The 114,105-nt window shown below is 70.5% G+C and carries 98 protein-coding genes, 1 tRNA gene and 3 pseudogenes (2 of these 102 cut by a window edge); 42 read left to right on the top strand and 60 right to left on the bottom strand.

Annotated features, from left to right (window positions below):
• On the top strand, nt 1–383 hold the 3' portion of the coding sequence (locus ACIHAA_RS14485) for a DUF6234 family protein (RefSeq protein WP_399816759.1). The gene continues 13 nt to the left of window position 1, outside the view; 383 of the gene's 396 nt are visible here — the last part of the coding sequence; its start codon lies off the left edge, out of view; the stop codon is at nt 381–383.
• Nucleotides 384–420: 37 nt separating this feature from the next.
• Here ACIHAA_RS14485 and ACIHAA_RS14480 read toward each other — a convergent pair whose 3' ends face one another.
• The 5 genes from ACIHAA_RS14480 to ACIHAA_RS14460 form a co-directional block, all read right to left on the bottom strand.
• Nucleotides 421–2,703 (bottom strand): HelD family protein, encoded by a 2,283-nt coding sequence (locus tag ACIHAA_RS14480; RefSeq protein WP_399816757.1) that lies wholly within the window; start codon nt 2,701–2,703, stop codon nt 421–423.
• Between the two features lie 150 nt (nt 2,704–2,853).
• Complete coding sequence (locus ACIHAA_RS14475; protein WP_399816755.1) at nt 2,854–3,198, bottom strand: thioredoxin family protein; 345 nt, start codon at nt 3,196–3,198, stop codon at nt 2,854–2,856.
• The gene (locus ACIHAA_RS14470) at nt 3,195–3,623 is read right to left on the bottom strand and encodes a MerR family transcriptional regulator (RefSeq protein WP_399816753.1); all 429 of its coding nucleotides are present in this window, start codon (nt 3,621–3,623) and stop codon (nt 3,195–3,197) included. The genes ACIHAA_RS14475 and ACIHAA_RS14470 overlap by 4 nt, the downstream gene beginning before the upstream one ends.
• 28 nt (nt 3,624–3,651) lie before the next feature.
• Nucleotides 3,652–4,437, bottom strand: a complete 786-nt coding sequence (locus tag ACIHAA_RS14465; protein WP_399816751.1) for a DUF2127 domain-containing protein — start codon at nt 4,435–4,437, stop codon at nt 3,652–3,654.
• 113 nt (nt 4,438–4,550) lie between these two features.
• On the bottom strand, nt 4,551–6,218 hold the full coding sequence (locus ACIHAA_RS14460; RefSeq protein ID WP_399816749.1) for an MFS transporter: 1,668 nt from the start codon (nt 6,216–6,218) through the stop codon (nt 4,551–4,553).
• Nucleotides 6,219–6,405: 187 nt separating this feature from the next.
• On the opposite strand from ACIHAA_RS14460, the gene ACIHAA_RS14455 reads away from it, so the two are divergent.
• Nucleotides 6,406–7,014, top strand: coding sequence for a TetR/AcrR family transcriptional regulator (locus ACIHAA_RS14455; RefSeq protein WP_399816747.1), 609 nt, complete (start codon nt 6,406–6,408; stop codon nt 7,012–7,014).
• Between the two features lie 117 nt (nt 7,015–7,131).
• Here ACIHAA_RS14455 and ACIHAA_RS14450 read toward each other — a convergent pair whose 3' ends face one another.
• Nucleotides 7,132–8,511, bottom strand: coding sequence for a cation:dicarboxylate symporter family transporter (locus tag ACIHAA_RS14450; RefSeq protein ID WP_399816745.1), 1,380 nt, complete (start codon nt 8,509–8,511; stop codon nt 7,132–7,134).
• A gap of 327 nt (nt 8,512–8,838) precedes the next feature.
• Between ACIHAA_RS14450 and ACIHAA_RS14445 the strand changes: the two genes are divergently transcribed.
• Nucleotides 8,839–10,569, top strand: a complete 1,731-nt coding sequence (locus ACIHAA_RS14445) for an ATP-binding protein (protein ID WP_399816743.1) — start codon at nt 8,839–8,841, stop codon at nt 10,567–10,569.
• On the top strand, nt 10,566–11,261 hold the full coding sequence (locus ACIHAA_RS14440; RefSeq protein ID WP_399816741.1) for a response regulator: 696 nt from the start codon (nt 10,566–10,568) through the stop codon (nt 11,259–11,261). Before ACIHAA_RS14445 ends, ACIHAA_RS14440 begins: the two co-directional genes overlap by 4 nt.
• A gap of 127 nt (nt 11,262–11,388) precedes the next feature.
• Here the strand turns inward: ACIHAA_RS14440 and ACIHAA_RS14435 are convergent, their stop codons facing one another.
• A complete protein-coding gene (locus ACIHAA_RS14435) occupies nt 11,389–12,414 on the bottom strand; it encodes an ATP-dependent 6-phosphofructokinase (RefSeq protein WP_399816739.1) in 1,026 nt (341 codons plus the stop codon).
• A gap of 259 nt (nt 12,415–12,673) precedes the next feature.
• Between ACIHAA_RS14435 and pta the strand changes: the two genes are divergently transcribed.
• The 3 genes from pta to pyk all read left to right on the top strand — a co-directional run bounded on the left by pta (nt 12,674) and on the right by pyk (nt 17,496).
• Complete coding sequence (gene pta, locus ACIHAA_RS14430; RefSeq protein ID WP_399816737.1) at nt 12,674–14,764, top strand: phosphate acetyltransferase; 2,091 nt, start codon at nt 12,674–12,676, stop codon at nt 14,762–14,764.
• Entirely contained in the window at nt 14,761–15,969 is a 1,209-nt protein-coding gene (locus ACIHAA_RS14425; protein WP_399816735.1) for an acetate kinase, read from the top strand. The genes pta and ACIHAA_RS14425 overlap by 4 nt, the downstream gene beginning before the upstream one ends.
• A gap of 96 nt (nt 15,970–16,065) precedes the next feature.
• Nucleotides 16,066–17,496, top strand: coding sequence for a pyruvate kinase (gene pyk / locus ACIHAA_RS14420; protein ID WP_399816733.1), 1,431 nt, complete (start codon nt 16,066–16,068; stop codon nt 17,494–17,496).
• A gap of 136 nt (nt 17,497–17,632) precedes the next feature.
• Here the strand turns inward: pyk and ACIHAA_RS14415 are convergent, their stop codons facing one another.
• Nucleotides 17,633–19,582, bottom strand: a complete 1,950-nt coding sequence (locus ACIHAA_RS14415) for a hypothetical protein (protein ID WP_399816731.1) — start codon at nt 19,580–19,582, stop codon at nt 17,633–17,635.
• Nucleotides 19,583–19,844: 262 nt separating this feature from the next.
• On the opposite strand from ACIHAA_RS14415, the gene ACIHAA_RS14410 reads away from it, so the two are divergent.
• The 6 genes from ACIHAA_RS14410 to ACIHAA_RS14385 all read left to right on the top strand — a co-directional run bounded on the left by ACIHAA_RS14410 (nt 19,845) and on the right by ACIHAA_RS14385 (nt 25,861).
• Entirely contained in the window at nt 19,845–20,264 is a 420-nt protein-coding gene (locus ACIHAA_RS14410; protein ID WP_399816729.1) for a hypothetical protein, read from the top strand.
• Nucleotides 20,265–20,380: 116 nt separating this feature from the next.
• Nucleotides 20,381–21,070: a DUF5819 family protein gene (locus ACIHAA_RS14405; protein ID WP_399816727.1), complete on the top strand. Its 690-nt coding sequence runs from the start codon at nt 20,381–20,383 to the stop codon at nt 21,068–21,070.
• Nucleotides 21,070–22,107 (top strand): hypothetical protein, encoded by a 1,038-nt coding sequence (locus ACIHAA_RS14400; RefSeq protein WP_399816725.1) that lies wholly within the window; start codon nt 21,070–21,072, stop codon nt 22,105–22,107. Before ACIHAA_RS14405 ends, ACIHAA_RS14400 begins: the two co-directional genes overlap by 1 nt.
• Nucleotides 22,100–22,498 carry a thiol-disulfide oxidoreductase DCC family protein gene (locus ACIHAA_RS14395; protein WP_399816723.1) on the top strand — a complete coding sequence of 133 codons (399 nt, stop codon included), beginning with the start codon at nt 22,100–22,102 and terminating at the stop codon, nt 22,496–22,498. Before ACIHAA_RS14400 ends, ACIHAA_RS14395 begins: the two co-directional genes overlap by 8 nt.
• A complete protein-coding gene (locus ACIHAA_RS14390; protein ID WP_399816721.1) occupies nt 22,486–23,679 on the top strand; it encodes a M23 family metallopeptidase in 1,194 nt (397 codons plus the stop codon). The genes ACIHAA_RS14395 and ACIHAA_RS14390 overlap by 13 nt, the downstream gene beginning before the upstream one ends.
• Before the next feature lie 148 nt (nt 23,680–23,827).
• The gene (locus ACIHAA_RS14385) at nt 23,828–25,861 is read left to right on the top strand and encodes a protease pro-enzyme activation domain-containing protein (RefSeq protein ID WP_399816719.1); all 2,034 of its coding nucleotides are present in this window, start codon (nt 23,828–23,830) and stop codon (nt 25,859–25,861) included.
• Nucleotides 25,862–25,996: 135 nt separating this feature from the next.
• On the opposite strand, the gene ACIHAA_RS14380 is transcribed toward ACIHAA_RS14385, so the two are convergent.
• The 4 genes from ACIHAA_RS14380 to ACIHAA_RS14365 all read right to left on the bottom strand — a co-directional run bounded on the left by ACIHAA_RS14380 (nt 25,997) and on the right by ACIHAA_RS14365 (nt 30,310).
• Complete coding sequence (locus tag ACIHAA_RS14380) at nt 25,997–27,424, bottom strand: hypothetical protein (RefSeq protein ID WP_399816717.1); 1,428 nt, start codon at nt 27,422–27,424, stop codon at nt 25,997–25,999.
• Nucleotides 27,414–27,941 (bottom strand): DUF6114 domain-containing protein, encoded by a 528-nt coding sequence (locus ACIHAA_RS14375; protein ID WP_399816715.1) that lies wholly within the window; start codon nt 27,939–27,941, stop codon nt 27,414–27,416. The genes ACIHAA_RS14380 and ACIHAA_RS14375 overlap by 11 nt, the downstream gene beginning before the upstream one ends.
• A gap of 125 nt (nt 27,942–28,066) precedes the next feature.
• Nucleotides 28,067–28,714 carry a DUF6230 family protein gene (locus ACIHAA_RS14370; protein WP_399816713.1) on the bottom strand — a complete coding sequence of 216 codons (648 nt, stop codon included), beginning with the start codon at nt 28,712–28,714 and terminating at the stop codon, nt 28,067–28,069.
• A 621-nt stretch (nt 28,715–29,335) separates the two neighbouring features.
• Nucleotides 29,336–30,310: a tetratricopeptide repeat protein gene (locus ACIHAA_RS14365; protein ID WP_399816711.1), complete on the bottom strand. Its 975-nt coding sequence runs from the start codon at nt 30,308–30,310 to the stop codon at nt 29,336–29,338.
• A gap of 260 nt (nt 30,311–30,570) precedes the next feature.
• On the opposite strand from ACIHAA_RS14365, the gene ACIHAA_RS14360 reads away from it, so the two are divergent.
• A complete protein-coding gene (locus ACIHAA_RS14360) occupies nt 30,571–31,197 on the top strand; it encodes a TetR/AcrR family transcriptional regulator (RefSeq protein ID WP_399816709.1) in 627 nt (208 codons plus the stop codon).
• 65 nt (nt 31,198–31,262) lie between these two features.
• Here the strand turns inward: ACIHAA_RS14360 and ACIHAA_RS14355 are convergent, their stop codons facing one another.
• The 3 genes from ACIHAA_RS14355 to ACIHAA_RS14345 form a co-directional block, all read right to left on the bottom strand.
• Nucleotides 31,263–32,963: a methylmalonyl-CoA mutase gene (locus ACIHAA_RS14355; protein ID WP_399816707.1), complete on the bottom strand. Its 1,701-nt coding sequence runs from the start codon at nt 32,961–32,963 to the stop codon at nt 31,263–31,265.
• Nucleotides 32,964–33,043: 80 nt separating this feature from the next.
• Entirely contained in the window at nt 33,044–33,382 is a 339-nt protein-coding gene (locus ACIHAA_RS14350; protein ID WP_399816705.1) for a DUF3817 domain-containing protein, read from the bottom strand.
• Between the two features lie 131 nt (nt 33,383–33,513).
• Nucleotides 33,514–34,023 (bottom strand): MarR family winged helix-turn-helix transcriptional regulator, encoded by a 510-nt coding sequence (locus tag ACIHAA_RS14345; protein WP_399816703.1) that lies wholly within the window; start codon nt 34,021–34,023, stop codon nt 33,514–33,516.
• Nucleotides 34,024–34,148: 125 nt separating this feature from the next.
• On the opposite strand from ACIHAA_RS14345, the gene ACIHAA_RS14340 reads away from it, so the two are divergent.
• The gene (locus ACIHAA_RS14340; protein WP_399816701.1) at nt 34,149–34,580 is read left to right on the top strand and encodes an SRPBCC family protein; all 432 of its coding nucleotides are present in this window, start codon (nt 34,149–34,151) and stop codon (nt 34,578–34,580) included.
• Nucleotides 34,581–34,594: 14 nt separating this feature from the next.
• Here ACIHAA_RS14340 and ACIHAA_RS14335 read toward each other — a convergent pair whose 3' ends face one another.
• From ACIHAA_RS14335 to ACIHAA_RS14320, 4 genes are all read right to left on the bottom strand, one after another.
• Nucleotides 34,595–35,227 (bottom strand): TetR/AcrR family transcriptional regulator, encoded by a 633-nt coding sequence (locus tag ACIHAA_RS14335; RefSeq protein ID WP_399816790.1) that lies wholly within the window; start codon nt 35,225–35,227, stop codon nt 34,595–34,597.
• Nucleotides 35,228–35,235: 8 nt separating this feature from the next.
• Nucleotides 35,236–35,991, bottom strand: a complete 756-nt coding sequence (locus ACIHAA_RS14330) for a hypothetical protein (protein ID WP_399816699.1) — start codon at nt 35,989–35,991, stop codon at nt 35,236–35,238.
• A gap of 157 nt (nt 35,992–36,148) precedes the next feature.
• Nucleotides 36,149–36,445, bottom strand: coding sequence for an MTH1187 family thiamine-binding protein (locus tag ACIHAA_RS14325; protein WP_399816697.1), 297 nt, complete (start codon nt 36,443–36,445; stop codon nt 36,149–36,151).
• Nucleotides 36,442–36,786, bottom strand: coding sequence for a DUF3817 domain-containing protein (locus ACIHAA_RS14320; protein ID WP_399816695.1), 345 nt, complete (start codon nt 36,784–36,786; stop codon nt 36,442–36,444). Before ACIHAA_RS14320 ends, ACIHAA_RS14325 begins: the two co-directional genes overlap by 4 nt.
• A gap of 241 nt (nt 36,787–37,027) precedes the next feature.
• On the opposite strand from ACIHAA_RS14320, the gene ACIHAA_RS14315 reads away from it, so the two are divergent.
• The 4 genes from ACIHAA_RS14315 (at nt 37,028) to ACIHAA_RS14300 (ending at nt 39,672) form a co-directional block, all read left to right on the top strand.
• Nucleotides 37,028–37,660, top strand: a complete 633-nt coding sequence (locus ACIHAA_RS14315) for an AIM24 family protein (RefSeq protein WP_399816787.1) — start codon at nt 37,028–37,030, stop codon at nt 37,658–37,660.
• Nucleotide 37,661: 1 nt separating this feature from the next.
• On the top strand, nt 37,662–38,312 hold the full coding sequence (locus tag ACIHAA_RS14310) for an AIM24 family protein (protein ID WP_399816693.1): 651 nt from the start codon (nt 37,662–37,664) through the stop codon (nt 38,310–38,312).
• Nucleotides 38,313–38,350: 38 nt separating this feature from the next.
• Nucleotides 38,351–39,103, top strand: coding sequence for an AIM24 family protein (locus ACIHAA_RS14305; protein ID WP_399816785.1), 753 nt, complete (start codon nt 38,351–38,353; stop codon nt 39,101–39,103).
• A gap of 92 nt (nt 39,104–39,195) precedes the next feature.
• The gene (locus ACIHAA_RS14300; protein WP_399816691.1) at nt 39,196–39,672 is read left to right on the top strand and encodes a MarR family winged helix-turn-helix transcriptional regulator; all 477 of its coding nucleotides are present in this window, start codon (nt 39,196–39,198) and stop codon (nt 39,670–39,672) included.
• Nucleotides 39,673–40,402: 730 nt separating this feature from the next.
• On the opposite strand, the gene ACIHAA_RS14295 is transcribed toward ACIHAA_RS14300, so the two are convergent.
• The 3 genes from ACIHAA_RS14295 to ACIHAA_RS14285 form a co-directional block, all read right to left on the bottom strand.
• Complete coding sequence (locus ACIHAA_RS14295) at nt 40,403–41,653, bottom strand: helix-turn-helix domain-containing protein (protein WP_399816689.1); 1,251 nt, start codon at nt 41,651–41,653, stop codon at nt 40,403–40,405.
• A 142-nt stretch (nt 41,654–41,795) separates the two neighbouring features.
• Nucleotides 41,796–42,752, bottom strand: coding sequence for a methylmalonyl Co-A mutase-associated GTPase MeaB (gene meaB / locus ACIHAA_RS14290; RefSeq protein WP_399816687.1), 957 nt, complete (start codon nt 42,750–42,752; stop codon nt 41,796–41,798).
• Between the two features lie 51 nt (nt 42,753–42,803).
• A complete protein-coding gene (locus ACIHAA_RS14285) occupies nt 42,804–44,006 on the bottom strand; it encodes an acetyl-CoA C-acetyltransferase (RefSeq protein WP_399816685.1) in 1,203 nt (400 codons plus the stop codon).
• A 148-nt stretch (nt 44,007–44,154) separates the two neighbouring features.
• Between ACIHAA_RS14285 and mce the strand changes: the two genes are divergently transcribed.
• The 7 genes from mce (at nt 44,155) to ACIHAA_RS14250 (ending at nt 53,924) form a co-directional block, all read left to right on the top strand.
• On the top strand, nt 44,155–44,595 hold the full coding sequence (gene mce, locus ACIHAA_RS14280) for a methylmalonyl-CoA epimerase (protein WP_399816683.1): 441 nt from the start codon (nt 44,155–44,157) through the stop codon (nt 44,593–44,595).
• Nucleotides 44,596–44,830: 235 nt separating this feature from the next.
• Nucleotides 44,831–48,679, top strand: a complete 3,849-nt coding sequence (gene scy, locus ACIHAA_RS14275; RefSeq protein ID WP_399816681.1) for a polarized growth protein Scy — start codon at nt 44,831–44,833, stop codon at nt 48,677–48,679.
• Nucleotides 48,680–48,859: 180 nt separating this feature from the next.
• Nucleotides 48,860–49,795 carry a cellulose-binding protein gene (locus tag ACIHAA_RS14270; protein WP_399816680.1) on the top strand — a complete coding sequence of 312 codons (936 nt, stop codon included), beginning with the start codon at nt 48,860–48,862 and terminating at the stop codon, nt 49,793–49,795.
• 120 nt (nt 49,796–49,915) lie between these two features.
• Nucleotides 49,916–50,902: an ATP-binding cassette domain-containing protein gene (locus tag ACIHAA_RS14265; RefSeq protein WP_399816678.1), complete on the top strand. Its 987-nt coding sequence runs from the start codon at nt 49,916–49,918 to the stop codon at nt 50,900–50,902.
• Nucleotides 50,903–50,905: 3 nt separating this feature from the next.
• Nucleotides 50,906–51,676, top strand: a complete 771-nt coding sequence (locus tag ACIHAA_RS14260) for an ABC transporter permease subunit (RefSeq protein ID WP_399816676.1) — start codon at nt 50,906–50,908, stop codon at nt 51,674–51,676.
• A 182-nt stretch (nt 51,677–51,858) separates the two neighbouring features.
• Nucleotides 51,859–53,058, top strand: coding sequence for an ABC transporter ATP-binding protein (locus ACIHAA_RS14255; protein WP_399816674.1), 1,200 nt, complete (start codon nt 51,859–51,861; stop codon nt 53,056–53,058).
• Nucleotides 53,055–53,924 carry an ABC transporter permease gene (locus ACIHAA_RS14250; protein ID WP_399816672.1) on the top strand — a complete coding sequence of 290 codons (870 nt, stop codon included), beginning with the start codon at nt 53,055–53,057 and terminating at the stop codon, nt 53,922–53,924. The genes ACIHAA_RS14255 and ACIHAA_RS14250 overlap by 4 nt, the downstream gene beginning before the upstream one ends.
• Before the next feature lie 7 nt (nt 53,925–53,931).
• Here the strand turns inward: ACIHAA_RS14250 and ACIHAA_RS14245 are convergent, their stop codons facing one another.
• Complete coding sequence (locus tag ACIHAA_RS14245; RefSeq protein ID WP_399816670.1) at nt 53,932–54,264, bottom strand: ATP/GTP-binding protein; 333 nt, start codon at nt 54,262–54,264, stop codon at nt 53,932–53,934.
• Between the two features lie 230 nt (nt 54,265–54,494).
• On the opposite strand from ACIHAA_RS14245, the gene ACIHAA_RS14240 reads away from it, so the two are divergent.
• On the top strand, nt 54,495–55,523 hold the full coding sequence (locus ACIHAA_RS14240; protein WP_399816668.1) for an LLM class flavin-dependent oxidoreductase: 1,029 nt from the start codon (nt 54,495–54,497) through the stop codon (nt 55,521–55,523).
• 103 nt (nt 55,524–55,626) lie between these two features.
• Here the strand turns inward: ACIHAA_RS14240 and ACIHAA_RS14235 are convergent, their stop codons facing one another.
• Nucleotides 55,627–56,019 (bottom strand): SCO5389 family protein, encoded by a 393-nt coding sequence (locus ACIHAA_RS14235; protein WP_399816666.1) that lies wholly within the window; start codon nt 56,017–56,019, stop codon nt 55,627–55,629.
• Between the two features lie 290 nt (nt 56,020–56,309).
• Here ACIHAA_RS14235 and nucS point away from each other — a divergent pair, with 290 nt between their 5' ends.
• The gene (gene nucS / locus ACIHAA_RS14230; RefSeq protein ID WP_399816664.1) at nt 56,310–56,981 is read left to right on the top strand and encodes an endonuclease NucS; all 672 of its coding nucleotides are present in this window, start codon (nt 56,310–56,312) and stop codon (nt 56,979–56,981) included.
• Between the two features lie 100 nt (nt 56,982–57,081).
• Here the strand turns inward: nucS and ACIHAA_RS14225 are convergent, their stop codons facing one another.
• From ACIHAA_RS14225 to ACIHAA_RS14215, 3 genes are all read right to left on the bottom strand, one after another.
• Nucleotides 57,082–59,673 carry an ATP-binding protein gene (locus ACIHAA_RS14225; RefSeq protein WP_399816662.1) on the bottom strand — a complete coding sequence of 864 codons (2,592 nt, stop codon included), beginning with the start codon at nt 59,671–59,673 and terminating at the stop codon, nt 57,082–57,084.
• A 331-nt stretch (nt 59,674–60,004) separates the two neighbouring features.
• Nucleotides 60,005–60,328: an STAS domain-containing protein gene (locus ACIHAA_RS14220; RefSeq protein WP_399816659.1), complete on the bottom strand. Its 324-nt coding sequence runs from the start codon at nt 60,326–60,328 to the stop codon at nt 60,005–60,007.
• 146 nt (nt 60,329–60,474) lie between these two features.
• On the bottom strand, nt 60,475–61,323 hold the full coding sequence (locus ACIHAA_RS14215) for a 3-hydroxyacyl-CoA dehydrogenase family protein (RefSeq protein ID WP_399816657.1): 849 nt from the start codon (nt 61,321–61,323) through the stop codon (nt 60,475–60,477).
• Nucleotides 61,324–61,544: 221 nt separating this feature from the next.
• Here ACIHAA_RS14215 and ACIHAA_RS14210 point away from each other — a divergent pair, with 221 nt between their 5' ends.
• On the top strand, nt 61,545–62,117 hold the full coding sequence (locus ACIHAA_RS14210; protein ID WP_399816655.1) for a cob(I)yrinic acid a,c-diamide adenosyltransferase: 573 nt from the start codon (nt 61,545–61,547) through the stop codon (nt 62,115–62,117).
• Between the two features lie 217 nt (nt 62,118–62,334).
• Here the strand turns inward: ACIHAA_RS14210 and ACIHAA_RS14205 are convergent, their stop codons facing one another.
• Genes ACIHAA_RS14205 through ACIHAA_RS14190 form a run of 4 tightly spaced genes read right to left on the bottom strand, consistent with a single transcriptional unit; the run spans nt 62,335 to nt 65,197 of the window.
• Nucleotides 62,335–62,568, bottom strand: coding sequence for a hypothetical protein (locus ACIHAA_RS14205; protein WP_399816654.1), 234 nt, complete (start codon nt 62,566–62,568; stop codon nt 62,335–62,337).
• The gene (locus ACIHAA_RS14200) at nt 62,568–62,963 is read right to left on the bottom strand and encodes a hypothetical protein (protein ID WP_399816652.1); all 396 of its coding nucleotides are present in this window, start codon (nt 62,961–62,963) and stop codon (nt 62,568–62,570) included. The genes ACIHAA_RS14205 and ACIHAA_RS14200 overlap by 1 nt, the downstream gene beginning before the upstream one ends.
• Before the next feature lie 51 nt (nt 62,964–63,014).
• Nucleotides 63,015–64,478 carry a sensor histidine kinase gene (locus ACIHAA_RS14195; RefSeq protein ID WP_399816650.1) on the bottom strand — a complete coding sequence of 488 codons (1,464 nt, stop codon included), beginning with the start codon at nt 64,476–64,478 and terminating at the stop codon, nt 63,015–63,017.
• A complete protein-coding gene (locus ACIHAA_RS14190) occupies nt 64,475–65,197 on the bottom strand; it encodes a response regulator transcription factor (protein WP_399816648.1) in 723 nt (240 codons plus the stop codon). Before ACIHAA_RS14190 ends, ACIHAA_RS14195 begins: the two co-directional genes overlap by 4 nt.
• Before the next feature lie 208 nt (nt 65,198–65,405).
• Between ACIHAA_RS14190 and ACIHAA_RS14185 the strand changes: the two genes are divergently transcribed.
• Nucleotides 65,406–67,247, top strand: coding sequence for a glycosyl hydrolase family 18 protein (locus tag ACIHAA_RS14185; RefSeq protein ID WP_399816646.1), 1,842 nt, complete (start codon nt 65,406–65,408; stop codon nt 67,245–67,247).
• A gap of 26 nt (nt 67,248–67,273) precedes the next feature.
• Here the strand turns inward: ACIHAA_RS14185 and ACIHAA_RS14180 are convergent, their stop codons facing one another.
• The 25 genes and pseudogenes from ACIHAA_RS14180 to ACIHAA_RS14060 form a co-directional block, all read right to left on the bottom strand.
• Complete coding sequence (locus tag ACIHAA_RS14180; protein ID WP_399816644.1) at nt 67,274–67,720, bottom strand: DUF2550 domain-containing protein; 447 nt, start codon at nt 67,718–67,720, stop codon at nt 67,274–67,276.
• Between the two features lie 129 nt (nt 67,721–67,849).
• Entirely contained in the window at nt 67,850–68,224 is a 375-nt protein-coding gene (locus ACIHAA_RS14175; protein ID WP_399816642.1) for a F0F1 ATP synthase subunit epsilon, read from the bottom strand.
• A gap of 131 nt (nt 68,225–68,355) precedes the next feature.
• A complete protein-coding gene (atpD, locus tag ACIHAA_RS14170; RefSeq protein ID WP_399816640.1) occupies nt 68,356–69,792 on the bottom strand; it encodes a F0F1 ATP synthase subunit beta in 1,437 nt (478 codons plus the stop codon).
• A complete protein-coding gene (locus ACIHAA_RS14165) occupies nt 69,792–70,709 on the bottom strand; it encodes a F0F1 ATP synthase subunit gamma (protein WP_399816638.1) in 918 nt (305 codons plus the stop codon). Before ACIHAA_RS14165 ends, atpD begins: the two co-directional genes overlap by 1 nt.
• Before the next feature lie 21 nt (nt 70,710–70,730).
• A complete protein-coding gene (atpA, locus tag ACIHAA_RS14160; RefSeq protein WP_399816636.1) occupies nt 70,731–72,323 on the bottom strand; it encodes a F0F1 ATP synthase subunit alpha in 1,593 nt (530 codons plus the stop codon).
• A gap of 115 nt (nt 72,324–72,438) precedes the next feature.
• Complete coding sequence (locus tag ACIHAA_RS14155) at nt 72,439–73,254, bottom strand: F0F1 ATP synthase subunit delta (RefSeq protein WP_399816634.1); 816 nt, start codon at nt 73,252–73,254, stop codon at nt 72,439–72,441.
• Nucleotides 73,251–73,811, bottom strand: a complete 561-nt coding sequence (locus tag ACIHAA_RS14150) for a F0F1 ATP synthase subunit B (protein WP_399816632.1) — start codon at nt 73,809–73,811, stop codon at nt 73,251–73,253. The genes ACIHAA_RS14155 and ACIHAA_RS14150 overlap by 4 nt, the downstream gene beginning before the upstream one ends.
• Nucleotides 73,812–73,850: 39 nt before the next feature.
• Complete coding sequence (locus ACIHAA_RS14145; protein ID WP_363003627.1) at nt 73,851–74,096, bottom strand: F0F1 ATP synthase subunit C; 246 nt, start codon at nt 74,094–74,096, stop codon at nt 73,851–73,853.
• 76 nt (nt 74,097–74,172) lie between these two features.
• A complete protein-coding gene (atpB, locus tag ACIHAA_RS14140; protein WP_399816783.1) occupies nt 74,173–74,943 on the bottom strand; it encodes a F0F1 ATP synthase subunit A in 771 nt (256 codons plus the stop codon).
• Nucleotides 74,944–75,216: 273 nt separating this feature from the next.
• Nucleotides 75,217–75,654 carry a hypothetical protein gene (locus tag ACIHAA_RS14135; protein ID WP_399816630.1) on the bottom strand — a complete coding sequence of 146 codons (438 nt, stop codon included), beginning with the start codon at nt 75,652–75,654 and terminating at the stop codon, nt 75,217–75,219.
• Nucleotides 75,655–75,985: 331 nt separating this feature from the next.
• Nucleotides 75,986–77,326, bottom strand: coding sequence for an MraY family glycosyltransferase (locus tag ACIHAA_RS14130; RefSeq protein WP_399816628.1), 1,341 nt, complete (start codon nt 77,324–77,326; stop codon nt 75,986–75,988).
• Nucleotides 77,327–77,453: 127 nt separating this feature from the next.
• The gene (glyA, locus tag ACIHAA_RS14125; RefSeq protein ID WP_399816626.1) at nt 77,454–78,695 is read right to left on the bottom strand and encodes a serine hydroxymethyltransferase; all 1,242 of its coding nucleotides are present in this window, start codon (nt 78,693–78,695) and stop codon (nt 77,454–77,456) included.
• A 124-nt stretch (nt 78,696–78,819) separates the two neighbouring features.
• Nucleotides 78,820–79,521, bottom strand: a complete 702-nt coding sequence (locus ACIHAA_RS14120) for a protein-tyrosine-phosphatase (RefSeq protein WP_399816624.1) — start codon at nt 79,519–79,521, stop codon at nt 78,820–78,822.
• Nucleotides 79,518–80,165, bottom strand: a complete 648-nt coding sequence (locus ACIHAA_RS14115) for an L-threonylcarbamoyladenylate synthase (protein ID WP_399816622.1) — start codon at nt 80,163–80,165, stop codon at nt 79,518–79,520. Before ACIHAA_RS14115 ends, ACIHAA_RS14120 begins: the two co-directional genes overlap by 4 nt.
• Nucleotides 80,166–80,220: 55 nt before the next feature.
• Nucleotides 80,221–81,066 (bottom strand): peptide chain release factor N(5)-glutamine methyltransferase, encoded by an 846-nt coding sequence (gene prmC, locus ACIHAA_RS14110; RefSeq protein ID WP_399816620.1) that lies wholly within the window; start codon nt 81,064–81,066, stop codon nt 80,221–80,223.
• Between the two features lie 39 nt (nt 81,067–81,105).
• Nucleotides 81,106–82,173, bottom strand: a complete 1,068-nt coding sequence (prfA, locus tag ACIHAA_RS14105) for a peptide chain release factor 1 (RefSeq protein ID WP_399816781.1) — start codon at nt 82,171–82,173, stop codon at nt 81,106–81,108.
• A 140-nt stretch (nt 82,174–82,313) separates the two neighbouring features.
• Nucleotides 82,314–82,535, bottom strand: coding sequence for a 50S ribosomal protein L31 (gene rpmE / locus ACIHAA_RS14100; RefSeq protein ID WP_018535357.1), 222 nt, complete (start codon nt 82,533–82,535; stop codon nt 82,314–82,316).
• A gap of 162 nt (nt 82,536–82,697) precedes the next feature.
• Nucleotides 82,698–83,837, bottom strand: coding sequence for an LCP family protein (locus ACIHAA_RS14095; RefSeq protein ID WP_399816617.1), 1,140 nt, complete (start codon nt 83,835–83,837; stop codon nt 82,698–82,700).
• A 387-nt stretch (nt 83,838–84,224) separates the two neighbouring features.
• Nucleotides 84,225–86,186, bottom strand: coding sequence for a transcription termination factor Rho (gene rho, locus ACIHAA_RS14090; protein ID WP_399816616.1), 1,962 nt, complete (start codon nt 86,184–86,186; stop codon nt 84,225–84,227).
• Nucleotides 86,187–86,597: 411 nt separating this feature from the next.
• Nucleotides 86,598–87,515, bottom strand: coding sequence for a homoserine kinase (gene thrB / locus ACIHAA_RS14085; protein ID WP_399816614.1), 918 nt, complete (start codon nt 87,513–87,515; stop codon nt 86,598–86,600).
• 267 nt (nt 87,516–87,782) lie between these two features.
• Nucleotides 87,783–88,841, bottom strand: a complete 1,059-nt coding sequence (thrC, locus tag ACIHAA_RS14080) for a threonine synthase (protein ID WP_399816612.1) — start codon at nt 88,839–88,841, stop codon at nt 87,783–87,785.
• 6 nt (nt 88,842–88,847) lie between these two features.
• Nucleotides 88,848–90,140, bottom strand: coding sequence for a homoserine dehydrogenase (locus ACIHAA_RS14075; protein WP_399816610.1), 1,293 nt, complete (start codon nt 90,138–90,140; stop codon nt 88,848–88,850).
• A gap of 169 nt (nt 90,141–90,309) precedes the next feature.
• Nucleotides 90,310–91,701 (bottom strand): diaminopimelate decarboxylase, encoded by a 1,392-nt coding sequence (gene lysA, locus ACIHAA_RS14070; protein WP_399816608.1) that lies wholly within the window; start codon nt 91,699–91,701, stop codon nt 90,310–90,312.
• A gap of 19 nt (nt 91,702–91,720) precedes the next feature.
• Entirely contained in the window at nt 91,721–92,926 is a 1,206-nt protein-coding gene (gene nrtL / locus ACIHAA_RS14065) for an ArgS-related anticodon-binding protein NrtL (protein ID WP_399816606.1), read from the bottom strand.
• Nucleotides 92,927–93,230: 304 nt separating this feature from the next.
• A pseudogene (locus ACIHAA_RS14060) lies at nt 93,231–93,728 on the bottom strand (response regulator); the annotation flags it as partial.
• 86 nt (nt 93,729–93,814) lie between these two features.
• Between ACIHAA_RS14060 and ACIHAA_RS14055 the strand changes: the two are divergent.
• Both ACIHAA_RS14055 and ACIHAA_RS14050 read left to right on the top strand, forming a co-directional pair.
• A tRNA-Arg gene (locus ACIHAA_RS14055) sits at nt 93,815–93,886 on the top strand.
• A gap of 251 nt (nt 93,887–94,137) precedes the next feature.
• Complete coding sequence (locus ACIHAA_RS14050; protein ID WP_399816604.1) at nt 94,138–94,887, top strand: hypothetical protein; 750 nt, start codon at nt 94,138–94,140, stop codon at nt 94,885–94,887.
• A gap of 46 nt (nt 94,888–94,933) precedes the next feature.
• On the opposite strand, the gene ACIHAA_RS14045 is transcribed toward ACIHAA_RS14050, so the two are convergent.
• From ACIHAA_RS14045 to ACIHAA_RS14035, 3 genes and pseudogenes are all read right to left on the bottom strand, one after another.
• Complete coding sequence (locus ACIHAA_RS14045; protein WP_399816601.1) at nt 94,934–95,788, bottom strand: nuclease-related domain-containing protein; 855 nt, start codon at nt 95,786–95,788, stop codon at nt 94,934–94,936.
• A gap of 194 nt (nt 95,789–95,982) precedes the next feature.
• Nucleotides 95,983–96,615 (bottom strand): annotated as a pseudogene (locus ACIHAA_RS14040) (site-specific integrase); the annotation flags it as partial.
• A gap of 34 nt (nt 96,616–96,649) precedes the next feature.
• Nucleotides 96,650–97,812 (bottom strand): IS3 family transposase gene (locus tag ACIHAA_RS14035; RefSeq protein ID WP_399816599.1). Its coding sequence is split into 2 segments (ribosomal slippage): nt 96,650–97,525 and nt 97,528–97,812, totalling 1,161 coding nucleotides; the frame shifts between segments, so codons are not numbered across the junction.
• Nucleotides 97,813–98,225: 413 nt separating this feature from the next.
• On the opposite strand from ACIHAA_RS14035, the gene ACIHAA_RS14030 reads away from it, so the two are divergent.
• Genes ACIHAA_RS14030 through ACIHAA_RS14020 form a run of 3 tightly spaced genes read left to right on the top strand, consistent with a single transcriptional unit; the run spans nt 98,226 to nt 105,060 of the window.
• On the top strand, nt 98,226–101,909 hold the full coding sequence (locus ACIHAA_RS14030) for a DEAD/DEAH box helicase family protein (RefSeq protein ID WP_399816597.1): 3,684 nt from the start codon (nt 98,226–98,228) through the stop codon (nt 101,907–101,909).
• On the top strand, nt 101,906–103,441 hold the full coding sequence (locus ACIHAA_RS14025; RefSeq protein WP_399816595.1) for a restriction endonuclease subunit S: 1,536 nt from the start codon (nt 101,906–101,908) through the stop codon (nt 103,439–103,441). The genes ACIHAA_RS14030 and ACIHAA_RS14025 overlap by 4 nt, the downstream gene beginning before the upstream one ends.
• An 8-nt stretch (nt 103,442–103,449) precedes the next feature.
• Nucleotides 103,450–105,060 carry an N-6 DNA methylase gene (locus ACIHAA_RS14020; RefSeq protein WP_399816594.1) on the top strand — a complete coding sequence of 537 codons (1,611 nt, stop codon included), beginning with the start codon at nt 103,450–103,452 and terminating at the stop codon, nt 105,058–105,060.
• A gap of 66 nt (nt 105,061–105,126) precedes the next feature.
• Here ACIHAA_RS14020 and ACIHAA_RS14015 read toward each other — a convergent pair whose 3' ends face one another.
• Nucleotides 105,127–105,312 carry a DUF397 domain-containing protein gene (locus ACIHAA_RS14015; RefSeq protein WP_399816779.1) on the bottom strand — a complete coding sequence of 62 codons (186 nt, stop codon included), beginning with the start codon at nt 105,310–105,312 and terminating at the stop codon, nt 105,127–105,129.
• Between the two features lie 385 nt (nt 105,313–105,697).
• On the opposite strand from ACIHAA_RS14015, the gene ACIHAA_RS14010 reads away from it, so the two are divergent.
• From ACIHAA_RS14010 to ACIHAA_RS13980, 7 genes and pseudogenes are all read left to right on the top strand, one after another.
• On the top strand, nt 105,698–107,206 hold the full coding sequence (locus ACIHAA_RS14010; RefSeq protein WP_399816593.1) for an N-6 DNA methylase: 1,509 nt from the start codon (nt 105,698–105,700) through the stop codon (nt 107,204–107,206).
• A gap of 58 nt (nt 107,207–107,264) precedes the next feature.
• Nucleotides 107,265–109,451, top strand: a complete 2,187-nt coding sequence (locus tag ACIHAA_RS14005; RefSeq protein ID WP_399816591.1) for an AIPR family protein — start codon at nt 107,265–107,267, stop codon at nt 109,449–109,451.
• Nucleotides 109,452–110,851: 1,400 nt separating this feature from the next.
• Nucleotides 110,852–111,154, top strand: a pseudogene (locus ACIHAA_RS14000) (hypothetical protein); the annotation flags it as partial.
• Between the two features lie 157 nt (nt 111,155–111,311).
• The gene (locus ACIHAA_RS13995) at nt 111,312–111,977 is read left to right on the top strand and encodes a hypothetical protein (protein WP_399816589.1); all 666 of its coding nucleotides are present in this window, start codon (nt 111,312–111,314) and stop codon (nt 111,975–111,977) included.
• Nucleotides 111,978–112,018: 41 nt separating this feature from the next.
• Nucleotides 112,019–112,465 carry a hypothetical protein gene (locus ACIHAA_RS13990; RefSeq protein ID WP_399816588.1) on the top strand — a complete coding sequence of 149 codons (447 nt, stop codon included), beginning with the start codon at nt 112,019–112,021 and terminating at the stop codon, nt 112,463–112,465.
• 144 nt (nt 112,466–112,609) lie between these two features.
• Nucleotides 112,610–113,572 (top strand): hypothetical protein, encoded by a 963-nt coding sequence (locus ACIHAA_RS13985; protein WP_399816586.1) that lies wholly within the window; start codon nt 112,610–112,612, stop codon nt 113,570–113,572.
• A gap of 460 nt (nt 113,573–114,032) precedes the next feature.
• Nucleotides 114,033–114,105, top strand: the beginning of a protein-coding gene (locus ACIHAA_RS13980) for a trypsin-like serine peptidase (RefSeq protein ID WP_399816584.1). Its footprint extends 1,580 nt past the window's final position; the window shows 73 of its 1,653 coding nt (coding positions 1–73); it begins with the start codon at nt 114,033–114,035; its stop codon lies beyond the right edge, outside the window.

Here is a 114,105-nt window from a genome sequence, read left to right as displayed (position 1 = left end):
CTACGGTGCCCGGACGTTGGCGCCCCTGGTCCCGTCCGGCACGCCGGGGCGTGGACCTGGCCCTCGCGATCCCGGTGGTCGTACTGGGGACCGGGTGGCTCGTGCTCGACTGGATGTTCGGCCTCGGCCTGGCCGTGTGGGCGGCACAGGGCGACCGGAGGCGGATCGACGCGGCCGATCTCGCACACATCGGCCGGGTGCGGGTGCTGCTGGTCGCCGTACTCGCCTCGGCCGTCCTCGCGGCCGCCTTCCGCGCCCGCCGCACGGTGGTCGCACAGCTGCTGGTCGCCCTGCTGGCGGGCGGGGTGCTGATGGCCTCGCAGCACGAGTGGCAGGAGCACCACACCCCGCCCGGCTGCGTCCGCTACAGCGCGAACTGCTGAGGCGGCCGGGCTCCGGGGCTCCCGAAGGGGCATCCCGTCAGGCCGTCGGCGCCCCGGCCAGGGCGGACGGCAGGGGCTCCCGGTGCAGGATGCCCAGCCTCTGGGTGGCCCGGGTCAGGGCCACATAGAGATCGCTCGTGCCGTACCGGCCGGGCTCGACCACCAGCACGGAGTCGAACTCCAGCCCCTTGGACTGGCGCGGATCGAGCAGGACGACGGTCCGGGTGAGGTCGGGCTCGGCGCCCGCCGTCACCCCGTCCAGCCGGGCGGCGAGCGAGCGGTGCAGCTCACGCGGGGCGATCACGGCGAGCCGCCCCTCGGCCGGGGTCAGCTCCTCGACCGCCTCGGCCACCGCGCGGGGCAGATCGTCCGCGGCGCGCACCCAGGGCCGCACTCCCGTGGACCGCACCGAACTCGGCGGCTCGAAGTCCGGGTCCCCGGCCCGTACGACCGCCGCCGCGACCTCCATGATCTCGGCGGGCGTACGGTAGTTGACGCCGAGGCGGGTGTGCTCGTAGCGGTCCTCGACATAGGGGGCGAGGATCCGCGACCAGGAGCCGACCCCGGCGGCCTCGGCCGTCTGCGCCGGGTCGCCGACCAGCGTCATGGAGCGGGTCGGACAGCGCCGCATCAGCAGCCGCCAGGCCATCGGCGACAGCTCCTGCGCCTCGTCGACGATGATGTGGCCGAAGGCCCAGCTGCGGTCGGCCGCCGCGCGTTCGGCGGCGCTGCGGTGGTCCGCCTCCTCGTGCCGCTCGGCGAACCGCTCGGCGTCGATGATGTCGTGCGCGGACAGCACCTCGGAGCCGTCCGGGTCGCCCTCCTCCTTGTCCTCGAACTCATAGGTGCGGGAGGCGTACGACACCTCCAGCACGCCCTGCGCGTACGACACCTGCGCCTCGCGCTCGCGTTCGGCGCGGGCGCGCGCGATCCGGTCGTCCTCGCCGAGGAGTTCGGCGGCCTCGTCGAGCAGCGGTACGTCGGCCGCGGTCCAGGCCCGGGTGACGGGACGGCGGACGGCGGCCGCGTCCTCGTCGGACAGATACTCCTGCGGTGCGGCGAGGAAGTCCGCGACCAGTTGCTCGGGGGTCAGCACGGGCCACAGCCGGTCGATGGCCGACCAGACCTCGGGGTTCTCCGCGAGTTCGTCGCGGATCTGGGTGATGTCGCTCGGGTCGAGCAGGTTCGAGCCGTCGTAGGGGTCGGTGCCGATCCGCTCGGCGACCATGTCCGTCAGGGTGTTGAGGAGATGGCCCTCGAAGTGCTCGCGGGCCGTGTTGTGCGGCAGCCCGGTCGCACGGGTGCGTTCGCGGGCCATGTTCACCAGCCCGTCGTCGAGCAGCAGCACCTCTCGGTCGTGCTCCACGGCGAGGACCGGGTCGGGCAGGGTCTGGCGGTCCCGGACGACCCGGGCGAGGACGTCGGCCATCCCGGCGCGGCCCTTGACGGCGGCGGCCTCGGGGGTGTCGGCGGCGGTGGCCTTCACCCCGGGGAACAGTTCACCGACGGTGGAGAGCAGCACTCCGGTCTCGCCCAGGGAGGGCAGCACCTCGCCGATGTAGCCGAGGAACGCGGGGTTCGGGCCGACGATGAGGACCGCGCGGCGGGCGAGCAGTTCCCGGTGTTCGTAGAGGAGATAGGCGGCCCGGTGCAGGGCGACGGCGGTCTTCCCGGTGCCGGGGCCGCCCTCCACCACCAGCACACCCCGGTGCGGGGCGCGGATGATGCGGTCCTGGTCGGCCTGGATGGTGCGGACGATGTCGCCCATCCGGCCGGTGCGGGCGGAGGTGAGCGCGGCCAGCAGCACGGCGTCCCCGGACGGGTCCTCGTGGCCGGTGCGCTCGTGGTCGGCGAGGTCGAGGATCTCGTCGTGCAGCGAGGTGACGCGGCGCCCGTCGGTGCCGATGTGCCGGCGCCTGCGCAGGCCCAGCGGGGTGTGGCCGGTGGCCAGGTAGAAGGGGCGGGCGACGTCGGCCCGCCAGTCGATGAGGACCGGGGTGTGGTCCGCGTCGGCGGTGCGCAGCCCGATCCGGCCGATGTGGTGGCTCGCCCCGGAGGAGAGGTCGATCCGGCCGAAGCAGAGCGAGCCGTCCACGGCGTTCAGCGCCGCGAGCAGCCCGGAGCGCTCGGCGACGAGGATGTCCCGCTCCAGCCGGGCCTGCATGGGCTTGTCGCCCTGGGCAAGCGCGTCCGCGACGGAGGTCTCGGTGTCGCCGCGCAGCTCGTCCACCCGCGCATACAGCCCGTCGATGAATTCCTGCTCGTGCCGCAATTCATCGTCCGGAAATTCGGCGTTTGACAATTCCGCTCCCGACCCCATATACTGTGCCTACTGAACTTCTTCGCGACTCCATTTCCGGGAGTTGCGAATCATTGAATATACGCAGAGAAATCCCCCGAGCGCAATTGCGCTCGGGGGATTTCTTCGTAGGGGCCTCGTCGGCCTGTGCGCGAACCGTGGTCAGAGCACTCAGAGCATCTCGGACAGCACCTCGGACAACTCCTCCCGCAGCCGCCGCCCGGGCCGGGCCCCGACCATCGCCTTCACCGGCTCACCGCCGCGGAACACCATGAAGGTCGGCATGGACAGCACCCGGTACGCGCGGGTCGTCTCCGGATTGGCATCCACGTCCAGTTGCACCACCTTGAGCCGCCCCTCCTCCTCCGCGGCCAGGGCACCGAGCACCGGCGCCATCCGACGGCACGGCGGACACCAGTCGGCCGTGAACTCCACCAGCACGGGCAGCTCCGACCCGATCACCTCCGCCTCGAAGTCCCCGTCCGTCACCTCGGCCACACCCATTGCCCCGCTCATCGCCGCCGCCCTCCCAGCTCGCACACCGGTTCCGGACCACCCGGAACCCCCGCATCGGCCGCCAGCGCGTCACGGGCCTCCTCCGCCCTCGCCAGCTGCGCCCCGACCTTCGCCCGCACCGCCCCCAACTCCTCGATCAGCGCGTCGAGTTCGTCCAGCTTGCGGCGGTAGACCACGAGCGATGCCGGGCACGAGTCCCCCTCGGGGTGCCCGGCCCGCAGGCACTCCACAAAGGGCCGCGTCTCCTCCAGGTCGAACCCGGAGTCCCGCAGCGTCCGGATCTGCCGCAGCAGCTTCAGATCCCCCTCGTCATAGGTGCGGTGCCCATTGCCCGCCCGCCGCGCGGGCAGCAGCCCCCGCGCCTCGTAGTACCGCAGAGCCCGGGGAGTGGTCCCGGCCCGCACCGCCAGCTCGCCGATTCGCATATCCCGACGCTAGCCCTTGACGCGGACGTCAGGGCAAGGGCGCGGGGCGTGCGGCGACCAGGACCGCCGACTCCTCCACCTCCAGGAGGGAGGCGCTGTGGCGTTCCTCGTCGAAGGCCTTGCGGCCGCCGCGCAGGCCGAACAGGCGCTTGGCGAGGGCGATGTAGAGGACCGCGAGGATGTTGAGGACCAGGGTGGCGATCTTCAGTCCGCTGATGTGCTCGGTGAGTTCGTAGACCTCCAGGGGCAGGAACGCCGCGGTGGCGACCACCGTGAGGTACTCCGCCCAGCGCCTGGCGTACCAGAGCCCGACCGCCTCGACCAGTTCGACCAGGGCGTAGGCCAGCAGCAGCCCGGCGACCAGGAGCAGCGTGGAGTGCCGGTAGCCGAAGGCCTTCTGGACGGAGCCGACCACGGGCGAGTGGTCGAGGTCGTAGTGGAAGTGGCGGAAGACGGGCCGCAGGACGTCGAGATACTCGGTGAAGAGCCGCCGTACCGCGTCCTGGCTGTTGCTGAACTTCCAGACGGCCACCGCCACCAGCACGATGAAGACGCCGCGCACGGCCCGCTCCAGGGCCAGGAAGCGCAGGACGAACAGGTCGCGCAGCACCTTGCCGCGCGGCACCAGCGGTGCGTCGCAGGCCGGTCCGGTGCCGTGCGGCTCACCGAGCGCGAAGTCGCCGCAGCGCAGGCACCGCCAGGCGTCGCCGAGCGCGGTGCGGGCGTGCAGCCGGGTCCGCAGCCGGGGGTCGTCGGGCGCGTAGGTGACATGCCCGCGGCGCGCGCAGGTGCGCCGGTCCCAGTCGATCTTCATGCCCCGTGCCTCCCGAACAACGGTGCCGTGCCGGACGGTCCGGCACGGCACGGTGGCGCATGTACTACGAGACGTGGGGCCCCGGCCCGGGGTTCCCCGGGCCGTCAGCGGGTTCAGGCGTCCACGAGCTCGCGCTCCTCATTGTGCTCCTCGACGGGAGCCGGGGCGGCCTTGCCCGGCAGCAGCACCCCGACCAGGACGGTTCCGACGCCGAGGATCACCGCGCCGACCAGGCTGGTGTGGGCGACCGCATCCGCGAAGGAGGAGCCGACCGCGTCGGCCATCTGCCGGGCGCCGTGGGCGAGCTGCTCGGCCTGGGCCTTGAGCTGCGCGGCCTGCTGGGCGTTGTGGGCGTGCGCGGCCTGCTCGGCGAGCTGCCGTGCCTTGTCGCCGACGCCCTGCGCCACCGCGAGTCCGGCACCGACCGAGTCCTGCGCGGTGGACAGGGCGTGGGCCGGGAGCCGACTGCCGCTCGCCGCGTCCTTGAGGTGCGAGGAGTAGGAGTTGGCCAGCACCGAACCGAGGAGGGCGATGCCGAGCGAACCGCCGAGTTCCAGGGAGGTGTCGTTCACCGCGCCGCCGACGCCCAGCTCGGACTCCGGGAAGGCGCCCATGATCGCGTCCGTGCAGGGGGAGAGCGCCAGGCCGATCGCGAGGCCCAGGATCACCAGGGGCAGGACGAAGTCGCCGTAGGTGGAGGCGGCGTCGATCCGGGTCAGCAGCGCGAGCGCGGCCGTACCGCCGACCATGCCCGCGGTCACCGTGATCCGCATGCCGACGCGAGGGGTGAGGTAGCCGGTCAGCGCCGAGCCGACGAAGACCGCACCCGCGAGCGGCAGCATCCGCACGCCGGTCTGGAGGGCGTCGTAGCCGAGCACGAACTGAAGGTGCTGGGTGAGGAAGTAGAAGGCGCCGAAGACGGACAGGAAGAACAGCGCGACGGCGAGGTTGGAGCCCGCGAAGCGGCGGTTCACGAAACGGCGCACATCGAGGACCGGGCGCGGGTGGCGCAGCTCCCAGACGATGAACAGGGCGAGTCCGAGGCCCGCGACGACGGCCGCGGTGACCGCCTTGGCGCCCCAGCCGAAGTGCGGCCCCTCGATGATCATGTAGACGAGGGCACCGACCCAGACCACCGAGAGCGCCCCGCCGACGTAGTCGATGCGGTCGTGGTGGCCGGCCTTGGAGGGCGGTACGAGGACGAAGGCGGCGACCAGCGCCACCGCCGCGATCGGCACGTTGATCAGGAAGGTGGAGGACCAGCCGTGGTTCTCCAGCAGGGCACCGGCGACCAGCGGACCCGCCGCGATGGCGAGACCGGCGGTGGCGGTCCACAGGACGATCGCCTTGGCCCGCTCGGCGCGCGGGAAGGTCGCGGCGAGGAGGGAGAGGGTGGCGGGCATGATCAGCGCGGCGCCGACGCCCATCACGGCACGGGCCGCGATGACGCCCGTGGCACTGTCGGCGAAGTAGCCGGAGACGGCACCGCCGCCGAAGACGACGAGCCCGAGGACGAGCGCACCGCGGCGGCTGTACTTGTCGCCGATGGCGCCGAGCAGCAGCATCAGGGCCGCGTAGGGGACGGTGTAGCCGTCGATGACCCACTGGAGGTCGGCGCTGGACAGGCCGAGGTCCCGGGTCATGTCGGGTGCGGCGACGGTGAGGGCGGTGTTCGCCATCACGATGATCAGCAGGCTCAGGCAGAGGACCAGCAGGGCCCACCAGCGCCGGGCGTAGGGCCGGTCCATCCTCTCGACCGGTTCGTTCATGACGAGACGCATGGGATGCGGGCCTTCCTCTTCTTCTCCGTTGCCGGTCACGTGGGACGTGTGACGTCTGACGTGCACGGTTGCGCGTAGTTGCACAACCATGTGCAATGTACGTCGTTGCACAGCGCTGTGCAAATAAGGAGGCGAAGACTCTGTGGAGACCCACCCGGACGCCGGGAAGGCGTGCAGAATGACAGCCATGACCACGGGCGCCCCCAGCCGGGCCGACACCAACCGCCGCCGCATCCTCGATGTCGCACTGACCGAGCTGCTGCGCGATCCCGACGCGTCCATGGACCAGATCGCCCGCGCCGCCGGGGTCGTACGGCGCACGGTCTACGGGCACTTCCCGAGCCGCGAGGCGCTGGTCAGCACGCTGGTGGACGGCGCCGTGGAGGCGGTCGCGGCAGCCCATGCGGAAGGCCGGGAGGGAGTGGCGGACCCGGCGGAGGCGGTGGCCCGGGGGACGATCGCGGTGTGGGAGGTCGCCGACCGCTACCGGATCCTGGTCGCGCTGGCTCAGCGCAGTGTGACCATGCAGGGCATCCGGGAACGTCTCACACCGGTCCGCGCGGCCTGTGCCGAGATCCTGGCGCAGGGCCTGGAACAGGGGGTGTTCGTCTCACCGCTGCCGCCCGAGGCGCTGGCGGCCGTCCATGAGCAGATGCTGTTCGCCCTGATGGAGGCGGTGAACGACGGCCTGCTCCCGGCGCGGGACGCGGGCCCCTCGGCCGCGGTCACCCTGCTGGCCGCGGTGGGCGTACCCGCCTCCCGGGCCACCGAACTGGTGGCGAAACTCACGGCCTGACAGCGGGTGCGGGACTTTTCGGGGACGTACGTGATGGACCGGGCGGCCGGTTGACGGGGGAATCGGACCGGCCGCCCGGGGTTCGGGGGATGTGAACAGGAACCTCACTCGGAGGCCTCAGGCCTTGGCCAGCTCCTTGTCGCCGCCGGGCCCGGCCACCGGCGCGGCCTCGGCACCGTCCTCGTCCAGCAGGGTCTCCTCGTCGAAGGGGAACTCGCCCGCGAGCACCCGCCGCACCCGCTCCCGGTCGACCTCCCCGGTCCAGGTGCCGATGAGCAGGGTGGCGACCGCGTTGCCCGCGAAGTTCGTCACGGCACGGGCCTCGCTCATGAACCGGTCGATACCGATGATCAGGCCCACCCCGTCCACCAGGGCGGGCTGGTGCGACTGGAGTCCGCTGGCCAGCACGGCGATACCGGAACCGGACACACCGGCCGCGCCCTTCGAGGCGACCATCATGAACAGCAGCAGTCCGATCTGCTGCCCGATGGCCAGCGGCTGGTCCAGCGCGTCCGCGATGAACAGCGAGGCCATCGTCAGATAGATCATCGTGCCGTCGAGGTTGAAGGAGTAGCCGGTCGGCACGGTGATGCCGACGACCGGACGGCTCACACCCAGATGCTCCATCTTCGCGATGAGCCTCGGCAGCGCCGACTCCGACGAGGAGGTCGACACGATCAGCAGGAACTCACGGCCGAGGTACTTCAGCAGGTGCCAGATATTGACCTTGGCCACCACGCGCACCAGGGCCCCGAGCACGATCCCGACGAACAGCAGACAGGTGACGTAGAACCCGATCATGATCGTGGCCAGTGCCTTCAGCGCGTCCACACCGGTCTCGCCGACCACGGCCGCCATGGCGCCGAAGGCACCGACCGGGGCCGCCCACATGATCATCGCGAGCACCCGGAAGACCAGCCGCTGGATGTGCTGCACCCCGCGCAGGACCGGCTCGCCGGAGCGCCCCATGGCCTGGAGCCCGAAGCCCACCAGCAGCGCGACCAGCAGGGTCTGGAGCACCTCGCCCTCGGTGAAGGCCGACACCAGGGTGGTCGGGATGATCCCGAGCAGGAAGTCCACCGGGCCCTCGGCGGCCGCCTTGGCCTGCTCGTGCCCGACGCCCTTGAGGGCCTCGGTCAGATGCATCCCGCTGCCGGGGTGGATCACATTGCCGACCACCAGGCCGATGGCGAGCGCCACGACCGACATCACCAGGAAGTAGCCGAGCGCGAGCCCGCCCACCCTGCCGACCTTGGCGGCCTTCCGTACGGAGCCGACACCCAGCACGATCGTGCAGAAGATGATGGGCGAGATCATCATCTTGATCAGCGCCACGAAGCCCGTACCGAGCGGCTTCAGCTGCTTGGCGGCATCGGGTGCGGCGAAGCCCACGGCGATGCCGAGGGCCACCGCGGCGATCACCGCGAGATAGAGATAGTGGGTGCGGTCCCGCCTGGCGGCGGGCGCGGCAGGGGTGGTGCGGGATGTGCTGGCCACGGCTGCCCTCCTCGACGTCGTCGTCGGATCGTCCGGCGTGCGGCTCACGTCCGGGGAAAGCGGGGGCACACCCCCCGGCGTCCGGGAAGCGTCCCCCGGTGACCGGGAGGCGGCACGCTCCCGGGGATGCGGTGACTATCTCCCGCCGTGTGAGGGCGGTCACCCTTCCGTTCATTGAGTTCACGCGGAGGGGGCGGGTCACTGAGTTCATACGGAGGGGCGGGTCGTCGAGTCCACGCGAAGGGAGGCAGCCGCGCGTCCGCTCCGTTCCCCTCCGCATGCTGAACCCCTGGACCGCAGGACGGAACCGCGAGGCAGACTGAACGCATGCGCGTGCCCAGACTCCCGAGACCCCGCAGCCTGGCCGGCCAGCTCTTCGCGATGCAGGCCGTGCTGATCGCGGTGCTCGTCGCCGGGTACGCCCTCTTCTCCTACGTCAGCGACCGCGACCAGGCGCAGCAGGCGGCCGGGCGGCAGGCCATGGCGGTGGCCCGCTCGGTGGCGGACTCCCCCTCGGTGCGGGCGGCGATCCGCACCCCCGACCCGACGCGGACGCTCCAGCCGTACGCGACCCAGGTGCAGCGGCACACGGGCGTCGACTTCGTCACGATCATGAACCCGGGGGGCGTCCGCTGGACCCACCCCAACCCGGCGCTGATCGGCGAGCGCTTCCTCGGACACACCGCCCGCGCGCTCAGGGGCGAGTCGTTCACCGAGACCTACACCGGCACCCTGGGCCCGTCCGTGCGGGCGGTGACCCCGGTCCGCGACGGGGGCCGGATCACCGGCCTGGTGAGCGCGGGCATCACGGTCGAGACCGTCTCGGCCCGGCTCCGGGAGCAGGTGACCACGCTGGCCGGGGTGGCGGGCGGGGCCCTGGTCCTGGGCGCCGTAGGCACCTATGTGATCAACGCCCGGCTGCGCCGCTCCACGCACGGCATGAACGCCACCGAGCTGAGCCGGATGCACGACTACCACCAGGCCGCGCTGCACGCGGTGCGCGAGGGGCTGCTGATGCTGGACGGCCGGTTCCGGGTGGCGCTGATCAACGACGGCGGCCGGGAACTGCTCGGGGTGGGCGGCGAGGTGGTGGGCCGCTCGGTGGCCGACCTGGGGCTGCCCGCGCCGCTGACCGGTGCGCTGCTGTCCTCCGAGCCCCGGGTCGACGAGGTCCATCTGACGGCGTCCCGCGTCCTCGTCGTCAACACCTCCCCGGTCTCCGGCGGCGAACACCGGGGCACGGTGGCCACCCTGCGCGATGTCACCGAACTCCAGTCGCTGACCGGCGAGTTGGACTCGGAGCGCGGTTTCACCCAGGCGCTGCGCGCCCAGGCGCACGAGGCGGCCAACCGGCTGCACACGGTGGTCTCGCTGATCGAACTGGGCCGTGCGGAGGAGGCCGTGGACTTCGCCACGGCCGAACTGGAGCTGGCGCAGGCCCTCACCGACCAGGTGGTCGCCGCGGTGAACGAACCGGTGCTCGCCGCCCTGCTGCTCGGCAAGGCGGCCCAGGCGAACGAGCGGGGCGTGGAGCTGGTGGTGGCGGAGGACAGCCGCATCGACGACGGGCTGCTGCCGCCGTCGCTCCCGGCCCGGGACCTGGTCACCGTCCTCGGCAATCTGATCGACAACGCGGTGGACGCCGCCCAGGGTTCGGAGGGCGGCCGGGTGACGGTGACCGCCTGCGCGGAGGGGGCGGAGCTGGTCCTGCGGGTGTCCGACACCGGCGCCGGAGTCGACCCGGCGCACACCGAGGAGGTGTTCCGGCGCGGCTGGTCCACCAAGACGGCCGCCGCGCCCGGCGGCCGGGGCCTGGGACTGGCCCTGGTCCGCCAGACGGTGCGCCGCCACGAGGGCACACTGACGGTGTCCGGGGCGCCGGGCGGCGGGGCCCGCTTCGAGGCGCGGATCCCGCTGCCCACCGCACGGACGGCCCCGGGGACGGAACCGGCGGGCACGGAACGGGCAGGGACAGAACCGGCGGGGACAGAACTGGCGGGGACGGGCCCGGCCGGGGCGGACCGGGCGGGGACGGCCCTGCCCGGAGGCGGCGCATGACCGGGCAGCCCATCCGCGTCCTGGTCGTGGAGGACGACCCGGTGGCCGCCGACGCCCATGTCCTCTACGTGGGGCGGGTACCGGGCTTCACCGCGGTGGGCACCGCGCACACGGGCGCCGAGGCGCGGCGCCTGCTCGACCGCACCCCGGTCGACCTGCTGCTCCTCGATCTGCATCTGCCGGATGTGCACGGCCTTCAGCTGGCCCGCTCCCTGCGCGCCGCGGGGCATCACGCGGATGTGATCGCGGTGACCTCGGCACGGGACCTGGCGGTGGTGCGGGAGGGGGTGTCGCTGGGGGTGGTCCAGTACGTACTGAAGCCGTTCACCTTCGCCACCCTGCGGGACCGGCTGGTGCGGTACGCGGAGTTCCGGGGCGCGGCGGGCGAGGCGAGCGGCCAGGAGGAGGTGGACCGGGCGCTGGCGGCGCTGCGGGCGCCGGGACCGGCCGCCCTGCCCAAGGGGCTGAGCGCACCGACCCTGGAACGGGTGACCGGCGCCCTGCGCGCCCACGAGGAGGGACTGACGGCCGCGGGCCTCGGCGAGACCGTCGGCATCTCCCGCATCACGGCCCGCCGCTATCTGGAACACCTGGTGGACACGGGCCGGGCGGCCCGCCGCCCGCTGTACGGCCAGATCGGCCGACCGGAGCTGGTGTACCGCTGGAGACGGGAGACCGGCCGGACACCCTGAGGCGACCGGCCGACGGTCGCCACCGCGGGGTGCCGACCGCACCACCCCGGGGCGACCGGCCGTTTCAGCACGGCGACCAGCCGTTCCAGAACAGCGGTCGGCCGTTCTGAAACGGCGACCGACCCTTCTAGAACACCGACTCCGCCTCGTCCATCCGGTCCGTGGGCACCGTCTTCAGCTCGGTCACCGCGTCCGCCAGCGGCACCATCACCACGTCCGTGCCGCGCAGCGCCGTCATCATGCCGAATTCGCCGCGGTGCGCCGCCTCCACCGCGTGCCAGCCGAAGCGGGTGGCGAGCACCCTGTCGTAGGCGGTCGGGGTGCCGCCGCGCTGGACGTGGCCCAGGATGACCGGCTTGGCCTCCTTGCCGAGGCGCCGCTCCAGCTCGTAGGCCAGTGCCGTGCCGATGCCCAGGAAGCGTTCGTGGCCGTACTGGTCGATCTCGCCCTTGCCGTAGTCCATCGTGCCCTCGGCGGGGTGCGCGCCCTCGGCGACGCAGATCACGGCGAACTTCTTGCCGCGGGAGAAGCGCTCCTCGACCATCTTGACCAGGTCCGCGGGGTCGAAGGGGCGCTCGGGCAGGCAGATGCCGTGGGCGCCGGCCGACATGCCCGACTCCAGCGCGATCCACCCGGCGTGGCGGCCCATGACCTCCACCACCATCACACGCTGGTGGGACTCGGCCGTGGTCTTCAGGCGGTCCATGGCCTCGGTGGCCACGGTCACCGCGGTGTCGAAGCCGAAGGTGCGGTCGGTGGACGAGATGTCGTTGTCGATCGTCTTGGGCACGCCGACCACCGGCAGTCCCGCGTCCGAGAGCATCCGCGCCGCGGTCAGGGTGCCCTCGCCGCCGATCGGGATGAGCGCGTCGATCCCGAAGTCGCGGATCATGTCCGAGGCGTTCTCGCACGCCTCGCGCAGCCGGTCGCGCTCCAGGCGGGACGAGCCGAGAATGGTGCCGCCGAGCGCCAGGATGCCGCTGACGCCGTCCAGGTCGAGGGCGCGGTAGTGACTTTCGAGCAGACCCCGGTAGCCGTCCTCGAAGCCGATGACCTCGTCGCCGTACTGCGCCACCGCCCGGTGGACGACGGACCGGATCACTGCGTTCAGCCCAGGACAGTCGCCGCCCGCGGTGAGGATTCCGATGCGCATCGTGCTGTGTCTCCTGCTCGCTTTGGTACCGGTGAGCCAATCCGATTCTTTCACGCTCCCCACACCGGTGCCGCGCCCGCCCCGGCGGCCCCCAGCCTCCGTGAGCCCCTTGACCTGACGGGCGTCTTATCCAGCGCCGGGGGTATTGTCAAGAGGGTTCTGCTCACCCTCGCGGATGATTTTCGCGCGCCGCAGAACCCCCTAGATGTGCCCGAAAACGGTCAAGAACCCCACCTGAGAGACGAAACGGAGAGCCCACGTGACGCCCAGCGTGTACGTGACCGGGATCGACCGCGGCGACGGCCGTCAGGTCATCGAGCTGGGAGTGATGGAGCTCCTGACCCGGCAGGTCGACCGGGTCGGAGTGTTCCGCCCGCTCGTCCACGACGGCCCCGACCGCCTCTTCGAGCTGCTGCGCGCCCGGTACCGGCTGTCCCAGGATCCGACGACCGTGTACGGCCTCACCTACGAGGAGGCGTCCGCGCTCCAGGCCGAGCGGGGCACCGACGAGCTGGTGTCGACCCTGGTCGACCGCTACCACGCGGTGGCGCGTGACTACGACGTCGTGCTCGTCCTCGGCTCCGACTTCGCCGACACCCAGCTCCCCGACGAGCTGTCCCTCAACGCCCGGCTCGCCAACGAGTTCGGCGCGTCGGTGATCCCCGTGGTGGGCGGCCGCAAGCAGAGCCCGGAGTCGGTGCGGGCCGAGGTGCGCAACGCCTACCGCGCCTACCACGGACTGGGCTGCGACGTGCTCGCCATGGTCGCCAACCGGGTCGTGCGCGAGGACCGGGACGAGCTGGCCGAGCGGCTCGACTCCCGGCTCCCGGTGCCCTGTTACGTCCTCCCCGACGAGGCCGCGCTGTCCGCCCCGACGGTCTCTCAGATCGCCCACGCCCTCGGCGCGCGGGTGCTGCTCGGCGACGACTCCGGGCTGGCCCGCGACGTGCTCGACTTCGTCTTCGGCGGCGCCATGCTGCCGAACCTCCTCGGCGCGCTGACCCCCGGCTGCCTGGTGGTGACCCCCGGTGACCGCGCCGATCTGGTCGTCGGCTCGCTCGCCGCGCACAGCGCGGGCACCCCGCCGATCGCGGGCGTGCTGCTCACCCTGGACGAGGTGCCCAGCGAGGAGATCCTCACGCTGGCCGCGCGCCTGGCTCCCGGCACCCCGGTGCTCTCGGTGCCCGGCAACAGCTTCCCCACCGCCGCCCGGCTCTTCACCCTGGAGGGCAAGCTGAACGCGGCCACCCCGCGCAAGGCGGAGCGGGCGCTCGGCCTCTTCGAGCGGTATGTCGACACCGCCGGTCTCCTGGACCGGGTGTCCGCGCCGAGCAGCGACCGGGTCACCCCGATGATGTTCGAGCACAAGCTCCTGGAGCAGGCCCGCGCCGACCGGCGCCGGGTGGTGCTCCCGGAGGGCACCGAGGAGCGGGTGCTGCACGCCGCCGAGGTGCTGCTGCGCCGGGGCGTGTGCGACCTCACCCTGCTCGGGCCCGTCGACCTGATCCGCAAGAAGGCCGCCGACCTCGGGATCGACCTCGGGGACACCCAGCTGATCGACCCGGCCGCCTCGGAGCTGCGCGACACCTTCGCCGAGCGGTACGCCCAGCTGCGCGCCCACAAGGGTGTCACCGTCGAGCTGGCGTACGACGTGGTCACCGACGTCAACTACTTCGGCACCCTGATGGTCCAGGAGGGCCTGGCCGACGGCATGGTCTCCGGCTCGGTGCACTCCACGGCCGCCACCATCCGGCCCGCGTTCGAGATCATCAAGACCAAGCCCGACGCGAAGATCGTCAGCTCGGTCTTCTTCATGTGCCTGGCCGACAAGGTCCTCGTCTACGGCGACTGCGCGGTCAACCCCGACCCGAACGCCGAGCAGCTCGCCGACATCGCCATCCAGTCGGCGGCCACCGCCGGGCAGTTCGGCGTGGAGCCGCGGATCGCGATGCTGTCGTACTCCACCGGCACCTCCGGCTCGGGTGCCGACGTGGACAAGGTGCGCGAGGCCACCGAGCTGGTCCGGTCGCGCCGCAGCGATCTGAAGATCGAGGGTCCCATCCAGTACGACGCCGCGGTCGAGCCGACCGTGGCGGCGACCAAGCTGCCGGGCTCGGAGGTCGCCGGACAGGCGTCCGTGCTGATCTTCCCGGACCTCAACACCGGCAACAACACCTACAAGGCCGTACAGCGCTCGGCCGGCGCCATCGCCGTCGGCCCGGTCCTCCAGGGCCTGCGCAAGCCCGTCAACGACCTGTCCCGGGGCGCCCTCGTCCAGGACATCGTGAACACCGTCGCCATCACGGCGATCCAGGCCCAGACCCCGCACGAGAAGGCAACCGCCCAGTGAGTCCCTCCCGCGTCCTCGTCCTCAACTCCGGCTCGTCGTCGCTGAAGTACCAGCTGCTGGACATGCGTGACAGCAGCCGTCTGGCCGCGGGCCTCGTCGAGCGCATCGGCGAGCAGACGTCCCGGCTCCGGCACACGGCCCTCACCAACGGCGACACCCGCGAGCAGAACGGCCCGATCGCCGACCACCAGGCCGCACTGAAGGCCGTGGCCGAGGAACTGTCCCGGGACGGGATGGGGCTCGACTCGCCCGAGCTGGCCGCCATCGGCCACCGGGTGGTGCACGGCGGGCTGTTCTTCACCGAGCCCACCGTCGTCGACGACAGCGTGCTCACCGAGATCGAGCGGCTGATCCCGGTCGCGCCGCTGCACAACCCGGCCAACCTCACCGGCATCCGCACCGCCATGGCGCTGCGGCCGGACCTGCCGCAGGTGGCCGTCTTCGACACCGCCTTCCACACGACGATGCCGGAGTCGGCGGCGCGCTACGCGATCGACACCAAGATCGCCGACCGGCACCGGGTGCGGCGCTACGGGTTCCACGGGACCTCGCACGCGTATGTGTCCCGGGCGACCGCACAGCTGCTGGGCAAGGCTCCGGAGGAGGTCAATGTCATCGTGCTGCACCTGGGCAACGGGGCGTCCGCCTCGGCGGTCCGGGGCGGCCGGTGCGTGGACACCTCCATGGGGCTGACCCCGCTGGAGGGGCTGGTCATGGGGACCCGCTCCGGTGATCTGGACCCCGCCGTCATCTTCCATTTGGAACGGGTTGGCGGAATGTCCATGGACGAGATCGACACTCTTCTCAACAAAAGAAGCGGTCTGTTCGGCCTCTGCGGCGACAACGACATGCGGGAGATTCAGCGCCGGATCGACGAGGGCGACCAGGAGGCACAGCTCGCCTTCGACATCTACATCCATCGGCTGAAGAAGTACATCGGCGCCTACTACGCGGTACTCGGCCGGGTGGACGCGGTCGCCTTCACCGCGGGTGTGGGCGAGAACGCGGCCGCGGTGCGCCGGGCCGCCGTGGCGGGCCTGGCGGAGCTGGGCCTCGCGGTGGACGACGAGCGCAACGCCGTACGCGGCGACGCGCCGCGGCTGATCTCGCCCGACTCCGCGCGGGTGGCGGTCGCCGTGGTGCCGACGGACGAGGAACTGGAGATCGCCCGGCAGACCTTCGACCTGGTCGGAATGGACAAGTGAACTATTCGAGCCGTCTCGCCTGAGCAGCGTCCTGCCCATTTGTATATTCCGTCGGCCGGAATATTCCGCGCCGAAACAAACCGATAGGATCGCCCCATGCGCCGTTCGAAAATCGTCTGTACTCTCGGCCCCGCGGTCGACTCCCACGAGAAGCTCGTTGCGCTGATCGAAGCCGGCATGAATGTCGCCCGCTTCAACTTCAGCCACGGCACCCACGCAGAGCACCAGGGGCGGTACGACCGTGTCCGCGCCGCGTCCGCCGAGACCGGCAGGGCCATCGGCGTCCTCGCCGACCTCCAGGGCCCGAAGATCCGCCTGGAGACCTTCGCGGAGGGCCCGGTCGAGCTGGTCCGCGGCGACGAGTTCACCATCACCACCGAGGACGTACCGGGCGACAAGTCGGTCTGCGGCACCACCTACAAGGGCCTGCCGGGCGATGTCTCCAAGGGCGACCAGATCCTGATCAACGACGGCAACGTCGAGCTGAAGGTCCTGGACGTCGAGGGCCCCCGGGTCCGGACGATGGTCATCGAGGGCGGCGTCATCTCCGACCACAAGGGCATCAACCTGCCCGGCGCGGCGGTGAACGTCCCGGCGCTGTCCGAGAAGGACATCGAGGACCTGCGGTTCGCGCTGCGCATGGGCTGCGACATGGTCGCGCTGTCCTTCGTGCGGGACGCCAGCGACGTCAAGGACGTCCACCGCGTCATGGACGAGGAGGGCCGCCGCGTCCCGGTCATCGCCAAGGTGGAGAAGCCGCAGGCGGTGGCGAACATGGAGGCCGTCGTGATGGCGTTCGACGGTGTCATGGTCGCCCGCGGCGACCTGGCCGTCGAGTACCCCCTCGAAAAGGTCCCCATGGTGCAGAAGCGGCTCATCGAGCTGTGCCGCCGCAACGCCAAGCCGGTGATCGTGGCGACCCAGATGATGGAGTCGATGATCACCAACTCCCGTCCCACCCGCGCCGAGGCCTCGGACGTCGCCAACGCCATCCTGGACGGCACCGACGCGGTCATGCTGTCGGCCGAGTCCAGCGTCGGCGCCTACCCGGTCGAGACGGTCAAGACGATGTCGAAGATCGTCCAGGCCGCCGAGGAGGAGCTGCTCTCCAAGGGCCTCCAGCCGCTGGTCCCGGGCAAGAAGCCGCGGACGCAGGGTGGTTCGGTGGCCCGCGCGGCGGCCGAGATCGCGGACTTCCTGGGCGGCAAGGGCCTGGTGGCCTTCACCCAGTCCGGCGACACGGCCCGCCGCCTCTCCCGCTACCGCGCCTGCCAGCCGATCCTGGCGTTCACCACGGACGAGTCCACCCGCAACCAGCTGGCGCTGAGCTGGGGCGTGGAGTCGCACGTCGTGCCGTTCGTGAACAGCACCGACGAGATGGTCGACCTGGTCGACCAGCACCTGGTCCGGCTCAAGCGCTTCAACGACGGCGACATCGTGGTCATCACCGCCGGCTCCCCGCCCGGCGTCCCCGGCTCCACCAACATGGTCCGCGTCCACCACCTGGGCGAGGGCAGCCGCAACTGACCCTCCCCCAGAGGACGTACGACACCGAGGGCGCCCCCTGCCGACAGGGGGCGCCCTCGGGCGTGGCGGCACGGAGGGACGTGCACCCGCCCGGCACACGGACGTCTTCCGACGGAGACGCCGGCAAGAGGTTCGGCTACCGCGGCGTCCGGACCCCCGCTGCGGTGGCACCCCCTTGTGCCGGATCGGACCGCGAGAGAGCCGGCGCATTGCGGCACCAGCCGGCCGGATCGGGGGCCGAGTCGCCGCACCGTCCCACCAGCCTGGGCGGACGGCCATGAGCCACGGTCAGGACCGCGACCATCTTGCGGGCCGGTACGTGGTCCTGGCCGATCGTGACGGGCGCGCTGGCGGACCCGTCGATCCGCAGGCCGCCGAGCGCCCGCACCAGCCCGGCTCGAGTCGGCTTCGGGCCGAGGTTCTCGGTCGCCGTGAGCATGGCGAGCATCGCCTCGTAGCCCAGCGCTGCGTGCCCGTCCAGCGAACGCCCCTCGCTGTTGTCGCATTCAAAGGGAAAGAGGGTGTCGAGCGTCGCGTAGAAGGTGTTGCCCGTGCCCTGCGTGCAGGTCTCCGGTGCGATGGCGAACGACGTGTAGGCGAAGGGGACCGAGCGGTACATGCCGCGGAGTCGAGGGTCGGCGACGTAGCGCGTGACATCGTCGTCGGCCAGGATGCGGGGCGGGGTATTCCCGCAGGTGGAGTAGATGCCGTTCAGGAAGTCACCGAAGTCTTCGGCCCGGCCCGCGTAATAGACACTCCCGGGGTAGCCACATGCCGACGCGCCCGCGCGGTCGGCGGAGGGCCGGCCGGTGAGCCGGCTGAGCCCGGGCCTGAACGCCGACTCCTCGGCGGTCACCCCCTTGGCTGCGAGGGCGGAACGCAGGTCGGTGGACAGATTGTGGCTGTAGAGGTCGTCGGGGTCGGCGGAGTCGTAGATCCGGACGGCCCGCGCCCGGGTCTGTCCGCCCTGCCCATTCCGCATGGTGATGAACGCGGTGTCGACCGCGGCTGCCCAGCGGTCCTGTGGTGACACCTGGAAGTACATCGGCGACGCGGTGGCGAACTCGTCGGTGGAGAGCGCCGCCGCCATCATGGGCATGGCCTCGGCGCCGAGCGCGCGGATGGTGCGCAGGGTGTTGGTGCGGCTCTGGTCCAGACCGACCGCGCCGATCACCGGAGGCCCCGACACGCCTGTGCCCCGGGGCCATCGGGCCAGCATCCCCGCCGCCTCGACGCCATGGGCCATCCCCGCCGCGCCGTTGACCACCAGCACGTTCACCAGTGGCGCCCCGGGCGTGTCACGCTCCAGCGACAGCTGTTGGGCCGCGGCTATCCCCTCCAGCGTCTCCCGCTCGGCGACCAGGGTGGTGGGGAAGGAGTCCCGTGAGGTGAGGGCGCCCACATAGGCGAGGGTGACGTAAGGCCGCTCGGGCTGCCGCACATGGTCGGCGGCGCTGATCCGGTTCTGCTGGTCGATCACCTTGATGACCGCGGCCAGGAGCCGGGACGACGGCGAGAAGGACCCCGCCTTGGTGCTGATGCCCCAGCACTCGCCCGTGGTGGTGTCCAGACGCAGGTCGGCGGCCCGGCAGAAATCTTTGGCCGAGTCGGCGTGTGATGCGTGCTTGCCGGGGAAGATTCCCGGCACCGTCAGAATGATCATGACTGCCATCGCAGTCAGGACGGTCACCCCGGTGACCACGCTCCGCGCCGACAGACATGCGCCCAGGACGCGCGGAGAGCGCAGAGCGCGAGGGAGGATTCCGGTGCGCCCGTCTTCGGTGGCGCCCGGTGCGTTCTCGCCCTCCGGTGCCTGGTGTGCCGTCGTCCCGGCCGGCCCGGTGACCGCCGGTTCCTGCGACGGCATCCCCCGCGCCAGGCGTCTTCGGGTGGTGACCCAGTCCGTCACGTCCGCCCCGCAGGCCCGGACGAACGCGGTCAGCAGATCCTCACGCGGCAGCGTCCCCCGGTTGAGGGCGGTCGCGAGGGTGCTGGCCGGAAGTACGTCCCCGTTCCGGGTCGCCACCCTCTCCAACTGTCGGTAGGACAGAGCCGATTGTTCCTTGAGCTTTCTGAGCTGTGCCATGAAATCCGCTGGTGAGGCGGCGCCGAGCGGGTCGGCAGGCAGGATCCCCGTATCCATCAGTTTTCTGTTTTCTCCGCTGGTCAAACGGTGTTCAGGGGCTGTTCTACTCCTCCGTACGAGACGCCCGCAAGGCGTACGGGACACAAGTCGAACACGGTCGAACGCGTTCGACCTTGACCGTTCCGGACGTCCGATCGCTAGCTTCCTCAAGGGCGCCCAAAGGTATGGATCAGCCAAATAACGGAGGAAGAAGAACGTGGCGATGAACAAGACCGTCGCCGGTCTGCTGGTGGCTGCTCTCGCTGCCGGCGCCGTCGGCATGTCGATGGCCGGTACCGCGTCCGCGTCGACCCTGCCCACACAGAAGGCCGCCGCGGCACAGTCCCTCGCGGCTCCGACCGTGTTGTCGGGCGGTGCGCAGCCGGAGTTCCTCAGTGCCCTGGCGCACGACGCGGTCAGCGTGGCCGCCACCGTCAATGCGGCCAAGGCCACCTATCACGCGACCAAGAAGGTTGCCGAGGTCAGCAAGAAGGTCTCCAAGAAGGCGGCCCCGGTCGCCGAGGACGCGGCGGTGGTCACCGCGGAGGAGTCCTCGTCCTCGTCCAGCGGCATCCCGGCGACGAGCCCGGCGTCGCAGCACGGCGTGATCGCCGGGGATGAGCAGTTCGACGCTCAGAACTGATCACCGCCTGCCGTGACCAAACGGTTCACGGCAGTTGTCCGACGCACTCGCGCCCGGCGGTGGAGACACCGCCGGGCGCTCCGTGAAGTGTGCGACCGAGTCCGAGGGACAGTCTCATGAAGGAAATACCAGGCGTGGGCGGACCACCCTCCCTCCCCTGGCGTGTGCGTGTGTTCGTCATGGCGGCGCTGTTGCCGGTGGCGCTGTTCACCGTGGCCTGCCTGCTGTACAACGCACCCGCCTCGCCGGTCCAGGTGCGGCTGGCGGGACGGGTGAACGAGGTGATGGCGCCCTACTTCAGCCAGGACTGGGAACTGTTCGCTCCCACCCCGGGAACCAGCAACGACCTGCTCTACCTGGACGTGACACTGCGCCGTGCGGGCTCCGGTACAACCGTCCAGACCAAGCCGCTGGAGATCGAGGGAGCCATCGACCGCACCCCGCGCGACCGGCGCTGGAACCCCACCAAACTCCCCGGCGTCGTCCTGGCGTTCCAGGAGAACGCCGCCGACTACGCCCGTCAGTCCAGCCAGATCGACGAGAACTACCCGGCCGACGAGCGCGCGGCGCAGAAGAAGGCCCTGTTGAAACGCTACACCCCGACCTTTCAGGAGTTGCAGCGCTTCCTTTCGGTACGGGCGGCCTCGCTGTACCCGGGCGCAAAGATCATCGCAGTGCGCGGCACCTTCAAGCAGCAGCCGATCGTCCCGTTCTCGCAGCGCTACGAGAAGCCCGTGCCACGGCAGCCCGTCACCGGCATCCTGAAGACCGCGTGGATGCCCTACGTTCCGGGGGTGGCAAACTGATGCACGACGTGACACCCGGCCCGCTGGCGGCCGTCAACGCGCGGCTGGACCGGGCGATCGCCCGTCTGGCCTGCCGTGAGCACCGGCTCATCGGCATCGCGCTCCTGCGGATCGCCATCGGCATCGGCACGGTGATGTACTGCCTGGCCGACTACGGCAACCGCCAGTTCTTCTGGGGGCCGAACTCCTACAACTCCCCTCAGCTCGCCGCCAAGGCCATCCCCCACCTGGGATTCTCGCTCTTCCTCGTCAGCCACTCCCAGTGGTGGTTCGAGTTGCTCTTCCATGCCACCATCCTGGTCTCCGCCGCGTTCGCGGTCTTCGGCGGCCGGGCGCTCACCATGGCCATGGCAGTCCTGATGTGGTCGTTGTACTACCGCAACCAGGACATTCTCGAAGGCGGCAACAACCTCGTCGAGATCCTCATCATCTTCATGATGTTCACCGTCTCGAACGCCTACTTCGCCCCCGGTGCCGAACGCCGCCGCGAGCGACTGCGCGCGTCGGCTCGGCAGCCCACGATCCGCACCGCCGTACACAATCTGGCCGCCTACCTGATCGTCTTCCAGACCGCGGTCCTCTACCTCACCGCCGGGTACTGGAAGATCGCCGGCAAGGTGTGGCAGGACGGTGTGGCGATGTACTACGTCAGCCGCATCACGGGCTTCCAGATGTCCGCCACGTATGCGCACTTGATGAGCAACGCCACACTCACCACGGCGATCTGCTACTTCACCATCTTCATCGAGCTGGCTTTCCCGTTCGCGATCCTCTCCAGCCGGGGCTGGGTCCGTAAGTCGATCACCCTGTCCGTCGAGGCGATGCACCTGGGGATCATGGCCTTCATGGGCCTGGTCCCGTTCGCCCTGTTGATGATCGGCGCCGACTTCGTCTGCCTGCGCGACGAGGACTACGGGGCGATGTGGATCCGTGCCCGGCGGGTGGCAGGGGCTGTCAACGGCCGCTTGCGCGGCGTCCGGACGCCGTCCCCGGTGGTCTCCGCCCCCTTCTCCGAAGCGGAGCAACAGCATGCCTGAATCTGTCGGTGTCCCTCGGGCAACCTCCGCCCCGGCGTCCGTCGTCCTCTTCGACGGTGAGTGCGGCTTCTGCCGGGCCGCGACCGGCTACCTGGTGCGGCGTCTGCATCTCCAGGGTGAGCTGCGGCCCTGGCAGTCCGCCGACCTCGCCTCATACCGGCTGACCCGCTCCCAGGCGGAGCAGCGCCTGTGGTTCATCACGGCCGAGCGCCGCACCGGCGGTGCTGCGGCCTTCGCGGACTGGTTCTCCACCGGCGACCGTACGGCCCGCACCGCCGGACGCCTCATCGCCCTCCCCGGCGTACGGCATCTGGCACAGGCCGTCTACGGTCTGGTGGCCCGCAACCGGCATCGCATACCTGGGCCTTGGGAGCACACATGCAGGATCTGAACCGGCACGGCGCCGCCGGCATATCTCCGGCCGACGCCCTCCACCGCTTCCTCACCTCGGACCCCAGCACCTGGGACCACCTCGCCCCGCGCGTCGTACGCGGAGTCGGCCAGGAGCGGCTGGAAGGTGTCGTCGCCGCCACCCGCGAGCTGACCGGTGACATCACGGACGTCGTCGACGGGCCGGACGGTCTGGTGGTCCGCGGCACGACCGGCCAGGTGCTGGCGTGGGCGACGACCGACGACGACGGTGTGCTGATCGGGCTGCTCATCGACGGCGATCCGTACAAGACGCCCGCCTTCCGTGTCCCACCCCGTGTTCAGCCGGTACTGAGCACGATGGTCTGGACCGTCTTGATCGCCTGGGGCGTCGCGGAGTGCTGGACGGCGGGCACGGGCTCGTCCTGGCTCACCGACCTCTTCGGCGCCGCCACCGGCTACGCCCTCTTCGAGGGGTACGGCGAACCCGGCTCGATGCGCCGCTGGGTTCGGCGCTCACTGGAAGCCGGGGCTCTGCCCATGCTGGCCGCCGGATACCGTGTGGCGCACCTGCCGTTCGGCCACTCGCTGCCGAGCACGGTCCTCGCGGCGGCCGTGTGTGCCGGCGTCGTCTGGACGCTGATCAGGCAGCGCAGGTACCGCTGGGGCACGCCGCTGTCCGCGCCGCTGAACTTCCCTCTCAGGGGCGGTACTTGGTACGTGGGGCAGGGTGGCGGCAAAGGCCTCAACCACCATGTCGCCCTCGCCGAGCAGCGCGGCGCGCTCGACATCCTCGCTCTCGACGGCCCGCACGGCCGCAAGCGCCCGGGCGGCGGCGTGGAGTCCTATGTCATCTACGGGGCGAGGCTCTACGCGCCGTGCGACGGCATCGTGGTCTCCGCCGCCGACGGACTGCCCGACCAGGAACCCGGCCGTATCCGCTTCGGCCCCCTCTACGGCAACCACGTGTTCATCGACAGCGGTCGAGAACTGGTCAAGATGGCTCATCTGCGGCCGGGCAGCGTGGCGGTCTCCACCGGCCAGACGGTCCGGGCGGGCCAACTCATCGGCGAGGTCGGCAACTCGGGCAACACCACCGAGCCCCACCTGCATCTGCACGCCGAACGGGACGGCGTCGGGCTGGACCTGGCGTTCACCGACGTGGGCGGCTACTTCCACCGCGGCCGTGTGATCCGCAACTGACCGCAGGCCCCCCCGCTCCTCACCCGAGCACCAGGCCCTTCGCGCCGCTGACCCAGCGACGAGGGGAGCCTCGGCATGCCCGCGTCCCATGGCGCGCAACCGGACCGAACCGTCGACGACTTGAGCTGTCAGAAGGCAGGAAACCACCGTGATACCACGCCGTCCCGCGCTTGCGGCGGCAGCCGTCGCCGTGGCCGCGTCGGCCCTGATCGCCCCCGCGGCAGTGCCCGCGTCGGCGGCGGTCCCGGCCGAGACCACGACCTCGAACCGGACCGTACTCCCGGGCTCCCGGCCCGGTTACGCGGGCACCGCCGCCGACCTCGGCGCCGTCCCGTCCGACCAGGTGATGTCCGCGCGGCTCTACCTCGGTTCACGTGACCCCCGCGCGCTGGAGAACTTCCTGAGGTCGGTGAGTGACCCGGCAAGTCGCCTCTACCGGCACTTTCTCACCTCCGGCGAGTACCGGCGGCGCTTCGCTCTCACCGCCGTGCAGCACAGCGAGGTCGTTCACTGGCTCACCACGAGCGGCCTGCGCGTCGCCTCCGGCACACCGCACTACATCCAGGTCAGCGGTTCGGAAGCGGCGCTGGCCAAGGCTCTGGGCACCAGTTTCCACCGCTACGACACCGCCTGGGGCCCGCTCCAGGCACCGACCCGGGACGCCAGTGTGCCGACGGCAGTGGCGAGCGATGTGATCGGCTTCGCCGCCCCTTCGGCACCGGACGCCGAACGTCCGGCGTCCGTGCGCACCACCGCGCCCCTGCCCCTTCCCGGGCCCGGCCCGACCACCAGGTCCGTCCGACGCCCGGTGTCCGGCTCGCAGGCCCACGACACAGCCGTCTGCTCGACGTACTTCGGCCGGCTTCCCGCCACCGGTCAGCCGCCGGCGTACGGCCGGCCTGTGCCGTACGCCACCTGCCCCTACGCCCCGGCGCAGTTGCGCCGTGCCTACGGTGCCGCTCCGGCCGGCGCGACGGGACGCGGGCGGACCATCGCGATCGTCGGCGCGTACGGCTCGGCCACGATGCCCGCCGACGCCGACACCTACGCCACCGACACGGGGAGCCGGCCGTTCCGGACCGGCCAGTACCGGCAACTGGTCGACCCCGCCCGGTGGAACATCAACAGCAAGGCCTGCGCCGGCCCCGAGTCGTGGGCCGGTGAGCAGGCGCTGGACATCGAGATGGCACATGGCTACGCCCCGGATGCCGACGTCCTCTATGTGGGCGCCGACTCCTGTCTGGACGGCGATCTGATGGACGCCGAAGCATCCGTGGTCGACAGCCACTCCGCAGATGTGATCTCCAACTCCTGGGCAGAGATCACGCATTCGCAGCCCGAGCACCTCACGACCGGTCTGATCGCGGCCTGGAACATGCTGTTCGAGCAGGCCGCAGCAGAAGGCATCGGTGTGTACTTCGCGTCCGGGGACTGCGGCGACTCCTCACCAGGAGCCGCGAGCCACGGCCTCAACTGCGACCCGGCCACCACCCAGGCACAAGCCGACTTCCCCAGCGGTTCGCCCTGGGTCACCTCGGTCGGCGCCACGACTCTGGCCACGACCCGCTCCGGCGACTACGCCTGGGAAACCAGCATGGGCGACGCTCTGTCCGTGCGCCCTGGCGGCACCGGGCCCTGGGCACCTGTACCAGGTGTGTTCGCCTTCGGGGGCGGCGGGGGACGCAGCGACTTCCCGCAGCCCTGGTACCAGAAACCAGTCGTTCCGGCCCGGCTGTCCCTGAACCACGGTACCGCCCACCGGGTCACTCCCGATGTCTCTCTCGAGGGTGACGGCGCGATGCCGGTCCTCGTCGGCTACACCACGGGCGGCGCGTTCCATCTCCTCGGCTACGGTGGCTCGTCCGCGGCGTGCCCCGGTTTCGCCGCCATGCAGGCCGACGCCGAGCAGGAGGCCGGTCACGCCTTCGGTTTCGCCAACCCACTCCTGTATTCGCTGGCAGGGGCCGGGGTCTTCCACGACGTCACCGACCACCCGAAGCACGCGGGCACGGGCCCGATCGCCACGGTCCGCGACATGGGCCCGGACGGCGGCAGCCTGCGGTACCTCCTCTACACCCTGGGGCAGGACTACGGCCTGAAGGCCTCCCCCGGCTACGACCCGGCCACGGGGCTGGGATCTCCCGGTGCGGGCTTCCTGCGCTGGTTCCGGACCCACCGCTGAGGGAGGGCCCAGCCGGTGCACCGCCTCGGTCGCGGCACCGAGTCGGCACGCACGCCCGGGCCCCCACCGGTGGTACCGGTGGGGGCCCGGGTTTCTGCGGCTCCCGGAAGGGTTCTGAAGGGGCCTGAGGGGTGCTCAGCTCGCGCCGGTGATGTACTGGTGCATGCCCGGGATGGTCAGCGTTCCGCCGAACTGACCGGCCTGGATGACGTTCACATGGGTGAAGTAGATCCAGGGGATATTCAGCGGCGGCGGGTTGTCCGGGCTGAACGTCACCGGGATCAGCCCCAGCAGATTGCCGGAGATGCTCTCGGTGTACATCACCGTCTTGCCGTCGGTGATGGTGGAGTGGGAGCCCTGGGCGGCCTGGACGTGGTACGTCTCGCCCCCCTGGCCCTGGACGATCTGGTGCAGATCGCCGATGTCGGTGCCGTTGGAGATCACGTACTTCAGGACCCGCTTGACCGTCCCGTTGGCGGTGCGCACCTTGACGATGCCCTGGTAGTCGGCGCCCTTGAGGGTGAGCGAGCTGGCCTGAAGGTGCCAGGGCGCGTCGGGCAACGCGAGGATCTTCTCCACGCCGCCCTCGTCGTCGGTGGCCGCCTTGCAGTCCGCCGGCGGCGCGGTGGCGCTGTCGGACGGGCTGGGCGTCGCGGACTCCGCGGCCTTGGTGGCGTCGTCGGCCGCCTTGGTCGCGTGGTCGGCCGCTTTCGTGGCCGTGTCCGTCGTGTCCTTCACGGTGTCCTTGACCGCGTCGGTGAGCTTCTTGGCCGTCCCGGTCGTCGTGGAGGCGGAGGACGACGAGGCCGTACCGCCGCTGTCCTTGCTGCCCGTCTCCTTGCTTTCCCCGGCGGCCTCGGTGTCCTGGGCCGCCTTGGTGTCCTTGGTCGCGGACGGCGACGGCGACGGCGTGGCGCTCGCGTCCGTGTTCCCGGCCGAACCGCCGCCGGGCGTGAAGATGTTCTTGAGCGCGTCGCCGAGGTCGTCCAGCACCCCGCCATGACCCGCCGAGGGTGACGGGGCGGCCGCGGAGCCGCTCGCGGAGGACGCGGACGGCGCGGGCGCGGCCTTGTCGTCGGAACCTGAATCCGACGAAGAGGAGGTGCCCGATGCGGTGTCCGCCGCCCTGTCCGAAGCCTTGTCCGGAGCCTTGTCCGGCTTGGGGTCCGAGGAGGCGGACGGCTCGGACGCCGAAGTGCTCGGCGAGGCGGACGGCGACGGCGTGGCCGACGCGTCCTTGGAGTCCTTGTCCTTGGACTTGCCGTCGTCGGTCCTGGCGTCGTCGGTCTTGCCGTCCTTGGACTTGCCCAGGACCTCGACGCACTTCTGGTATTCGTCGGCCGTCATGGACTTCGACGACGCGTGGTCGTCCGCCCGTGCGAGGGTCGGCGTCAGCCCCATCCCCATGAGGACCGCCGTCGGCATCGCCGCCAGGGCGATCGCCTTGCCGGCCGGCACGTGGAACCTGGTGAACAGCGGCTTCCTCGGGGCCGCGTGGCGCGGCCCGGTTCTCGCACGGGACGCGTCCACGTCCGTCCCGTGGGTCACCTCGTCAGCCGGCACTGTGCCTCCCGTTCATCCCGTTGACCGGGGTCGTGTTGGTCAGGTCCTGCGGCTCGTTCACCCCGCCCGGGCCCGCGTCGGGGGCACCGGCGCCGCCCGCCCCGGCAGGCTGTTCCGCGGCCGGGGCGCCCGGCGCCCAGGACACGGCCATCGCTCCACCGAGCAGGGAGAACAGGAAACCCACCACAAAGCCACCGAAGTTGGACACCGGAATGGACACCAGTGCCAGCAGGATCGCCGCCACGCCCGCGAAGGTGCGGATGTGCTTCTGGAACCAGAGGCTTATGCCCAGCACCATGAGCAGGACGCCGATGATCAGGGAGCCCGCGCCCGCGGTGGTGGCCATGGCCAGCGTCAGATGCCCGATCCGAAGGTGCGCGTACGGGAAGTAGACGATCGGGAAGCCGCCGAGCAGGACGAACAGTCCGGCCCAGAAAGGCCGTGTGCCCCGCCAGGCGCGGAACTGCAGCCGTCGGCGGGTGAACTGGCCGGTTGCGGCAGGAGATTCGGCGCTCATGGAAAACAGCTCCCTGGTACAGCAATGCTCTGGGTGGTGGTGCGCGTGTGTGGGGTGTGTGAAGGAGCGGAGGGAAGGTGGAACGGGCGGGGTCGCCGTCGGCTCCCCCGCCCGTTACCGAGTGCTCAGTGCTTGAGCTGACACTCGTTGTTGCCCTTCGAGAAGCCCATGTTGAGCCCGCTCAGGGTGAAGGTGCCGGCCGTGGTCGCCCAGGCGTGCTGCTCCACGCCGGTGAGCACCGCGTGCGAGGCCTGCTGCGCGAAGCCGCCGGGGTCCGCCTTCTCCCCGCCGCCCTTCATGCCCGGTCCCTTGCCACCCTTGTCGGCACCCGTGTTACCGGCCGCCACGCCGATGTCGATGTTGGTGAACTTGGCATCGGCCTTGAGGTCGTTGACATCGATGTAGATGTTGTGGGCCTGGACCTTCTTGTGGCCCGCCCCACCGGCCGTCAGCGTCAGCGTGAAGTCGCCGAGCCCCGGAATCGGGGTGACCACGGACTGGCACAGGTCGGTGATCTCGGCGTCCTTGAACGCCGAGACGGCAACCGGGTGAGCCGTGTTGCCGGCACCGCCGTCAACCGCGCCGTACTGCTCGAAGCCCCAGCCCTCGAGCTGGGTGGCGGTCACCTTGAACTCCTGGCCCGACACACTGAACGAAGCAGCCAGCGCGCCCTGTGCCAGAGCCACGCCTATCGCTGCCGTCGCGGCGACGCTGGGCACCATGACCACAGCGAACCGCTTCCATCTGGTCCCGCCACGCACCTGGGACTCCATATTTCCTCCTTCTCGGACGTACATCTCCTGACCCCAGCTCGCTACCGGTCGGCGGCTCAGCCGGGCAGGGATGGGAGAAGTGCTACGTCCTCGGAAAGAGAGCGCCCGCGCTCAGAGGCGCAACCGCGCCTGAAACCACCGGCGATCACCCCCGAGCGACAACCACTGGTCGCGCCTGACACACATCACGCACAACCTGCCGGAACAGGCTCCGCCGAGGCGAAGACCCCCCTGTCCCAGGAGCCGACGCCACTGCCGTCGGCTCCTGCCCGGTGGGGACCCATGGAAAGCCGTTGTCCCGGCTGGGTGTCGGGTACGGCGATGGACCGAGCGTGGCCGATCGTGGTGCATTCTCGCCGCCCCCGCAAGGGGGTTCGTTACTCGCTAGTAACGGCCGGATAACCGAACGACGACCTCGCGGTCTCGTTCGGCAACTCTTAGTGGCACAGAAGGAGATGATGAAACGGTTGAAGTGCGGACAGATCACCGCAGAACCAGAGGCGCGACTTACTCCCAGTAACAGCGGCCGCGATTACCAAGATTTGGTAAAGCGCGGCCGCGATGCACCCCTGGCGGTAAACCTTCACCCGGGCACCACATGCCCGGGTGTTTAGCGACTGGTCAGAACAGCGCCCTGGCGAGCGCCCGGCGCGCCGCCGTCACTCGCGGGTCGTCCGCCCCGACCACCTCGAAGAGTTCCAGCAGTCGCAGCCGTGCCGCGTCCCGGTCCTCCCCGGCGGTGCGGGCCACGGTGCCGACAAGTCGGCCGAAGGCGTCCTCCACATGACCGCCCACCAGGTCCAGATCCGCCGCGGCGATCTGCGCCGCCACGTCACCGGGCTTCTCCGCGGCCTCCTTGCGCACCCGCTGCGGGTCCAGGTCACCCACCCGCTGGAGCAACTCGGCCTGGGCGAGGCCGAGTTTCGCCTCTGTGTTCCCCGGGTCGTCGCTCAGTACGTTCTTGTACGCCTGGACCGCGCCGCCCAGGTCGCCCGCGTCCAGGGCCCGCACCGCCGCTTCGAGAAGGACGTCGTAGGGGCCCGCCGGGACCTCGGCGGCCGCCGGGGCGCCGCCCTGCTCGGCATCGGGGTCGACGGTCAGGCCGGTCAGCCCGAAACGCTGCTCGGCGACCTGGACGAGCTGGTCGAGGGTCTCGCGGACCTGCTGCTCGGGGGCGACTCCCTGGAAGAGCGGGAGCGCCTGACCGGCGACGACGGCGAAGACGGCGGGGATTCCCTGGACGCCGAACTGCTGCATCAGCATCTGGTTGGCGTCGACGTCGATCTTGGCGAGGACGAAACGGCCGTTGTACTCCTCGGCCAGCCGCTCCAGGAGCGGGCTCAGCTGCTTGCAGGGCTGGCACCACTCGGCCCAGAAGTCGATGACGACCGGTACCTCGGTGGAGCGCTGGAGGACGTCGAGCTCGAAGCCCGCCTCGTCGACATCGATGACGAGGTCGGCCGGGGAGACCGCCCCTCCCCCGCCCTGCCGGGCCGCTTCGGCGCGCGCCTGCTCCGCCTTCGCCTTGGCCTCCTGGGCCGCCTTCACCGCGGAGAGGTCGACGACTCCGCTCATGGACATGTTCCGTGGCTGCATGAGTACATCCTCCCCCCTCCGAAACGGCGCTGTGAAAAGCGCTGCGGAAGCCGTGCCCGTCGGTCGTGATCCGGCGCCGGGTCCCCACCCGGCGCATGTGGTCGTCGCCGCGCCCGCGCGCCGCTTGGACGCGCTTTCGCTACGAGTCGTAGCGTAACTGTCCGCGGGGGTCGCCGTACCCCCGGTACAGGTGATCTCCCTCACCACTTCACACAACGTACGGATACGGCCGAAGCAGAGTGCCGGATAAGGTCGGGAACATGCAGCGCAGCCCATCCGCCGCCCGCCCCGGGCGGCCCCGCAGCACCACCGCGGACGCCGCGATCCTGGCGGCCACCCGGGAGGCGCTGGTCGACCTGGGCTGGTCGAAGCTCACACTGGGGGACGTGGCGATGCGCGCGGGCGTCGCCAAGACGACCCTGTACCGCCGCTGGGCGGGCAAGAACGAGCTGGTCGTGGACGCCGTGGCGGCCCTCTTCGACGAGCTGGAGCTTCCCGACCGGGGCAGTCTCGCCGCGGACATCGAGGGTGTGGTGCTCCAGTTCGCGACGATCCTGGCCCGTCCTGAGGCGAAGAGCGGCCTGATGGCCGTGGTGACGGAGTCGACGCGGGACGACGCCCTGCGCACCCGTATCCGCGAGTCCATCGTCGACCGCCAGAAGCGCCTGGTGCTGGAGGGCCGCGCCCGGGCCACGGTCCGCGGCGAGCTGCCCCCGGAGACCGACCCCGACGACGCGTCCCGCACCGCCGACCTGATCTTCGACATGGTGGCGGGCGCGGTGGTGCACCGCACCCTGGTCAGCGCGGAACCCGCGGACGAGGAGTGGGTACGGGGCTTCACCCGTGTCCTGCTGCAAGGACTGGAGGGAGCGGCGGGGACCCTCTAGGGCCTCTCGTTCGGATCATGCCGGGCTCGCGGGGTCCGGCACCCGTACCGGCCGCTGGACTCCCCTCAGAACGCCGCCGGTTCGGTGTACTCCCCCCACTCCTCCCGCAGCGTCCCGCAGAGCTCGCCGAGGGTGGCCTCCGCCCGGGCCGCCGCCAGCATGGGCGCGATCAGGTTGGAGCCGTCGCGGGCTGCCGTGCGCAGGGCGTCGAGTGCCGTGCGGACCGCCGTGCCGTCCCGGGCGGCCCTGCGTTCTCGCACCAGCCGCACCTGCTCGCGCTCCACCTCGTGGCCGACCCGGAGGATCTCCAGGTCGCCGGTGACCGACCCGGTGTGGCAGTTGACGCCCACCACCCTCTTGTCGCCCTTCTCCAGCGCCTGCTGGTAACGGAAGGCGGACTCGGCGATCTCGCCCGTGAACCAGCCGTCCTCGATGCCCCGCAGGATCCCGGAGGTCATCGGCCCGACGGGGTGCTGCCCGTCGGGGTGCGCCCGCCGCCCCAGCTCCCCGATCCGGTCGAAGGTCCGCTCCGCCTCCGCCTCGATCCGGTCGGTCAGCTGCTCCACGTACCAGGAGCCGCCCAGCGGGTCCGCGACCCGGTCCACGCCGGTCTCCTCCATCAGCACCTGCTGGGTCCGCAGCGCGATCTCCGCGGCCTGCTCGCCGGGCAGGGCCAGCGTCTCGTCCAGCGCATTGGTGTGCAGCGAGCTGGTGCCGCCCAGCACCGCCGCCAGCGCCTCCACCGCCGTACGGACGACGTTGTTGTACGGCTGCTGCGCGGTCAGCGAGACCCCGGCGGTCTGGGTGTGGAAGCGCAGCCACTGCGCCCGGTCGGTCCTGGCCCCGTAGACGTCGCGCAACCGGCGGGCCCAGATGCGGCGCGCCGCGCGGAACTTGGCGATCTCCTCGAAGAAGTCGACATGGGCGTCGAAGAAGAAGGACAGGCCGGAGGCGAAGACATCGAGGTCGAGGCCGCGGCTGAGCCCCAGCTCCACATAGCCGAACCCGTCGGCCAGGGTGTAGGCCAGCTCCTGCGCGGCCGTCGCGCCCGCCTCGCGGATGTGGTAGCCGGAGACGGACAGCGGCTTGTACGCGGGGACCGCGGCCGCGCAGTGCTCCATCAGATCGCCGATGAGGCGCAGATGCGGCTCGGGCGGGAAGAGCCACTCCTTCTGCGCGATGTACTCCTTGAAGATGTCGGTCTGGAGGGTGCCGTTCAGCACGGACGGGTCGACGCCCTGGCGCTCGGCGGCCACCAGATACATGCAGAAGACCGGGACGGCGGGACCGCTGATCGTCAGGGAGGTCGTGACCTCGCCCAGCGGAATGCCCCGGAACAGGACCTCCAGGTCCGCCGCCGAGTCCACGGCGACCCCGCAGTGCCCCACCTCCCCGAGGGAGCGCGGGTCGTCGGAGTCGCGGCCCATCAGGGTGGGCATGTCGAAGGCGACGCTCAGACCTCCCCCACCGGCCGCCAGGATCATCCGGTAGCGCTCATTGGTCTGCTCGGCGCTGCCGAAGCCGGCGAACTGCCGGATGGTCCAGGTCCGCCCCCGGTAGCCGGTGGAGTACAGACCCCGGGTGAAGGGGTACTCCCCGGGCCAGCCGATCCGCTCGAAACCCTCGTAGGTGTCCTGGGGGCGCGGCCCGTACACCGGTTCCACGGGGTCGCCGGAGAGCGTGGTGAAGTCGGCCTCCCGGACGCGGGAGGCGTCATAGCGGGCCTGCCAGCGTCGGCGGCCCGCCTCGATGGCGTCGGGGTCCATACCGCAAATTTACTCGGACGTCCAAGTAAATGCCGGAGAGAGACCGCCGTACGGGTGCCGTACGGCGGTTCCGGGGCCCGCTACGCCTCGGCGACCGCGGGGGTGTCCTCCGCGATCCGCGCCTCCAGCTCGTGGGTGATCCTGCGCTCCACGAAGAAGGCGGCGGTGGGGATGGTGCCCGCGAGCAGGACCCACAGCTGCTTGCCGACCGGCCACTTCGCCTTGGAGCCCAGGTCGAAGGCGAAGACGAGGTAGATGACGTAGAGCCAGCCGTGGGCGATGCCGACGACACGGGTGAAGTCCGCCGCGCCGTTCATGTCGAGCACGTACTTGGCGATCACGCCGAGGGTCAGCAGGACCAGCAGCACGCCGGTGACATAGGCCATGACGCGGTAGCGGGTCAGGACGCTCTTTTTCATGGCTACGAGCGTAACGGCCCGATTCGGGGGATCTTCCGGCGCCCCCGGAACCGGCGACGGCCCCCGGAACCGGGCCGCAGACCCGGGCGGACCCGCCGGAAGCCGGGCACCGGCCGCCCGGTGCCTGGCGGCTACTCGCCGGTGAAGTCCCCCGCGGCGATCCGCAGCGGGCGCAGCACCGCGAAGATCTCGGCGCACTCCTCCGCGTCGTAGGCGCCGAGTCCGAAGTCCATCGCCATCAGGTCCCGGGTGGCGGCGTCGCAGACCTCGCGGCCCTTGTCGGTGATGGAGGCGAGGGTGCCGCGTCCGTCGTCGGGATTGGGCCGCTTGGCGACCAGCCCTGACCGCACCAGGCGGTCGACGGTGTTGGTGACCGAGGTGGGGTGCACCATGAGCCGCTCGCCGATCTTGGACATGGGCAGCTCGCCCGCCTTGGAGAAGGTGAGCAGCACCAGCGCCTCGTACCGCGCGAAGGTCAGTCCGTACGGCTTCACGACCGCGTCCAGTTCGGCGAGCAGGATCTGCTGCGCCCGCATGATCGAGGTGATGGCGGCCATGGACGGCACGCTGCCCCAGCGCTGCTGCCAGTGTTCGTCGGCGCGGGCGATGGGGTCGAAGGACAGACTGAGCGGCTTCGGCACGGCATCGACCTTACCGGCCGGTCATATGCTGGTCAGCCCTGTCTCGCCTTTCGGTCTCCTCCGGCCCCGGGCGCACACTGGAGGCAGCGGCACCCGCGAAGGCCGGAACACGGAGGTGGGCCACCATGAGCACCCTTGAGGAACATGTCGACGTCGCCGTCCCGATCGACACCGCCTGGGACCGCCTGCACGCCGCCGAGAGCTATCCGCACTTCCTGGACGGGGTGCGGGCCGCCCACGCGGAGGAGGGCGGCCGTACGCAGCTGGACATCGAGGCGGGCGACCGGTCCCGGTCGTTCGAGGCCGAGGTCTCCGACCACGGCGACCGGCGCGTGATGGAGTGGCGCACCACGGGCGACCCGCGGCTGACGGGATCGTTCGCGCTCCAGCCGATCGACCGGGACCACACCCGGGTCCAGGCCCGGGTGGAGTACGACCCCGGCACCCTCCGGGAGTCCTTCGGCGGCCCGAAGGGCTTCGCCCAGGCCAACGCGATCGAGCGGCTGGTACGCGGCGACCTGGAGCACTTCAGGGAGTACCTGGAACGGGGGCGGTGAGCGGACCCGCGCGCCTACGTCCGGGAGGCCCGCCGCAGCGCATGCCGTACCGCCCGCTGGGCCACCGGCCCCAGGTCGTCCAGAGCGGCGACCAGAGAGGCCAGCTGGTCCAGCGCGGCCAGGGCGTCGCGGGCCCCCGCGCCGTCGACCCCCTCGTACAGCTCGATGCCGACGAAGGACGCGGACACCGCGCGGGCGAGGCCCGCCGGATCCGCGAACTCCCCCGCCGGGGTCGCCGCCAGGACCCGCCGCAGGACCCGCTCGATCTCGGTGATCCACAGTTCCAGCCCGGCCGCGGTGGCCGGGGCGAGCCGGGGGTGGGTCTGGGCACCGGCCAGCAGCTGGCCCAGCACCGCCACATGCCCGGCGGCCTTCTCCTCCTCGTGCATCTCCCGGCCGAAGGCGAGGAGTTCGCCGAGGGTGGCGATCGCCTCCAGGCGTTCCCGGTAGTGCGCCACCCGCTGTTCCGTGCCGTAGCGGCAGGCGGCCGCCAGCAGCTCGTCCACCGATCCGAAGTGGTAGAAGACCAGTGCCTGATTGACGCCCGCCGTCGCCGCGATCGTACGGGCCGAGGTCTTGGCGATCCCCCGCTCGGTGAGCGTCCGCAGCGCGCCCTCCAGCAGCTTCACCCTGGTCGCCCCGCTCATGTTCGCGGTCATGACAGCCGCTCCAGGGCGGCGAGGAGGCGGGGTGCGCGCACCCGGGTGGTGGGCGGGGTGCGCAGACAGCGGCGGGCCGCGGGGGTGGCGGCCAGCGGAGCCTTGAAGAGGGCCACGGAAATGGCGAGGGTCAGCAGCAGCGGGCACAGATACGCCATGGCCGCCGCGAACGGGCCGAGCAGCCGCAGCGGGGAGCCCAGCCCGAGCCCGGCGCAGGCGGCGGCGACGACCAGGCTCCGGACGGCGAGTTCCGCGCACCAGTTCGCGAGCGCCCGCTCCGGGGTCACGCCCCGCTCCACCCAGAGGCGCAGGCGGTCGAAGGACCAGGCGGTCGCCCAGCCCATCAGGGGCCGCAGGACCAGCCGGTCGGCGAGGCCGCCGAAGGCGCCCCAGCGGGGCCGGTAGTCGTACCCGGTGAGGAAGCGGACGCCGTCGCCGTCGGGAACGTAGCGCCAGTAGCCGCTGCCCTCGGCGATCAGCGACAGGGGGTGCCCGGAGGAGAAGCGCAGTGCGGAGGTGCGGGTGCCGTCGGGGCGGGTCTTCTCCCCGGCCGACACCCCGGTCCCGGCGACCGTCAGGAAGGGCAGGACGCGGGTGGCGTAGCGGAAGCGGCGCGGTTCGCCCTCCGCACCCGGCAGCAGGTCGATCTCGCTGAAGCGGAAGTCCCAGCGCCGGTGGAGGGCGGGGTCCTGGGTGTGTGCCCACAGCTCGTCGAGGCCGCCCCGTATATGCGTCTCCACATAGAGCCCCATGACCGAACCCCCATGTCAGCAGCGCTATTTGAGCGGATGCTCAAACCAACTGCGCTGACAGTACAGGGGTTTGAGCGACTGCTCAAACCCCTGGAACGGGAAAACCCCGGCCGCCGGGCCGGGGTCGTCTCCTCGATCGTGCGCCGACGGGGGCGCGTCACCCGCCGGACAGATGCCTCTCCACGGTGTCCACCTTGGAGGTGAGGCCGTCGGTCACGCCCGGGCGGATGTCCGCCTTCAGCACCACGGAGACCCGCGGCGCATGCTCCTCGACCGCCGCCACGGCGCGCTTCACCACGGCCATCACCTCGTCCCAGTCGCCCTCGACCGAGGTGAACATCGCGTCGGTGCGGTTCGGCAGACCGGACTCGCGCACCACCCGTACGGCGTCGGCGACGTACTCCCCCACGTCCTCACCCACGCCCAGGGGGGTGACGGAGAAGGCGACGATCATGCGTTCACGACACCTTCCTTGCGGGCACGGGCCGCGATCACCGCGTTCTCCGCCTCGCGGCGCAGCTTGCGCTCGGCGAAGAAGCCGCCGGTCGGCAGCACGGAGAGGACGAAGTAGAGGGCCGCGGTGCCCAGGGACCAGCGGGCGCGGTTCCAGGCGTCGGCCCAGAAGATCACGTAGAGGATGAAGAGCACGCCGTGGATCGCGCCCATGACGGGCACCGCGTTGAAGTCCGTGGTGCGCTTCAGCACCGAGCAGACGAGCAGCAGCAGGAAGGAGACGGCCTCGGGGGCCGAGACCAGGCGGAGCCGGCGGAGGGCAGTGGCGGTCTTTATGTCCACGGGTCACCTTCGGTGGGAGAGTCGCTGACGACGCAGTCGCTTTGTGAACGCATGCACAAGCGCCCCCATTGTGACATCCGGGACGAGGCACCCCGGGAACGGGGGTGCGGGGTGTCGGTGGAGCGGGGCGGGACGCGGCCGGAATCCACCCCGGCGGGAAGCGGACGGCCGACGCCGGTGGCGGGTCCGGCTTCGGCTCTGTCCGTCGCCGCCGTCCGGCGGCTACCGTCGCCCTGTGGCGATGTTCCGACTCCAAGGCAGCAAGGTGCTGGCCGTCGACATGACCGGGGACGCCGTGAAGGCGAAGAACGGCTCCATGGTCGCGTACGACGGGCAGATGGCCTTCAAGAAGCTCAGCGGCGGCGGTGAGGGGATCCGGGGAATGGTGACCCGGAGAATCACCGGCGAGCAGATGACGGTGATGGAGGTGAAAGGGCACGGGACGTGCTGGTTCGCGGACCGCGCTGCCGAGATCAATCTCGTGGATCTGCGCGGGGACACGCTCTACGTCGAGGCGGGCAACCTCCTCGCGACGGACGCGGGCCTGCGCACGGGCACGACCTTCACCGGACTGCGCGGCGCCTCCCAGGGCAACGGCCTGTTCACCACGACCGTCGAGGGGCACGGCCGGGCCGCGGTCATGTCGGACGGACCGGCGGTGGTGCTGCGGGTCAGCGCGCAGTACCCGCTGACCGTCGACCCGGGCGCCTATGTGGCGCACCAGGGGAAGCTGAAGCAGTCGTTCCAGTCGGGCGCGACCTTCCGCACCTTCCTCGGCGAGGGCGGCGGCGAGGCCTTCCAGATCCGCTTCGAGGGGGACGGACTGGTCTATGTCCAGCCCAGTGAGCGCAACACGATCGCGGGGGACGTCTGACATGGGCTTCCGCGAGGTGAACTCCAAGATGATCGAGGCGACGGTCGTACCGGGGCAGCGCCTGTACAGCCAGCGGGGCGCGATGCTCGCCTACCGCGGCGACGTCTCCTTCACCCCGAACATCCAGGGCGGCCAGGGCGGGGTCATGTCGATGATCGGCCGCCGCATCGCGAACGAGGCGACCCCGCTGATGACGGTCGAGGGCAGCGGCACGGTCCTCTTCGGGCACGGCGGCCACCACATCCAGGTGATCGGGCTCACCGGGGACACCCTCTACGTCGAGGCGGACCGGCTGCTCGCCTTCGAGGGCACGCTCCAGCAGGGCACGGTCTTCCTCGGCGCGCAGGGCGGGGTGATGGGCATGGTCCGCGGCCAGGTCAGCGGGCAGGGCCTCTTCACCACCACCCTCACGGGCCACGGCGCGGTCGCCGTGATGGCGCACGGCGGCGTCTTCGAGGTGCCGGTCACCCCCGGGCGCCCGGTCCATGTCGACCCGCAGGCGTATGTCGCGCACCACGGCGAGGTGCGCAACAAGCTGTCCACGGCGCTCGGCTGGCGCGAGATGGTGGGCCGCGGCTCCGGGGAGGCGTTCCAGCTGGAGCTGAGCGGCAGCGGGACGGTGTACGTACAGGCGTCGGAGGAGAAGCTGTGACCACCCACCCGGACACCGGGCCCGTCGTGTACGACCCGATGACCCTGCCGGTCGACGACAACGTCGACAAGTACACCTTCTGCGTGGAGCTCAAAGGGAGCCAGTGGTTCCTGCAGAAGGGGAAGATGATCGCGTACTACGGGTCGATCGGGTTCAACGGCGTAGGGCACGGCCGTCTCGACCGCCTGGTGCGCACTTCCTTCCATTCGCCACTGCATGCGAGCGACTGGGTGGTGGCCGACGGCTCCGGCAAGATGCTCCTCGCCGACCGGGCCTTCGATGTGAATTCCTACGACCTGGACGAGGGCAACCTGACCATTCGCTCGGGCAACCTGCTCGCTTTTCAGCCAAGTCTCTCGCTCAAGCAGTCGATCATTCCCGGCTTCCTCACCCTGCTCGGAACCGGGAAGTTCGTGGCCGCGTCCAACGGTCCGGTGGTGTTCATGGAACCCCCGCTCCGGGTGGACCCCCAGGCCCTGGTCGGCTGGGCCGACTGCCCCTCTCCGTGCCATCACTACGACCATGGGTATCTGACCGGAGTGTGGGGCGGTCTACGTGCGATGACGGGCCTTGGCGGGGCTTCCGGAGAGGAGCACCAGTTCGAGTTCGCGGGGGCGGGCACGGTGCTGCTCCAGTCCTCGGAGACACTGATGGCGGAGCAGGAAACGGGAGCGGTTCCACACGAGCCCGGCGTACCGGGCGGTGACGGGGTACCCGGTCACCAGGGGCAGCCGGGGGCACCGCGCCTTCCCGGACAGCTGGGGGACCTCCAGCGTCGCTTCGGGCTGTGAGCGGTAGTCTGCGGAGTGTGACGTCGAACGCGTGCGCACTGTCACACCGCCCTGACTAGTTCGCCTTTCAACCTTTTAGGTAGACTTCATTCATGGAGACCGAGACGGCCACGCGCTGGCTGACCGATGCGGAGCAGTGCGCCTGGCGCACCCACCTGGAGGTCAACAGGCTGTTGACGTACCAGCTCGAAAAGGATCTGCAACCGTTCGGCCTGACGATGAACGACTACGAGATTCTGGTGAACCTCTCGGAGTCGGAGGGCATGCGGATGCGGATGAGCGATCTCGCGTCCGCCACCCTCCAGTCCAAGAGCCGCCTCTCGCACCAGATCACCCGTATGGAGAACGCGAATCTGGTCCGCCGGGAGAACTGCGAGTCCGACCGGCGGGGCCTCTTCGCCGTCCTGACGGACCACGGCCTGGAGACGATGCGCAAGGTCGCGCCCTACCACGTGGCCTCGGTGCGGAGGCACTTCATCGATCTGCTCCCCCCGGACGACCTGGAACAGCTCCACAAGTCCCTGCGCCCGATCGCAGAACACCTGAGAGGCCAGCGGGGCAAGCCCTGACGCTCCGCGGGGCGGCCGCCACGGCCGCCCCGCCCTCAACAGGCCCGGGCCGGGCCTGTTGAGGGCGGCGAGAGCCGCGTGCAGATGCTCGGCCTCGACCGGGGTGAGCCTCAGCTCGGCATCCACCGCGGGCTCCCCATCATGGGAAAGCCGCAGGGGGACAGCCAGGCGGTTGTCGTCGGTACGGTGCACCGGGCGCCCGGGGGGCGTTCGACGGCTCGGCTCAGGAGGCACCCTCGATCCTCGCCAGGCGGTACGCGCCCCATAATTCCCGCCCGTCCGCGCAGCCGTCCTGGGCCTTGTTCACCCGCTTGCAGCCATCACACCTGCGGGCGTGCTCGAACCACAGACGGTAGGCCCGGAGCATAGGGAGTTCGGCACTCCGCGCCGCCTGCCCCGCCCCGTCGGCCGTCACCGGCCCATCCCTGTCGTTTCCCGTGCGGAGAGCGCGAGTCGGCGTTCCGATGACGGGACCGTCTGGCAGGCGGGACTCTGCTGGCACCGTTCGGGGTCGGCATGCCCCGCCTGGGAGCGGCGGCTGCCGGGGTTCCCGGGCCCGGGCCGCAGGGCTCTCATTCGTTCGGGCGCGTGTGTGAGGAGGGGCATCGTCGGCGCTCCTTGTCGGTGTGGACCGCGCCCGGGGACCCTGCCGGGCCCGCCGGGGTTCTCGTAGCCACACGACCGTAGAAGCGCCTACCGCGATGCGGGGGCACAGTCTGTGCCCCCGTGATCACGCGGCCAGGAGTCCCAGTTTCACAGCGAGTTCGGACGCGCGGCGGCGTCGGGCGGGGCTCTTGGCCTCGGCTTCCTCAAGGACGATCCGCTTCGCGTAGCCGTTGTACCTGATCGTCTCCGGGGCGGCTTCGTGCGCCCGGTTCAGCGTGGCGAGCGCGGCGTCGGGCTGTCCGTCGAGGTGGTAGCCGCGCGCTTCCTCGATGCGGTGCCGGGCCCTGCGGGGACGGGACGGGATCATGACCGCGTCGGCGGCTGCCGCCTGCCGTACGGACTCGCCGCCCTGGCGCAGCTCCACCGCGACGGTCACGGCATGGGCGCCCATGATGGCGCGCGAGAACGACGTCACGGGGTGGTAGTAGTCCACAGGCAACTGGTCCGCCATGACGCGTGCGCGGTCCCAGTACCGCCATGCGGTGCCGGTCTCGCCGCGTCGGGCCGCGGTGTACCCGGCCTCGAAGGTCAGTGCGCCCGCGATGGCCGTGACGTCGTCCGGGGCATCGGGCAGAAGCGGTTCGAGGAAGGCCAGCGTTTCGAGGTTCACCGCGTCCGCCGCGTCGAAATGCGCGAGTCCGGCGTCGCGGTGCGCCTGTGCGGCCAGCCATGCCGCGACCCCGATGGCATGCGGGTCCTCGGACTCCTGCGCGGCGACCAGCCCCCGCTCGGCCACGCGCCACAGCAGGGCCGGGTCCGGCTGGTACGCGACGAAGAACTGGCACAGCGAGTAGACCTCGGCTAGTACCGCCTGCGCCGCCCTGCGGTGCGGGGCTCCATCGGCCTGCCGCACGGCGAGTTGCGCGTCCCGGATCAGGTCCGGCAGCAGTGCGCCGATCACCTCGCGGTGGTGGGGCGCCGAGTGCCGCGCTGCCCACGCATGGGCAAGCCGGGCCCGCAGGTGCGCGGGCGGAGGCGCCTCGTGCCGTGCGGACGGCGGGAAGGCGTCGACCGCGGCCTTGACCGCCGCGAGCCGGGGATGGCCGGGCCCGTCGAACAGTTCGACACGCACGGACTGATCCCCGGTCAGCTCCGACAGCTCCCGGACACGCAGGAGTTCGGCGATGCGGAGGATCACCTCGAGCCTGGGTGTCTTCAGACGCCCGGTCTCGATGCTCTTGACCCATGACCCGGATCTGCCCAGCAGCCCGCCCAGTTGGTCCCGGGTCATGCCCCTGCGGACACGCAGGATCTGTAGCCGCTGGCCGAAGACCAGCGGATCTGCATACGGGTCCGGGGTAGCGTCTCGGGACATCACGGCCTCGCCCTCCTGACAGCTTCGTCACTGCCAGAGTAGAGGGCACGGGCGGCTTCCCGGGCGGCTCCGGAGATACTCCACAGCCGCCTGGAGGGCCCCGACTCGCGCGCGAACGGACAGCCGTCCGCAGGACCCGGCGTCAGCCGTTCGTCAGTCCCGACACCAGGTCGTCCGCCGCGCGGTAGGGGTCCAGTTCGCCCGTCACGATCCGTTCGGCCAGGGTGGTGAGGCGGTGGTTGCCGTGGAGGTCGGCGATGCGTTCGCGCAGGGCGGTGACCGCGATGGTCTCGACCTCGTGGGCGGCGCGGGCCAGGCGGCGTTCGGCGAGCACCCCGTGCTCCTCCATCCAGGCCCGGTGCTTCTCCAGCGCCTGGACGACCTCCTCGACGCCCTCGGCGCGCGCCGCGACGGTCTTCACGATCGGGGGGCGCCAGTCGCCCGGGGCGCGCGACGCGCCGAGGCCCAGCATGTGGTTCAGCTCGCGCGCGGTGGCGTCCGCGCCCTCGCGGTCGGCCTTGTTGACCACGAACACATCGCCGATCTCCAGGATGCCCGCCTTCGCGGCCTGGATGCCGTCGCCCATCCCGGGGGCCAGCAGCACGACCGAGGTGTCCGCCAGGGAGGCGATCTCCACCTCGGACTGGCCGACGCCGACCGTCTCCACCAGGACCACGTCGCAGCCCGCCGCGTCCAGCACCCGGATCGCCTGCGGGGCCGCCCAGGCGAGCCCGCCCAGATGACCGCGGGTGGCCATGGAGCGGATGTACACCCCGGGGTCCGAGGCGTGCTCGGACATCCGGACCCGGTCGCCGAGCAGCGCGCCGCCCGAGAAGGGCGAGGAGGGGTCCACGGCCAGGACGCCGACCCGCCTGCCCTGTCTGCGGTACGCAGTGACCAGCGCCGACACGGACGTGGACTTGCCGACGCCCGGGGAGCCCGTGAGCCCCACCACATAGGCGTTGCCGGTCAGCGGGGCCAGTGCCGCCATGACCTCCCTGAGCTGCGGGGACGCCCCCTCCACCAGGGAGATCAGCCGGGCCACCGCCCGCGGCCGCCCGTCCCTGGCCTGGGCCACCAGCGAGGTGACGTCCTGCATCACAGCTCCGTTCCCGCGTTCACGTGTTCATGACGTACCCGGGGGCCCGCCTCAGGCCCGCGGCACCCGCACGATCAGCGCGTCGCCCTGGCCGCCGCCCCCGCACAGCGCCGCCGCGCCGACGCCTCCGCCGCGCCGCCGCAGCTCCAGCGCGAGGTGGAGGACGATCCGGGCGCCGGACATGCCGATCGGGTGCCCCAGGGCAATCGCACCGCCATGCACATTCACCTTTTCGGGTGAAACGCCCAGGTCCTTCATTGACTGGACGGCGACCGCCGCGAAGGCCTCGTTGATCTCGATCAGATCGAGGTCCGAGACCTCCAGACCCTCCTTCTTCAGCGCGTGCAGGATCGCGTTCGACGGCTGCGACTGGAGCGAGTTGTCCGGGCCCGCCACATTGCCGTGGGCGCCGATCTCGGCGATCCAGTCCAGGCCCAGTTCCAGCGCCTTGGTCTTGCTCATCACGACCACGGCCGCCGCGCCGTCCGAGATCTGCGAGGAGGAGCCGGCCGTGATGGTGCCGTCCTTGCTGAAGGCCGGGCGCAGCTTCGCCAGCGACTCCGCCGTGGTGTCGGCGCGGATGCCCTCGTCCTTGCTGAAGACGACTGGCTCGCCCTTGCGCTGGGGTACCTCCACCGGAGTGATCTCGGCCTCGAAGATGCCGTTCTTCTGGGCGGCGGCGGCCCGCTGGTGGGAGAGCGCGGCGATCTCGTCCTGCTCCGTGCGGCCGATGCCCAGCCGGGTGTTGTGACGCTCCGTGGACTCACCCATGGCCACATCGTCGAAGGCGTCGGTCAGGCCGTCGTGGGCCATCGCGTCGAGCATCTGGACGGCGCCGTACTTGAAGCCCTCACGGGACTTCGGCAGCAGATGGGGGGCGTTGGTCATGGACTCCTGGCCGCCGGCCACGACCACGTCGAACTCGCCCGCGCGGATCAGCTGGTCGGCGAGCGCGATCGCGTCCAGGCCGGACAGGCACACCTTGTTGACGGTCAGGGCCGGGACGTTCATCGGGATGCCCGCCTTGACCGCGGCCTGGCGCGCCGGGATCTGCCCCGCCCCGGCCTGGAGCACCTGCCCCATGATCACGTACTGCACCTGGTCGCCGCCGATCCCCGCACGGTCCAGGGCGGCTTTGATCGCGAAGCCGCCGAGGTCGGCCCCGGAGAAGGACTTCAGCGAGCCGAGCAGCCGTCCCATCGGGGTGCGGGCACCCGAGACGATCACGGAGGTCGTGCTGTTCGTTGCAGACATGAGCGGCGATCCCCTTCCGGCCTGCACGGCCGAGGAGTGAACGAGGGTTTACTTCGAATGTACTGAGCGCCGCCGCACCCCGTCATCGGGCTGTCGGTGTGATCGCGCGCACGTTGCGTAACCACCGCCGGAGCGCTGCACTGAATCCATGCTGACGCGAATCGACCACATCGGGATCGCCTGCTTCGACCTGGAGCGGACCGTCGAGTTCTACACCTCGACCTACGGTTTCACGGTGTTCCACACCGAGGTCAACGAGGAGCAGGGGGTGCGCGAGGCCATGTTGAAGATCAACAACACGGACGACGGCGGCGCCTCCTACCTCCAGCTCCTGGAACCCGTCCGCGAGGACTCCGCCGTGGCCAAGTGGCTGGCGAAGAACGGCGAGGGCGTGCATCACATCGCCTTCGGCACGGCGGACGTCGACCAGGACTCCTCCGCCATCCGGGAGAAGGGCGTACGCGTCCTGTACGAGGAGCCCCGGCATGGTTCCATGGGGTCGCGGATCACCTTCCTGCACCCCAAGGATTGCCATGGCGTCCTCACAGAACTCGTCACATCGGCGGCTGTTGAGTCACCTGAGCACTGACTCCCGTACATAAGGGCCGGTAGGGTTGGGGGCGGTCGCCGCTCCAGCAGGGCGACCGCGTCCCGCCGTGACCGGCGGGGCGACAGGCCGGGGTCCGGGTTTTCGGGGGACGAGCGTCGGGGCGGCAGCCCGTGCTCCGCCGCTGATCTGACACCATTCCCCGGGGGCACCGTTCGGCGGATGGACGGAGCTCGTTTGGAGAGACTTGCGACCAGGGGACGGATGGGACCGCGCAGTGCGGGGCTACGAACGCCAGGAGCGAGAGCCGGCGGCTGACGTCGACCACCTCTCTCGGTTCGAGGCCGAGATGGAGCGGCTGAAGACCGAGCGGGAAAAGGCGATCCAGCACGCCGAAGACCTCGGCTACCAGGTCGAGGTGCTGCGCGCCAAGCTGCACGAGGCGCGGCGCACGCTCATGACCCGTCCCGCCTACGACGGGGGCGACCTCGGGTATCAGGCCGAGCAGATGCTCCGCACTGCCCAGATGCAGGCGGACCAGCTGCGGGCGGACGCCGAACGCGAGCTGAGCCAGGCCCGCGCCCAGACGCAGCGCATCCTCCAGGAGCACGCCGAGCAGGTCGCCCGCCTCCAGGCCGAGCTGCACTCCGAGGCGGTCTCCCGCCGCCAGCAGCTGGACCAGGAGCTGGCGGAGCGCCGGCAGACCGTCGAGTCGCACGTCAACGAGAACGTGGCCTGGGCCGAGCAGCTGCGCGCCCGCTCCGAGTCGCAGGCCCGCCGCCTGGTCGAGGAGTCGCGCGCCGAGGCCGAGCAGGCCCTGAACGCCGCCCGCGCCGAGGCCGAGCGGCTGACCTCCGAGGCCCGCCAGCGGCTCCAGAGCGATGCCGAGGCCGCCCGCGCGGAGGCCGACCAGATCCTGCGCCGTGCCCGCACGGACGCCGAGCGCCTCCTGACCGCCGCGTCCACCCAGGCCCAGGAGGCCACCGACCACGCCGAGCAGCTGCGCTCCTCCACCGCCACCGAGACGGACAGCGCCCGCCGCCAGGCGACGGAGCTGAGCCGGGCCGCCGAGCAGCGGATGGCCGAGGCCGAGACCGCCCTGCGCGAGGCGCGCGCCGAGGCCGACAAGGTCGTCACCGAGGCGAAGGACGCCGCCGCGAAGGCCCTCGCCGGGGCCGAGTCGACCAACGAGCAGCGCACCCGCACCGCGAAGGAGCAGGTGGCGCGGCTGGTCAGCGAGGCCACCAAGGACGCCGAGGCCACCAGGTCCGAGGCCGAGCAGGTCGTGGCGGACGCCCGCGCCGAGGCCGAGAAGATCGTCGCCGAGGCCTCCGAGAAGGCCCGCAGCATCACCGCCGAGGAGACCGCCTCCCAGCTCGCCAAGACCGCCCGTACCGCCGAGGACGTGCTCACCAAGGCCTCGGAGGACGCCAAGGCGACCACCAGGGCCGCCGCAGAGGAGGCCGAGCGGATCCGCCGGGAGGCCGAGTCCGAGGCGGACCGGCTGCGCGCCGAGGCGCACGACATCGCCGAGCAGCTCAAGGGCGCGGCGAAGGACGACACCAAGGAGTACCGGGCCAAGACCGTCGAGCTCCAGGAGGAGGCGCGGCGGCTGCGCGGCGAGGCCGAGCAGCTGCGCTCCGAGGCGCTCGCCGAGGGCGAGAAGATCCGCTCCGAGGCCCGGCGCGAGGCGGTCCAGCAGATCGAGGAGGCGGCCAAGACCGCCGAGGAGCTGCTCGCCAAGGCGAAGGCCGACGCGGACGAGCTGCGCCAGAGCGCCGCCACCGACAGCGAGAAGGTCCGCGCCGAGGCCGTCGAGCGCGCCACCACGCTGCGCCGCCAGGCCGAGGAGACCCTGGAGCGCACCCGCGAGGAGGCCGAGACCCAGCGCGCCGAGGCCGTGGAGCTGTCGGAGGCGATCAAGGAGCAGGCAGAGAAGTCCGCGCGCGAGCTGCGCGAGGAGACCGAGCGGGCCGTCGAGGCGCGCCGCACGGAGGCCGCCGAGGAGCTGGCCCGGCTCCGGACCGAGGCCGAGCAGCGGCTCGCCTCCGCCGAGGAGGCGCTCACCGACGCGCGTACGGAGGCCGAGCGGATCCGCCGCGAGGCCGTCGACGAGGCCGACCGGCTGCGCACCGAGGCCACCGAGCGCATCCGTACGCTCCAGTCGCAGGCCGAGGCCGAGGCGGAGCGGCTGCGCGACGAGGCCGCCGCCGACGCCTCCGCCTCCCGCGCGGAGGGCGAGGCCGTCGCCGTACGGCTGCGTTCGGAGGCCGCGGCCGAGGCCGAGCGTCTGAAGACGGAGGCCCAGGACACCGCCGACCGGGTGCGCGCCGAGGCCCAGGCCGCCGCCGAACGGCTGGCCGCCGAGGCCACCGAGACGCTGGCCGCCGCCCAGGAGGAGGCCGCCCGGCGCCGCCGCGAGGCCGAGGAACTGCTCGGCTCCGCCCGCCAGGAGGCCGACCAGGAGCGCGAGCGGGCCCGCGAGCAGAGCGAGGAGCTGCTCGCGGTGGCGCGCGCCCGGGTCGAGGAGGCCCAGGCCGAGGCCGTGCGCCTGGTGGAGGAGGCCGACCGGCGCGCCACCGACCTGGTGTCGGCCGCCGAGCTCCACGCCCAGCAGGTGCGGGAGTCCGTGGCGGGGCTGCACGAGCAGGCCCAGGAGGAGATCACCGGACTGCGCTCGGCCGCCGAGCACGCCGCGGAGCGTACGCGCACCGAGGCGCAGGAGGAGGCCGACCGGGTCCGCTCCGACGCCTACGCGGAGCGGGAGCGGGCCACCGAGGACGCGAGCCGTATCCGCAGGGAGGCCGCCGAGGAGACCGACGCCGCCAAGGCGCTGGCCGAGCGGACCGTCTCGGAGGCGATCGCGGAGTCCGAGCGGGTCCGCACGGAGGCGTCCGAGCACGCCCAGCGCGCCCGTACGGAGGCGTCCGACGCCATCGCCACCGCCGAGCAGGACGCGGCGCGCACCCGTGCGGACGCGCGCGAGGACGCCAACCGGATCCGTTCGGACGCGGCCACGCAGGCGGACACCCTGATCACCGAGGCGGCGGCGGAGGCCGAGCGGCTCACCACGGAGACCGCGGCCGAGACCGAGCGGGTCCGCGCCGAGGCCGTCGCCGCGGCCGACGCGCTGCTGGCGGACGCCACCGGCGAGGCGGAGCGACTGCGGGCGGAGGCCGCCGAGACCGTCGGTTCCGCGCAGGCGCAGGCCGACCGGATCCGCAAGGAGTCGGAGCGGCTGCGGGCCGAGGCACGGGCGGAGGCCGAGCGGGTCACCGCGGCCGCCCGCGAGGAGGCCGACCGGACGCTGGACGAGGCCCGCAAGGAGGCCAACAAGCGGCGCTCCGAGGCGGCCGAGCAGGTGGACACGCTCATCTCGGAGACCGCCGCGGAGGCCGACAAGCTGCTCGCGGAGGCCCAGCAGGGCGCGCACCGGACGACGGCGGAGGCCGAGTCGCAGGCGGACACCATGGTGGGCGCCGCGCGCACGGAGGCCGAGCGCCTGGTCGCCGAGGCCACGGTCGAGGGCAACACCCTGGTGGAGCGGGCCCGGTCGGACGCGGACGAACTGCTGGTCGGTGCGCGCCGGGACGCCACCTCGGTCCGGGAGCGCGCGGAGGAGCTGCGCGAGCGCATCACGGCGGAGATCGAGGAGTTGCACGAGCGGGCGCGGCGCGAGTCGGCCGAGGCGATGAAGTCGGCGGGCGAGCGGTGCGACGCTCTGGTCAAGGCCGCCGAGGAACAGCTCGACAAGGCCAAGGCGCAGGCGAAGGAGACCCTCTCGGAGGCCAACTCCGAGGCGGGCAAGGTCCGTATCGCCGCCGTCAAGAAGGCGGAGGGCCTGCTGAAGGAGGCCGAGCAGAAGAAGTCCACGCTGGTCGCCGAGGCCGAGCAGATCAAGGCCGAGGCCATCCGCGAGGCCCGGCAGGCGGTCGAGGAGGGCAAGCGGGAGCTGGAGATCCTGGTCCGCAGGCGCGAGGACATCAACGCGGAGATCTCCCGTGTCCAGGACGTCCTGGAGGCGTTGGAGTCCTTCGAGACCCCGTCCGGCGGCAAGGACGGCGGGGTCAAGGCGGGAGCCGCGGTGGGTGCGCCACGTTCGGGTGGCAAGGCGTCAGAAGGCTAGGCAGAAGCGCAGATTCCGTGCTTGCCGGGACGTTTTCACAGGTCCTGGCAAGACCACGGGCGGTCAGCCACTCAAAAGGAGTGTCATTCTCCAGATCAAACACGCATCCGCTCGATGACACGCCGCATCGACCCCTAGGATTCCCTTATCACCTCACTGGTCTCATTCGACAGGAACCCCATGAGCGACACTTCCCCCTACGGCTTCGAGCTTGTGCGGCGTGGGTACGACCGCGCTCAGGTGGACGAACGTATCTCCAAGCTCGTCTCCGACCGTGACAGTGCTCTCGCCCGCATCACCGCTCTGGAAAAGCGCATCGAGGAACTCCACCTCGAGACGCAGAACGCCCAGGCCCAGGTCAGCGACGCGGAACCGTCGTATGCCGGTCTCGGCGCGCGCGTCGAGAAGATCCTCCGTCTCGCCGAGGAGGAGGCAAAGGACCTGCGCGAGGAGGCCCGGCGCGCCGCCGAGCAGCACCGCGAGCTGGCCGAGTCGGCCGCCCAGCAGGTGCGCAACGACGCGGAGTCGTTCGCCGCGGAGCGCAAGGCCAAGGCCGAGGACGAAGGCGTCCGGATCGTCGAGAAGGCCAAGAGCGACGCCTCCCAGCTGCGCACCGATGCACAGAAGGACGCGCAGTCCAAGCGCGAGGAGGCGGACGCCCTCTTCGAGGAGACCCGCGCCAAGGCCGCCCAGGCCGCGGCCGACTTCGAGACGAACCTCGCCAAGCGGCGGGAGCAGTCCGAGCGCGACCTGGCCTCCCGTCAGGCCAAGGCCGAGAAGCGGCTCGCCGAGATCGAGCACCGGGCGGAGCAGCTCCGTCTGGAGGCCGAGAAGCTGCGCACGGACGCCGACCGCCGGGCCCGCCAGACGGTGGAGACGGCCCAGCGCCAGGCCGAGGACATCGTGGCCGACGCCAACGCCAAGGCCGACCGCATCCGCTCGGAATCCGAGCGTGAGCTGGCCGCGCTGACGAACCGTCGCGACTCCATCAACGCCCAGCTGACGAACGTGCGCGAGATGCTCGCCACGCTCACCGGCGCCGCGGTGGCCGCCGCTGGTTCGCCCGCCGAGGACGAGCCGGTCTCCCGCGGGGTTCCGGCCCAGCAGACCCGGTAACGCCCGACCGCACCGCACAGGGCAGGGCCCGCACCCCTCGGGTGCGGGCCCTGCCCTGTGCGGTGCGCCGGACGAACGGCTCGGGTGGCAGGCCCCGAACGCCCGTCTTACGGTGGCCGCATGATCGAGCTGGAGGGGCTGACCAAGCGGTACGGCGGGAAACTGGCGGTCGACGGCCTCACGTTCACCGTCAGGCCCGGCATCGTGACCGGCTTCCTCGGGCCGAACGGCGCGGGCAAGTCGACCACCATGCGGATGGTGCTCGGTCTCGACCACCCCACGGCGGGCGACGTCCGCATCGACGGGCTGCACTACGCCGAGCTGACGGACCCCCTGACCCGGATCGGCGCACTGCTCGACGCGGGGGCCGTGCACGGCGGGCGCAGCGCCTTCCACCATCTGCTGTGCCTCGCGCAGAGCAACGGGATCCCCTCCTCCCGGGTGCACGAGGTCCTCGACACCGTCGGACTGGCCTCCGTGGCGCGCAAGAAGGCCAAGGGCTTCTCGCTCGGCATGGGCCAGCGCCTCGGGATCGCGGCCGCGCTGCTCGGCGACCCGCGCATCCTGATGTTCGACGAGCCCGCCAACGGCCTGGACCCGGAGGGCATCCACTGGATCCGTACCCTGATGAAGTCCCTGGCGGCGCAGGGGCGGACGGTGTTCGTCTCCAGCCATGTGATGAGCGAGATGGCGCTGACCGCCGACCATCTCGTGGTCATCGGCCGGGGCCGGCTGCTCGCCGACACCTCGATGGCCGACTTCATCCGGCAGAACTCCCGCTCCTACGTCCGGGTCCGCACCCCGCAGCGCGAACGGCTGCTCGATGTGCTGCACCAGGCGGGGGTCACGGTCGTCGAGTGCGGCGGGGGCGCGCTGGAAGTGGACGACGGCGCGGCGGAGCTGATCGGTGAACTGGCCGCCCGCCACCAGATCGTGCTGCACGAGCTGAGTCCCCGGCAGGCCTCCCTGGAGGAGGCGTTCATGCGGCTGACCGCGGGCACCGTGGAGTACCACGCGCACGGCGACCCCCGCACCGGCGGGCCGCCGCGGCAGGCGTCGCCCGTGGGCTGGGGGGCCGGACGGCCCGATCCCGGGAAGGGGAGCTGAGCCATGGTGCCGACCCGGGTGCTGCGCTCGGAGTGGACCAAGATCAGATCGGTGGCGTCCACGGTGTGGACCCTGTCCCTGGCCCTGGTCGTCACGGTGGTCCTCGGCATGCTGGTCTCGGCGCTGACCCGGGGCGAGTCCGAGCGGACCAGTCCGGACCAGCGGCTCGCCTTCGACCCGACCTATGTGAGCTTCGCCGGGATGAGTCTCGGCCAGCTGGCGATGATCGTGTTCGGGGTGCTGGTGGTGTCGAACGAGTACAGCACCGGCATGATCCGCACCTCCCTCACCGCGGTCCCGCGGCGCGGGACGTTCCTGTTCGGCAAGGTCGCGGTGGCGGCCGCGCTCGCCCTGGCCGTCGGGACGGTCACCAGCTTCGCCGCCTTCTTCCTCGGGCAGGCGATGCTCGGCCCCTACCGGGCCTCGCTCGGCGATCCCGGGGTGCTGCGGGCGGTCTTCGGCGGCGGGCTCTACATGACCCTCATCGCGGTGTTCTCGATGGGGGTGGCGGCGATGCTGCGCTCGCCACTGCTGTCGCTGGGGATCCTGATGCCGTTCTTCTTCCTGATCTCCAGCATCCTCGGGAACGTCTCCGCGACGAAGGCGGCCGGCCGCTATCTGCCCGACCAGGCCGGCAGCCGGATCCTCCAGGTCGTGCCGAGCCCCGGCGACGGCACCCCGTACGGGCCCTGGGGCGGTCTCGGGATCATGCTGCTGTGGGCGGCCGCGGCGCTGGCGGGCGGATATCTCCTGCTGCGCCGACGGGACGCCTGACCCCCGGCCCTCCCCGGTCCGCGCAGGGCCGGTGCCCGCTCCGGGTGAGGATCGGATCACCCCGCGTGACCTGCGTGCCTTTACCTGTTCTTGAGTGGAACCGTCAGCGCCTGGATATCCTCCTAACCCTTACGGGGGCAGTGTGCGCCCCGACGTCCTGATCCTTTCGATGGGTGCGGAGCATGATCGAGGCAGTCGGCCTGACGAAGCGCTACGGCGACAAGACGGCCGTGTACAACCTTTCCTTCCAGGTGCGGCCGGGTGCCGTCACCGGCTTCCTGGGGCCCAACGGCTCGGGGAAGTCGACGACCATGCGCATGATCCTCGGCCTGGACAACCCCACCTCGGGGCAGGTGACGATCGGCGGCTACCCGTACCGCAGGCTGCCCAACGCGGCCCGCCAGGTCGGCGCCCTGCTCGACGCCAAGGCCGTGCACGGCGGCCGCTCCGCCCGCAGCCATCTGCTCAGCCTGGCCCAGCTGTCCGGCATCCCGCCCCGCCGGGTCGACGAGGTGCTCGGGGTCGTCGGCCTCCAGGACGTGGCCAAGCGGCGCTCCAAGGGCTTCTCGCTCGGCATGGGCCAGCGCCTCGGGATCGCGGCCGCGCTGCTCGGCGACCCCCAGGTGCTGCTGTTCGACGAGCCGATCAACGGCCTGGACCCGGAGGGCATCCTCTGGGTGCGCAATCTGATGAAGGCGCTCGCGGCGGAGGGCCGCACGGTCTTCGTCTCCTCGCACCTGATGAGCGAGATGGCGCTCACCGCCGACCATCTGATCGTGATCGGCCGCGGCCAGCTGCTGGCCGACATGAGCGTCGAGGACTTCATCGCGGCCAACTCCGCCGGTTTCGCCCGGGTGCGCACGCCCGACACCGAGCCGCAGCAGCGCGAGAAGCTGACCTCGGCGCTCACCGAGGCGGGTGGCCATGTGCTGCCCGAGCAGGACGGCGCCCTGCGGGTGACCGGGCTGCCGCTGCCGCGCATCAGCGACCTCGCGCACGGCAGCGACGTACGCCTGTGGGAGCTGTCGCCGCACCAGGCGTCGCTGGAAGAGGCGTACATGCGGATGACCCAGGGCGCGGTCGACTTCCGCTCCACCACCGACCAGAAGGCCGCGCTGATGCAGCCGCTGCCGCCCGGGGCACAGCCGCCCGCGCCGGTCCCGGGACAGGGCCAGCCCGGCTGGTACGCCCCGCCGCCGCCCCGGCAGGGCGACCGGCCCGCGCCCGGGGCGGACGAGCAGCCGGTGGCCCCCCGGGAGCAGCCGTCGGCCGCGCCCGCCGCCGCGGCCCCCGCGGACGCCGTGTCCGCTCCCCCGGCCGCCCCGGCTCCCGCGCCCGTCTCCCCCGCCGCCGAACCGACCGAGTCCGAGGACGTCCGATGAGCACGCCCCAGCCCCCGATGCCGCAGGCCGCGCCCGCCTGGCGGGCGGAGACCGGCTCCGCGTACCCCACCTACACCTCGCCGATCCCCGTCGTCCGCACCCGCCTGGGGCATGCCGTCGCCTCGGAGTGGACGAAGATCAGATCGGTGCGTTCCACGATGTGGACGCTGGGCGTGTTCGTCCTGCTCGTCGTCGGTATCGGTCTGCTGGTGGCCGGGGTGATGGCGGCCCACGCCCCGTCCGGCGACCTGAACGGGCAGAACCCGCTGTCCTTCGGTGTCTTCGGACTGCTGCTCGGCAGCATCTGCATGATGACGCTCGGGGTGCTGACCACGGCCTCGGAGTACGCCACCGGCATGATCAGGACCACCACGGTCGCCTGCCCCTCCCGCGGACGGGTGCTGGCCGCGAAGGCGGTGGTGTTCTTCGCGGTGGCGTTCACGGTGACCCTGGTCTCCGTCGGGCTGGTCGCGCTCGCCGATGTCGCCGTGCTCGACGGCGCCCGGAATCCCACCGCCGGGGAATGGCTGAGGGGCACGCTCGGCGTCTCGCTCTATCTCGCGCTGCTCGGGCTGTTCGCGCTCGCGGTCGGCTCGATCCTCCGCCACTCGGCGGGCGCCATCACCATCATGATCGGCCTGGTGCTGGCCCCGCTGGTCATCGCGCTGTTCATGTTCTCGGACTCGCTCGACGGCGTGCGCAAGGCCCTGTTCGAGTACTCGATCCCGAACCAGCTCAGCGTCTTCTACTCCAACTCCCTGACCTCCGCGGGCCCGTCCGGCTGGGAGCCGCTGTGGATCATCGCGGGCGTCACCGCGGCGACCTTCGGGGCCGCCTGGCTGCTGCTGGAGCGGCGGGACGTGTAGTCCGGCCTCAGTACCTCGGCGCGTTACGGGACCGCTGCACCCTCGTGGTGCGGCGGTCCTTCGCGTTCCAGCACGCCCGGTGCCAGTGGCGGCGGTCCTCCACGCCCGCGTGCTCGGGCCAGGCCACCACATGCGGGACGCCCGAGGGGATCACCTGGTCGCAGCCCGGGCAGCGGTAGGTCTTGCCCTGGGCCGCGGCCCCCGCCACCTGGCACACGCTCCACTCCTCGCCCTGCCAGCTCTCCGTGGTCCGGCGGCCGCCGAAGCGGGGGCCGTCGTCGTCCTCCGCACTCCGGCCGAGCGAGCCTGAGCCCTTGGGGCGGTTGCGACGCGGGGACACGGGACACCTCACGGGCCATACAGGGGGCAGGTACCGCATCCAGCCTACGCGGGACGTGCAGGGGTACGCGGACGGATCGACCCCGCCGGATCCCCGCCGGATGCCCCTCCGGGCGGCCGATTCTGAAGACAATCCGCAAATCTCTCCGTGAGGCCGTGACTTCGGCATGTGTCAGGCAGTTATGCCGGGCGGGGGAGCTCCGCGTCGGAGCCAGGAAAGCAGGAAATGCCATGCACGTGGGAAGTTTTGTTCTGGCGGCCCAGTTTCCGGGCCAGGGACAGGGGGAGGCGCTGCACCGGGCGGTGCGGTCGGCGGAAGTGGCCGAGGAGGCGGGCCTGGAGGCCGTGTGGCTGGCCGAGCACCACTTCGTGCCGTACGGCACCTGCCCCTCCGCGACGACCCTCGCGGCCCTCCTGCTGGGCCGCACCCGCCGGATCCGGGTCGGCACCGCGGTGAGCGTCCTGTCCACCTCCCACCCGGTGGTGCTCGGCGAGCAGGCCGCACTGCTGCACATCACCTCGGGCGGCCGCTTCTCCCTCGGGGTGGGGCGCGGCGGCCCCTGGGTCGATCTGGAGGTCTTCGGCACCGGACTCCCGGCCTACGAGAGGGACTTCCCCGAATCACTCGATCTGCTGGTGCGCTGGCTGCGCGAACCGTCCGTCGCGGGCACGGGGGAACGATTCACCTTCCGTGAGGTCCCGGTCGTCCCGCGCCCCTCGGAGTCGCTCACCGACACCGACGGCCCCGAGGTCGTCGTCGCCTGCACCTCTCCGGCGAGCGTACGGCTGGCGGCCGAGCGGGGGCTGCCGATGCTCCTCGGCATGCATGTCGGGGACGAGGAGAAGGCGGACATGGTCGCGCTGTGGCGGAGCTGCGCGCTCACGGCCGGGGTCGACGGGGACACGGTCGCCCGCGCCGGGCATGTCTCGGCCGGGGTCTGCCAGATCGCCGACCGGCGCACCGACGCGGTCGAGACGCTGACGAAGGCGATGCCGGGCTGGCTGAAGCAGGGGCTCGAGGCGCATATGACGGTCGACGGCCGGGCCCGGAGCATGCGGGACCCGCTGGCGTACACCGAACTGCTCTGCGGGCTGCACCCGGTGGGCACCCCGCGGCTGTGCGCCGACCGGCTCGCGGCGACCTCGGAGCGGACGGGCATCCGCCGCTTCGCCCTGCTGCTCGAAGGCTCGGGCGATCTCGCGGCGACGGAGGAGAACGTGCGCAGGCTGGGTTCCGAGGTCCTCCCCCAGCTGCGTTGAGCCCGCCGGGCCGGGCCCGTCAGCCGGGCCCGGCGGGAGCTTGCCGCTCCGGTACAGATGCACCTCCCACGTACCGAGCGGCAAGCCTGACGGCTTGGGTGGCTCAGCAGTCGCGCAGTTCCGGTGACTGGTTGAGCAGTTGGCTGCGGACGGAGGTGAAGCGGGCCAAGGTGTCGTCCACCGTGGAGTCCAGCGGGAACACCGCCACCCGGTGGCAGTTCTGGAAGGCCAGGCGCACTCCGAAGTGCCGCTGCAACGCACCGCGTATCGCGTCACTCGCGAGCGCACGCAGCAGCTGTCCACGTGCCTGCTCGTCCGGCGGGGGCGTCTGGTTGTCGGCGAATGCTCCGCCGTCCACCTTCAGCTGGGCCACCAGGGAGCTGATCATCTCCCACGCAAAGGGCAGGGAGGTCCGGACGCAGTCGACGAAATCGGCTTCGTCGACCTCGCCTCGCTCGGCCTGTTCGAGTAGGGCCGGTGAGACGTCGAGCGACATGGGTACTCCTCTCGCACCCCGAGACAACAGGGGTTCACGGACAGGGACGGGAGTTCGCACCGTTGGACACGCTGCGTACACACCGCGCGACCTCCCGTTTACTACGGTAGGCAACCGACCATGGCGGCACCAGGAGAATGCGCACAGAGCCGACTCTCATTAGGCACACAACAAGCCATTGGCGAACGGGGGCATCCCGGGTGAAACGGAGGATGCGGCGGGGCCGCCCCTTCCGGGACCGAGGAGGGCGAATCGCGTCCGGGCCCCGCGGTCGAGTAGCGTTGCCGACCATGCGTCTCGTCATTGCCCGGTGCTCGGTCGACTATGCGGGCCGGCTCACCGCCCACCTCCCGACCGCCCCCCGTCTGATCCTGGTGAAGGCCGACGGCAGCGTCTCGATCCACGCGGACGACCGGGCCTACAAGCCCCTCAACTGGATGTCGCCGCCCTGCACTCTGAAGGAGGGGACGGGCGACGAGGAAGGCGTCTGGACCGTCATCAACAAGACGGGCGAGAAACTGATCATCACGATGGAGGAAATCCTCCACGATTCCTCGCACGAACTCGGTGTGGACCCCGGTCTGATCAAGGACGGCGTGGAAGCACACCTCCAGGAACTGCTCGCCGACCGCATCGAGACGCTCGGCGAGGGCTACACGCTCATCCGCCGCGAGTACATGACGGCGATCGGCCCGGTGGACATCCTGTGCCGGGACGCCGACGGCTCGACCGTGGCGGTCGAGATCAAGCGGCGCGGCGAGATCGACGGCGTGGAGCAGCTCACCCGCTATCTGGAACTGCTGAACCGCGACCCGCACCTCGCGCCGGTCCGCGGCATCTTCGCGGCCCAGGAGATCAAGCCCCAGGCCCGCGTCCTCGCCACCGACCGCGGCATCGGCTGCGCGGTCCTGGACTACAACGCGCTCCGCGGCATCGAGGACGACAAGCTGCGGCTGTTCTGACCCGGCCCGCGCCGCCGCGGACCGGACAGCGTGAGGGCCGGGCCCCCGGACAGGGGCCCGGCCCTCACGCGTACCGCGGGATCGCGTACCGCGGGAGCCGTCAGACGACCGCTCCCGTGCCGCTGGGCGCCCCGGGGCCGCCGCCCGTCGGCGCGCCCGCGGAGCGGGTCGTCGGGGCCGGTGCGCCGGAGGACACCCGCCCGCTGGCGGAGTCGGAGACGGGGGGCGTGGGAGGCGTCGAGTCCGACGGGCTCGGCGAGGGGGACGTCTGCGGAGAACTCGGCGAACCGGACGGCTCCGACGACTTCGACGGCGTGGGCGTCGGCCTGGTCGGCCGGGTCGTCGGACCGGACGTCGGCTTCGAGGACGACGTGGACGGGCTCCCCGGCCGACTGCCCGTCGGGGCGTCGGAGGGCGAGTCGCCGGTGGGGCGCGGCGCCGGGTCGTCCGAGGTGCCGTAGGAGCCGTCCGGGCCCGGGTCGGTCGGAGCCGGGACCGCGGCCCCGACCGCGCCGCCCGTACCGCCCGTGCCGTCGCCGCCCGAGGTGTCCGCGCCCGAGCCGCCGTCGTCGGGTCCCTGTGTCACCGAGGGGCCCACCGGGACGTTCCGGGCCGGGTCGGTGCCCTTGTTGTCGGAGGTCATGCCGAGGGTCACCACGGTGCCGAGCACGGCGACCAGGGCGGCTCCGGCACCCGCGGCCACCAGATTGCGCCGGGTGCCCCGCACCGTCCCGCGCACGCCGCCCGGCCGGGGCGCGGGCGTGGGCGCGGACGTGGCCCGGTGGGTGACCAGGGTGGCGGTGTCACCGGCCGTCAGGGGCGGCCCGAGAACGGCCGGTACCCCGCCGAGCGGGGACGGCTGCTCCTGCGGCCCCGCCTGGGGGACCTCGTCGCCCGCGGCGGCGGCCAGGGCGAGCGGTGCGGTGCCCGCGCGGTCGGCGGCGAGGGCGAGGGCGCGCCGTCCGGCGACCGTGCCGCGTTTGTCGGCGAGGGCGCCGCGCAGCGCGATGGACGCCTCCAGCTCGGCGCGGGCCCGGTCGGCCCGGCCCCCGCAGAGCGCGAGTATGCCCAACTCATGGTGGAAATAGGCCTGTTCGCCGACCGCACCGGCGAGCCGGGCGGCCTCCGCGCCGGAGCGCAGCGCCCGCTCCCAGGCCCCCCAGTCGAGCCCCGCAGCGAAGGCGGGCGCGGCCTGCCGGGCCAGCCGCACGGCGGGGTCCTCCGGCTCGTCCTCGCCGGGCGCCGCCGGGGCGTCCCCCGGTGCGGGCGCGGGCCCGGAGGCGAGCGGCACCAGGACGGCCAGCGCGGCCAGGACGGCGTCCGCCTCGGCCACGACCCTGTCCGCGGTCACCGAGGGGTGTCCGGCCCACCAGGAGAAGTGCTGGGCGGCCTTGAGCGCGTACTCCGGGGCGCCGCCCGGGTATCCGGCCGCCTCCAGCTGGGCCGCGACCCCGGACGCGAGGCGGTAGCGGGGGCCTGCCGGGGAGACCAGGGCGCAGTCGACCAGTTCGGCAAGGGCCGCGTCCGCATGGGTGTCGTCGACCAGGGCCGGCAGATGTGTCTGGTGGGGCACCTCGCCGCCCAGCGCGACCGCGAACCTGAGCGTCTCGCGGGCCGAGGGGCTGAGCCGGGAGGCGAGCAGCGGGGCGGCAGCGGCGGCCTCGGCGAGCGAGGGCAGGGGGACCTCGGGGGTGGTGTCCCCCGCGTCGCGGGAGGGGCCGCCCCCGGCGGACTCGGGTGCGGCGGCGGGGGCGTCCTGGAAGACGCCGTACTCGTCGACGGCCTCCGTCTCGGCGCGCTGCCGGTCCCGCTGCCGCAGCAGCGCCCCGGCCTGCATGAAGCGCAGCGGCAGGCCCTCGGACTCGAACCACAGGTCGCCCGCCCAGTTGGCCTCCTCCTCGGTGAGGTCGCGGCCCACCGCGCGCGCCAGGAGTTCCAGGCCGGCCGCCCGGTCGAGTCCGCCGAGGAATACCTCCTCCACCTGTGCGTCGGACGAGGGGGCGGGCACCTCGGGGGTGGCGGAGAACAGGAAGGCGCACTCGGGTGTGGCGTCGAGCAGCTCGTCGAGCGCGCTGCCGCCGAACTCCAGGTCGTCCAGGACGACGACGGCGCCGATCTCCCTGAGGTGGCGCGGCAGTTCGTCCCGGTCGGGGCGGAAGCCGGGCGCGTCGTGGACGGCGGCGAAGAGGTCGTACAGCAGGTCGCCGGTGGTGCGGCGGCAGCCGGTGAGCCGGATCACGCCGTCCGGGGCCAGGTCGGCGCAGTCCTCCGCGACGATGTCCAGGAGCGCGGAGCGGCCGGAGCCGGCCGGGCCGGTGAGCCGGACCGAGCGGCCGCGCGCGAGCAGCCGCACCAGCCGTTGCCGCTCGTCCTGGCGTTCCAGCAGGGGCTGCGGGGGCCGGGCCGGGCCCGCCGGTACGGGCGGCTGCGCGGCGCGGGCCCGCTCGGCCCGCCGGGCGGCGGTGTACTTGGCGGGTTCCGCGGGCCGCTGTCCGGGCGGGCAGAGTTCTATCTCGCTGCCGTCGACGGGGTTGACGGTGACCAGGAAGTCGCCCGTCACCAGGTGCACGGTGCGGGCGAGCGCCGGTGCCGGCTGTGCGAAGTCGGATGTGCTGGGGTCCCGCCGCTGGCGCGGTGTGGCGTGGGCGCCGTCGTGACCGTAGTCCTCGGGTCCCGGCTGGTTCGGGTCCATAAGGTCCAAGCCCCCCAAAAGCGTCGTGTGCTGAGCCCCTCCCGGCCTTGCCGCACACTGCGCTGTCGCTTCTGGTCCGGTGCCCGCGCGAGGGATACGGGCCGCGGGCAGCCGAACCCTAAACGTTCGCACAGTATCCCCGACAAGCCGGGGTACCGCCCCGCCCGAGACATCACGGTCTTGTGAGGATTGCACGTGAGGGGCGTTTCGTCGGCGTTCACTCCTGTGACGCCGGGCGCTTCCGTCCCCGGCTCTCCGCCGGGCACACGCCGTTCGCCGGGACCGCTCCCCGGGGCGCCCGCCTCCCCGTCGGGGGCGCGTGCCCCGGCGCTCACACCCGGGGGAGCGACTCCACGCCGATGCCACCCTCGATGGCCAGGATCCGGTGCAGCCGGGTGGCCACCAGCAGGCGTTGCATCTGCGGCGGGACCGCGCGCAGCACCAGCCGCCGTCCGCAGCGCCCGGCCCGCCGGTGGACGCCCATGATCACCCCGAGGCCGGTGGCGTCCCAGGAGTCCAGTTCGGACAGGTCGAGCACCAGGTCGCCGATCCCGTCGTCGACGGCCGAGTGCAGGACCGTACGGGCGTCCGCCGCGCTGCGGACGTCGAGGCGGCCCCCGACGACCAGCTCGGCGTGGTCGCCCCTGATGTGCATATGCGCTCCCCGAGAGTGCGTCGTGCGTACTCCGTGATGAGTGGTGTGCAACGTCTGACTGCGTGAGACGCCCTCAGGTTGCCGTCTGTAAGCGAACCGATACCGAATTCACCCGATGAGGTGAGCCCTCAGGAGTGCGTGCGGATTCAGTACGTGTAGAAGCCCTGCCCGCTCTTGCGCCCGAAGTCACCGGCGTCAACCATCCGGCGCATCAGTTCCGGTGCGGCGAACTTCTCGTCCTGGGACTCGGTGTAGATGTTGTTGGCGGCGTGCAGCAGGATGTCGACCCCGGTGAGGTCGGCGGTGGCCAGCGGCCCCATGGCGTGGCCGAAGCCCAGCTTGCAGGCGAGGTCGATGTCCTCGGCGGTGGCCACGCCGGACTCGTAGAGCTTGGCGGCCTCGACGATCAGCGCCGAGATCAGACGGGTCGTCACAAAGCCCGCCACGTCCCGGTTGACGACGATGCAGGTCTTGCCGACGGACTCGGCGTACTCGCGCGCGGTGGCCAGGGCGGCGTCGCTGGTCTTGTGGCCGCGGACCAGTTCGACGAGCTGCATCATCGGCACCGGCGAGAAGAAGTGCACACCGACGACCCGCTCCGGGTGAGCGGTGGCGGCCGCGATCTTGGTGATCGGGATGGCGGAGGTGTTGGACGCCAGCACGGTGTCCTCGCGGACGAGCTTGTCGAGCGTCCGGAAGATCTCGTGCTTGACCTCCAGCTTCTCGAAGACGGCCTCGACCACGATGTCCGCGTCGGCGGCGGCGTCCAGTTCGGTGGTCGTCGTGATGCGGCCGAGCGCCGCCTCCGCGTCCTCGGCCGCCAGCTTGCCCTTGCTCACGAACTTGTCGTAGGAGGCCTTGATGGCGTCCGTGCCGCGGGTCAGCGCCTCGTCCGTGACATCGCGCAGTACGACGTCCCAGCCGGCCTGGGCGGATACCTGGGCAATGCCGGAACCCATGAGTCCGGCTCCGATGACGGCAAGCTTCCGTGCCACTGTGCGACTCCCCTGACGCGTCTCCGTATAAGGCTCTCGGCCGGACCCTAGCGCTCTGGAGGCGCTGTGTGACCGGTTAGTAACGCGCGTCACGTCTCACATGACGGACTTCACACCGCCACCTGTCAGGACGCCGCCCGGACGGCCTACTTGGGCACCGGACCGCCCCGCGGCGGCCGCTCGGCTCTTCCCTGCGGCCCGGGTCTCACTACGCTGGTGGCATGGTCAATCTGACGCGCATCTACACGCGGACCGGCGACAAGGGCAGCACCCATCTCGGGGACATGAGCCGGGTGCCGAAGACCGATCTGCGCATCGCCGCCTACGCGGACGCCAACGAGGCGAACGCGGTGATCGGCACCGCGATCGCGCTGGGCGGCCTCGGCGAGGAGGTCGTCACGGTCCTGACCCGCGTCCAGAACGACCTGTTCGACGTGGGCGCGGACCTGTCGACGCCGGTCACGGAGAACCCGGAGTTCCCGCCCCTGCGGGTCGAGCAGTTCTACGTCGACCGGCTGGAGGCCGACTGCGACCGCTTCCTCGCCGAGGTGGAGAAGCTGCGCTCGTTCATCCTGCCCGGCGGCACCCCGGGCGCGGCCCTGCTGCACCAGGCGTGCACGGTCGTCCGCCGGGCGGAACGCTCCACCTGGGCCGCGCTGGAGGTCCACGCCGAGGTGATGAACCCGCTGACCGCGACCTACCTCAACCGCCTGTCGGACCTGCTGTTCATCCTGGCCCGCTACGCCAACAAGGAGACCGGGGACGTCCTGTGGGTCCCGGGCGGCGAGCGCTGACCGACGCGGGGCGGGGGGGCCGGTCGCCCGGCGGGCGCGGCAACCGTCCCCACCAGGCACACGACCGGCCCGCGCGCACCGGATTCGGTGCACGCGGGCCGGTCGCCCACGCCGCGCTCGCCGGACGTCGTCCCGGGCTGACCCGGCGGACGTCGTCCCGGGCTGACCCGGCGGACGCCGTACCCGGCTCACCTCGCGGACGCTCTCCCGCGCTCGCTCAGCCGTTGTCCTGGGCCGCGTCCCGGTCCGCCGCGGCGGCCGCGGACTCCGCGTCGGACACCTTCTTCTCCATGTCCTGCTGGGACCCCTGCCCCGCCGCGGCGGAGCCGGAGGGCGTCGCGGCCGGGGCGGGCGGGGCGGCCGAGCCGTGGTCCCGTGCGCAGCCCGCGGTGAGGCCCACGAGCAGGACCACCGCGGGGGCCGCGATCCGCAGCGTCCGCCGCCCCCGCATCAGCCCGCCGCCTTTCCGTTCTCGTTGGCCGAGCACCAGCTCTTGACCCCGGCGAGGTCCTTCTGCCGCTGTTCGAGCGTCGGGACCAGGGACTTGCGGAAGTCCAGCCGGTGCTGGAGGTAGATGGCGATCTGGCCGTGGTCCGCCTTCTTGGCGTTGTCCACGCGCTGCTGGAGCCGGGCGACCGAACCCCGGACGCCCACGCCCCCGTCGAGCCGCTTGAGCGCCCGCTCGATCCGCCGGTCGATCTTCGGCACCCGCTTGCACAGCGCCTTCGCCCCGTCGCCGGTCGGGGCGGGCGCGGTGGACTCGGCCGTCGCCGCGCCGGTGCCGCTGACCAGCAGCACGGCCGTGGCCAGCCCCGTGAGCAGGGTGCGCCGCCGTCGTGCGTTCATCGTCGCCTCCGTTTCCGGACGGGACCGTCGCCCGTCCGTCGCACCGGAAGGCTAGGAGCCGTCTTTGTGGGAACTCTGTGACCGGTTTGCCCCTGCTGTACCGATCAGCCAGTCCCGCCGCTCGGGCAGCGCCCCGAACGCCCGCGGCAGCCGTACGAGGAACCGCGCACCGGCCCCCCGCGGACCGTCCTGCACCATGACGCTCCCCCGGTGCAGGGCCGCCTGCTGGGCGACCAGGGTCAGTCCGAGCCCGGAACCCGCGCTGTCCGGCCCCCGCCGGAACCGCTCGAAGATCCGGCCGCGGTCCTCGGGCGCCACCCCCGGACCGCGGTCGTCCACCGTGATCACGGCCTCGCCCCCGGCCCCCGCCACACCGACCGCCACCGACGCCCGCCCCTCCGGATCCCGGCCGTGCGCCAGCGCGTTGGCCAGCAGGTTGTCCAGCAGCAGCCGCAGTCCGGGCTCCCAGCCGGGCACGGTGAGCCCCGGCTCGGCGCGCAGCGTGATCCGGGCGTCCGGGGCGCGCCGCCGGGCGTCGGCGACCGCCGCGTCCGCGGCCTCCGCCAGGTCCACCGCGGCGAAGGCCTCCGCCTCCACCAGATCGCCGCGTCCCAGCTCGCGCAGCATGACCAGCAGGCCGAGCAGCCGGGCGTGCTCGCGGTGGAGGTCGTCGAGGACCTCCGTGCGGTCGGGTCCGGGCAGGGCGGGATGGGCGGTGAGGATGTCGAGGTTGGTGCCCATGCTCATCAGCGGGGTGCGCAGTTCGTGCGAGGCCGCGGCGGAGAAGGAGCGGGCCGTCTCCAGGGCCTCGGCGGTGCGGGCGGCCTGCTCGTCGTAGCGGGCGAGGACCGTCCGCAGGGTGGCCGCGAGGTCGTCGACCTCCCGCACCCCGGTCGGCTCGTGGCGCAGCCGGGCGCTGCTGGTGCGCGGGTCGAGTCCCGCGGTACGGCGGCCGAGGCGGCGCAGCGGGCCGGTGGCGCCGGTGGCGACGCCCCAGGCGAGCAGTCCGGACAGCGGTGCGGCGAGCAGTGCGGTCAGCACCACGCGCCGCCGTACCAGCCGGAGTTGGGTGCGGTCGGCGGTATCGGGCCGGAACACCCAGAGGGTGCCCTTGGCGCGGGGGCCCTGGACCGGTACGGCCAGCGCCCGCCAGCTGTGCCCGGCGTCCCGCACGGTGACCGGTCCGGCGGCACGGGCGGGCAGGGGGACGGAGGCGTCGGGCTGGGGTCCGCCGGTGAAGACCGAGGCGGGTCCGACGACCCGGACGCCGACGTCGAGGGCGGCGCTGTAGAGCTGGCGCTCCCTGGTGTCGGCGGCCCGGGTCCGGTCGGCGGCGGCCGCGCGGAGCAGGGCGCGGGCGTCCGGGGCCACGGCGGTGGCCCGCTCCCGCAGATGGGTGTCCTCCTCGGTGCGCAGGTCCTTGGCGACCAGCCGCAGCAGCAGCCAGCCGGAGGCGAGGACGAGCAGCGGAACGGTGAGCCCGACAGCGAGTCCGATGCGGGTGGACAGTCTCATGCGGTCTCCTCCCGCAGGACGAAGCCCACGCCCCGCACGGTGTGCACCAGCCGCCCGCCGCCGTCGGCCTCCAGCTTGCGGCGCAGATAGCTGACGAAGGTGTCGACGGCGTCGGTGCGCACCTCGAAGTCGTAGCCCCACACCCGGTCCAGGAGCTGGTCGCGGGTGAGGACGAGACCGGCGTTGCGGGCGAGCACCTCCAGGAGTTCGAACTCGCGCCGGGTCAGCTCCAGCCGCCGGCCGGCCCGCTGCGCGGTGCGGGCCGCCGGGTCGATCACCAGGTCCGCGACCCGCAGCAGGTCCCGGTCGGTCTCGTGGGCGGGGCCCGGGTCCACCGGCGGGCGGCGGCGCAGCAGGGCGCCGAGGCGCAGGACCAGTTCCTGGAGGGCGAACGGCTTGACCAGGTAGTCGTCCCCGCCCGCCTGGAGTCCGGCGATGCGGTCGGCGGTCTCGTCCAGCGCGGAGAGCATCAGCACGGGCAGGTCCCGGCCCTCGTCCCGGAGCCGGGTGCACACCTCGATCCCGCTGATGCCGGGCATGGAGACATCGAGGACGAGCACATCGGGCGGGCTGTCCCGGACCGCGGCGAGCGCCTCGGCCCCGCTCCCGGCGGTGCGCACCCGGAAGCCGCCGAGCCGCAGCCCCCGCTCCAGTGACCGGCGGATGGCCGGGTCGTCGTCGACCACCAGCACCTCGCCGGGCCGCATCGCGTCGCTCATCCGTCCTCCCCGGGCCGCCCGCTGCCGGGTCAGGGTACGGAACGCCCCTGAGAAGGCGGGGCGGCGGCCCCGTCCCACTCTGGTCCAGACCTATTGACCTATGGTCCAGACCTTTCTATTCTCGCGGCACCGTGGGCTGGAGGCTCAGTCATGCCCACGACACCGGCTGTGACGCCCCCGGGCGCACAACGACATAAGGAGGCGCCGCATGCGCTTCGCTCACAGAGCCGCGGCAGGGTTCGCGACCCTGTTGCTGCCGCTGGCCGGACTGGTCGGCCTGGCAAGCCCCGCCCCGGCCGCCGCGGACGCCGCGACGGCCACCGCCACCTACGCCAAGACTCAGGACTGGGGCACCGGCTTCGAGGGCAGGTGGACCGTCAAGAACACCGGGACCACCTCCCTCACCGCATGGACGATCGAGTGGGACTTCCCCTCCGGCACGTCCGTGACCTCCGCCTGGGACGCCGACGTCACCGGCTCCGGCACCCACTGGACCGCCAGGAACAAGTCCTACAACGGCACCCTCGCCCCGGGCGCCTCCGTCTCCTTCGGCTTCAACGGCGCGGGCTCCGGCGCCCCCGCCAACTGCAAGCTGAACGGCGGCAGCTGCGACGGCGGCCCCACCGCACCCGGCGACAACCCGCCCTCCGCCCCGGGCACCCCCACCGCCTCGGCCGTCACCGACACCTCGGCGAAGCTGTCCTGGACGGCGGCCAGCGACGACAAGGGCGTCAAGAACTACGACGTCCTGCGCGACGGCGCCAAGGTCGCCACCGTGACCACCACCTCGTACACGGACACCGGTCTGACCGCGGGCACCGACTACGCGTACACCGTCCAGGCCCGTGACACCGCTGACCAGACCGGCCCGGTCAGCGGCGCGGTCACCGTGCACACCACCGGCGGCGGAGGCACCACCCCGCCCCCGTCGGGCGGCTCCGCGGTCAAGCTCGGCTACTTCACCGAGTGGGGCATCTACGGCCGCAACTACAACGTCAAGAACCTGGTGACCTCGGGCTCCGCCGCGAAGATCACCCACATCAACTACGCCTTCGGCAACGTCACCGGCGGCAAGTGCGCGATCGGCGACTCCTACGCCGACTACGACAAGGCCTTCACCGCCGACCAGTCCGTCAGCGGGACCGCCGACACCTGGGACCAGCCGCTGCGCGGCAACTTCAACCAGCTGCGCGAACTCAAGGCCAAGTACCCGAACCTCAAGGTCCTGTGGTCCTTCGGCGGCTGGACCTGGTCCGGCGGCTTCGCGGACGCCGCCAAGGACCCCGCGGGCTTCGCCCAGTCCTGCTACGACCTGGTCCACGACTCCCGCTGGGCCGATGTCTTCGACGGCATCGACATCGACTGGGAGTACCCCAACGCCTGCGGGCTGACCTGCGACTCCAGCGGGGCCGCGGCCTTCAGGAACGTGATGGCCGCGCTGCGCGCCAAGTTCGGCTCCTCCGCCCTGGTCACCGCGGCGGTCACCGCCGACGGCTCCTCCGGCGGCAAGATCGAGGCGGCCGACTACGCCGGGGCGTCGAGCTACGTCAACTGGTACAACGTGATGACGTACGACTTCTTCGGCGCCTGGGACGCCCAGGGCCCCACGGCCCCGCACTCCCCGCTCACCCCGTACAGCGGCATCCCGAAGGCCGGCTTCACCACGGCCGACGCGATCGCCAAGTACAAGGCGGCCGGGGTGCCCGCGAACAAGCTGCTGCTCGGCATCGGCTTCTACGGCCGCGGCTGGACCGGCGTCACCCAGGACGCCCCGGGCGGCACGGCCACCGGACCGGCAGCGGGCACCTACGAACAGGGCATCGAGGACTACAAGGTGCTCAAGACGTCCTGCCCGGTCACCGGCACCGTCGCGGGCACGGCCTACGCGCACTGCGGCAGCAACTGGTGGTCCTACGACACCCCGGCCACCATCGGCTCCAAGATGGCCTGGGCCAAGTCCCAGGGCCTGGGCGGCGCCTTCTTCTGGGAGTTCAGCGGTGACACCACGAACGGCGAACTGGTGTCCGCGCTGAGCAGCGGCCTGTCGTGACCGGCCTGGCGTAACCCCTCGGGGGGTCAGGCCACATTGACGCGCTGACCGGGCGGAGCGGCTTCCAGCCACGCCAGGAACCCGGTCAGCGCGTCCTCGCTCATCGCCAGCTCCAGCCGGGTGCCCCGGTGGCGGCAGGCGAGGATCACCGCGTCGGAGAGCAGCGCCAGCTCCTCCTCGCCGTCGGGGGCGCGGCGGCCGGCCACCTCGATCGCCGAGCGCTCAAGGACCCGGCGGGGGCGCGGCGCGTAGGAGAACACCCGGAACCACTCGACCCGGTCGCCGTTGTAGCGGGCGATGCCGTAGCCCCAGCCCTTGCCGCTGGTGTCGGTCTCCTCCGGGACGTTCCAACGCAGGCTGCAATCGAAGGTGCCACCGGACCGCTGGATGAGGCGGCGCCTGAGGCCGAAGACGAACAGCCCCACCAGCACGAGTGCCACAACCAATCCGCACGCGCTCAGAGCGAGGACCATCGACACCGACCTCCTCGTCTCCTAGGTAACGGAACGGAAAAAACACCCGGATTCGCCTCAGCCGCGGCTGGGTCCGGATCGCTCCGGTCCCAGCCGCGGCTGAGTCATGTCGTCACGCGGCGCGCTGTGTCAGTTCCCCGACACCGCACGCAGTCGGACCTCCGCGCGGCGCTCGGCGGAGGCGTCCGCCTCCGTCTTCGCCCGCTCCAGGGCCCGCTCCGCACGCTGGACATCGATCTCGTCCGACAGCTCGGCGATCTCGGCCAGCAGCGACAGCTTGTTGTCCGCGAACGAGATGAAACCGCCGTGCGCCGCGGCGACGACCGTTCCACCATCACTCGTACGGATGGTCACCGGGCCCGACTCCAGCACACCGAGCAGCGGCTGGTGACCGGGCATGACGCCGATGTCGCCGGACGTGGTGCGCGCGACGACCAGGGTGGCCTCGCCGGACCAGACCTGGCGGTCGGCGGCGACCAGCTCGACGTGCAGCTCAGCAGCCAAGAGAGGCTCCTCGGGTCACCACCCGGCGGTACTGCCGGGTGTTGGGATGAATTCTAGTAGGCGTACGGAGGGGGACGGGACGCGGCCCGGGGTCCGGGTCGGTCTCGTCCCCCTCTGTCACAGGCGCGGGGTCAGGAGACGCCCAGCTCCTTCGCGTTCTGCTTCAGGTCCTCGATGCCACCGCACATGAAGAACGCCTGCTCCGGGAAGTGGTCGTACTCGCCGTCGATGATCGCGTTGAAGGCCGCGATCGACTCGTCCAGCGGGACGTCCGACCCGTCGACGCCGGTGAACTGCTTGGCGACGTGGGTGTTCTGGGACAGGAAGCGCTCCACACGACGGGCACGGTGGACAACGAGCTTGTCCTCCTCGCCCAGCTCGTCGATACCGAGGATCGCGATGATGTCCTGGAGGTCCTTGTACTTCTGGAGGATCGTCTTGACGCGCATGGCGGCGTCGTAGTGATCCTGCGCGATGTACCGGGGGTCCAGGATCCGGGACGTGGAGTCCAGCGGGTCCACGGCCGGGTAGATGCCCTTCTCCGAGATCGGACGGGAGAGCACCGTCGTCGCGTCGAGGTGGGCGAAGGTGGTGGCCGGGGCCGGGTCGGTCAGGTCGTCCGCGGGGACGTAGATCGCCTGCATCGAGGTGATCGAGTGACCACGGGTCGAGGTGATGCGCTCCTGGAGGAGACCCATCTCGTCGGCCAGGTTCGGCTGGTAGCCCACCGCGGAGGGCATACGGCCGAGCAGCGTGGAGACCTCGGAACCGGCCTGCGTGAAGCGGAAGATGTTGTCGATGAAGAACAGCACGTCCTGCTTCTGGACGTCACGGAAGTACTCCGCCATCGTCAGACCCGCGAGGGCCACGCGCAGACGGGTGCCCGGCGGCTCGTCCATCTGGCCGAAGACCAGGGCGGTCTTGTCGATGACGCCCGAGTCCGACATCTCCTCGATGAGGTCGTTGCCCTCACGGGTGCGCTCGCCGACACCGGCGAACACGGAGACACCGTCGTGGTTGTTGGCGACACGGTAGATCATCTCCTGGATGAGCACCGTCTTGCCGACACCGGCACCACCGAACAGACCGATCTTGCCGCCCTTGACGTACGGGGTCAGCAGGTCGATGACCTTGACGCCGGTCTCGAACATCTCGGTCTTCGACTCGAGCTCGTCGAAGTTCGGCGCCTTGCGGTGGATGGACCAGCGCTCGCCGTCGTACTTCTCGTCGACGTTCAGCACCTCGCCAAGGGTGTTGAACACCTTGCCCTTGGTGAAGTCGCCGACCGGGACGGTGATGCCGTCGCCGGTGTCGACCACCGAGGCCTGGCGGACCAGACCATCGGTGGGCTGCATGGAGATGGTGCGGACCAGGCCGTCACCCAGGTGCTGGGCGACCTCCAGGGTCAGCGTCTTCTTCTCGCCCGCGTTCGCCGGGTCGGAGACCTCGACGTGCAGGGCGTTGTAGATGTCCGGCATCGCGTCGACGGGGAACTCCACGTCGACGACCGGGCCGATGACCCGGGCGACGCGGCCCGTGGCCGCCGCGGTCTCAACAGTGGTGGTCATTATCGGTCACTCCCCGCGGTCGCGTCGGCCAGGGCGCTGGCGCCACCGACGATCTCGCTGATTTCCTGGGTGATTTCGGCCTGGCGGGCCGCGTTGGCAAGACGGGAGAGCGTGTTGATCAGCTCGCCCGCGTTGTCGGTGGCCGACTTCATCGCGCGCCGCGTGGCGGCGTGCTTCGAAGCCGCCGACTGGAGCAGCGCGTTGTAGATACGGCTCTCGACATAGCGCGGCAGCAGGGCGTCGAGGACGTCCTCCGCCGACGGCTCGAACTCGTACAGCGGGAGGATCTCGCCCGTGGGCGCCGCCTCCTGGGCCACCTCTTCGAGGCTGAGCGGCAGCAGCCGGGCGCCGAGCGCCGTCTGCGTCATCATCGAGACGAACTCGGTGTAGACGATGTGGAGTTCGTCCACGCCGCCGTCCGCCGTCTCCTTCTCGATGGCCTCGATCAGCGGCGCCGCGACCTTCTTGGCGTCCGCGTAGGTGGGCTCGTCCGTGAAGCCCGTCCACGACTCCGCGATCCTGCGCTCACGGAAGTTGTAGTGGGCGACACCGCGACGGCCGACGATGTAGGTGTCGACCTGCTTGCCCTCGCGCTCCAGCCGCTCGGTCAGCTGCTCCGCCGCCTTGATGGCGTTGGAGTTGAACGCGCCGGCCAGACCGCGGTCGCTCGTCAGGAGCAGCACCGCGGACCGCGTCACCGTCTCGGCCTGGGTGGTCAGCGGGTGCTTGGTGTTCGAGCCGGTACCGACCGCCGTGACCGCGCGGGTGAGCTCGGTCGCGTACGGCGTGGAGGCCGCCACCTTGCGCTGCGCCTTGACGACGCGCGAGGCGGCGATCATCTCCATCGCCTTCGTGATCTTCTTGGTCGCGCTGACGGATCGGATGCGACGCTTGTAGACCCGGAGCTGGGCTCCCATGAGTCAGGTCCCTTCCTTACGTCACTTGGCGGCAGCGGCAGGAACGTCCTCGCCGAGCAGCTTGCCGTCCGAGGTCTCGAACTGCTTCTTGAACTCGGCGACGGAGTCGTCGATGGCCTGGATCGTGTCGTTGGACATCTTGGCGCCCTCCTTGATGGAGGTCATCAGGCCCTGGTGCTTGCGGTGCAGGAACTCGAGGAGCTCCTTCTCGAAGCGGCGGATGTCGACGACCGGCACCTCGTCCATCTTGCCGTTGGTACCGGCCCAGACGGAGACGACCTGGTCCTCGGTGGCCATCGGCTGGTACTGGGCCTGCTTCAGCAGCTCGACCATGCGCTGACCGCGCTCCAGCTGCGACTTGGAGGCCGCGTCCAGGTCGGAACCGAAGGCGGCGAACGCCTCCAGCTCACGGAACTGGGCGAGGTCCACACGCAGACGGCCGGACACCTGGCGCATCGCCTTGTGCTGGGCGGAGCCACCGACACGGGAGACCGAGATACCGACGTTCAGAGCCGGGCGCTGACCGGCGTTGAACAGGTCCGACTCCAGGAAGCACTGGCCGTCGGTGATGGAGATGACGTTGGTCGGGATGAACGCCGAGACGTCGTTGGCCTTGGTCTCGACGATCGGCAGACCGGTCATCGAGCCCGCGCCCATGTCGTCGGAGAGCTTGGCGCAGCGCTCCAGCAGACGGGAGTGCAGGTAGAAGACGTCACCCGGGTAGGCCTCACGGCCCGGCGGACGGCGCAGCAGCAGGGACACGGCGCGGTAGGCGTCGGCCTGCTTCGAGAGGTCGTCGAAGATGATGAGGACGTGCTTGCCCTCGTACATCCACTGCTGACCGATGGCCGAACCGGTGTACGGCGCCAGGTACTTGAAGCCGGCCGGGTCGGACGCCGGGGCGGCGACGATGGTCGTGTACTCCAGCGCGCCGTTCTCCTCCAGCGCGCGGCGGACCGACGCGATGGTGGAACCCTTCTGGCCGACGGCGACGTAGATGCAGCGGACCTGCTTCTTCGGGTCGCCGGTGCGCCAGTTGTCGCGCTGGTTGATGATCGTGTCGACGGCCAGGGCGGTCTTGCCGGTCTGGCGGTCACCGATGATCAGCTGACGCTGGCCACGGCCGATCGGGGTCATCGCGTCGACGGCCTTGTAGCCCGTCTCCATCGGCTCGTGCACCGACTTGCGCTGCATGACCGTGGGGGCCTGCAACTCGAGGGCGCGGCGGCCGGACGTCTCGATCTCGCCGAGGCCGTCGATCGGGTTGCCGAGCGGGTCGACGACACGGCCGAGGTAGCCCTCGCCGACAGCCACGGAGAGCACCTCACCGGTGCGGTGCACCGGCTGCCCCTCCTCGATGCCGCTGAACTCACCGAGGACGATGGCACCGATCTCGCGCTCCTCGAGGTTGAGGGCGAGGCCGAGGGTGCCGTCCTCGAACTTCAGCAGTTCGTTGGCCATGGCCGAGGGAAGACCCTCGACCTTCGCGATGCCGTCGCCGGCAAGGGTGACCGTACCGACCTCCTCGCGCGAGGCCGCGTCCGGCTTGTACGACTGGACAAAGTTCTCCAGCGCGTCCCGGATCTCCTCCGGCCGGATCGTGAGCTCCGCCATCTGGGTTCCCTGCTCTCCTTGTTGGGCCCGAAGTTTCTGTGGGGGTCTGGGGGCGACCCCCAGGAATCCTCTGCACGGCCCAACTCGGGCCGTAGTACTGCGTATGGAGTTGGTGCTAGCTCGCCATGCGGCGGCGGGCGTCCTCGAGGCGGTCCACGACCGACCCGTTGATCACCTCGTCGCCGACCTGCACCCGCATCCCGCCGACGACCTCGGGGTCGACGTCCAGGTTGAGGTGCATCTGACGGCCGTAGAGCCTGGCCAGCGCGGCACCGAGGCGCCGCTTCTGCGTGTCACTCAGCGGGACCGCCGAGGTGACGACGGCGACCATGCGGTTGCGGCGCGCGGCCGCCAGCCTGGACAGGGACTCGATTCCCGATTCCAGGCTACGTCCCCGCGGCACCGTCACAAGGCGCTGCACCAGCCGCTCGGTGGTGACGTTGGCACGGCCCCCGAGCAGCCGGTGGAGCAGCTCGGACTTGGCCGTGGCACCGGCCGCACGGTCCGTGAGCGCGGCGCGCAGCCCGGTGCTGGAGGAGACGATCCGGCCGAACCGGAACAGCTCGTCCTCGACGTCGTCCAGCGCGCCCGCCTTCTCGGCGGCGGTGAGGTCGGCGAGGTTCGCCAGCTCCTCCAGCACGTCCACCAGGTCGCGGGGCTGCGACCAGCGCGAGCGCGCCATTCCGGCCACCAGGTCCACGGCCGGGCCGCCGACCTGGCCGCCCAGCAGACGCTGGACCAGCTCGGCCTTGGCCTCGCCGGCCTTGGCCGGGTCGGTGAGGACCCGGCGCAGACCGGCCTCGCGGTCGAGCAGCGCGGTGACGGCGGCCAGCTCGTCGGCGAGCTGCGCCGCGTCCACGGACGTGGTGTCCGTCAGCGCGTCGAGACGCTCACGTGCGGCGGCCAGTGCCTCGCGGCTCGCTCCGTTCATCGTGCGGCCTCGGCCTTCGAAGCGGCCTCGTCGAGCCCGTCGAGGAAGCGGTCGATCACACGGCTCTGCCGGGCGTGGTCCTCGAGGGACTCGCCGACGAGCTTGCCGGCCAGCTCGGTGGCCAGCGTGCCGACGTCCTGCCGCAGCGTCTGAGCGGCGGCCTTGCGGTCCGCCTCGATCTGCGCGTGACCGGCGGCGACGATCTCCTCACGCTGCCGCTGGCCTTCCGCGCGCATCTCGGCGATGAGCACGGCGCCCTGCTCCTGCGCCTCCTGGCGCAGCCGCGCAGCCTCGTGCCGGGCTTCGGCGAGCTGAGCCTTGTACTGCTCAAGGACGCTCTGGGCCTCGACCTTCATGGCGTCGGCCTCTTCGATGCCGCCTTCGATCGCCGCGCGACGCTCCTCCAGAACCTTGTTGATGTTCGGAAGCAGCTTCTTCCAGAAGAAGAAGAACACGATGGCGAAGGCGACGGTGCCGACGAGCAGCTCGGGGCCGGCCGGAACGAGCGGGTTCTGCTCGGTCTCCTCGGCCGCCAGCTGCACCAGGTTGGCGATCACATCAGTGCCTTTCGTCGATTCGTGCCAGTAAGACGGTGATTACTTACCGAACACGAACGGCATAACGATGCCGATGAGGGCGAGCGCCTCACAGAAGGCGAAGCCCAGGATCTGGTTGGCACGGATCAGACCGGCGGCCTCGGGCTGGCGGGCCAGGGCCTGGGTGCCGTTGCCGAAGATGATGCCGACGCCGACGCCGGGGCCGATGGCGGCAAGGCCGTAACCGATGGAGCCGACGGAGCCGTGGACACCGGTGGCAGCGGCGAGGGTCTCAAGAGCGGACATGCCGGTTCTTCCTTCTCTTTCCATGGACCGGTGGGGGTTGGCCACCGGACGATCGGGGGGTGGGTACGGGTGCGACTCAGTGGTGCTCGGCGAGAGCGCCCTGGATGTACGAGCAGGTCAGCAGCACGAAGACGTACGCCTGGACGGCCTGCACGAAAAGCTCGAAGAGGATCATGATCAGGGTCATCACGAACGAGACGCCCGCGGCCGGGATCATGTAGCTGTTCATCAGGTACCAGGAGGCGACGGTGAACATCACCAGCATCAGGTGACCGGCGAACATGTTGGCGAACAGTCGCACCGCGTGCGTGAAGGGCCGGACGAACAGGTTCGAGAAGAACTCGATGACCATGACGAGCGGCAGCACCGCGCCGAGCGACTTGTCGTAGCCCGTGATGTTCTTGAAGAAGCCGACGAAGCCGTGGCGCTTGAAGGTCAGCGAGACCCACAGGACCCAGACGATCGCGGCCAGGACCGCCGGGAAGGCGATGACCGACGACACCGGGAACTGGGCCAGCGGGATCACGGACCAGATGTTCATGATCCAGATGAAGAAGAACAGCGAGACCGCGAGCGGGACGTACTTCTCGCCCTCCTTCTTGCCCAGGGTCTCGTACACGATGCCGCGGCGTACGAAGTCGTAGCCGGCCTCGGCGGCGAGCTGGAGCTTGCCGGGCACCACCTTGGCGTTGCCGAAGGCGGCCCAGAAGAAGGCGACGACCAGCGCGGTGGTGACGAGCGCGAGCAGCATCACCTTGTTGAACTCGAAGCCGCCCGCCGTGAACAGGGGCTTGAAGAGGAAGGAGTTCAGGCCCGGTGCCGGAAAGCCACAGCCGTTGTCGGACAGGATGCGGCAGCTCCAGTCAAAGGCGAGCTGGGTCTGGTCAGCACTCACCGCGGGCTCCTTCGGCGTGACGCATGGGTACGGCAACCTCGTTGTGTCGGCGCGGCGCGCAGCCGCGGATCGGCACCGGACTGGTGTTACGGATGTGGGGGCGGCCTTCGGGGATCAAGCCTCGCGTGTGAGCAGGCGTCAGCTCAGATGCCCGCGCCCGCAATGCCGCAGTTGGCACCGGACGATAGCAGGATCTCTCGCACGTCTTTATCCCGGCCCTACCCCTCACGTCGTGGACCCTGTCTTCAGGGGCTTCTCGCTCTTCTCGGAATCCGGGTCGATGTAGAAGATCTTGGCCTTCATATGCGCGCGCGCTTGCGCCGCCATCCACACCACCGTCGCGACCACGAGTGCGATCGCAAAGGCTTTCGGATCGAAGAGGGAGGTGCCCTTGAAGAGAGCCACGAAGATCAGGAGCAGGAGAAGCTGGGCGACATAGAGCATCAGCCCCATGGCCTGGAACAACTGGGGCAGCTTGCGTGCCGTCCATTGCAGGACGTACAGCCCGACCCCCATGAAGACGAGGGCGAGCACCGTGCCGACGGCCGCACCGAGCGCCCCCTTGCCCCCCGCGACCGCACCACTGACGGCGACGGCGATCACGCCGACGGCCGCTGTGGGCGCAGCGGTCAGGAGAAGGTTCCGGGCGTCATTGGACGGCATGGCGGCAACTCCGCTTGCTGAAGTGGGCAGGGTGTCGTCATGGACGAGCGTAGTCCCGGGGCGGGTGAGGACCCTCACGCCGGGGACCGCCCTGGAGGGGCGCTCCGGCTCTATCCCGGGGTTCTCGTGAACCGTATCACAAACTATTTGATGTGGTCTTTACCAAGCCAGTGTGCCGGCTGTCACACATGAGAGTGAACCCGCCCGTCTGTGCAAGCGGGGCATCCACTTGTCTGGTATTGGGGCACTATGCACCCCCATGCATGGGCAACGCATTAGTCAGATTCTTACCTTGTTCGTCGGCGTTCGTCGGCGCGCGCAGCGGCGTTCGTCAGCGCGAGGACTCGGTTTCGCGGCGCCCGGAGCGCGCACCGACGCCCAGCGCGGTGGCTCCGTTGGGGCTCGCGACCCCGACCGCGACCGGCACGGCCCCCGCCTCCCCGGCAGGCTCCTCCCTGCTTTCCGCGGCCGCCCCGCCCTCCCCGGGCCCGGCTTCGGCGCGGTGTCCGCGGCGGTAGCGGGGCGGCACGAAGGACTCGGCCCAGCGCGGTGCGCGCGGGGTGAACCGCGGCAGCAGAAGCAGCACCAGACCGACCGCGCTCAGCGCGATGATGCCGAACACGATCCACAGGGAAGCCGAGTTGACGGAGTACGCCAGAGCGCCGAAGGAGATGATCGCCGCCCAGAAGTACATGATCAGCACCGCCCGGCTGTGCGAGTGCCCGATGTCCAGCAGCCGGTGGTGCAGATGCCCGCGGTCCGCGGCGAACGGCGACTGGCCGCGCCAGGTGCGGCGCACGATCGCCAGGAAGAAGTCGGCGACCGGGACGGCGATGATCGTCAGCGGGAGCAGCAGCGGGATGTAGACCGGGACGGTCTGGTGCACCGTCGCCCGCTCGGATCCGGAGAAGAGGTTCATCGCGTCGGGGTCCACCTGGCCGGTGACCGAGATCGCGCCGGCCGCGAGCACCAGCCCGATCAGCATCGAGCCCGAGTCGCCCATGAAGATCCGCGCCGGGTGCATGTTGTGCGGCAGGAAGCCCAGGCACATGCCCATCAGGACGGCCGCGAACAGGGTCGCCGGGGCGGCGGCCTCCAGGCCGTAGCCGTACCAGATGCGGTACGCGTACATGAAGAACGCGGCGGCCGCGATGCACACCATGCCGGCGGCGAGGCCGTCGAGGCCGTCGACGAAGTTCACCGCGTTGATCGTGATGACGACCAGCGCCACCGTCAGCAGGGTCCCCTGCCACTGGGTGAGCGCGACCAGGCCGACGCCCGGCACGGGCAGCCACAGGATCGTCAGACCCTGCATGACCATCACGCCCGCGGCGATCATCTGGCCGCCCAGCTTGATCAGGGCGTCGATCTCGAACTTGTCGTCCAGCACACCGATCAGCCAGATCAGCGCGGCACCCGACAGCAGGGCCCGGGGCTCGTTGGACTTGGCGAAGACCTCGTTGAGGTTCTTGAGGTGGTCGGCGACCAGCAGGCCCGCGCACAGGCCGAAGAACATGGCGATACCGCCGAGCCGGGGAGTCGGTTCCCGGTGCACGTCCCGGGCCCGGATCTCCGGCATGGCTCCTGCCACGATCGCGAACTTGCGTACCGGCCCTGTCAGCAGATACGTCACCGCGGCCGTGATGCAGAGCGTCAGCAGGTATTCACGCACGGGCTTCCCCACAGATCTCGCTGGACGTCCTCAGCCCCACACCCTAGCTCCGCGTGCATATGGTTGAGGACTCACGGGTAGCCACGATGGTTGCATGTGCGGCTGTGTCCCCCCGCGCGTCCGCCCCTCAGCTGCCGGGATACGGCGGAAATCCGTCGGTCAGCTCCCGCACTTCTTCACGGACCTTCCGGGGATCCGCCTCCTCCCGCAGCACGGCCCCGAACAGGGCCGCGATCCGCGCCATCTCCGCCTCCCGCATCCCCTGCGTGGTCACCGCCGCGGTGCCCAGGCGCAGCCCCCGGGTGTCGCTGTGCGGCAGCGCACAGGTGTCCAGGACCATTCCGGCGGCCGCCAGCCGCCCCCGGGCCGCGGCGCCGTCCACGCCCAGCGGCGCGGGGTCGGCGGTCAGCAGATGGGTGTCGGTGCCGCCGGTGGTCATCCGGAGCCCCTCGGCGGTCAGCGCCGCCGCGAGCGTCCGGGCGTTGGCGACCACCTGGTGGACGTACCCCCCGAAGTCCGTGGTCGCCGCCTCCCCGAACGCGACGGCCTTCGCGGCGACGCTGTTCATCTGGGCGCCGCCCTGGGTGAAGGGGAAGACGGCCCGGTCCACGCGTTCGGCCAGCTCGGCGCCGCACAGGATCATGCCGCCGCGCGGACCCCGCAGCACCTTGTGGGTGGTGGCGCAGACGATGTCGGCGAACGGCACCGGGCTCGGCGCCGCCCCCCCGGCGACCAGCCCGATCGGGTGCGAGGCATCGGCGATGAGATACGCCCCCACCTCGTCGGCGACCTCCCGGAAGAAGGCGTAGTCGACATGGCGCGGATAGGAGATGGAGCCGCACACGATGGCCTTCGGCCGGTGCGCCCGGGCCAGGGTGCGCACCTGCACATGGTCCATCAGCCCGGACTCCGCCTCCACCCCGTAGCCGACGAAGTCGAACCAGCGGCCGGAGAAGTTGGCGGGCGAGCCGTGGGTGAGATGGCCCCCGTACGGCAGTCCGAGGGCGAGCACGGTGTCGCCGGGCCGGAGCAGGGCGGCGTAGGCGGCGAGCACCGCGGAGGATCCCGAGTGCGACTGCACATTCGCGTGCTCGGCCCGGAACAGCGCCTTGGCCCGCTCCACGGCGACCCGCTCGGCCACGTCCACCAGCTCGCAGCCGCCGTGGTACCGGGCGCCCGGATAGCCCTCGGCGTACTTGTTGGCGAGCGGGGAGCCCAGCGCGGCCAGCACCGCCGGGGAGGCGAAGTTCTCGGCCGCGTTGAGCTGGAGGGTCGTCGACTGCCGGGCGAGTTCCCCGAGGAGGATCTCGGCCAGCTCGGGGTCCTGCCGGTGCAGGACGTCGGCCTCGGGGGTACGGGTGACCGCCATGGTGGGCTCCGGGGCTCCGGGCGTCGGGGTGTACGTCCAATGTAGGCCCGCGCTCCCCGGTGCGCCCGGCCGCCGCGTCCGGCGCCGCCGGAACGGCCCCCGCGGGCGGCCCGCCGGTGCCGGGTCAGGCCCGGGCGGGCACTCCGGTCAGGGCCGTCACCACGGGGTCCAGAGCCTGGTGGATCTCGTCGCCGATCGAGCGGAAGAACGTCAGCGGCGCCCCGTACGGGTCGAACACCTCGTCGGCCTCCGCGGTCGGTGCCAGCAGCCAGCCGCGCAGCGCCGCCGCGGCCCGCACCAGGGCGCGGGCCCGGTCCGCCACGCCGTCCTCCACGGGCGGCAGCGTCGTCGGGTCTATCGCCCGGACGAGACGGGTGAACTCCTTCAGCGTGAAGGTGCGCAGCCCCGCCGAGTGCCCCATGGAGATGACCTGGGCCCGGTGGTCCCGGGTCGCGGTCAGCACCAGGTCGGCGAAGATGACGTGCTCGTCCAGGAGTTCGCGGCCGACGAAGCCGGAGGCGTCCGCGCCGAAGTCCGCGAGGACCGCCTCCGCGTTCGCCTCCATCGGCGCGCCCTCATGGCCCCAGGTGCCCGCGCTCTCCACGAGCAGCCCGCCCACGGCGCTCCCCCCGGCGGGGCCGGGCGCGGTGCAGCCGAGCCGGTCCGCGAGGAAATGCCGGGTCAGCCGCTCGGTGATGGGCGAGCGGCACACGTTGCCGGTGCTGACATGGAGGATGCGGAAGGTGCCGTCCGCGGGCACCGGCACGGCCCGGCCCGGCACCCCGTCCCCGTTGCCTATGCCGCGCCCCGCCTCAGGGGCTGTCAATTCGCCACCTCGAGGTCGGGTACGACCTTGCGCAGCTCCTCCGGGGACAGTGCGCCCTGGCGCAGCAGCACCGGCACCTTGCCGGTGACGTCGACGATCGAGGAGGGGATGTTGCCCGGCGTGGGGCCGCCGTCGAGGTAGACGGAGACCGAGTCGCCGAGCATCTCCTGGGCGGCGCCGCAGTCCTCCGGTGCGGGGTGGCCGGTGAGGTTCGCGGAGGACACGGCCATCGGGCCGACCTCCGTGAGCAGTTCGATGGCGACGGGGTGCAGCGGCATGCGCACCGCGACGGTGCCACGGGTGTCCCCGAGGTCCCACTGCAACGACGGCTGGTGCCGCGCGACCAGGGTGAGCGCGCCCGGCCAGAACGCGTCGACCAGCTCCCAGGCCATCTCGGAGAAGTCCGTGACCAGGCCGTGCAGGGTGTTCGGGGAGCCGATCAGGACGGGCGTGGGCATGTTGCGGCCCCGGCCCTTGGCCTGGAGCAGGTCGGCCACGGCCTCCGAGGAGAACGCGTCGGCGCCGATGCCGTAGACGGTGTCGGTCGGCAGCACCACGAGTTCGCCTCGGCGGACGGCGGACGCGGCCTCGCGCAGACCCGTCGCGCGGTCGGTCGCGTCATTGGTGTCGTATCGCCGTGCCATGTCTAGTGGGCCTCCTCGTACATGTGCTGCTGAGGGAAGAGATGCGGGGTCGCGCTCACGGCAGGGCCTTGCGGGCCGTCGCGAAGCGCGGGCGGTTGTTGAGGTCCGGGTGGTCGGCCGCGTCGGCCCAGCCCCGCTCCTCGGTGAAGATCCACGGCACCTGGCCGCCCTGGGTGTCGGCGTGCTCGACGACGACGACGCCGCCGGGACGCAGCAGGCGGTGCGCGGTGCGCTCCAGGCCGCGGATGAGGTCGAGTCCGTCCTCGCCCGAGAAGAGGGCCAGGTCCGGGTCGTGGTCCCGGGCCTCCGGGGCGACGTACTCCCACTCGGTCAGCGGGATGTACGGCGGGTTGGAGATCACCAGGTCGACCTGTCCGTCGAGGTCGGGGAAGGCCGCGCGGGCGTCGCCCTGGCGCAGTTCGACCCTGGACCCCTCCATGTTCTTGCGGGTCCACTCCAGGGCGTCCTCGGACAGCTCCACGGCGTGCACCCGCGAGCGCGGCACCTCCTGCGCCAGGGCGAGCGCGATGGCGCCCGAGCCGGTGCACAGGTCCACGATGAGCGGCTCCACGACATCCATCGCCCGGACGGCGTCTATGGCCCAGCCGACGACCGACTCGGTCTCCGGGCGGGGCACGAACACGCCGGGGCCCACCTGGAGTTCCAGGTAGCGGAAGTAGGCGAGCCCGGTGATGTGCTGGAGCGGCTCGCGGGCCTCGCGGCGGGCGACGGCCTCCCAGTAGCGGGCGTCGAAGTCCGCGTCCTTGACGGAGTGCAGCTCGCCCCGCTTGACGCCGTGCACGAACGCGGCGAGCTCCTCCGCGTCGTTGCGCGGCGAGGGCACGCCGGCGTCGGCCAGCCGCTGGGTGGCCTGGGCCACCTCTGCGAGCAGCAGGTTCACGCTGGTCCTCCGGGGCTGTGCGGGTACGGGTACGGGGGCTTACGCGGCCGCGAGCCTGGCGGCCGAGTCCGCGTCGACGCACGCCTGGATCACCGCGTCGAGGTCGCCGTCCAGGACCTGGTCCAGGTTGTACGCCTTGAAGCCGACCCGGTGGTCCGAGATGCGGTTCTCGGGGAAGTTGTACGTGCGGATCTTCTCGGAGCGGTCGACGGTGCGGACCTGGCTGCGGCGGGCCGCTGCGGCCTCCTTCTCCGCCTCCTCCTGTGCCGCGGCGAGCAGCCTGGAGCGCAGGATACGCATCGCCTGCTGCTTGTTCTGGAGCTGGCTCTTCTCGTTCTGGCAGGAGGCGACGACACCGGTCGGCAGGTGGGTGATGCGCACCGCGGAGTCGGTGGTGTTGACGGACTGGCCGCCGGGGCCCGAGGAGCGGTAGACGTCGATGCGGATGTCGTTCGGGTTGATCTCGACGTCGACCTCCTCCGCCTCCGGGGTGACCAGCACACCGGCCGCGGAGGTGTGGATACGTCCCTGGGACTCGGTCGCGGGCACGCGCTGCACCCGGTGCACCCCGCCCTCGTACTTCAGGCGGGCCCACACGCCCTGGCCGGGCTCGGTCTGGCCGCGGGTCTTCACGGCGACCTGGACGTCCTTGTAGCCGCCGAGCTCGGACTCGGTGGAGTCGATGATCTCGGTCTTCCAGCCGATGCGCTCGGCGTAGCGCAGATACATGCGCAGCAGGTCGCCGGCGAACAGGGCGGACTCGTCACCGCCCGCGCCCGCCTTGATCTCGAGGATCACGTCCTTGTCGTCGCTGGGGTCGCGCGGGACGAGGAGGAGGCGCAGCTTCTCCGTCAGCCCCTCGCGCTCCTGCTCCAGCTCCTTGACCTCGTCGGCGAAGTCCGGGTCGTCGGCGGCGAGTTCGCGGGCGGTGTCGATGTCGTCACCGGCCTGCTTCCAGGAGCGGTACGTGGCGATGATCGGGCTCAGCTCGGCATAGCGCTTGTTGAGCTTGCGCGCGTTCGCCTGGTCCGCGTGGACCGACGGATCGGCGAGCTTCTTCTCCAGGTCGGCGTGTTCCCCGACCAGTTCCTCGACCGCCTCGAACATCTCCGGCTCCCTGAGCTGTCCCCCGCCCGGCGGGGCCTGGGGACGTACGTACGACATGGAATGGGCTGCACCGCAAAGCGCCGGTCCCGGTGCTCCCGTGCCGGTGCACGGGAGCACCGGGGACCGGCGCTGTGGGCTCGCTACTTCTTGGCAGCGGCAGCCTTGCCGAAGCGGGCCTCGAAGCGGGCCACACGGCCACCGGTGTCGAGGATCTTCTGCTTGCCCGTGTAGAACGGGTGGCACTCGGAGCAGACCTCGGCACGGATGGTGCCGGAGTCGATGGTGCTGCGAGTGGTGAACGACGCGCCGCAGGTGCAGCTGACCTGCGTCTCGACGTACTCGGGGTGGATGTCGCGCTTCAAGGTGTCTCCTAGATTTCCGGGAGGGCGCCGGGTCGCAGCCGCGGGATGCGGAGGCGTGAACCGGGGCCGACGTACCAGTCTGCCAGGACTGGCCGCATCCCCCAAAACCGGGGGCAGAGGTGATCTATTCCCCAAGGTGGCGGGCGGCGGTCCGGAGCCGGGTCAGGAGGTGACCACGCCCTTGGCCTGACCGCTCGCGGAGCCCTTGGTGGCACTCCCCGGGACGGGCTTGTCCTTCTTGAGCGCGTCCCAGATCAGCTGCGCCTTGTCCTTCTCCAGCAGGACCCGGTTGGGGTCCGTGGTGTCGTACTGGACGGGCACCGTGACCATGTTCATGTGGGACGAGCTGATGCCCTTGAGGCCGCCCGCGAAGGACGCGAGGCTCTTCACGGAGCCCAGGTCGGAGTCGGTGGTGACGGTCTTGGTCGCGGTGTCGGCGAGGTCGACCAGCTTGGTGGGGCTGGTGAGGATGCCGATCTGCTTGACCTGGGCGACCAGGGCCTTGATGAAGGCCTGCTGGAGCTGGATGCGGCCGAGGTCGGAGCCGTCGCCGACGCCGTGCCGGGTGCGGACGAGCCCCAGGGCCTGCTGGCCGTCCAGGGTGTGCGGGCCGGCCTTGAGGTCGAGGTGGCTGTTGGTGTCGGTGATGTTCTTGGTGGTGGTCACCTTGACGCCGCCGAGGTCGTCGATCAGCTTCTGGAAGCCGGAGAAGTCCACCTCCAGGTAGTGGTCCATCCTCAGGCCGCTGATCGACTCCACGGTCTTCACGGCGCAAGTCGCGCCCCCGGTGGAGTACGCGGAGTTGAACATCACCGAGGAGGCGGCCGGGTGCTGGGTGCCCTTGGTGTCCGTGCACTCGGGGCGGTCCACCAGGGTGTCGCGCGGGATCGAGACCACGGCCGCCTTCTTGTGGCCCTTGTAGAGGTGCACGATCATCGCCGTGTCGGAGCGGGCGCTGCCGTCGTCGGTGCCGCCGCCCAGCTTCTTGTTGCCCCCGGCGCGGGTGTCCGAGCCGAGGACCAGGATGTTCTCGGAACCGTTGTCGGCCTTGGCGGGCCGGTGGGTGCCGAGGGCGTCGTTGATGTCGACGGACTTCAGATTGCCGTTGAGCTTGAAGTACAGGTAGCCGACGCCGGTCCCGCCCAGCAGGAGCACGCCTCCCGCGGTCCAGGCGGTGACGAGCAGGGCCGTGCGTCCCTTTGCGCGCGGCTTGCGTCGGCGGCCCTTCGCCCTGCGGCGACGCGGGTCCGTCGCGGTGTCCTCGCCGGCTATGCCGACATCCGGTGTGCTCTCGGCGGGCATGTGCTCCTCAGTCCTCGTCCGTTCGGGTACCCCCTGCGATCAGGCCAAGCCTCGTGGAGCGACCCGTTCCCCGCCTCCGGCTCACCCGAGCGGGGGACCCCCGTCGCTCCATCGTCACTCCGTTCGGTCAGACGGAGAAACCGGGGACAGGGTTGCACAACACGGCTTTCTCGGTACGTACAGGGGCGAACACCCAGAGTCACGGATATTCCCGATGGAAACGCGCTCACCTGCACGTTCAACCGGAGGACCGGCCTCCGGGGAGACCGCGGCGGCACCCGCGGCCTGTGGCGAAGGTCTCGGGCCGCGGGCCTTCTCGCGGCGCATGCGAAAAGGGCCGCTCCCCCGTATACCGGGGAAGCGGCCCTTACACCGGTTGCAGCGGTGTCAGTCGCCGTTCGGCGTCGGCGTCGTCTTCTGGATCTGCATCAGGAACTCGCCGTTCGACTTCGTCTGCTTCATCTTGTCGAGGAGCAGCTCGATCGCCTGCTGCTGGTCGAGCGCGTGCAGCACCCGGCGCAGCTTCCAGACGACCGCCAGCTCCTCGGCGCCGAGCAGGATCTCTTCCTTACGGGTGCCGGACGCGTCGACGTCCACCGCGGGGAAGATGCGCTTGTCGGCGAGCTTCCGGTCGAGCTTGAGCTCCATGTTGCCGGTGCCCTTGAACTCCTCGAAGATGACCTCGTCCATGCGCGAGCCGGTGTCGACCAGCGCGGTGGCGAGGATCGTCAGGGAGCCGCCGTCCTCGATGTTGCGCGCCGCACCGAAGAACCGCTTCGGCGGGTAGAGCGCGGTCGAGTCGACACCACCGGACAGGATGCGGCCCGAGGCCGGGGCGGCCAGGTTGTAGGCACGGCCCAGACGCGTGATCGAGTCCAGCAGGACGACCACGTCGTGGCCCAGCTCCACCAGGCGCTTGGCCCGCTCGATGGCCAGCTCGGCGACCGTGGTGTGGTCCTCGGCCGGGCGGTCGAAGGTCGAGGAGATGACCTCGCCCTTGACCGACCGCTGCATGTCGGTGACCTCTTCCGGACGCTCGTCGACCAGGACGACCATCAGGTGGCACTCGGGGTTGTTGTGCGTGATCGCGTTGGCGATCGCCTGCATGATCATGGTCTTGCCGGTCTTCGGCGGGGCCACGATCAGACCGCGCTGGCCCTTGCCGATCGGCGACACGAGGTCGATGATCCGGGTCGTCAGCACGCCCGGGTCCGTCTCCAGGCGGAGGCGGTCCTGCGGGTAGAGCGGGGTCAGCTTGTTGAACTCCGGGCGGCCGCGGCCGTGTTCGGGCGCCATGCCGTTGACGGAGTCCAGGCGGACCAGCGCGTTGAACTTCTCGCGCCGCTCGCCGTCCTTGGGCTGGCGGACCGCTCCGGTGATGTGGTCGCCCTTGCGCAGGCCGTTCTTGCGGACCTGGGCGAGGGAGACGTACACGTCGTTCGGACCCGGCAGGTAGCCCGAGGTGCGGATGAACGCGTAGTTGTCGAGGATGTCCAGGATGCCCGCGACGGGGATCAGCACGTCGTCGTCGGTGACCTGCGGCTCGGCGATGTCGTCGCGGCCACGGCGGCCACGGCGGTCGCGGTAGCGCCCGCGGCGGCCGCGGCGGCCGTCGAAGTCGTCGCCGTCCTCGTCGGGCCGCTGGCGGTCCTGGCGGCCGCCGCCCTGCTGCTGGCCCTGCTGACGCTGCTGGCCGCCCTGGCCCTGCTGCTGCTCGTCGCCCTTGCCGCGGCGGTCGCGGTCGCGGCCGCGCTCACGGCGGTCGCGGCGGCGGCCCTCGCCGCCGTCGGCGCCCTGCTGCTCGGAGGAGGACTCGGCGGACCCGCCCTGCGACTGCTGGGCGGAGGTCTCACCCTTCGGCTCGCTCTTCGCCTCGGCGGCGGCCGTCTCGGGGCTGCCGGCCTCGGCGGTGGCGCGGCGCCGGCGGCGCTCGGGCGCGCCGTCACCGGCACCCTGGCCGGGAATCTCGATCTGCTGCTGGGCCGCGGACTGCTCGGCGGGCTTGTCGGCCTTCTGGTCGGCAGCCGCGCCCTCGTCGCCGGTACGGGTCCGGGAGGTGGCCCGGCGCTTCGGCTTGGTCTCGGCGGCGGCCTCGGCCTTGGCCGGGGCACCCCCACCGGCCTGCGCCTCCTTGATGACCTCGATCAGCTGGCTCTTGCGCATCCGCGCAGTGCCCCTGATGCCGAGGCCGGATGCGACCTGCTGAAGCTCGGCCAGCACCATGCCCTCGAGGCCGGTACCGCGGCGCCGCCGGGAGCCGGCACCGGAGGCAGGCGCGGAAGCGTCCGTGGCGGGCGCGGCAGCGGTCTCCTCGACACGTGCGCCCATCAGATCGGTGGTGTCGCTCACGAAGGGTCCTTCCCTGGAGCGGACGTCGGCCTGTCTGGCTCGGCGACCGGTTGTGCTGTCCGGCTTCGGCCCTTGAGTGGGTGGGCCGTGCCGGGGCGGTGGTCCGCCACAGCGGCGGAGGAAATTTCTGGTGACTGGCGATTCCTGCGCGCCGTGGCACCCGGATTTGTGTCACGCGGCTCGGTCACGCCGGATTCCGGAGCGTGCTCGGCAAACAGCTCAGTGTTCACGTACGACATACCGCTCACGTACGCGATACGGAACACAGTGCGGCTTGGGAAGCTCCCGGAAGAGGGGTTGTCCCGGACGGGGACACGAAGCACCTCGCCATGGCTGGGTCAGGTGCAGACTTGAGATTAACACTACCGGATCCAACAAACATTCCCCCTCTCGAAATCCGGCGACCGAGTGTCAGGGCGCAAGCGGCAGCACGCTCGCTCCCCGGCCGTCGAGCGCCAGCGGGTTGGCGGCCCAGCCGTCGCCCGCCAGGTCGGCCACCTTGTCGGCGCTCGCCCGGTCCGCCAGCGCCAGGACCGTGGGCCCCGCGCCGGAGATCACCGCGGGGATCCCGTCGGCCCGCAGCCGCTCCACCAGGGCGGCGCTCTCGGGCATCGCCGGGGCGCGGTACTCCTGGTGGAGGCGGTCCTCGGTGGCGGGCAGCAGCAGCTCGGGGCGCCTGGTCAGCGCCTCGACGAGCAGGGCGGCGCGGCCCGCGTTGGCGGCCGCGTCGACATGCGGCACGGTGCGCGGGAGCAGCCCGCGCGCGGTCTCCGTCAATACCGGTTTCCCGGGCACGAAAACCACCGGAACGATGGAATCTGCGGGGTCCATGCGGATCGCCCGGGCGCCGCCGCGCTCCATCCAGGAAAGGGTGAAACCGCCGAGAAGGCAGGCCGCGACATTGTCCGGATGGCCCTCGATCTCGGTGGCCAGTTCCAGCAGCGCGGTGTCGTCGAGCCGACTGTCCCCGCCTATGGTCACGGCGCGGGCGGCGACGATTCCGGCGCAGATGGCGGCGGAGGAGGAACCGAGTCCGCGGCCGTGCGGAATGCGGTTGGCGCAGACGATTTCCAGCCCCCGGGGCTGTCCGCCGAGGATGTCGAAGGCGGCACGCAAGGACCGTACGAGCAGGTGGCTCTCGTCCCGCGGGAGCGTGTCGCCGCCCTCGCCCGCGATGTCGATGTGCAGTCCGGAATCGGCCACCCGGACGACGACGTCGTCGTAGAGCCCCAGCGCGAGGCCGAGGGCGTCGAAGCCCGGGCCGAGGTTGGCGCTGGTGGCGGGGACGCGCACCCGTACGGCGGCGGCGCGGAACGCTGGACCGGCCATCGCTCGATGACTCTCCTTGAGCTGCGTGATGGTCGAACGAATTCGAATGAGTACGTAATGAGTGAGTGAGGAGTACGGAACACCCGGAGGCCGCACGGAGGGCGCGGCACCGCGGCATATGCGGCGGGCGGGTTCGGTACAGCCTATCGAAGGAAGGTTCTGTGGCGACATAGGGCGCACGGGCGGCGCACGATGCGTGTCGTAAGCCCCCCGTGCCCCCTCCTCCGTGCGCGCCCGCGGGGGGTTGTCCCCCCGCGGGCGACGGAGTTACGCCAGTCCGAGCCGCTCGGCCGCCGTCGCCGCGTCGACCGGCACGGTGACCGGCTGCGGCGCGCCCGCGACGGCCCAGTCGGGGTCCTTGAGCCCATTGCCGGTGACCGTGCAGACGATCCGCTGGCCGGGGTCGACCCGGCCCTGCTCGGCGGCCTTCAGCAGACCGGCGACGGACGCGGCGGACGCGGGCTCCACGAACACACCCTCCTGCGCCGCCAACAGCCGGTAGGCGCGCAGGATCTCACGGTCCGTCACCTCGTCGATGAAGCCGCCCGACTCGTCCCGCGCGGCCAGGGCGTACTGCCAGGAGGCGGGGTTGCCGATCCGGATCGCGGTGGCGATCGTCGAGGGATCCTTGACGACCTCGCCGCGCACGATCGGGGCCGAACCGGCGGCCTGGAAGCCCCACATCCGGGGGGTGCGCCCGGCGACGCCGTCGGCCGCGTACTCCCGGTAGCCCTTCCAGTAGGCGGTGATGTTGCCGGCGTTGCCGACCGGCAGCACATGGATGTCGGGGGCGTCGCCCAGCATGTCCACCACCTCGAAGGCCGCGGTCTTCTGGCCCTCGATACGCACCGGGTTGACCGAATTGACCAGCGCCACCGGGTAGTTGTCCGACAGCTCCCGCGCCAGCGTGAGGCAGTCGTCGAAGTTGCCGTCGACCTGGAGGATCTTCGCGCCGTGCACCAGCGCCTGGCCCATCTTGCCGAGCGCGATCTTGCCCTGCGGCACCAGCACGGCCGACACCATCCCGGCCCGTACGGCGTAGGCGGCGGCGGAGGCGGAGGTGTTGCCGGTGGAGGCGCAGATGACCGCCTTGGCCCCCTCCTCCTTGGCCTTGGTGATGGCCATGGTCATCCCGCGGTCCTTGAAGGACCCGGTGGGGTTGGCGCCCTCCACCTTGAGGTGGACCTCGCAGCCCGTGCGCTCGGAGAGCAGCTGCGCGGGCACGAGCGGCGTACCGCCCTCACGGAGCGTGACGACTGGCGTCGTGTCCGACACGGGCAGCCGGTCCCGGTACTCCTCGATGATTCCGCGCCACTGGTGGGTCATTGCTCGTTACTCTCCTTCAACCCGCATGATGCTGGCGACACCCCGCACGGTGTCGAGCTTGCGCAGCGCCTCGACGACCCCGCTGAGCGAGGCGTCGGACGCCCGGTGGGTGACGACGACCAGGGAGGCCTCGCCGTCCTTGCCCTGCTGGCGCACCGTGTCGATCGACACGTCGTGCTCGGCGAACACGGTGGCCACCTGGGCGAGGACACCCGGCTTGTCGGCCACATCGAGGCTGATGTGGTACCGCGTGACCACGTCGCCCATCCCCGACACGGGCAGGGCGGCATAGGCGGACTCGCCGGGTCCGGTGGTCCCGTTCAGCCGGTTGCGGCAGACGGCCACCAGGTCGCCCAGCACGGCGGACGCGGTCGGCGCACCGCCCGCGCCGGGCCCGTAGAACATCAGCTGGCCCGCGGCGTCCGACTCGACGAACACGGCGTTGTACGCGCCGCGCACGGAGGCGAGCGGATGGGTCAGCGGAATCATGGCGGGGTGCACGCGCGCGGTGACCGAGCCCCCGTCGGCGGCCCGCTCGCAGATGGCGAGCAGCTTGATGGTGCAGCCCATCTCCTTCGCCGAGGCGAAGTCGGAGGCGGTGACCTCGGTCATGCCCTCGCGGTAGACGTCGTCGAGCCGCACCCGCGTGTGGAAGGCGATCCCGGCGAGGATGGCCGCCTTGGCTGCCGCGTCGAAGCCCTCGACATCGGCGGTGGGGTCGGCCTCCGCGTATCCCAGCGCGGTGGCCTCGTCCAGGGCCTCCTGATAGCCGGCCCCCGTGGTGTCCATCTTGTCGAGGATGAAGTTGGTCGTCCCGTTGACGATGCCCAGCACCCGGTTGACCTTGTCCCCGGCGAGCGACTCGCGCAGCGGCCGGATCAGCGGAATGGCACCGGCGACGGCGGCCTCGTAGTAGAGGTCGCGGCCGTGCTCCTCCGCCGCCGCGTGCAGTGCCGCACCGTCCTGGGCGAGCAGCGCCTTGTTCGCCGACACCACCGACGCGCCGTGCTCGAAGGCGGTGGTGATGAGGGTCCGGGCGGGCTCGATCCCGCCGATCACCTCGACGACGACATCGAGGTCGCCCCTCTTGACCAGCGCGGTGGCGTCCGTGGTGACCAGCTCGGCGGGGATGCCCTCCCGCACCTTGGCGGGGCGGCGGACCGCGACCCCGGCCAGCTCGACGGGGGCTCCGATGCGGGCCGCGAGGTCGTCGGCGTGCGTCGTCATGATGCGCGCCACCTCTGAGCCGACAACCCCACAGCCCAGTAGCGCCACCTTCAGCGGACGCGTACGCATCATCCGACCTCGTTTCCTCATCCGGTCCACGGTGGGACCAGTCTCACTCACCGGACGGGCCTTTCTGCCCTTCGTCCGGATCCTGAGACATCGATTTCCTCTTGTCACCGGCGGGGAACAGGAGATCTTCCGCCGGGTTCCGGGCGGCGCCCGGACTCTTCCGCATCCGCCCTCAGCCGACGTCGAGCCGGAGCAGATCCTCCTCCGTCTCCCGGCGGACGATCACCCGGGCCCGGCCGTCGTGCACGGCGACGACGGGCGGCCGGAGAGCGTGGTTGTAGTTGCTGGCCATGGAACGGCAGTACGCGCCCGTGGCCGGCACCGCGATCAGGTCGCCCGGCGCCAGGTCGGCGGGCAGGAAGGCGTCCTTCACCACGATGTCCCCGCTCTCGCAGTGCTTGCCGACAACCCGGGACGCCATCGGCCCGGCGTCCGAGGTGCGGGACACCAGCGCGACGCTGTACTCGGCGTCGTAGAGAGCGGTACGGATATTGTCGGACATGCCGCCGTCGACGGAGACGTAGGTGCGCAGCCCGTCGAGCGGCTTGACGGTGCCGACCTCGTAGAGCGTGAAGGCGGTCGGGCCGACGATGGCGCGCCCGGGCTCCACCGAGATACGGGGGGTGGACAGCCGGGCCGAGTCGCACTCGCGGGAGACGATCTCGGTCAGCGCCTTGGCGATCTCGTGCGGCTCCCGGGGGTCGTCGTCACTCGTGTACGCGATCCCGAGGCCGCCTCCGAGGTCGATCTCGGGCAGCTCCACCCCGTGCTCGTCCCGGATGTCCTTCAGCAGCCCGACGACCCGGTGGGCGGCGACCTCGAAGCCGGACATGTCGAAGATCTGCGACCCGATGTGGCTGTGGATGCCAATGACCTCCAGGCCGTCGAGCTGGAGCGCGCGCCGCACCGCCTCCGCGGCCTGGCCGCCCGCCAGCGGGATCCCGAACTTCTGGTCCTCGTGGGCGGTCGCGATGAACTCGTGGGTGTGCGCCTCCACCCCCACGGTGACCCGGATCTGCACCCGCTGCCGCCTGCCGAGCGAGGAGGCGATGTGCGCGACCCGCACGATCTCCTGGAAGGAGTCGAGCACGATCCGCCCGACCCCGCACTCGACGGCCCGGGTGATCTCCTCGGTGGACTTGTTGTTCCCGTGGAAGGCGATCCGCTCGGCGGGCATGCCCCCGGCGAGCGCGGTGGCCAGCTCGCCCCCGGAGCACACGTCCAGGTTCAGCCCCTCCTCGTGCAGCCAGCGCACCACGGCACGGGACAGAAACGCCTTCCCCGCGTAGAAGACGTCGGCGTCCGGCCCGAAGGCGGTGCGCCAGGCCCGCGCCCGGGCCCGGAAGTCGGCCTCGTCCAGGATGTAGGCGGGGGTGCCGAACTCCTCGGCGAGTGTCTTCACATCGATCCCGCCGACCGTGACGGCACCGCGGTCGTCGCGGGTGACGGTCCCCGCCCACACCTTGGGGTCGAGGGCGTTGAGGTCGGCGGGGGGCGCGGAGTAGTGGCCCTCGGTCAGGACGTCGGCGTGGCGGGGCCCGGCGGGATGTGCGGAACGGCTCATGTCGGTCTGGGCTCTCGTCTCAGAGGTAGTCGGGTGCGCTGATGCCGAGCAGGGACAGGCCGCCGGCCAGCACCGTCCCGGCGGCTTCGGCGAGCGCGAGCCGGGCACGGTGGGCGGCCGAGGGTTTCTCGTCGCCGAGCGGGAGCACGGTGTGCTGGAAGGCGAGCAGCCCGTCGGCCACAAGCACGAGCTGCCGGGCGAGCCGGTCGGGCGCGCGGTGGGCGGCCGCCCGGGTGAGGGCGTGCGGATACTCCACGAGGGCACGCGTCAGCGGCACCGCCTCGGCCACCTCCCCCGGCTCCGCCCCGAACCCGAGCCGGGCGGCGTTGCGGCCGAGGGCACGGGCGCGCGCATGGGCGTAGCGGACACGGAAGAGGGGATTGCTCTCCCGCTGCAACAGATGATCGGCGGTGATCCGCGGCCGGTCGTGCGCGGCCGGGTGCAACAGCGCCCAGCGGGCCGCGTCGGCCCCGAGCGGCGCGGGATCCTCCGGCGCCGGCACCGGCCGGAGGTCCACCTCTCCCCCGGCCCGCACATGCTGCACCTCGGCCCGGCCCCCCTGAGTGGCAATGATCCGCACCAGACTGTCGGCCACCACCTCGGCCCGCACGTCATACGGAACACGCAACGTGACGACCTGGTTGAGGAGGGTGGGGGTGTGGCCGTAGGGGGTGGTGCTTCCGGGGCTGGGGCCGCGGCAGGGGCTGGGGCTGGTGGTGCTGCTTGCGTCGGACGGCGGCTCGTCGGACGACTGCCGGCCGGACGGTGGCTCGTCGGACGACTGCCGGCCGGACAGTGACCCGATGGACGACTGCCGGTCGGACGGCCGCTCGTCGCACGGTGGCCCGACGGACGGCCGCTCGTCGCACGGTGGCCCGACGGACGACTGCCCGCTGGACGACCGCTGAAGAATCTCCCGGACCAGGGCGGCGGTGGCGGTGGCCCGCTCAAGGTGGATGTTGAGGAACCCCGGCCCGGTGATCTCGACATCGGCGACCCCGGCCGTACCCCGGAGATGCCTCCGCAGGATCTCGGCGACATCGCGGGGCTCCCGCCCCGCAGGACGTGCCATCTGAAGCGCGATGTTGGTCGCGTAGTCCCCGCGCCCCCCGGGCCCCGGCGGAGCGACCACGGCCCGCGCGGGCACGGCCACCCTCAGCTCCCCACCCTCCACAGCACGACGCACCGCGCCCAGCACGGTACGGGAGAGCTCTACGGGAGTCACGGGACAAGGGTATGGGAGGAGGGGGGTGGTGAGGCGAACGGGTTTGGGGACAGGGTCCGGGATGTGGGACGGGCCGGAAGCCTTCCCCCCTCAGAAGCCGCTGCCGCTTCTGTTACCGCCGGTGCTGTTACTACTGCTTACTACTGCTGTTGCTGCGCTTACCGGTGGTGTCACTGGTCTTGCCGGTGCTGTTGCGGGTGCTGCCCTTGCTCTTGCCGATACCGCTGTTGCCGCTGTGGCCGAAGTCGCTGTCGAGCCCGACATCGAGAGCGGGGTCGAGGGCGAGGTCGAGGGCGGCGCCCAGGGCCTCCCCGTCACCCCGCTGCCCACTCCCCGACGGGTGCCCGCCCCGCACCCCCTGCTCCATCAACTCCTTGACGAGCCGCACCAGTTCGGACGGCTCGAAGGGCTTGGCAAGAAACGCGTCCACTCCGACATCGAGCCCGCTCTCGACCTCGCGCTGCGTGCAGGCGCTGACGATGGCAACCGGCAGGGAACGGGTCCGGGGGTCCGCACGGAGCCGGGCGGCGGTGCGCAGCCCGTCGAGCCGCGGCATGACGACATCCAGGGTGACCACGTCGGGCCGTACCCGATGGACGACGTCCAGACACTCGGCACCATCGGCCGCGGTCACGACCTCGAGACCCTCCAGCTCGAGGTTGACCCTGATCAGCTGCCGGATGACCTTGTTGTCGTCCACAACAAGAACCCGGCCGGTCGCGCCTGGCACAACTCGAGAGTAGGTCCGCCCGAGCGACCGCGTCCGGGTTTTCCCCACTTCCACCCCGTCCGGGGGACCCACCCCCCTCGACCTCCAGGGAAACCGTTCATGGCGACCCCAAAAGAGCTGGTAGGGTTCTACCCGTCGCCGCGAACACCGCGAGACACGCCCCCGTAGCTCAGGGGATAGAGCAACGGCCTCCGGAGCCGTGTGCGCAGGTTCGAATCCTGCCGGGGGCACCCTGTATGAGGTGCCCAAAGACCCCGTCACCAGCGGAAACGCTGAGGCCGGGGTCTTCGCGTATGTGCAGGCGTATGCGGCACGGAGCGTGCGTATGCCGGGGTCCGTGGACGAGGCGTGGACGGGATCTTGGGGCGTCGCCGCAGGTCGCTGGCTGCTTTCTGGCCCTAGGCTCGGCTTGCCTCAAGGTCGGGCGACCGAACGGCCCCAGCCATGAGGTCCGGCGCAGCCGACTGCTTAGATCGCTGGCATGACGGACTGGTCCCAGCTCCACCACGCCTACGGCACGGCAGAAGACATTCCCGGCCTGCTCGACGCAGTGAGCCCGGCCCCGAAGGACTCAGGCTGGACCGACCTTTGGTCCCGGCTGTGCCATCAAGGGACCGTCTACTCAGCGAGCTACGCGGCCCTGCCCGCCTTGCGCGACATGGCACGCCAGTGGTCGCCCGCGGACAGGCAGATGCCACTCACGCTCGCCGGCGCCATCGCAGCCAGCACTGATCGGCCATACGACGAGCAAGATCCCCACGTGGCCTACGCCTCGGAGATGTCGGACCTGGTGCAACTGACCGAGGAAGCTCTTCGGGATCCCGTCCTCGCCAACGACCCCGCCACTTACGTCTATCTGCTGGCTGCGCTCCTCAGCTTCGAGGGGGTCGAGGTCTGGGGTGAACAGCTCGACGGACTGAACGACGGTGAGTTCGAAGTCCCGTGCCTATCGTGCACCACAGAGAACTTCGTAGCTTTCGGCGAGTACGGCTTCTTCTCGACCACGGACAGCATGTACATGAACGAGACCACGGCAAGGAAGATGCCGCTGCGGCCTGCGGACATCTCAGCCCTGGAGGGGCTGGCCCAAAGATTGCACAGTCGCGCACTCGCAGACGGCCAGACGGATGTCGCGCATAAGTTGACCTACGTTTTCGGCAAAGCACAGTGCGCCCAGTGCGACGAGGTCTTCAGCGTCGCGGAAGCCATCACCACTCGCTGGGACGCGTGAAACACGTGGCCGAGGCAAACTGAGCCTCTCACGGAGGCCCACCGAATCAGGCCGTGCTCCAAGCTTGCCGATGGCGAGCCACGCTGTAGACCTCCTCCACCTGATCGGCCGTGAGCACGCCTGAGAGCGGAGCGAGTGCAGATAACTGGCGCTCCTGGTACACCCGGACATCGAGCTGCGTAGCCACCACCTTCAGCTCGGTGACACCGACGAAGACGAGGACGGGCTCCACCGGCACCGGGTAGTCGCAATAGCGCTCAAGCACTCGGGCGACACGCTTGGCCTCCGCCCGGCTCTTGCGTGCGTAGGGTGCCGGTTTCCCGTGATCGACTTTCACGGAATCGTCCCCGACCCACACGGCCCTCTTGTCGTGGTGCTTCGTATTGATGCTGAACACTCCACCAGGCCCGATCAATAAATGATCGATATCCACTTTGTTAGCCAAGGGGATGGAGTGCAGGACGCGCCAGCCGTGGCGCCCCAAGCGGTTCAGCTCGGCTCCTACTCGCCGCTCCCCCGCCAATCCCTTTCGCCAGGAATCCCATTCCGAAGGCCGCCGCAGAAGCCGTGAGACGACTCGCTCCATCAGCCCGGGGCCGGATTCGGCGAGCAGATCACGCAAGGACCGCCCAGGAGGGTTGACGGCCAGGTCGTCGGCCGGCGCCAGAGGGGGCAGCGTCGGACGCGCCTGAGCCTCCGGCGCCCTGCCTGGCGAGACAGGCTCGGTGAGGCTCTGTAAGTGCTTTGTGAGCACGGCGATCACGTCGTCACGGCACTCGGCCCGCAAGACCGTGATGTCCCCCGTCGTGACGTCCGCCCAACCGACCGCGGTCCCATCAGGCAGGTTGGCGTACAGACGATCATGCCCGTACCGCTTCCAGCGCGTGACGTGCAGCTCCACAAGGCCCCCCTGTGCTTTGCGTTGGCGTTGCCGACATGCCAGCAGCAAGCGAGAGGAGGCCACAAGACCGCAGGGCACGTAACGCGACCCAGCTCGTCCTTCCCGGAAGCAGGATCAGTGCAGGTAGAGCACAAGACAAGACGAAGGAGGCCCCAGGCGACATGCCTGAGGCCTCAGTGTGGGTGCAGGTTGTCTCACTCGTACTCGCGGAGCAGGTCCTCGATGCGCCGGTTGGCCACGTCCTGCCGTCCGTCGAGGCACTTCGCGTACCGGGTCAGCAGGACCTCAACGCTGTTGCCGGCGCGCTCGGCAACCTCGGTGGGGTCCACGCCCGCATTGAGCCACGTCGACAGCGCCGAGTGTCGAAGGTCGTACGGCCTACTGGCGAGCGGAGAGGCCGCGACAGCCGTCGGAAGCGCCAGGAACCGAGCTTCCTGCCACACGCGGTAGTAGGTAGAGGACGGGACAACCGAACCTTTCTCACTGAAGAAAAGCCGCCCGTCTTCCGCCGTGCCGAAAGTGGCGAGGTGATCGCGCAACATCGCGACGAGCTGAGGCGGAATGGGCACACGCCGAACGTCCTCAGTCGGTCGATTCTTGAGCCCGCGGTCGTCGTGGGTCTCCCCCGAGTCTGTCCACTGCTTGCCAACCGAAGGACGGGTTCGATGGAGCAGCGCCGATCCCCAACCCTGCTCAGGGAGGACAAGGTCAGTCTCGACCAGGCCGACCGCCTCAGCGGGCCGGAGGCCACCGAAGTACATCGCCGCGAACAGTCCGCCGAGGCGCCGGCCGCGAGCACGCCGGTAGCCACCCACGTAGGACACCGCCGGGGTCTGCTGCAGGTTTGGGTGACAGGTTCGGTCACGCGGCCTGGAGGGCCGGTGTGGTCATGACGGTCTCGAATTCGACGGGGGTCAGCCGGCCGAGTGAGGCTTGTCGGCGGCGCCGGTGACAGGTCCGCTCGATCCAGGACACGATCGCGATCCGCAGTTCCTCGCGGGTGGCCCAGGTCCGGCGGTCGAGGACGTTCTTCTGCAGCAGGCTGAAGAAGGACTCCATGGCCGCGTTGTCGCCGACTGCCCCGACCCTCCCTATCGATCCGGCCATCCGGTGGCGGTCGAGTGCCCGGACGAACTTCCGGGAGCGGAACTGCGATCCGCGATCGCTGTGCAGAATGCAGCCGTCGACGTCTCCACGCCGGGCCACCGCGTTGTCCAGGGCGGTCACGGCCAGGCGGGACTTCATCCGCTCGTCGATGGAGTAGCCCACGATCCTGTTGCTGAAGACATCCTTGATCGCGCAGAGATAGAGCTTGCCTTCGCCGGTGGCGTGCTCGGTGATGTCGGCAAGCCACAGCCGGTTCGCACAGGTCGCGGTGAAGTCACGGCGGACCAGGTCGTCGTGCACGGGCGGCCCGCCCTTCCTGCCCTTGCCGCGCTTCTTGCCGAACACGCTCCACCAGCGGTTGTCCCGGCAGATCCGCCATGCAGTCCGGTCCGCCATCACCGCCCCGGCGCCGCGCGCTTCGTCGGCCAGGAAGCGGTAGCCGAACTCCGGGTCGTCGCGGTGAGCGTCTAACAGCGCGTTCGCGCGATACGCCTCCTCCAGCACGGCGTCGGTCACCGGCTGGTCCAGCCAGCGGTAGTAGGGCTGTCTGGCGAGCTTCAGCACCCGGCACGCAACCGTGACGGGCACCCCCTCCACGGCCAGCTCCTTCACGAGCGGGTAGATCCTTTTCCCGGCAGATGCGCCTGCGACAGATAGGCCGCAGCCCGCCGCAGGACCTCGTTCTCCTGCTCCAGCAGCTTGATCCGCCGACGCGCTTGCCGAAGCTCTGCGCTCTCCTGGCTGGTCGCTCCCGGCTTGGTCCCATCGTCGATGTCCGCGCGACGCATCCACTTCCACAACGTCATCGGATGGACTCCGAAGTCGGTGGCCACCTGCTCGACCGTCACGCCCGGCCCGCGGTTCCTCGCGACCCGCACAACGTCCTGACGGAACTCCTCCGGATAAGGCTTGGGCACGGCGACATCCTTCCCACCCGCCCCACAGGGCAAGCCAGTTCAGATGTCACCCGATCGTGCAGCAGACCCTGTGCCCACATCTTCTAAGCGCCGGGCCGCAGTGTGCTGGCCCTGTGGGCGAGCATGTCAATCCCTGGTTGCGTAGAGACAGTGGTTATGCGGCTCGCCTTCCTGATCGGTCCGGGCTCGCACTTCCTGGATGCTCTCCCCAGCTCCAACGTCGATCCACCGGCGGCGGTAGGGGTCGGGCGCTGGCGCGTCGCAACTCGATGGTGACGGGAGTCAGGTCACGCCAGCGGGAGCTGCAGTGCCGAAGACCAGCGCAGAAGACCGGCCGCCGGTTAGGCTCGACGGGCGATCACGCTGCACACACATCGACGACCATTGCACTCCCGGAGAGGCGGTACCACCCCATGAGCAGCGCAGACGGGGCGTCCCAGGCACCAGACCCCCGACTCGTACGCCTGGCCACGCAGTCTCGCAACTTCGGGTTCCTGCTGCCGCATCTTCCGCTCCTCGTCGCGTACGGGACCGCTGCCGAGAGTCATGTCTTCAGTGACCCGAACACGTCGCTCATCAAATCCCGTCAGTTCGCGGAGGCCATGGCGGCCGACCTAGTCAGCAGGGGCCGGGTCCGGGTGGAGGGCACTACCCAGTTCGACCGGCTGCGGGCGCTGGACAGGGAGGGGTACCTCCACGGTGACGTGGGCACCGCCTTTCATGAAGTGCGCGCCCTCGGCAACGAGGCGAACCATGCAGGGCTCGACAGGGCCGACGACGCCTTCCGCGCCCTGCGCACCTGCTTCCGCCTCGGAGTCTGGTACTACCGGCTGTTCACCGGCTCGCGCGAGCAATTGCCGTTCGTGCCGCCAAGCCCTGACCGCACACCGGCCACTGAGAACGAGCAGCTGCTTCAGGAGGTCGCCCGCGCCCGCAAGGATCTGGAAGAAGCCCGCGTCAGCTACCGCGACCAGACCTCCCAAGCCCAAGCCGAGCAGGCCGCCCGGAGCGCTGTCGAGCGCGAGTTGGCCCAGGCGCAGGCCGAGCGCGAGGATCTGGGCCGTGCGGTCGCGGCCATGCAGGACCAGCTCAAGGAGTTCCAGGCCGCCGCCGAGGCGACGCAGCTCGGTCGTCGGCGCGCCGACACCACCGACCGGGCCGCCGCGTCGACCGCCGTAGCCGAGCGCGCCCGCCTCCTCGACAACGCGGAGCAGGCCTCCCGCGAACCCCTGACCGAGGTCCAGGTCCGCAAGCGACTCGACGCGATGCTCAGGGCGGCCGGCTGGGACGTCCAGAACGGCGGCGCGAACCTCAACCTCCACGTCATGGGCGACCGGCGGGGCAACGGCATCGCCGTCCGCGAGGTCACCACCGCCCGGGGTCGCGCCGACTACGCCCTCTACGTCGACCGCAAGCTCGTCGGTGTCATCGAGGCCAAGCGCGAAGGCGCCGACCTGTCCGCTGCCGAGGCCCAGGCCGACGGCTACGCCGACCACCTCACCGACGCCCAGCAGCGCCTCAACGCCTGGCGCACGCCGCTTCCGTTCCGGTACGTGAGCGACGGCGGCGAGACCCGCTTCCGGTCCGTCCTGGACCCGGACTCCCGTACCCGCCGCATCTTCTCCTTCCACCAGCCGCGAACCCTCGCCCGCTGGATCCGCCAGGCCGAGGAGGACGAGCAGGCTCCCAGCTACCGGGCCCGGCTGCGCTGGCGCATGCCCGACCTCGACGAACGCCCACTGCGCCCGGCGCAGATCAAGGCGGTGCGCGGCGTGGAGGACTCGGTGGCGCTCGGCAAGGGCCAGCAGGGGATGGGGCAGTCCCGTTCCCTCGTCCAGATGGCCACCGGTGCCGGCAAGACGTTCACGGCGGTGACGTTCTCGTATCGGATGCTCAAGCACGCGCGTGCCGAGCGCGTCCTGTTCCTGGTCGACCGCAACAACCTCGGTGTGCAGGCCTTCGCCGAGTTCGAGAACTTCAAGACCCCCGACACCGACCGCAAGTTCGCCGACCTCTACAACGTCCAGCGCCTCGGCGCGGAGGGCATGTTCGCCTCCTCCAAGATCGTCATCTCCACCGTCCAGCGCCTCTACATGGAACTCACCGGCGCGAGCCTGCCAGGCAGCGAACGGAGCGATGGTGAGATCGACTACGACGTCGACGTGCCGGGCGGCATCGAGGTCGGCTACAACGCGGACATCCCCCCGGAGGCCTTCGACCTCATCGTCGTCGACGAGTGCCACCGCTCCATCTACGGCAAGTGGCGCTCCGTCCTCGAGTACTTCGACGCCCCCGTCGTCGGCCTCACCGCCACCCCCGTCGCCCAGACCTTCGGCTACTTCAACGGCAACCTGGTCAGCGAGTACTCCAACCAGGAGGCGGTGGCCGACCGCGTCAACGTCGACTTCTCCGTCTACGAGATCGAGACGCGGATAACGGCTGAGGGCGGACTCATTGCGCACGGCACCATCCCGGTCCGTGACCGCCGCACCCGCCGCCAGCGCTACGAGGACATCGACGAGGACATCGAGTACGGCGCCAACCAGGTCGGTGTCGGAGTCATCAGCAAAGATCAGTTGCGCACGGTCGTCCAGACCTTCCGCGACCGACTGTTCACGGAGATCTTCCCCGATCGCGCCAAACACGACCCGGCCACGGGCGCACTGCGGTGGGACGAGATGTACGTGCCCAAGACGCTGGTCTTCGCCAAGAACGACAACCACGCGGAGGAGATCGTCGAGGTCGTCCGCGACGTCTTCGGCAAGGGCAACGACTTCTGCGCGAAGATCACCAGCGCGGCCCGCAACGCCTCCGAGCGCCTCGCCGCCTTCCGTAACCTCCCGGAGCTGCGCATCGCCGTCACCGTCGACATGATCGCCACGGGCACGGACGTCAAGCCGCTGGAATGCCTGCTGTTCCTGAGGGACGTCAAGAGCTGGGCGTACTTCGAGCAGATGAAGGGCCGCGGCGCCCGGACCCTCTCCCTCACCGACTTCGAGAAGGTCACCCCCGGCGTCGGCCCCAAGACTCGGTTCGTGATCGTCGACGCGGTCGGCGTGACGAAGAAGCCGAAGGTCGACGCGGCACCACTGGAACGCCACACCGAGAAGCAGATCAGCCTGGAGAAGCTGCTCCGCAAGACCGCCGCGAACACCATCGAGGAAGAAGAGGTCTCCACCCTCGCGGCCCGCCTCGCCAAACTCGACATCCAGATGACGGACGAGGAGCGTGCCGAGATCCAGCGCCTAAGCGGCGGGCTGGAACTGACAAAGATCGTTCACGGGATGGTCGACGCCGTCTCGGCGGACCGGCAGCTGGAAGTCAGGGAGGCCGCCGAACACGCGGGCCGCGACCCCGGGCGCGCGGTACGCGACCTCATCGAGCAGGCCGTCCGCCCCCTCGCCGCCACGCCGCCGCTGCGCGCCCGCCTGCTGGAGATGCGGCGCGCGAAGGACATCCTCTACGACGAGAACGGCACGGACGAGCTGCTCCGCGCGGGGGCCGCCGCTGACGACGAGGACGCGGCGGCGGAGACGGTCCGCGACTGGCGCCGGTACATCGCGGAGAACCGCGACGAGATCGCGGCGATGTCCGTCGCGTTCAGCGCCAGCTCCGACGTGCCGCCCGGCGTCGCCATGGACAGGCTCAAGGACGTGGCCCGCAGCATCGCCCGCCCGCCGCGCACCTGGACCCCGGACAGACTATGGAAGGCGTACGAGAAGGTCGGCGAGGCGGCGACCAACGGAGCCCACCGCAAGCACACGGCCTCGGATCTGCTGGCCCTGCTCCGTTACGAACTCGCGGGCGGCGCCGCACAGGGTGCCCCGGCACCACGCCCGCACGAGGAGCTTGTGCGCGAGCGCTACGAGGCTTGGATCACCCGCCAGGAACAGGCGGGCGCGCAGTTCACCGAACGTCAGCGCTGGTGGCTCGACCGCATCGCCGCGGCGATGGCCGAGCGTGTACGCTTCGACACCGCTGACCTCGACTACGCCCCTTTCACCTCCCGCAACGGTACGGACGGATTCCTCGCGGAATTCGGGGGGACGCGGGCGGAGCACATCATCAATGAGCTGGACAGGGAGCTGAGCGCGTGACGACCGACTCGGGTGTGGAGCCGGGGAGTTCGGGCTCCGAGGAGGATGTCACGGAGGGGCTTCCTGCGGGGTGGGTTCGGGCGACTATCGGCGAATTGTGTGATGTGAATCCCCGAGGGTTTGACGAAGAACCCGGCGATGATGAATTCGTCTCACAGGTGCCTATGGCTTCCGTCGAGGCGGAGACGGGACGCATGGATGCGTCGATGCAGGTTCGGTATGGCGATCTCAAGAAGAAATCGCTGACCAGGTTTCAGGAAGACGATGTACTGTTCGCGAAGATCACGCCCTGCATGGAGAACGGGAAGATCGCGAAGGCGCAAGGGCTGGCAGGCGGCCGAGCTCTGGGGAGCACTGAGTTCCATGTGCTGCGAAGTCGAGGTGCTATTCTCTCTGAATACCTGATGCACTTTCTGCTGCAACGGCATGTCCGACGCACGGCGGAGCATCACATGACCGGTGCTGTAGGCCAACGCCGTGTACCGCGCCTCTATCTGGCCGAGCTGGAGATCCCGGTACCGCCCCTCGCCGAACAGCACCGAATTGTCGCCAAGCTAGAGGAGCAGCTGGCTTATGTGGAGGCGGGGGAGGTAGCGGTCCAGGCTGCACTAGTCGGCTTCCTAGCCCTGAAGAACCAGATCACTGGCGGTGGCGCGTGCGGCGGCCTGGATGGAATTGAGCGGTTCCCCGCCCCGATCGAAGCCGCGGATGTCGATGACGGGACGCTTCCCGATCTTCCGAACGGATGGCGGTGGGTGCGTCTCGGGGAGATCGCAGACGTAGTCGGGGGAGTTACGAAAGACAGTAAGAAGCAAAGTAACCCTGCATATGTCGAGGTTCCATACCTTCGGGTCGCTAATGTTCAGCGCGGACAAATCCTGCTCGATCGAGTTGAAAATATTCGAGTTCCTGCAAGGAAGGCTGAATCGCTGAGGCTTAAAGTCGGGGACGTCCTTCTCAACGAAGGGGGAGACCGCGATAAGCTGGGTCGCGGATGGATTTGGGAAGGCCAGATAGAGAACTGCATCCATCAGAATCACGTATTTCGTGCGCGCGTGATCGGGGGTGCTCTGGAACCTCGATTGCTCGCGTGGCATGCAAATTCATTCGGCAAGAACTGGTGTGACCGCAATGGGAAGCAGACAGTGAACCTTGCGTCCATCAGTCTCCGACGTATCAAGCTGTTGCCTGTCCCGGTTCCGCCGAGATCTGTACAAGAAGACCTGGTCAAGTCAATTGAAAGCCGTTTGGCGGAAGTCGAGACCGCTCAGCACGCGGCTCAGGAAGTAGCCAGGCAAGGGGCGGACTTGCGGGGTGCCCTTCTTCACGCAGCCTTCACCGGAGCCCTCGTCCCGCAGGACCCCGACGACGAGCCCGCCTCCGTCGTCCTCGACAGGATCGACACTCGGCGGGCTACCAACGTCACGCCGACCAGGCGCAAGCGCCCATCTCTCGGGGCTACCCGGCCAGCCGCCCCCCAGACCTCCGGCCGACCGGTTCCCTCCGGCACCCAAGAAGCACTTCCCCTGTGAGCACCGTCATGAGCAGCAGCATTGACACGCCGGCCCCCGAGGATTCCGCCAAGGCGGCCTCTCCGGCGCCCGGCGCCCCTCCCGCCCCTCGCGCGGCGGAAGCGAAGACCAGGACTGCCCCCGCAGCCCCGGCCTCGACGTCCACCCTCGTCAATCGCCTCTGGTCGTACTGCGAGCTGCTGCGCCACTCCGGTGTCTCCACCCTCGACTACGTCGAGCAGCTCACGTACCTCCTCTTCCTGAAGATGGCCGACGAGCGCGCCAACCGCCCGGCCGCCTTTCGACGCAACGCCCCCGAAGAGCCTCTCGTCCCCGAGGGTCGGGACTGGAAGAGCCTGATGACCCGGTCCGCCGAGGCACTGCTTGACCACTACGAGTTCATCCTCAAGGATCTCGGTCAGCGCGGCGGCACCATGCTCGGTGAGGTCTTCACCAAGGCGCAGAACAAGATCCACGAACCGGCCGTCCTCGACCGCCTGATCAGGGACCTGATCGACCCCTACACCTGGACCACCGAGAACCAGGACCTCAAGGGCGACGCCTACGAAGGTCTCCTCCAGCGCGGCGCCGAGGACCGCAAGACCGGCGCCGGCCAGTACTTCACGCCCCGGCCACTCATCGATGCCATGGTCGACTGCGTCCAGCCACGGCCCGGCGAGCACATCACCGACCCGGCCTGCGGCACCGGCGGCTTCCTCATCGCAGCGCATGCCCACCTCGTCCAGAACTACGAGGACGAGCTGTACGGAGACAAGGGCCGCGCCCTCCAGAGCGGCGCGATTACCGGTTACGAACTCGTCCGCGAGACCGGCCGCCTGGCCTTGATGAACATGCTGTTGCACGGCATCGGAAGCTCCGAGGCCAAGCCGCTCATCACCATCCAGGACTCCCTGGCCCGCCCCCCGAAGCGGCACTACGACATCGTGCTCGCGAACCCGCCCTTCGGCGTCGGCTCGGTGACCGGCGAGTCCTACACCTCCCGCACCGACTTCTGGGCACCGACGACGAACAAGCAGCTCAACTTCGTCCAGCACATCTACAACCTGCTGAAGACCAACGGCCGAGCCGCCCTCGTCCTCCCCGACAACGTCCTCTTCGAAGGCGGTGCCGGCGAGACCATCCGCAGGAACCTCCTCAACCTCTGCGACGTCCACACCCTCCTGCGCCTGCCCACCGGCATCTTCTACGCCAACGGCGTCAAGGCCAACGTCCTGTTCTTCGACAAGTCCGGCCAACGCTCCGGAGGCCGCCCCGGCACGCGCGAGCTCTGGGTCTACGACTTCCGCACGGACCAGCGTTTCACGCTCAAGCAGCGTCAGTTGGGCCGCCAGCACCTAGACGACTTCGTAGCCGCGTACCACTCCGGCGGCACGGACTTCACCAAGCGCACCCCAAGTGACCGCTTCCGCGCGTACGACTACGACGAGCTGATCGCACGGGACAAGGTCAATCTGGACCTCACGGTGCTCAAGTCCGATGCCGCCGCGACCAAGGAGTACGCGTCACCGGACGTGATCGCCCAGGAGATCGTCGACGAACTCGAAGTGGCACTGGCCCAGTTCACGGCCGTGGCCCGCGCCTTGAAGAAGGATGTGCCGCCGCCGGCCGACGACAAGTAGAGCGAGCAGACGGGCCGGGGGTTCACCGAGAACCACCGGGCCGCCGCTGTTCGCCTTTCTTCGTGCTCAGGGCTCGCCCGCGATGACACCCGCCCGGGACGTGGCCCACTCCGACGTGGTGAACCGCAGCGGTTCTCGCTCCGGGTTCTTCCAATCATGTACGGCCCTCGCACCGTACGGCAGTTCGGCGACCTCCACGCAGTCGTTCTCGCCCGGGTGCGGTGATGACGCGGGACGAGGCGTCCGGGTCAGCTTGCACGACCCGTACCGTCGGATGCTGCCTGTGCGGGGCGGTGTACGGCTGGACGACCCCGAGGCGGAGTCGGGGCGCGGGCTGCCGTTGGTCGATCTGCTCGCACCGGGGTAGCGGGTCACACGGACGCCGGTCGGAAAGCAGTGCGCTGCTGGATTCCGGCTCAGCAGGAGAGCAGGGTCTGACAAACCTAAAAAAGTACTGCTCGGGACCCCGGATGCCGACCTTGCGCCTACCCTGTAAGGGAGTTGATCGCCTGCGGCCCGATCGGCCGGTTTTGATGTGTTCCCGGAGCGCTACGTCACCGGTTCCGACGCTGCCGGAACAGGGGGGTGGCCCGTCGGCGTATCCACTCGGACAGGGACGTTCGAGAACGGGTGGGGCATGGCGACGGAGCACGAAACTCTCGGGGCGAGAGGGCCGGAGGCACACTGGACGGCAGACGGGATATTCCGCCGCTGGCAGCGGTTCTTCGAACAGAAGCCGAGCCTCAAAGGTCTGACGCGGCTGGAGTTCACCGAGCACATCGCCTATCTGCTCTTCCTCAAGCTCGACCATGAGCGCGCCCAGCGGATGGGGATGTTCGCGAGCCCACCGACCGCGCCGGCGGGCAGCTGGCCGAGCCTCGTGCTTGCCGGCGGTGAGGATCTGCACCGTGCCCTGACCGGGCTGATGGCCGAACTCGGCAAGCCGAACCCGCAGGATCCCCGCCGGGCCATCGCAAGTGTCCTCTTCCACGACTCGCGCCCCTGGCCGGCCGACAAGATGGCGGATCTCGGTCGGCTAATCGTCGAGGAGTTCGACCCATACCGGTGGTCGGACGTGCCCCGGGACGAACTCGGCTCCGCGTTCTCCCTGTTGATAGCCGACTGCCGGGACGACATCCGGGCCAAGCGGGAGACGGGCCAGTTCCTCACCCCCCCTCACCTGCTCACCGTCATAGCCAAGGCGCTCGCTCTCACCCCCCGGGACCGGGTGGTCGACGCGGCCGTCGGGGTCGGCACCAGTCTCATCGCCGCCCACCGTGAGATGGCCGCACAGGGGGGCCGCGTCGACGCCGCCGCCATCGCGGGAGCGGACATCGACGTACAGATGTGCCGCCTGGCGACGATGAACGTGCTCCTCAACACCGGCCGTCAGTTCCACGACGTACCGCCGATACTGCGCGCGGACTCGCTTGATACGAAGGAACGCCTGGTGCGCCGGTACGAGCGGGACGTGGCCGCCACCGTCGCCATCTGCAACCCGCCGTTCAAGAGCAACGTCGAGGCGAACACCGAGCAACGGAACGACTTCTGGGCGCAGAACGCCACGCTCCCGGCCAACTTCCTCCAGCATCTGGCCATCACCCTCCCGCAGGGGGCCAGGGCCGCCGTCTTCGTCCCAGACGGTGTGCTGTTTCACGGTGGAGCGGCGGCCACCATCCGCAGGGCGCTCCTGAGGAACTGCGACGTGCATACCCTGCTGCGGCTGCCGACCGGCATGTTCCACGACACCGGTTCCAAGTCGAACGTCTTGTTCTTCACCAAGTCCGTCCTGCGCCCTAACGGCGATCCGGCCACCGACGAGCTGTGGGTGTACGACGCCCGCGACCTGCACCACACGGACACCGAGAACCCGCTCACGGAGGAGGACTTTGCGGAGTTTCTGGCCGCGTACCGGCCCGGAGAGGAGGGGTGCGCGGGGCGCACAGAATCGTCGCGCTTCAAGCGATATGGCCGCGACGACGTGCGCAAGATACTGGACAGCCGCACTACCAGCCTTGATCTGAAAGCGCACCTTGCCGACGTGCCCGATGACTTCGGTGATCCGCGCGAGATAGCCCAGTCGATCGTGGACCACCTCGGCGACGCGCAGAGGAGCTTCCAGGTGGTACTGGACTCCCTCAGCTGACGCTTCCGTGCCATTCCCGCGCCCACTTCGTCGCTCGCAGCCAGCCCGACAGGAACCCATGAACGCCACTCCCCAGCAGCCCGACATCCCCACCCAGGTCCGCCAGGTCGAGCGCGCCTTCGACGAGACGTACACCGGCCTCATCGACATCAGTGACTTCGGCAACCGGCCGCCGGAGCAGACCCAGCCCGCCTTCCGCTCCCGCGCCCTGGCCGCGCACGCCGTGCGCATCATGACGGGGTGGCCCCCGGAGCAGGCGGCCGACTGCGTCATCGACGGCGGCCAGGACCAGGGCATCGACGCCATCGCCATAGACGAGACGGCCGCACACATCTACCTCATACAGGCCAAGTGGAGCCCGACCGGAAAGGCCAAGGCAGACGAGACCGCGGTGCACAAACTCTTCGCGGGACTGACCCTCATCGACTCCGGAGAGGCCGCTCAGTTCAACCCCCGCGGCCAGATCCTCGCCAAGCGGGCACACGACCTCATCAGTGAGAAAACCACCGAGATCACGCAAGTGATCGTCCTCATGGGCACAGAGCCCCCGTCGCCGGGCGTACTGCAGGTCATCAAGAACGGCGAGGGGGAGTTCAACTCCCACGGGGACTACGTCGATCATCGCTTTCTGCACGCCAAGGAGATCCACGCTCTGGTCCGGAAGGACCAGCAAAGTGAACCCGTCACGCTGACGGCGACGCTTCACCCCTGGTTCAGCGTGCCCTCGCCCTACCTCTCCTACGAGGGAGTCGTACAGGCCGAAGAGGTGGCGACCTGGGCCGACCACGGCAACGAGCTGTTCGTCCGCAACATCCGCAACCCGCTGGGGCTCACCCCCATCAACAAGGAGCTGCTGGACACCCTCACCGGCGAGCCGTCCCACTTCTGGTACTTCAACAACGGAGTCACCGTCCTGTGCGACTCCCTGGAAGCGGTGCCCGGATCGCAGAAGTTCCCCGAGCGCCACCCCGTCCGCCTCACCGCCAAGGGCGCCAGTGTCGTGAACGGCGCACAGACCGTACGCTCCGTCATCGACGCCGCCCAGCAGTCCGAGGAAGCCGGACTCGCCCAGGTCACCGTCCGGTTCATCGTCACCGGCGGCGACACCGAGTTCGCCAACCGCACCACCCAGGCCACTAACCGTCAGAACCACATTACCGAGCGTGACCGCATCGCCCTCGACCCCGTCCAGGCGGTGCTCATCGACGAGTTCCGTGCCGAACTGGGCCTCGTGTACAGCGTGCGCCGCAGCGAACTTGAACCCCAGGACGACGAGGGCTGCTCCGTGGTGGAAGCCGCATGCGCGCTCGCCTGCGCCCACAGCGGCAGCCGGTTCGCGGCCCGGCTCGTCGCGTCCGGCTCCACCGACGTGCTGTGGGAACGGGGCGGTAGCGGCATCTATGACCCGCTCTTCCGCTCCGTGCCCAACGTGTATGAGACCTGGAACGCCGTGAACGTCCTGCGGGCGGTGCGTACGGCTCTGCGTACGGAACGCGAACAGTACGCCGGGCGCGCGGCCGCCGTCATCGACGACGGCACGTTCCTCATCACCCACCTGGTGTTCCGGCAGCTCCTCGCCCAGGACGCCGGCATGGGCGAGCCGGACCAGTCGCTCACGTGGGCCGCCGAGGCTAAGGAGCAGGTGCCAGACCTGGTCAAGCGTGTTGTCCCGGCGGTCGTACAGGCTCTGGACGGCGGGGGAACCCGGTCGAGTCTCCAGCGGGTGTGCGCCGATCCGGGGCAGGCCGCCGACCTCGTGACCGCGGCCCTGGCAGCCCTCGAAGGCGGCGGAAGCGAAGACGCCGCCGCGCAGTACCGGCGCGAGGAGAACAAGCCGCGTAAGCGCCGCAGGCCCAACGCCGTGCACGTCATCGTCGACAAGGGCGCCCTGGAGGAGGGGGCACCGCTGCACCTGGCCCTGTACCTACAGCCGGAGAAGGACGCGCTCGCCGCATGGCTCGACGCGAACCCGCGCCGGGCACTCGCGAAGTGGACCAACAGCAATCGGGCGCGCCCGATCGTCTGGGCCGCCGACGGCAACGCGTACTCGCCGAGCGGTCTCATCGCACGGATGTGGGAGCTGGCCGAGTGGGAAGGTCGTCCGGTCGCAAACCAGGGCACCGCCCGCTGGGCTACGCAGGACGGAGAGACGCTCGCCGTCCTCGCCCGGCGGCTCCTCGACGGCATGGAGGACTCGGGGCAGGCTGTAGTCGCGCCCCAGTCCTCGGGCCAGGCTGACGGATAGGCCGTTGAGCCGTACCGCATGCTCCTCCGACAGCACTGTGCCGTTTGACGCCGACGCTGTGGAATCGTGGACGACCCGTGGACAGATTACGTCCGCCCGATCGCGAACGTGCCTCGGACCTGCTGCTTTGTCTGAGTGCTAAGCGCCCTCCGGAGCCGTGTGCGCAGGTTCGAAACCTGCCGGGGGCACTCCAGCTCGGACAGCCCAATCAGGTCGCTGACCAGCAAGAGTGCCAAGCACGAAGGGTCGGACTCAGCCTTGGTCCGTTGGCTGTCGGCGATCCCTGCAGAGCTGGAACCGTCCACGCTGGGCCGCCTTGGACCATCCGAGGCGGCTCGGCAGTGGCCAAAGACGACCACCAGGCACACGTACCCACCGCCTCAACAGCAACCAAGCAGGTTGCCAAGATCCCCGGCGAGACTCAGGGCAAGAAGAAGTGAGCGCCCGCGAGCCACCCCTGCCCGCGACGACCCTCACCTGGCGAGTGGAATCATTCATGGATGGCAGACATACGACTCCCCTGCGGTTGGACTCTTCAGCAGATCCGCAATGTCTCGGGGGACCGAGAATCTGCCGCCCTGGATCTCGATCGGCCAGTGAAATGGGTCGGCGTCGACGAGGCCCACGAGATGTCACGCCCGGAGATCGTTCTCGGGTTCCACAGCCTGTGTCTCGTGAAGCCTGTCGATGACGATGACTGGTACATGGGCAGCCTGCACGACGACGGCAGCATCGACTGCTGGGCCGCCTACGGCGACCTGTACGAGGCGCTACGGGGCCTTTAGAAGCCTGCTCCGTAATGCAAGGCCGGGCTGAGTGTCCAACTGCGTGAGAACCGCGGCGCACAACCGCGAACACCCGCGTGCGTCAGCGCACCATCAGAGCAGGTGAGGCGCAACAGCCCAAGACAGCATCTCCGACCCAGTTGCTTCGGGACGAAGAGGTCGCTCAGTTAAGGTGCGCCTCATGCCCAACGGAGCCTCGGCTTGCCCAGAGTGTCGCCACCCTATGGAGTCCGGCGGTCTGGTGCTCTCCGCGCGAGACGGCGGCCGGCGGACCTGTCGGTCGCTGTGGAGGTGTGCCGATGGGCATATTGGTGGAGCTGGGCAGACCGACCGAACGAACCGTTGGAGATCTGCCCGGTGCCAGGGCTGTTCCGCTGATATCCACAGTTGGCGTCCCTCCGGGCCCACCCCGCGGCCGGAATGGCCGTCACTGACCGATCCGGCTAGAACTACGGATCAGAAGGGGTTCAGCGTCACCCAAGTACTGTCGTCGAGGCCTTTAGCGGATGCGTCTCGTTGCGATGAGATGTACGGCTTCGACCGTGTCGGAAGGGTGGCGAACCAGGTGCTGGAGGTCCTCGACGGCAGCGCTTTCGTTTTCGAGGACGTCGTGTGCTGACCGGAGACGTGCGGGGGTGCGAAGCGGCGCTCACGGCAGCGACTCGGGCGCTGGAGAGCCGGAACGCGGATGACGAGTCGGAATGGATCACGTACTTCGACGCCGCCGAGTTGGCCGCTGAAGCGGCGCACTGCTTCCGCGATGTGAACGGCGCCCGCCAGGCCGTAGCCCACGCCAAGAATGCGATGAGTGGCAGCCACGTCCGCAGCGACTTCTTCGCCACGATGGTGCTCGCCGACGCCCACCTTCGCGCCGACGATGCCGAAGAGGCGTGCCGGGTGGCAGCGGATGCGCTCGATCCGTATTGCCACTACGTCCAGCAGCGGGGGTGAGGCAGCGCGAAGAATCCTCAAGTTCTCCTCAGAACATGCATCATTCAGCTGTCGCGGACATGCCCTGCACATAGTGTCCAAGTGCTTGATCGCCAGGGGGGCGGTCCACCAGAAAAGGTGTCACATGGGCATCAGCTCACGGCACGCACTGACCAGCGCTGCCACTGCATTGCTTCTTTGCCTCGTCACGGCGGGCACCGCATCCGCCGAGGAGGTACCAGCCGACAATGTGACGCCGAACGGCTCGGTGTCCGACAGTGCAGCGATATCAGCCAGTCAGACGACCGACATGAACGACAGGGCCGGCTGGGACGACGCCGAAGGCCGGCCGCTCAGCGACAACGTGCCAGCCATGTGCGACACACCGTCCACCTGGTACAGCATCACGTCAAAGCAGGCCATCCACATTCCTTCGTGGTGGAACGGAACCAAATACAAGGACGGCCCGGGCGGCACCATGACCGTGGTGGTGACGAAGGGGGGCACTATCTCTGCCGATGTAACGGGTACAGGCGAGTATGAGATCGGCGGCGTCATCTGGAAGGCCAAGGGCAGCGTCAGCGTCAAGATCGGCGGTAGTGTGACCGTCACCACCGGACACACCTACTCTCGCACCATTGCCAAGAACAGGTACGGCCATCTGCAATACGGTTCTTGGGGTTACAAAGTGACCTGGAAGAAGTACCGTTCCGGCGGTGGCGCGAACTGTGGTGGCGTCGAGATCGGTCACGGATCAGCGACGCTGCCCACGTCCGAGACCGGCTGGAAGTATTGGGAAACGGCCTCATGACCCAATCGGGAGCGCGAACTCTGTTCGCTGGATGCACTGCCGTGGCGTCGGTACTGCTGCTTGCTTCCTGCACTTCCGGTGCTGGTGACGGTAAGACCGCACACTCCACTACCTCTGCTCCCACGGCAAGCGCATCTCAGGCTGCCGCCAAGGCACAGGAAGAGAAGCTCAAAAACCAGGCACAGGCGGCCTTGGGCGCCGTGCACAGCGGCACGCTGGTCGAGGGTGGCGCGGAACGCGTGACCGACGGCATCCATACAGAGCCCACCCTGAGCCAGGGCAGGACATACAGGCTCATCCTGGCGTGTGCGGGAAGCGGCAGCGCGCAGTTGACACTGACGCCGGCGAACGCTGGCTCCAAGTCCACAGTGCCGTGCGATCAGACAATCGTGCAGCAACGCATCACCGCGCACCGTCAAGTACGTATCGATGTCGATGGCGCCAAGGGCTCGACCGGCGTGATCGCCTGGCAGATCGACACCGTCTGATCGGTCCGAAAGCTGCACCGTCACGAGGCGGCTCGGCCCGGGCCGGGCCGAGCCGCGATCGACGGGCCCACCGTGGCAACCAACTTCCCTCTCGCGCCATCTTCTTGGGCGACTGATGGATGCGATGGAGCCAGTCGGCCATCTGTGGCCAAGGGGGAATCGTTGTTCCGCAATGCGGTGGGGGCTGTGGGTGCCGCGGGGCTTGCCGTGGCGGCCTTGCTGGGTGGGGTGGCAGCGGCATCGGCATCGGCATCGGCATCGGCATCGGCATCGGCATCGGCATCGGCATCGGCCGAGGATGTCGGCCCGGCTTCCGGCAGCGGCTCGTCGGCGAGGGTCCGCCTGGCGTACCACGTGCCTCAGGGCACCACCCTGGAGGTGGGTGACACGCTCTGGTTCAGCGTTGAGGGAATGCCGGCGGGGTGGGACAAGGTGGAGGTCGCTTCCCCGGCCTTGCAGGAGCCGATCACTCTGATTCCCGTGAAGGAGGGATCGACGCAGTCGGCCCAGGTGGACGGGCCGGGAACAGAGCACCGCGTCCGCTCGGGGCTTCGCCCTGGCACCTATCCGGTCACTGCGACGAGTCATGGTCGTACCGTCGCCACCACGCAACTCAAGGTCGCGGCCGAGGACTCAGCGCAGATCGGCCGGTTCGTCATCGGCCCCAGAGACGCGTTCCCCGGCAGCGACAAGCCCGCCTCCCTGCGGCCGGGCAGTGACGTCCGGGTGGTCCTGACCGATCTGCGGGCCGCACCGGGGGAAGACTCCCTGACTGTCACCTCGCCCATCCTCAAAGGGCCGTTGACCATCATGACAGGCAGCCCGGACGACCCCGGCTGCAAGTGCGACGACGGCGGCACAGTCTACGCGGGCCACGCACGGCTGCGAGACGACGTCCCCGACGGGCGCTACACGGTGACCGTGGTCAGCCACCATGGACAGCAGACCACCCGACAGCACGTCACCGTCGTCGGTCAGCCCATCACGGATGACCACCCCTCCTGGGCTGTCACCGGTGGAGTCGTCGCCGTGGGACTGGCCCTGGCCTCCGGTGGTGTGTTCGCGGTGCGACGCCGCCGCTCACAGAAGGCCGAGCCCTCCGAGTAGCGGACAGCCCTGCTGTAGGGGCAAGCCCGACGGCCGCAGCCCGCTCCTGGCCTTCCTTCGCTCTTCTCTTTTCTTCTCCCCTTGCTTCCTCGGGCCTTTCGGTCCGGAAGCAGTTGTTCCATGACCCAGAAAGCATTCCTTGCATACCTCACACAGACGAATAGTGCGTCTTGCGGTCCTCGCGGCCGGTACTGCTCTGTCCCTGACGGGCGGGGCCGTACTCGCCCAAGCCCAGACCCAGGACGGCACACCAGCGCCCCGCCTGTCTGCGACGACGGCGCCAACCGCCGCACCGTCCTCGGTTCCGGCGCCTTCGCTTCCCGCCGGCCCCGCGCTGGAGAACGCCACAGGGGAAGCCCCGGCCTCCCCGTCGGCGAGCGGTGGTGGAGCCACCGGGACACAGAGCGGCGACGGCGACTGGTCGGACGCGGACGCCATCCGCTTCTGGACGCCTGAACGCATGGCCTCGGCCACCGACCCGGCACTGCCCGTGCAGCAGGGCGACCCGAGCACCAAGGTGCGTTTGCGGCGGG

The sequence above is a fragment of the Streptomyces sp. NPDC052040 genome, assembly GCF_044548405.1.
In the GTDB taxonomy this organism is placed as follows: domain Bacteria; phylum Actinomycetota; class Actinomycetes; order Streptomycetales; family Streptomycetaceae; genus Streptomyces.
Note: the sequence above shows the minus strand (reverse complement) of the source record. Positions and strands in the feature narration are given on the sequence as shown.

What these genes read in the sequence shown, in the direction of transcription:
- ACIHAA_RS14480 (WP_399816757.1), bottom strand. Translation starts at nt 2,703, where the DNA reads ATGGGGTCGGGAGCGGAATTGTCAAACGCCGAATTTCCGGACGATGAA.
- ACIHAA_RS14475 (WP_399816755.1), bottom strand. Translation starts at nt 3,198, where the DNA reads ATGAGCGGGGCAATGGGTGTGGCCGAGGTGACGGACGGGGACTTCGAG.
- ACIHAA_RS14470 (WP_399816753.1), bottom strand. Translation starts at nt 3,623, where the DNA reads ATGCGAATCGGCGAGCTGGCGGTGCGGGCCGGGACCACTCCCCGGGCT.
- ACIHAA_RS14465 (WP_399816751.1), bottom strand. Translation starts at nt 4,437, where the DNA reads ATGAAGATCGACTGGGACCGGCGCACCTGCGCGCGCCGCGGGCATGTC.
- ACIHAA_RS14460 (WP_399816749.1), bottom strand. Translation starts at nt 6,218, where the DNA reads ATGCGTCTCGTCATGAACGAACCGGTCGAGAGGATGGACCGGCCCTAC.
- ACIHAA_RS14455 (WP_399816747.1), top strand. Translation starts at nt 6,406, where the DNA reads ATGACCACGGGCGCCCCCAGCCGGGCCGACACCAACCGCCGCCGCATC.
- ACIHAA_RS14445 (WP_399816743.1), top strand. Translation starts at nt 8,839, where the DNA reads ATGCGCGTGCCCAGACTCCCGAGACCCCGCAGCCTGGCCGGCCAGCTC.
- ACIHAA_RS14440 (WP_399816741.1), top strand. Translation starts at nt 10,566, where the DNA reads ATGACCGGGCAGCCCATCCGCGTCCTGGTCGTGGAGGACGACCCGGTG.
- ACIHAA_RS14435 (WP_399816739.1), bottom strand. Translation starts at nt 12,414, where the DNA reads ATGCGCATCGGAATCCTCACCGCGGGCGGCGACTGTCCTGGGCTGAAC.
- pyk (WP_399816733.1), top strand. Translation starts at nt 16,066, where the DNA reads ATGCGCCGTTCGAAAATCGTCTGTACTCTCGGCCCCGCGGTCGACTCC.
- ACIHAA_RS14415 (WP_399816731.1), bottom strand. Translation starts at nt 19,582, where the DNA reads ATGGCACAGCTCAGAAAGCTCAAGGAACAATCGGCTCTGTCCTACCGA.
- ACIHAA_RS14410 (WP_399816729.1), top strand. Translation starts at nt 19,845, where the DNA reads ATGAACAAGACCGTCGCCGGTCTGCTGGTGGCTGCTCTCGCTGCCGGC.
- ACIHAA_RS14405 (WP_399816727.1), top strand. Translation starts at nt 20,381, where the DNA reads ATGAAGGAAATACCAGGCGTGGGCGGACCACCCTCCCTCCCCTGGCGT.
- ACIHAA_RS14400 (WP_399816725.1), top strand. Translation starts at nt 21,070, where the DNA reads ATGCACGACGTGACACCCGGCCCGCTGGCGGCCGTCAACGCGCGGCTG.
- ACIHAA_RS14395 (WP_399816723.1), top strand. Translation starts at nt 22,100, where the DNA reads ATGCCTGAATCTGTCGGTGTCCCTCGGGCAACCTCCGCCCCGGCGTCC.
- ACIHAA_RS14390 (WP_399816721.1), top strand. Translation starts at nt 22,486, where the DNA reads ATGCAGGATCTGAACCGGCACGGCGCCGCCGGCATATCTCCGGCCGAC.
- ACIHAA_RS14375 (WP_399816715.1), bottom strand. Translation starts at nt 27,941, where the DNA reads ATGAGCGCCGAATCTCCTGCCGCAACCGGCCAGTTCACCCGCCGACGG.
- ACIHAA_RS14370 (WP_399816713.1), bottom strand. Translation starts at nt 28,714, where the DNA reads ATGGAGTCCCAGGTGCGTGGCGGGACCAGATGGAAGCGGTTCGCTGTG.
- ACIHAA_RS14365 (WP_399816711.1), bottom strand. Translation starts at nt 30,310, where the DNA reads ATGCAGCCACGGAACATGTCCATGAGCGGAGTCGTCGACCTCTCCGCG.
- ACIHAA_RS14360 (WP_399816709.1), top strand. Translation starts at nt 30,571, where the DNA reads ATGCAGCGCAGCCCATCCGCCGCCCGCCCCGGGCGGCCCCGCAGCACC.
- ACIHAA_RS14355 (WP_399816707.1), bottom strand. Translation starts at nt 32,963, where the DNA reads ATGGACCCCGACGCCATCGAGGCGGGCCGCCGACGCTGGCAGGCCCGC.
- ACIHAA_RS14350 (WP_399816705.1), bottom strand. Translation starts at nt 33,382, where the DNA reads ATGAAAAAGAGCGTCCTGACCCGCTACCGCGTCATGGCCTATGTCACC.
- ACIHAA_RS14340 (WP_399816701.1), top strand. Translation starts at nt 34,149, where the DNA reads ATGAGCACCCTTGAGGAACATGTCGACGTCGCCGTCCCGATCGACACC.
- ACIHAA_RS14335 (WP_399816790.1), bottom strand. Translation starts at nt 35,227, where the DNA reads ATGAGCGGGGCGACCAGGGTGAAGCTGCTGGAGGGCGCGCTGCGGACG.
- ACIHAA_RS14330 (WP_399816699.1), bottom strand. Translation starts at nt 35,991, where the DNA reads ATGGGGCTCTATGTGGAGACGCATATACGGGGCGGCCTCGACGAGCTG.
- ACIHAA_RS14325 (WP_399816697.1), bottom strand. Translation starts at nt 36,445, where the DNA reads ATGATCGTCGCCTTCTCCGTCACCCCCCTGGGCGTGGGTGAGGACGTG.
- ACIHAA_RS14315 (WP_399816787.1), top strand. Translation starts at nt 37,028, where the DNA reads ATGTTCCGACTCCAAGGCAGCAAGGTGCTGGCCGTCGACATGACCGGG.
- ACIHAA_RS14310 (WP_399816693.1), top strand. Translation starts at nt 37,662, where the DNA reads ATGGGCTTCCGCGAGGTGAACTCCAAGATGATCGAGGCGACGGTCGTA.
- ACIHAA_RS14305 (WP_399816785.1), top strand. Translation starts at nt 38,351, where the DNA reads ATGACCCTGCCGGTCGACGACAACGTCGACAAGTACACCTTCTGCGTG.
- ACIHAA_RS14300 (WP_399816691.1), top strand. Translation starts at nt 39,196, where the DNA reads ATGGAGACCGAGACGGCCACGCGCTGGCTGACCGATGCGGAGCAGTGC.
- ACIHAA_RS14295 (WP_399816689.1), bottom strand. Translation starts at nt 41,653, where the DNA reads ATGTCCCGAGACGCTACCCCGGACCCGTATGCAGATCCGCTGGTCTTC.
- meaB (WP_399816687.1), bottom strand. Translation starts at nt 42,752, where the DNA reads ATGCAGGACGTCACCTCGCTGGTGGCCCAGGCCAGGGACGGGCGGCCG.
- ACIHAA_RS14285 (WP_399816685.1), bottom strand. Translation starts at nt 44,006, where the DNA reads ATGTCTGCAACGAACAGCACGACCTCCGTGATCGTCTCGGGTGCCCGC.
- mce (WP_399816683.1), top strand. Translation starts at nt 44,155, where the DNA reads ATGCTGACGCGAATCGACCACATCGGGATCGCCTGCTTCGACCTGGAG.
- ACIHAA_RS14270 (WP_399816680.1), top strand. Translation starts at nt 48,860, where the DNA reads ATGAGCGACACTTCCCCCTACGGCTTCGAGCTTGTGCGGCGTGGGTAC.
- ACIHAA_RS14265 (WP_399816678.1), top strand. Translation starts at nt 49,916, where the DNA reads ATGATCGAGCTGGAGGGGCTGACCAAGCGGTACGGCGGGAAACTGGCG.
- ACIHAA_RS14260 (WP_399816676.1), top strand. Translation starts at nt 50,906, where the DNA reads ATGGTGCCGACCCGGGTGCTGCGCTCGGAGTGGACCAAGATCAGATCG.
- ACIHAA_RS14255 (WP_399816674.1), top strand. Translation starts at nt 51,859, where the DNA reads ATGATCGAGGCAGTCGGCCTGACGAAGCGCTACGGCGACAAGACGGCC.
- ACIHAA_RS14250 (WP_399816672.1), top strand. Translation starts at nt 53,055, where the DNA reads ATGAGCACGCCCCAGCCCCCGATGCCGCAGGCCGCGCCCGCCTGGCGG.
- ACIHAA_RS14240 (WP_399816668.1), top strand. Translation starts at nt 54,495, where the DNA reads ATGCACGTGGGAAGTTTTGTTCTGGCGGCCCAGTTTCCGGGCCAGGGA.
- ACIHAA_RS14235 (WP_399816666.1), bottom strand. Translation starts at nt 56,019, where the DNA reads ATGTCGCTCGACGTCTCACCGGCCCTACTCGAACAGGCCGAGCGAGGC.
- nucS (WP_399816664.1), top strand. Translation starts at nt 56,310, where the DNA reads ATGCGTCTCGTCATTGCCCGGTGCTCGGTCGACTATGCGGGCCGGCTC.
- ACIHAA_RS14225 (WP_399816662.1), bottom strand. Translation starts at nt 59,673, where the DNA reads ATGGACCCGAACCAGCCGGGACCCGAGGACTACGGTCACGACGGCGCC.
- ACIHAA_RS14220 (WP_399816659.1), bottom strand. Translation starts at nt 60,328, where the DNA reads ATGCACATCAGGGGCGACCACGCCGAGCTGGTCGTCGGGGGCCGCCTC.
- ACIHAA_RS14210 (WP_399816655.1), top strand. Translation starts at nt 61,545, where the DNA reads ATGGTCAATCTGACGCGCATCTACACGCGGACCGGCGACAAGGGCAGC.
- ACIHAA_RS14205 (WP_399816654.1), bottom strand. Translation starts at nt 62,568, where the DNA reads ATGCGGGGGCGGCGGACGCTGCGGATCGCGGCCCCCGCGGTGGTCCTG.
- ACIHAA_RS14200 (WP_399816652.1), bottom strand. Translation starts at nt 62,963, where the DNA reads ATGAACGCACGACGGCGGCGCACCCTGCTCACGGGGCTGGCCACGGCC.
- ACIHAA_RS14195 (WP_399816650.1), bottom strand. Translation starts at nt 64,478, where the DNA reads ATGAGACTGTCCACCCGCATCGGACTCGCTGTCGGGCTCACCGTTCCG.
- ACIHAA_RS14190 (WP_399816648.1), bottom strand. Translation starts at nt 65,197, where the DNA reads ATGAGCGACGCGATGCGGCCCGGCGAGGTGCTGGTGGTCGACGACGAC.
- ACIHAA_RS14185 (WP_399816646.1), top strand. Translation starts at nt 65,406, where the DNA reads ATGCGCTTCGCTCACAGAGCCGCGGCAGGGTTCGCGACCCTGTTGCTG.
- ACIHAA_RS14180 (WP_399816644.1), bottom strand. Translation starts at nt 67,720, where the DNA reads ATGGTCCTCGCTCTGAGCGCGTGCGGATTGGTTGTGGCACTCGTGCTG.
- atpD (WP_399816640.1), bottom strand. Translation starts at nt 69,792, where the DNA reads ATGACCACCACTGTTGAGACCGCGGCGGCCACGGGCCGCGTCGCCCGG.
- ACIHAA_RS14165 (WP_399816638.1), bottom strand. Translation starts at nt 70,709, where the DNA reads ATGGGAGCCCAGCTCCGGGTCTACAAGCGTCGCATCCGATCCGTCAGC.
- atpA (WP_399816636.1), bottom strand. Translation starts at nt 72,323, where the DNA reads ATGGCGGAGCTCACGATCCGGCCGGAGGAGATCCGGGACGCGCTGGAG.
- ACIHAA_RS14155 (WP_399816634.1), bottom strand. Translation starts at nt 73,254, where the DNA reads ATGAACGGAGCGAGCCGCGAGGCACTGGCCGCCGCACGTGAGCGTCTC.
- ACIHAA_RS14145 (WP_363003627.1), bottom strand. Translation starts at nt 74,096, where the DNA reads ATGTCCGCTCTTGAGACCCTCGCCGCTGCCACCGGTGTCCACGGCTCC.
- ACIHAA_RS14135 (WP_399816630.1), bottom strand. Translation starts at nt 75,654, where the DNA reads ATGCCGTCCAATGACGCCCGGAACCTTCTCCTGACCGCTGCGCCCACA.
- glyA (WP_399816626.1), bottom strand. Translation starts at nt 78,695, where the DNA reads ATGGCGGTCACCCGTACCCCCGAGGCCGACGTCCTGCACCGGCAGGAC.
- ACIHAA_RS14115 (WP_399816622.1), bottom strand. Translation starts at nt 80,165, where the DNA reads ATGGCACGGCGATACGACACCAATGACGCGACCGACCGCGCGACGGGT.
- prfA (WP_399816781.1), bottom strand. Translation starts at nt 82,173, where the DNA reads ATGTTCGAGGCGGTCGAGGAACTGGTCGGGGAACACGCCGACCTGGAG.
- ACIHAA_RS14095 (WP_399816617.1), bottom strand. Translation starts at nt 83,837, where the DNA reads ATGCCCGCCGAGAGCACACCGGATGTCGGCATAGCCGGCGAGGACACC.
- thrB (WP_399816614.1), bottom strand. Translation starts at nt 87,515, where the DNA reads ATGGCCGGTCCAGCGTTCCGCGCCGCCGCCGTACGGGTGCGCGTCCCC.
- thrC (WP_399816612.1), bottom strand. Translation starts at nt 88,841, where the DNA reads ATGACCCACCAGTGGCGCGGAATCATCGAGGAGTACCGGGACCGGCTG.
- ACIHAA_RS14075 (WP_399816610.1), bottom strand. Translation starts at nt 90,140, where the DNA reads ATGATGCGTACGCGTCCGCTGAAGGTGGCGCTACTGGGCTGTGGGGTT.
- lysA (WP_399816608.1), bottom strand. Translation starts at nt 91,701, where the DNA reads ATGAGCCGTTCCGCACATCCCGCCGGGCCCCGCCACGCCGACGTCCTG.
- ACIHAA_RS14050 (WP_399816604.1), top strand. Translation starts at nt 94,138, where the DNA reads ATGACGGACTGGTCCCAGCTCCACCACGCCTACGGCACGGCAGAAGAC.
- ACIHAA_RS14030 (WP_399816597.1), top strand. Translation starts at nt 98,226, where the DNA reads ATGAGCAGCGCAGACGGGGCGTCCCAGGCACCAGACCCCCGACTCGTA.
- ACIHAA_RS14020 (WP_399816594.1), top strand. Translation starts at nt 103,450, where the DNA reads ATGAGCAGCAGCATTGACACGCCGGCCCCCGAGGATTCCGCCAAGGCG.
- ACIHAA_RS14010 (WP_399816593.1), top strand. Translation starts at nt 105,698, where the DNA reads ATGGCGACGGAGCACGAAACTCTCGGGGCGAGAGGGCCGGAGGCACAC.
- ACIHAA_RS14005 (WP_399816591.1), top strand. Translation starts at nt 107,265, where the DNA reads ATGAACGCCACTCCCCAGCAGCCCGACATCCCCACCCAGGTCCGCCAG.
- ACIHAA_RS13995 (WP_399816589.1), top strand. Translation starts at nt 111,312, where the DNA reads ATGGGCATCAGCTCACGGCACGCACTGACCAGCGCTGCCACTGCATTG.